Genomic DNA, 97,174 nt, shown 5'->3' with positions numbered 1-97,174 from the left:
TCACCGAGCTGGGCACGCCCCAAACGGTGGCCGTGGCATAACTACGTCTGGGGTTTGGGGAGACTCAGTCTCAAACCGATTTATGCAACAAAGCCTTTCTGATCCAATCCACGCAGAACAGCGATACCGAGGCAATCCAGATCAAGCTGGATGAACTCATCCGCGCCATTGAACCCGCGCGCAATCGGATGCTGTCGCTCGAAGAATTGGACGAATCAGAACTGGACGAGCTGCGCAAAGAATTCGACGAGCTAGCAAAGAAGGCTAGGCAGGCGTAGAGTAATTGGCCCCGAATTCGAGACGTTTTTACTAGAGCTGGGATTGCGTTCCGATAGCACCGATAGGTGTAAAGGAGGAGGGCGGGATAACCGCAGAAGGCTTCAAAGTAATGCTGGCATTGCCAGATGAAGAAAAACCCCTGAATGCGAACACTCAGGGGTTTGATTCTTGGCGGAAACGGAGGGATTCGAACCCTAGAGAGTGAGTTTTAGAGCGTACCTTAGCGGCTTTTTCAGAGGGATGCTATCCGCCCAGGTACGCTGGAATTGGCTCATTTGGGGGCAGATTTAGGGATGGCGCACGCTGGGCCAGCAGCATTGCAGTACGTCAGTGCCACCCGCCAGCGGCTCCAGCGCCAGGCTATCGCCGCTCCGGCGCGGCGCCAGAACGAGGCGCCTGCCGCCCTAGCTCTACAGGCTCCTACTCTTCAATATTCTGAGTGGAAAAACTCCTACTCAATACATCCCATCGGCTTAGAAACTTCTACCTCTGAAGAATCATATTCAACACGCGAAATAATCTGCATTTGGCACGTTGCTCTATGACCACTTGCTTTGAGTTCATAGATCCCTCCTGCTTCTGGCGTAAATTTCGCATTGTGAACGCAAGCAAAACCATCATTTGCCATTAGCATTACAAGATTAATCTCTCGATCAGCATTTACCCATAACCCATCAGGATTTATGTCTTCAACCATCGGATTGCCGCGTGAGATGGCAATAGCTCTTTTTGCGCCTTGATACTTCTCGCCACATTTTACATTTCCATCCACCACATCCACAACCGTAACTACAGATATTATATTTGATGTTTTTATATTTGTGTTCAGTCTTGCACGAGGCTCATCTGATTTGGGCTCGACATATCGCTCTTTGATAGCACATCCAGATGAAAAAAACACTATCGCAATAAATGAAAGGACTCTTATTATATACATAATTTAACAAATACTCTGTGAAATATACTACACGATCCAATACCGCTCGTGCGGAAACTTACGTTAGTGAGCAGACAGTTTACTTTCCGGCCATTATTTAGCCCATAATTTTATTGCAGGCTTTTCAGAACTGAGCGCTGCTTCATAGGCTACAGCCCGACTTAGATGCCGAAACCGTTGCAAATTTGCCGCAAATTGTGGAGCCTTGTTCAGCGCTTAACTGATCAACTCTATCTTGCCAAAGGGTGCAAATGCCCAACCCAGCCAGAACTGTGGCTCCAAAGATTCCCCACTGCACAGCCCCTTTTGCTGGGTTGGACCCACTCTGGCCGGGCGATTCCTGCAGCGCACCTGCTGCGGAGATTGGCGAGCAAGTGGCCGGCGGACGAAAGGGGCTTCGGCAGGTTCAGCCGACGCTGGCCTGCAGCCGCCGCCCGATGTTGATTTTTCGCAGCTGCGTTGTAGGCGGGGAAATCAGCAACAAGGGGTGTCGAGTCAGGCTCGACAGTGCTAGTTTGCGATTCTGTGCAAGCTGATGAAGTTGGCCAACGCCGCGAAAACCTCGGACTGTCAACCCAGAACAGGGCTTTGTCAATCTAGAACGCGGTTTTGTCAACCTTCACCCCCAGAACTGCCCATGCAGCAGCTTGAGCTGGGAGGCCAGCATCTCCGGGTCGTGCTGCATGTGCTGGACAGACGTTGTTCCGATGCTCAAACGACCAGGCCAGCTATAGAAGGTGCGGGACGCTGGCAACATCTGAGCGATAGCCGTGAACGATTCTTCGCCATGAGATGCAGCCCGACCCTAAAATGCGCGGGCTCATCTTAACCGTGGTGATACATCTCCACTCATAGATTTAAATGAAGTGCACGCGAATTACCAATCCAAAGCTAGTTCGTTCTAAAAATATGATAAAACCTATCAAAACAGGCTATCAATAGCCTCGTTAAATTAAAAATAGCAAACGTATTTCAAATTACCCAAAAAACAACATTTCCGAGACAATAGAGGAAAAAATAACACCTCTTCATTTGATACTTGACGACGCTTAGCCTGTATGGCATTGTCGACTTCAGGGCGTTGTGTAGAGATGTAAATTAATCTCTAACTATCGAAAATTAGAATTCGATATCTAATTTTGATAAAAAACCCTAATTAACACCCTAGGCTCAAATTACTAAGGATTATTTCATATGCCTTTGCTTAAAGCGCTGCCTTCAAAAAATTCATTTTTTTATATTCCTTCGAACTTAGAGAATTCTTCAAGCAATAACAAGTCATTCAAGCACCTGCTTATCTCAGCGGCTTTGGTGCTGTCTACGGTGCCCATGGCGCAGGCTGCCTGTGATGGCCGACTTTTCCTGTCGCAGGATGCACCCACTGCGCTGAACAGCGTGTCTACGAATACAAACCCGATGCTATTTACGGGCATTGGGGCGACTGCAGCGGTTTCCTATAACGCATTGGGCTTTTCTCCCACCGCTAGCGTTCTGTATGCCATGCGGACAGATAGTAATGGAAACCATCTACTAAGCGTCGATCAAGGCACGGGGGCTGTTAGCGACATGGGTGCCGTTACAGGACTGCCCGCGACGCCGGTTTATAACTCGGGTACGGTGGGCAGCAATGGCGTCTACTATGTCAAACCTTTTGGCAACACTTCGGTGATTTATGCCATTGACACGGGTGCCATGACTGCCACAGCCATCAATTTGAGCGTGGCATTTACAGCATCGGACATCGCCTGGGTAGGCGGTGCTTCGGGAGGCTTGTATTCTGTTTCTGACACAGGCCAGTTATACGGGATCAATGTTGCTGACGGAACTGTCGCTACATTGGGTGCGCCAGACGCCACAGGTGGTGTGCTTGGAGCACAGTTCGGCGGCACCAATGGTATGTTTGGCTCGGCAAATAATGGCAGCGGTTTTTACCAGATCAATCTGGTCACAGGTGTCAAAACCCTCATTGCTGGCTCACCCGGATCGGGCACCAATGATGGCGCTAATTGCCCTGATGCTCCCATCCAGTTCCCTGCAGATTTGAGCATCACCAAAACCAACAGCCAAACCAACTATGTGCCGGGAACCAATGTCGTCTACACCATTACGGTACGCAACAACGGTCCTTTCACTGCTATCGGTGCCAAGGTGACGGATGTATTGCCCAGTGGCATTAGCACCGCCACCTGGTCCTGCAGTGCTTCGGCCGGTGGAAGCTGCACGGCAAATGGCGCAGGCGGCATTGATGACACTATCAATCTTGCTGTGAATGCGACTGTGACCTATACGCTGACCATGGCCATTCCAGCCAGTTTCACGGGGAATTTGGTGAATACTGCAACCGTGGAGGCCGATGGATCCAGTGCAAGCGCAGTCAATACAAATCCAGATCCTGACCCGTCAAATGACACTGCAACGGATACCGATCCCCCCGCCACTGTTCCGCCAGTTGCGACCGCCACGCCCGTTCCAACGTTGGGAGCGTTTGGCTTACTGGCTCTCTCAGGAGTGGTTGCCGGTTCAATAGGCCTCATGCGCCGACGGAAATCGAGCTGATCTGTGAGCCCTCTTCGGAGGGCTTTTTTACGTCTTGTTAACCGAGAGCACCACTGGATGCCAGCAGCAGCAGGAGCTACAGCGATGGCCGGAATGATCGGCACAGCAGTAGCAATGGCCAAGATGTTTATCTAAGCCAAGGCCCGAAAGGGCCTTTGTTCTCCCAGAGCAGAGAGCCGCTCATGATCGAATACACCCCACCTTCAACCGCGGACTTGGCCAAGCTGAAAGACCAGCTCGGGCTAACTGGCGAACAGATGGCCGACTTGGCCAGCGTTGCCGGTGGCCAGCAGTGGCGCAAGTACACGGGCGGCGCAGAGCCGCGCAACCTGGGAATTCACATCTGTTTTCTCATGGCCGCACGCTTGGCACTGTCGCCGGAGGAGTTGGCCAAGGTCACAGCCAAGATGCGCGAGATGGGCGCGGACGTTGAAGCAATCAACCCCGTGCAAACTGCAAACTGACCGCACAAACGAAAAAGAGCCTCCCTGGTGCCATTTACGGCACCTGGGAGGCTCGTTCTATTTCGGCAGCATTGACAGCAGTTGCAGAGGGGCTAATTCACACCCACGCCCAATGCCCTTTCCTCCTCAAGAAAACAACAACAAGAAAAATTCCAAGCCGTTGCAGCTAGCGGAGGCGAGTTTCATCATAGTTACATCATATGATATTCACGGCTTTTGATAGCAAAAGTCAATCATCCAAATAACATAGTAGTAATGGAGTGTTAATGCGTGTCATCAAATTTTTAAAGAGCGCTTTTGTAGGCTTGAGTCTGGCTGTTGGCATTTCACAATTCGCGGCTGCGCAGGTAGGTGCAGGCACCTATACGGGCACCTATTCAGGCGCTGATCGCGGCAGCATCTCCATCACCATTGATCAGTACGGGGCAGTAAGTTGCACTCTCTCTAGTGCAGCAGGCAACGGCACGTACACCGGCAAAGGCGGCGTTGTTTCCCAGTCACCATTTATTTTCACTTGCGACCAGCACAATTTCCCCAATTATTTATCAGTAACTGGAAATGGCACAGCTGGAGAGACCCTCTCGGGTCAATATCTTGTAAGAGCGACAACTTCAACCAGCTCTCTGCAGGGGAATTTCTCGGTATCTTTTTCTGGGTCTGGCAATGGCGGCTCCAACACATTGAGTCCGCAAGCTATATCAGGGCTGTGGTATGACCCTGCGTTCAGTGGCACAGGCTTTAACTTTCTTGCGGCAAACAACGGCTTTTTTGCAACCTACTATGGACGCGATGCTGGTGGTAGCCCACTTTGGCTCATTTCAATAGAAGTTCCTGTCGGTAGCCTCAAGACCAATACCGAGTACACCACAGTCTTAGGAACCACCATAAATGGCACATTCTCTTCGCCGTCGTACCAAGTGGCTGAATGGGGGCAGTTGACTGTGAAATTCGACAGTTGCACAAGTGCCAAGGCCACCCTGTCGGGCAAGGATGGAACGCAAAATCTGAACTTGCAGCGCCTGGGCGGCATTGCTGGTGTAACGGGCTGCTAATTCAAAAGCGACACCAAAAAGCAAAAAAGCCTCCCCTGTGCCGTAGTGGCGCCGGGGAGGCTTTTTATTGAGTCGTTTAGCTGCTAACTGCTTCTGCTCTTTTTTTCATGGCAAGGTTCATCGCCTCAAAGCCAGCTTTAGTTCCTTTGTCTAGGGAGTCACGAAACAATGAGACGAGAACTCCTGAAAATTGCTCCCCTTGAGTAAACCTTGTCCCTCCGCCAGCGATCGGCTCAAGTTTGAAGTAGTGCTCGCCATCAAAGAGGCCTTTGATCAATAATTTTCCCAGCCAGCGAAACTCACCAGTGGGGGTGTTTCGTAAAACGGTAGGCCGAAATGTCATAGCGCGCCCACCTTCCGGTTGAATTTTGACCTCCAGGACCTGCCCCTCTGAGGACGCTCCCTCAAGCGAACAAATAAAGGGGTTCCACTCTGGGTAACGCGCAAAGTCCATCAGGATCTCCCAGACTCGCTCTGGCGATGCAGATATTGAGATGGAAGTAACCAAGTTGTGTTTCATACGACCAGCCTAGACCAAAGGCTCAATATAGCAAACACACAAGACGGAACGCGTGCAAATTGGCAAATCAGGGCGCCATCGACCATTAGCTCCCCCTGCAGGCCTGATCGCCCTCATCACCATTCAACCCGCGCTCGATGTTCACTTGGTCGCACAGCGCCGCTACTTCGGCGTCTCGCTGTTTAAGAGCGCCTCCGAGTTCCGCGACCACTCCGACGCCCTCTGCAAGCTGGCGGTCGAGGGCTGAGGCTTTATCTGCAAGAGCGCGGCGGGCAGTGGCGTCGGCTTCGGCTTGCGCGCGATAAGTGGCGGCTCGGCTGTCGGCGCTGAGCTGCAGCCTGTGAGCGCGCTCAAGCTCAGAGCGCACATCAACAGCAATGCCAGTTTTGAGTGCTGCCAGGCGGTCGGCGTTGTAGATCGTGTCTTGTGCATGTTTGCTCTCCAGTTGGGCAGTGTTGGATTCATTGGCCCGGGCGGCTTCTGCGCGGGTGGCCACGCCCTGGGCCTGCTCGGTCTTGCAGTCGGCTACTTTGGATGTGCCACGCCAGCCGTTGACTGCCCAGCCACCACCAAACGACAAAGCGGCCACCAGGGCCGCTATTGCTAGTTGAATCTGCAGGGTCATGGCTCACCTCATGAGGAAATGCAGGAAGATCCAGAACGCTCCCCACAGCGGCGCACCAGCAAGACAGGCGATAAATGCGAAGAATAGGAGCATTACAAGCCCTCCAGGCACAAGGCGCGCTCAGCTTGGCGGCGGTTCTGCAGGCCTTGCACATACTTTCCGCCAGCGTTTGACCAGTTGGGCGCACCAGAAGGCGTGCGGGCGATCAGATTGCAGCCTTGCACGATCTGGCCAGCGTTGATGCTCCGGACGGCCTGGGAGCCGCAAGCGCCCTCCTTGCCCACGTTGATAGCGAACATGGTCAACCCGATCAAGCGCTTGGCCGTCAGGTAGTCCCAGTTGGCGCACCCCAGCATGGCAAAGCCATACTCCAGCAGTGTTGCCTTGTTCACTGCCCGGCACTGGTCGTCAGTGAGCTTATCGCCCACATTGGCTTTCCAGTCGGTACGGCCAGCGCAGTAGGTAGGGATGCCGTGCGCCAGGTTGTCCGCGTACACCTGTTTGATGTTGCCTTCCCAACGCTCCAATGTGGTGTACGCCAGGGGGCTGGTCAGCGCGGCCAGCAGAGCTGCGGGAATCACCCCCTTGCGCGCAAGAGAAGCCGGAATGCTCGGCTCTTTTGGAATCAATGCATCTGTCATAGCTCATCCCATCCCGTACCAAACTTGTGTTGCATGCGCGCTTCCATCTCGCGCGCCTCTCGCCGGTCTTTGCGCCAGGACCAATACTGGCTACAGGCCCAGCCCAGAACACCGATCAGCAAACCGCCGATCACACCCCACTCGGACACTGTGAGCCCGCTCACAAATGCCCCTGTTGCCCCGCCATAGGCTGCGGCCTTGCCCGCGACAATCGCGCCGTTTTCTGCACCATTGCTCATGCGCGCCCCTCTCAGAAATGAAAAAACCCGCTGGGCGAACCATGCGGGTGTGTGTTGTGTGTGACAGGTCAAAGCGCCTGGGCGAAGTCGAAAAGATCAGGCATTTCCGCCTCTGTCAGCCCCAGTGCCTGGGAGAGCATCCCTACTGTCTGGCTGTCCGACTCGATGGCCGCAGCGCCATCCCAGTCAACCCGGGCCATGTAGCGCTGGGTTTCGTCTGGAATGGCGTTGATCACCGCATCGATCTGATCCGCCTTAATCCCTTTTCGCAAGAACAAGGCCAAAAGCACCTGCCGCTTGGTGACTGTGATCCGAGCGGCATCCTTCGCGGCTTGCTCCGCTGCTGCTTGCTCAGCCACGCGCTGCTCAAGCTCGGATTCGGTCAGCGCAACTTTGCGCCATTGCTGCTGCCATTCACCATTAATCAGTTTGGGCTTGGCTTCAATCAGCTTGTGCGTTTCCGCGTTGCAGGCGGGCTGAGGTTGGTCCACTACCTTGGCGTATTGCTCAAGAGGAGCAAATGGCTCAGGAAAGACCGTCATCGGGTGCCGCTGCATGATTTCTGCCTGCGTGAGGCCCCATTCCTGGGTCGTTGTGTCGATGTACATATCAATCCCTAATTAGTTGCATTGCCCAGCCGTGTCCCCGTAGCGAGCCATGTCACCAGGCTGTTTCCGTCCACATAGGCTCCCGCTGCAGCGCCATTACCAGCTACGCCGTCCGATTGCGATTCAAAAGTGCCGGTGGTGGAGCCATAGCTGCCATCGGCGCCTCGCATGCCGATAGCCCCGCCGTCTCCGCCGCGCCCGCCCGTGGCGGTGCCTTGGGTAGTGCCACCGATGGCGGGCCCGCCCACGGTCTGCGAAGTCCCAGTATTGCCAGACGTTTGGCTCACAAGTATCGGCGTGCCCGAAGTGTTGAAGCCCGCGCCATCTCCACCGGCACCGCCGTTGCCGGTAGCGGAGTAGCTTGTCCCTCGGAAGATCGATTTCCAGGCACCTCCACCGCCTTTACCTCCCCCTCCAAAAATGGTTCCGTAGTTGTAGATACGAATGCGGGTGCGTGTGTAGAGACCAGTTCCGCTATTGAATACACCCCCAATCCGACCCTTGTTGATGATCGTCAGGCAATCATGGGGAATGCCAGTGATGTTGAGCGAAGCAACATCCACCCCGGCATTGATCGTGCAGATGATTTGGCTGTAGCCATTCCACCCGCGTGCACGAGCCAGAGCCGCAATATCTGGGCTGCGGACGGTTGCAGCAATCGTGACAGCAACAAGTCCGCCACCTAAAAGCAAGCGCCGCGCGGTCATCCTGGGAACTTCCCTGCAATGGAGCAGTACCAGGTACTGTCATATTTCGCCGTAAATATGAGCATCAGCATTTCTCCATTGGCAACAGTGGGAAGGCTGGCACCGATAGGCAGTGCGATATTCGCTCCGAGGCTTATCGTGTAGCTCCCCTGCATGTGGGCGCACAAAGTCACTTGATCACCCGCAGTGCGTGCAGCAGGCAGGTTGATCGTTGTTGACGCCGTGATACCCATTTGATGTACGGTAGCTTCTGCCGGGTTCAGCGTGTAGGTGCTGGTCGATATGGAGCCGCCTTTCGTCGATTCAATCAGCGTTCTATCAGTTAAAACCCGATGCCATGGCCCCCACGCGGCCGAGTCGCGCTGACGCTCATAAATCCAACCCTGGATTGGAGTAGCTAATGTCTGCGACGCGCGCTGCGTTACTTGGCCTAATTCCTGGCTGCCAAACGTAAAAACATTCCACCAATTGGTTGTTACATGCCCGGGCGGCCAATCGGCACCAACGCCAGAAGAGTCGTAGTAGGCGGCCCACTGCCCCAGGGGCGCATTGGCCATCAGCTGCGATTTGTTGCGTGCGGCGCCGATGCTGGTCTCCACCAGGCCCGTAATCACACCCGTCTTGCCATTCACAGACGCGACTGGCCCGGCCTGAATGGCATCCTTGGCGGCGAGAATGTCGGCAACAGTCTGGTTGACCGCAACAACAGAATCAGAGGCATTCTGCGCATAGTCATGCGCTTGGCCTGCACTGTGATCTGCAGCCTGGGCAAGCTCATAGGTTGCTTGTGCGTTCTGGCGGTTGTCGGCCGCTTGGTTGTTGTTGTCGCTCACCCAGTTGTCGTACCAGAGGGCAAGATTCTTGGCCTTTTCATCAAAGACCGCAGGAGGGTCGCCGTCCAGTGGTGCAGGAGGCATATTGCGCACAGGGCGCGGATTAACAATAGCAGTCATGATGCGCTTTGCACTCTCAAATCAACCACCGAATGATCGAAATACACTACCTTGATATTGGCCGTGGCCACACCAAAGGTATTCAGTGATTCAATATCGGATGAGCCAATAAAAAAGGTCGGCTTGGCCGACCTGTCCTGAATGAATTTCGTGAATCCATCGATCTCCCGTCGCATGATGGGAATAGACATCGTGGTTTCTCGAATGACCTGCCTGGGAATGAGCTTCAAATTGCCATATTCATCTCGTTTCTTGACCGAGTAATCCTCGAATTCGATTGCAGCCCCAAGCTCTACACACATCCCCCATTCTTGGACTGAGCCCGCAATGAGGTGCGTGATTTTCATGCCAGCCGATCCTGCAATGTCCACCGTGATAGTGGCCTGCGGATAATCCGGCAAATCAGTGAAGTAGCCCAAAATGCCGGTTGCTTCACGCGGCCCGTAATGCCAGAGATACCAGCTTGACCGGGTGATAGAGCGGCCGACATTCATTGACTTCTTGTAGACCTCTCCCGCCGTGGGATCAGTCACCGTCACCGTCACTCTTTGAACATCTTCCAGCCCAATGGCTGCCACCGCGCCGCAGGTCTGGCCAAACCGAAAGGTGTAGCTCAGATTCGATGCGCCAATGGTTGGCTTGGAGGTCATCGCATCAAAAAGTGACCATGTATTTGTGGGGTATACCGGCACCCAGACAGTGCCACTGTCTGGAGGCGGAACCGTGCCGTTTGTTGCAGCGCCATTCTTGTAAACAATATGGGCATATCTAACAAGAGAGCCAGCCGGGTAGTTGAATCCAGAAACCCATGCGGGTGCTGAATCCTCTACTGGTGGCTGGCTCAATAGATTTGCATCGTTGATTACAAATGGCTTAACAGTTTTTAAGCCTGTCAATTTGCCTCCGCTTCTGCCTGTTGGGCCAGGCGTTTAGTGGAACGGTCGATATTGCCAAGTGAGGTCAGCTCGCTCTCTCCAAGCGATCTCTGATCCTTGCGCAGCATTTCAACCTCCGAGCGCAGCGCCCGCACCTCCGTTACCAGCACAGGGTTATCGCTCGACGATTGCAGGGCGCCCGAAAAGGCCGCGCTGCCAGTCGTTTGAATCACCCGGCCGGCAGCGGCAGATGCTGCTTCCGCGATCTGCTGGTTGCCAATATCGACCCCGTACTTGCCTGCCAGGTAGTCGCGGGTATCGGTCAGCGATGCCAGCCATTCGGCTTGCTTGAGGTACACATCGGCTTGCGACGATGCGTTTGCCTTGGCAAGAGATTCGAGGTTGCGGATGATCGAGGGCAGCTCATCGGCTGCATCCTGATCGCCTGCCCTCGCCTGCGCAGTCTTGATCGCAAACATGGCCTCGTAGTACGCGGTGCCTTGGTCTTGACTGCCGCCCAGCAGCTCGCCGCGCAGCCGGTTCATCTCACCCAGCAGCGAATCAATGGTCTTTCTCCACTGATCCGCCAGCTTCTTGGCCGCGTCTGCCGCAGAATCCGCCGCTTTCGCAGAGGAGTCGTAGGCGCTGGTAACGTTCTGGATCGCAGGGCGATAGGTCGTCATGACAGGAATCGACTTGCCAATGTCGTTGCCCAGGTCGCTCACGATGCCAAGCACCTTCTCCATGGCTTCCTTGAAAGCCGGATCATTGAGCAAGGCATTGAGCGCATCGGCTGCCGCCGTGGCATTGGCCACCATCGAATCGATGGCAGCGCCCGACACGGCCGCAGACACAGAGGAGCCCGTCATTGCGGCAGTCACCACCGGGGTGATCACACCATCAATGATCGAGTTCATGACAATCGTCAGCGCTTGACCGTAGATAGCTTGCTCGAAGCCCGAGGCAATCGTGTCGGCCAGCCACTGGCCAGCCTGAGCGCCCCGGCCCTCGTTCACTTCCTTGATGAAGCCATCCACCAGGCCATCGATAGACAACCCCAGGGTAGAGACGGTTTCCGCGCGGATGCGCGCGATCTCCTCCAGCTTTTCAACCATGGCCTGCGCCGCAGCATCAGCGCCCTGCGTGAAGGCGTCCACGCCAGCGGCAAAGTCGTCGGCAAACTGCAGCAGCCACGCAATCAGCGCCTCATCCTTGGCAGCAATGGCCTGATCCATCAGCGCGCGATACTTCGCCTTGGCGTCGGCATCACTCGTCCGCAGATCAAGGCCCATTTCCTCCATGCTCTTATCGACCTGGGAGGTCATGCGGGCCATCTTCTCCGCATCGGAGTAGTACAGGTTGAAGTAGGTGCTGGCAGCCGTAGAAAGCGCCTCCAGGCCGCCCACGGCATCAACCAGGCTACTTGCCCAGTCTGCGCCAGCAAGCGACGTTTCTACCAGGGTCGCCCCCAGCAGATCGAAGACACCATTCACACCCACCAGGCTCGAAGACAAGCGGCCCAGGGCTTGCACAGCGGTTTCACCCTCGCGGACGTATTCGCTCATCACCCAAACCTGCTCTGTGACCGTTTCCGTCACCTCCTTGCCCACCCGGACGAATCGATCCGTGTCCCCGCCATCGTTGACCTGTACGGTTTCCCAGATCATCGTCGTGACTTCACGGGTCTTTTCCTCCCAGGTGCCCAGCACCAAGCGGGCCATTTCCTCATTGGCCTGTGCAAGCGCCTCCTGAATCTTGGCTGCCGCCTCCTCCTGGGTCAGCCCAGTAAGCTCCAGGCCCTTCCCCCCCGTGTCCGGATGGATCTCATCCAGGCCCAGTGCAACCTTCATCTCGCGGATGGCATCACCATCCAGGCCCAGAGAATCGGCTTGTTTTGCCGTGTTCTCGCGCATAGCGGTGAAAGCGTCTTGCAGGATCTTGATCGGGCCTTGAGAGCCGTCAATCGCCGCCCCATAGTTGCGCTCCAAAACGTCCAGCTTGTTGTACAGCTCCTGCAGCTCTTGGTCGCGCCGGGCATTGCCGCGCTCACCATAGGCTGTATAGGGATTGTTGGTCTTCAAGGCCTCGATCTGGGCCTTGGTTTCCTTGATCTCCTTTTCAGCAATGACGTAGCGGTAATCCGGGCCGTCGAACAAGCCGCCGCTCTCGCGCATCAGCTGGTAGCCGTACAGGTCGCCGCCAAGGTCGCCGGTAATGCCCGTGCCGACCATCTTTTCGTCTTTGAACATGCCACCCAGGTAGGCTGCGATCATTGGGATAGCGATAGCCACCCCTGCCCAACCCATGCCCCCTTGCGCCCACATGCCCCCAGCAGCGCCCGGCGCAGGTGCGCCCAAGCCGCCTGTAACCGGCATAGTCACAGCGCCAGAAGTTTGAACCCCGGCTGTACCCCATGGAACACCACCACCAAAGAGGCCCGTGAAGTATTCTGAGACGTTGCTGACAAACCCCTTGCCGCTAAACAGGTTGTAGAGGCTGGAGCCATTGCTAAACATGCTGGTGATCTGTCCGAAGATGCCACCAGTGCCCTTGCCAAGAATGGCCTCGGCCGCGCTTGCAGCAGCAGAAGATCCGCCCCCAAAGAGCGATGCACCAATGTTGATGATCCATTTGCGAATGGTCATCTGGTACAGAACGTCCAGCACCGCTGACTTGAGCGTTTGGCCCAGGCGCTTAAACGATCCTGCGCCGTCCTCAAAGACATTTGTCCAGGTGGCGTGCGCGGTGTCGTCAATGCTCTGGAAGAAGCTTGTCCATTCCCCTTTCTGGGTCTGCACCAGCTCGGCTGCATTCTCTGCAACCTCCTTTTCTTCCAGCAGCTCGTTGCGCTCCCTGAGCTGCTTGATCTGCTCTTGCAGCGCCTCGATCATCATCGTGTCGTACAACTCGAATGATTTCTTGGCCTGTAAATCGGCAAGCTCCTTTTCCTTTGCAACTACGATTTGCTCCCGGCGCAAGCGCAGGATGATTTCCTGCTCCTTCTTGCTCTTGCCAATCAGCGCAATCTCGTCACGCAGTTGCTTGTTCTCCGACTCCAGGGAGGTGGCCGCGTTAAAGGTTGCATCCACGGCTTTGGCTCGTTCATCGCGCCATGCCTTGCGGGCAGCAGTTTCCTCCTCGATGGCCTTCTTCATGAAAGGCTGTTGAGCAAGAAGATTGGCTTGGGCTTCAATCAGCTGCTCAACACTGATCTCGCCTTCTTTGCGAAGCAAGTTGAGTTCGTTCCATTTCTTCTGGAAGTCCTTATCAAGCCCAGCGTCTTGCGAGGTCAGGCCGTCATAGAGCTTTTTGGCCTCTGCAACTTGCTTTGCGTGTGCTGTCGCAGCCTTGGCGCCAGCATCTGCCGCGCTCTTTGCTGCTGCCTCTCGCGCCTTCTGTTCGCCCAGCAGATCGCGGTTTGACTTGGTGACCTGGGCAGCAGCTTCCACGGCCGCATTACCCTCCTCGCTCCAAGCGCGGGAGATGGCGGCGCCACTGGCTGCCCAGCCAGCAGACACATCCGCCTTGAAGTCGGTCATGATGTTGCGCGCGCCTTCGAGGTCGCCGCGCAGCACGGCCATGACGGCCGCAGCCGCCGCGCCCACAGTCTTGCCCACGGTATTGAATACCTCGGCCACACCCCAGCCCACGGAATACAGGCCCTTCAAGGCCGTGGCCAGCACATCAGCGATGCTCGAAAGCCGGTCGCCTGCCGTCATCGACTCCAGAAAGGAGCCGGTCAAGCTGTTCAATGTGGGCAGCAGCTTGGCAGAGGCGCGCATACCCACGCCCTCAATGCCCAGTTGCAGCAGCTCCAGGGTGTCATTGAATTGGCCGGCCTTCGCCGCCGTCTCGTTCTCGATGACAATTCCCAGCTTTTCGGACAGCTCGGTCAGCTCTTGAATGCCTTCCGACCCGCTGCTGAGCAGGGGCACCATTTCAGCGCCCGACTTACCGAAGATCTCCATGGCCAGGGAGGTCTTGCTTGCGCCATCCTCCAGGCCCTTGAACTTGTCAGCGATCTCGAACAATACGGATGTGGTACTGCGCAGGCTGCCATCTGTGTTCTTCGCATTGACGCCCAGGGCGCGCAAGCCCACATTGCCGTCGCTCATCTCCTTGGAGAGCTTGGCCAAACTGGAAGCCATGGCATCGTTACCCAGCCCCGCCTGTGCATAGGCCAGCCGTAGCTGTGACAACTCCTTGGCGGACACGCCGACACGCCCCGACATTTCATCAAAGGCATCAGCGGTATCGATTGCTTTCTTGATGAACCCGGTAAAGGCGGTGACAGACAGGGCTACGCCAATGGCGCCCAGGGCCTTGCCTGCCAGGTCTGCAGCTTGGATCATCTGGTCGGTGGCGCCCTTGACCATCCCAACGCCTTGATCCAATTGCTTCTTGAGTTCGGCCATGTTGGCCAACATCTGAATTTCGAGTGAGCCTGCAATCATGGCGAGTCCAAAAATAGAAAAGGCCCGCCGAAGCGAGCCCAGGAATGAGAAAACCACCCGAAGGTGGTTTGTGTGAATTACTTTATTGATCTGACAAGTTCATGGCAAAGGCTGGGGGCTAACGTCTTGTACAACCCCTCCCCATCTGGCTCGGCCAAAGCGGCTAACTCACCAGACACCACAAATGGACGATAGCCGACATATGCCCCAAAGGCATTTTTTGCATTTACTTCACCGCAAACGGAAACCCTGCCTTTGCCGGTTTTCGACTTGTAGACGCCAAGATTGCGAAAATTTGCACTCTCTGGGTCTTTGAAGTCCTTTGATACTTCAGCCTTTGCTTTGGCTACCAGGGCGTTGTAGTTCTCACCCTTGGCCAAAGCCGTCATAGAAACACCTGCGAGCACCAAGCCGATGAAAACAGTTCGCATATCCCCTCCACGAATCAAAGGGGTATGCTACCAAATGCTAACGCCCTCTCAGAACATCCTTGATGTGGGAGGCAAGCTTTGTCTGATCAACTGCGACAACCTCCGGCGTCCAGGGTGCGGGCCGCTGCGGGCTCTCTGCAGCACTTACCTCTGAGGCAAACTCTGTTGACATCTTCCGGATCAATGTCACCTCCCAAGGCTTGAGCTGCACCCCGTGCAATTTTGACCAGGAATATATCTCGGTGAAGCTGAGCCGGACAGGGCCGGCCATTCCAGGCTCAATGAAGTCCAAAGACAGCATGTAGTCGATGAAATAGCCAGCCTCCGGCGACAAAGGCGGGTAGAACACTTCGGAGCCCTTCTCCTCGGCTTGCTTGGCGCGGCTGGGAAGTTTCACCTCCTTCTTAGCCTTGCCAACCTTGTCTACGCGCTTTTGCGATGCATTCCACCAGGCAAGCTGGCGGACATACAGAATCAGCTCTTCACCGAGTTCTGCGTAAAATTTGACCAGTCCTTGACAAATTCAGCCACCTGATCGGCCACAAAGCCAATGCTGGTGTCGCCATAAACGGCCAGGGCCAGTTCGCGGCCTGAAGTGATGCCTTCATAGTCCAGGTTCTCAAAGCTGTGGGTGATCTCGGCCAGGTAATGCACCTGCTCCTTTTGCTTTTCTTCCGCAGTCTGCTCGAACTTGCCCCCGCGCTTTTGCAGGCGCTGGATGGCGCGATTGTTGACCTTGGTCTGAGCCGCTTGGTACTCCTTGGAGCCGGGGCCGTACACGTTCACGCCCACGGGCAGCTTTTCCGCACCCTTCTTGTCAGGCTCGGTGTACATCAGATTTTCTTGCGCATCCTTCAGATGCAGGAACGAGGTAGGCGAAACGGCTTTGGATTTGATATTGAGAGTCATGTGAATTTCCTATAGCGGAGAGAAAATGCGCCCGTGCGCAACCGCCCGCCCCGCTATAAGGAGCGAAGCGGCTGCGTCGGCGCTGGGGAGGCCTTACGGCCAATTGGGGTGATGGGAGGGGATCAGGGAGCCAGAACTTCCACGATGCCCACGCCGTCCGAGCTGGTTGTCAGTTCCAGCTGAACCGACGCGGAGCGGATCGAGTCCACAGTTCCGATTGCCTTCTCAAACGACATGACCTGAGCTTGGAAGTAGTCAATGTCGCCGCCTTGGTACTCGACCTTGAACGAGTAGTCGGCGTCGTCATCCACGGCTGCACTCAGGACAATCTGCCCCGGATCCTTGCTGTTGATGGCAAGCTGCAGCGTCTTCTGGCCCTCGTTGAAAGAGCCCTTTTTCTTCTGCGTGCCACGGTTATCGATGGGCTGGTGCGTCACACCCGCGTAAACGCGGCCATGGTTGCCACCATCGGTGATTTCGCCAATCTTCTTGAAATCGACGATTGCCGCATAGCCCGCAGCGTCGAACGTCGCGGGGGTATTGGCGGAAATGCTGATTTTTGTACCAGCAACGGTTTCTACTCCAGACATAGGAGTTTCCTCTCTTCAAAAGAAAAGGCCCGCATTGCGGGCCCTTGGGTTAAGCCGTTGCCGGCCATTCATCGATCACGTTTTGACGTGACCATAAAGTCGATGGTTCGCCCGAAAATCCCCGCGTCCTCGTTATCGAGGTCGGGGCCGATACCGGCGTGGCGGACGTTGTGAACCGTCATGCCATTGACCAGGCCGCGCTTGTTCTCGCAGGCCTTACGCACAGCGCCTATCAGCAGCTCCTTGGTCGGGTAGTCCTTGGCAGACACAGTGACCTGCACCCGCCCGGTTTCTATGACCGTGGATTCGTCGCCGCTCAAAGTGGCGCGGTCGTTGTCGCTCACGTTGCTGAGCGCCAGCGCGGGCAGAGAGGAGGCCTGGGGGATTGAGCCCAGGTAGTACCGATTGACCGGCACCAGGGCCGTCATGGCGGCGTCTGCCTTGAGCAAAGCCATCACAACCTTGATTGCATTGGGTGCGCTCATTCGTCCCCCTCTTCCTCTCGGATGGACACATCAGAGGTATCCAGGCCGTGCTTGCTGGCCAAGCGCTTTTTCATGTACTCGGCTGCCGCCACGATGGCTTCGCCCGACTTGGCATCGAGCGCCGGCCGCATGAAGGGCTGAGGCTTCGCGCCAGGGTGGGCCGTGGAAGCGCCCGCAAAGTTCTCGCCGATCTTGAGCGATCCGCTTTTGGCCTTGTCGTTCAAAGTGGCCACACTGACCGCCTTCACGCCGCCTCGGGTCAAGCGCTTGGGCGCATCTTCTGGGTTGACGCTGATCCAGTGCGCCCCCGTGCCGTACTCCACCCAGCGGGCATAGAACACGTTGGTAATGAGCCTTGCTGTCACAGTGCCCTGCTTGTTGCGCGTGGACACCTTGAGGCTCTTCTTCAGGTCGCCTGAATCCACGGGCACACGCCGCAAAGCCTCCTCCTCCAGCACCTTGGCACCAGCGCGCAGTGCGCCGCGCATGACGTTGCGCTCGATCTTCTCGGGAAGCTGCTGCATCAGAAGCGCCAGCTCCTTGAGGCCAGTGACCTTAACCCCCGCTGCTGCCATCGTCCGCCCTCCCGTAGTTCTTGACCAGCAGTTCGATCCCGTCACGCCGGCCCAGCTCGGCAGGCCCGGCCACGATCTCGCACACCCGGTCAGGCTCGCCATCTACGCCCACGATCACCAGGCGCATATCCGGCCGGATGCCCGCCAGGTAGCGCATCCGAACACGCGCGGGCCGCTCTCGGATCTCAACCCCTTGCTGCACCACTTCGCTCTTGGAGGGGAGCGTGTGTTGCACCTGGGCCCAGCCCGTGGCCACTTCGCGCCAATCCTTGATTTCGGTGTTGTAGTCGGGGTCGTGTCCGATGACCTCAAAGGCCAGGAGTCGGAATTCCTTGTCCAGATCGCCAGCAAGTAGCCGCATGGTTACACCCCCAGGCCTACCCGGTCAGGCCACAAAATCCGCTCTGCGCGGGTCATTGCCGCCGCCGTGGGCTGATCGCCCCGGTTGTCGTAACGGTCGCTGGCGATCTCCAGCACAGCAGCCCGGAATTGGGCATTGGCCAACATGGGCAGGTTGCCCGCTTCGCCGCTGGCCAGGGCCGCATCAAGCGCTGCCTGATCTGCGAACACCTTGCGGTTGAGAAACTTTTCAGCCAGGCCCTCGGCAGCCTCTACCAGCACTGTCAGCAAAGCATCGTCCGATGCGCTGGCCCTGCAGTAGCGCCGCGCAAGTTCCAGGCTGGTGATCATGGTTTCGCCGCTTTCTTGGCTTCCGCCTTGGTTTCTTGCTTGGCCGGAGGTTTACCTGTGGCCTCCTTCACCTTGTCCGCGCCGTGGACGCGCACCAGCTCGCGGAAATGGCTCTCGGTGGTCTCGAACTCCGTCGCCACCCTTCCGCCGATGTACAGCGGAATAGTCGATTCAACTTGGATCATGTGTATCTCCTGAGAGAACAGGGCCAGGCCAGAAGACCCGGCCCCATTTCATTACGGTGCTGCTACGGGCAGGCTACCGAAGATGAAGGCTTCAGGGCGATACACAGCCAGGGCCGCGCGCTCTTCGCAACGGATCGAGATCAGGTTTTTCTCGAAGTCGTCCGCGTTCTCGGTGGAGACAACCACATTGGCGTCTTCACGGTCGAACAGTTGCGCGCCATCGCGGAATGCGCCGGTCAGGAACTTGCCCAAGAACGCCGCAATTTCGGTTTCCACCACGGGCAGGCCCCACATGGAAGGTGCTGCCGTGCCCTGGGGATTGCCGATGATGTAGCGGCCCAGATCGTCCTTGAGCAGCTCGATCTTGGCCCAGTCCATGAAGTGCAGCACATGGCCCGATGCGGGAACGCGCGCCAGTTGCGCCTGCAGCATGGCCCAGCGCATCGTATCGATGGCCGTGGCGCCAGCAGGGATGCCAGCCGCATCGTAGGCGGTTGCCTGCGGGATGATGCCGTGCAGATGCGCGCCCGTGCCGTCGCCAAACAGGATTTCCTGCTCTTCCACGTACTTGAGGCCATATCGCATTTCCTTGTCGATCAGGCTTTGCAGCTGGGCAAAGTCGTCCAGGATCTGCTTGGAGGCCTTGAACATGTGCGCGATGGTCGTAACCGGCGTGAGCTTGTTGGCAAACTCGATCTCGCTGTATGGCTTGGCCGTGCCTTCCGCAACCACCTTGGCGGCATTGGTGAAGCCCGTTTGCTGCACCCAGAAGATGGCCGAAGACTCAGTGCGGCCGGGCGAGATCAGGTCGCGGATGAACAGGCGCTGCTTGAGGCTCTCTTGCACGCCAGGCAAGCGCATCGGCTCGACCGTTCCAGCGGGAACACCAGTGGACAGCAAAGCGGCCTGTACAGGAATGGACACTCGGCCCTTCTGGTTGGCTTGCACGATGTCCTTGGCAAAGGCTGCCAGCTTGTCGCTCTTGGCCACGGTGGCGCCCAGGCTCAGCGCAGCAGCAGCGTCACCCAGATGGTTCTTGCCGGCGACAAGCTGCTCCACCTCTCCCAGTTGCGCCTTGAGCGCATCCGAGGTTTGGCGCAGCGTGTTCACTTCGGTGGCCATCTTGTCCACCGATTCCTTGGTTTCGGCGCTCATGTCGCCGGCCTTCTTGGCCTCGGCAAAGGCCTTCTCTGCCTTCTGGCTGAATTCTCCGGAGGCCTTCTCCAGGGTTGCATTCACCTGCGTGAGCAGGTCCTTTACAGACATATCAGACATTTTTTGTCCCTTTACAAATAGAAAAGCCGCCCTTGAGGCGGCCGTTGGTTTGCATGTGATGGCTTAGGCTCGCGCCGCCGCCCCGAAGTTCGCGGTAAGCGACAGGAGGTGCGCGGCATCTGCCGCCGAAAAGGCAGCGCTCGGCGTGCCATCTTGGACAGCGCCAGGCGTGCCCTTGATCTCTTGAATGAGGCTGCGGCGCTCGGTGCGCGACATGCCTGCTTTTGCCAGGGTCGAATCCAGGCGATGGATGGCAGAGGCCTTGGCCCCCTTCCCTTCCTCGATCTGGTCCGCTGGCGTGAAGTTGTCCGCAAAGCCCTGATCCACGGCCGATGTGCCATTGATCCAGGTTTCTGCATCCATCATGGTTTGCACCTGCTTGAGGTCCAGGCCCGTGCGCGCAACGTACATCTGGGCCATGACCTCATCGAACTCATCGTTCTGCGCGGCAATGTTGCGCAGGTCATTGGCATTGCCAACGGCCAGGCACCAGCAGTTGTGAATCATGAAGAAGGCGGATTTGGCAATCTGCACCTCATCCCCGGCCATGGCCGCGACGGAGGCAGCAGAAGCCGCCATGCCCAGCACGCGGACAGTTACCCGCCCTTCGTACTCGCGCAGCATGTTGTAAATGGCGATGCCATGAAACAGGCTGCCGCCTGGGCTGTTGATGTACACCGTCACATCGGCGCCGCCCAGGCTGCGCAGGATGCCTGCGCACTTGGCATCGGTGAAGCCCGAGCCGTCCCAGTCCTCCCCGATCACATCGAAGATGCTGATGGAGGCCTCACCATTCGCGTTCTTGGCCTGTATGCCGCGGTTCCACCGCGCCATGACCGACTCTGGCACCTCGAAGCGCGCTTTGGCGTTCAGGTTATCCGCCCGCAGTGCAGGCAAGTTCTTTTTGTTCATCATCAACCTTTCGAGTCATCCTCGAAACCGAGGAGATTGCGCATTGCCGCGCGGACCTGCTGAAGCTCTGTCGCTGTGCCAATGGAGTCCAGCGTTGTCATTGCCGACTGCACAGTGAGCACCGCAGCATTGCCGCCCATTGGTTCCCGGTCTTCCAGCTCCCGCACCTCGTCACGGGTAAGAATCCCGTTGTTGACCATGGCGGCATAGAAGGCCGCGCGCCCCGCCGTATCGGCCCGCAGCAGGCCTTCAACCGCAAACTTGGGGTAGTAGCGCTGCCGCTCGGCAGGGCTCAGCAGGTCCTTGACGATGGATTGCTCAATGCGGCGCAGCCAGGGGCCCAGCGTGAAGGTGAGGAACCCGATCATTTGCTGCTCGATGCCCGTCCCCCAACTGGTGGATTTCTCCGTGTGTCCTACCATCCAGGGAGGGACGCGGAACCAACGGCAGATTTCTTCCACACTGAAGCCACGCGACTCCAGCAGTTGGGCGTCGGCCGGATTTATACCTACTGCACCAACATCGATGCCGCCCTCCAGCACCGGCACCTCTCCGCGCTCGACCGAGCCAACGTACTCCTTCTTGAATTCCTGTCGCTGCTCTGGCGTGAGCCACTTTTCCACCTTGTAGTAAAGCGTCTGCAGCAGGCCAGTCTTAAAAGTTTTACCCGCTGCTTCATCAGCCGCCAGCGCATTGCCGAAAACCTGGGCGCCGTACTCGATCACCGAAACCCCGTTTTTCCCATCCAGGGAGAATCCCGGGATGTGCCAGATCCGGTCATTGGGGATGATCCGCTGCGTGCCGTTCTCTTCCGTGTAGCGGTATTCCTTGCTGCCATCACTGCGGCGCGTCAAGGTCAGCCTATTGGGCGCCAGGAACTTGAGCCCCACAATGCGCGGGCCAATCATTAGCTTTTCAGCGTTGGCGCCGTCACGCAAGAGCATGGCCGCAACCACCGCCTCCCAGAACACGGATGCGGTGCTGTCGGCGTTCGGCTGCGCATGGATGATGCGGTGCAACCAGTGGTCAGGCGCGGCCCTCTTGCCCGTGGCGGTGCGCTCGTTCATCCCGAGCGGGAGCGTTGCAATGGTCTCGGAGATCAGCCGCGTACAGGCCCACACCGTGGACAGGCGCAGTAGCTTCTGGTCGGTCAGCACCGCACCACTGACATGAATCACTGTGCCGGCGCCTCCGCCGCCACTGGGCAGAAGCCAACCGAGCACAGTGGCTCGAACTCGCCCGAGCGCTGTTCTCATTGGATTTTTCATCGTCCTGCCTTAATTCCACCCTTGAGAAAACCATCCATGTCACCCTCTGTCACAGCGGTCAGGCTCGCGCCCGTTGCCATCAGGAGAGCTGCCATGTCATCGATCTTCTCGGTTGATTTGCGCTTGTCGGGCGCGTTGTTCAAGTTCTGATCCTGCCTCGCCACCAGGTTCGAGGCATTCCAGTTCAAAACCGGGTCATTGCCGTGAGCCAGCCGACCAGCCAGGTAGTGCAGCTCTAGATCCTGCATTGCAGGGTGGTAGCTCTGCGGGCCTTGCCGGAATAGCTCCATTGGGACGCCGGCTTGCTTTAGCCGCTGCGTGAGCTGCGGGGCGTTCCAGTTGTCATAGGCCAGCAGCCGCAGATTGAAGGTCTCATTCACCTCCAGAACCTTGGCCTCAATAGGCGCATAGTCGATTACCTCTTCCCCGCACTCGATCAAAAGCCCAGCCTCAACCCAGGCCTGATAGGGCACCAGGCCACGCGCCACGCGCCTGCGCGTTGCAGCAGGCGGCACCCAGCGCCAGCCATAGGTATAAAGCCAATCCTCCAGACGCCACACCAGGCGAAATGAGGTCAAGTCGTTGGTGCTCGACAGGTCAAGACCGCCCCAGCAAGGCACCGAGCGCAGCAGCTCCAGATCAACCAGGCCCTTGCACTCGCGCCATTTGGTGAGGTTCACCCAGCCGCCCGCCACCGATGAAGGCCGGTTCAAGCGCTTGATCTTGAATTCGCCGTGCGTGCCGGGCTTCTCCCGCGCCTCGATGGCAGCCTTGCGAATCTCATCCTTGAGAATCGGGTTCACATCCATGAGCGGGTTGGCCTTGGGCCATGCCGACTCATCAAAATCATCATCTGCAACCGTCCCGAGGTCTTCGTCCTTCTCGTCCACCGCGTAGTAGATCGCCAGGAAGTGATCTGCAAGCACGATGCCGCGCAGCACCTTCTTGGCAAATTCGCGCTCTTCTGCCCATGGGCCAGGGCTGCTATAGCCCTCGGTCGTGAGGAACAGGAAAAGGACGTTTGCCCGGGCGCCAGCAGCCGACACCAGGACGTTGAGCAAGTCATGGTCCTTGTGCGCGTGTATCTCATCGAGGATCACGCAAGAAGGGTTCAGGCCATCCTGCGTGCTTGCCTTGGCATTGATCGGCTTGTATGTGCCGCCGTTGTTGATGCTGGCAATCGCATTGGCGAATGGCACCAGGCCGAACGCCTCGCGCAGGTCGGAGGTCTTCTCCACCATCCGCTTGGCCACGTTGAACACAATCCGCGCCTGCTGGCCAGTGGTAGCGCCGGTGATGATCTGGGGTCCGTTCTCGCCTTCGCAGTTCTGGCAGTACAGCCCGACGATTGCCGCCAGCGTAGATTTCGCATTCTTGCGTGCGACCGCAAACAAGGCCTTTGAGAATCTGCGCGTACCGTCCGGTTTGCGGAACCCGAAGAGCTGCACCAGGAAGAAAACATGCGATTCGTGCAAGACGATGGTCGGCGTCTCCCAAACCCCCTCTACGTGAGGCAGCTTTTCTGCGAAGTCGCATACATCGTTGGCATGCCAAACATCGAAGTAGAACGGGGCTCCCTTCGTCTTGGCGCGCTCCAGGTCATCAAGAAAGCGCTTGGCAGCCAGACGAATCCAGATGCCGAAGCGCTTGCGGTTCTTGGGGTCCAGGGCCTTCTTTGCGTAGGCCTTGGCAATCGCCACATAGTCTTTATCGTGCGTTTGCTCGCTTTCCGTTTTTTGCGAAGGCATTTGTTGTCGGCCCTTCCCCCATTGGCTTTACCTTGCCCTGGGCTACCGGCGTCAGGCCGAAGTCGTTTATCAGGTTGCGGAGCTGGCCAACCATCGAGGCATTGGGCGCCTCGCCGGCTGCGTAGAGCTGCACGGTCTTGCCATGCAGCGCACACAGATGGCCGAGCGCCTGTAGGCCCGCCTCCGTCAGCAGTTTGTTTGCCACCAGGATCGGCGCCAGCCGGTCCCACTCCTTAAACGCATGTGCGTTGGGCAGCCAGTCGGGAGCCTCCGGAACATCGGAGATGATCGGCAGGTCCAGGACGTTTTCAGGTGCGCGGTCTTTGCGCTCCGTGCCTGCGATCGCTTTGAGACGGGCAGGCTTCTTTGCGGGTCCAGGCATGAAGCACCTCCCCTCCAAAATTGAAATTTCTATCTTGACTGTGCAAAAAAAGTGGTCCCGTGTCGGTACTAGCTGGAAGCGGCCTAGACTTTTTCCACGCCCCTCCCGTCGTGATCGATGAGAATCAATCTCGTTTGACCCGCCTCGGCTCTGCCTGATTGCGAATCGCTCTCAGTCGTCAAGCCCCGGGCAGTTCGCGCCTCACATGCCGATCGAATGCTCGTAGCAGGTCGTCCACCTCACCCAGCACCTTGAGACCCTTATCAAAGTCTTGCCGCGTTGCCTCGGTCGGTATGCCTGCAGCCTGGGACCTATCCCGGTGGAAGGTCGCGCACGCTATCCGCTCCTCTGCGTGTCGTGTCACCCACTCGGGCAAGCCATGATCTACACAGCGGCGCAGTCTTGCGCTCACGTTACGCTTCAGCTCAGCGAATGCCATGCTCACTCCTCTATCGGGTAGCCGTCCACTCCGACGCGCACAGCGGGCCTGTATCCCTTCTGCAGGGTCGTCAGCTTTTTGTGGCAGTCTCGGTTCACTGACCGCAGGTTGCTTGGATCATCCGGGTTGCCTTGCGCCTTGCCCGACTTGAACCAGGCCTTTGGCTTGATGTGATCCACCTCATGGGCTGGCAGTGGCTGGCCCCCTGCTCTCCTGCAGTCAGGGCACTGGCAGAGGTGGCCGTCACGCTCCAGGATCTGCAGGCGCAACCTATCCCACTCCGCGCCGTATCCCCGCGCGTGTCTGCTTGTCTTGCTCCAGACCATTGGTAATCCTTGTTGCTGCCTGGGTCAGTGCTCGACTCAGGCCAGCCCATGCCTCACATGCTTTGTGCGCAGCTTGTTTGAAGCGAGAGACAAGTGCGTTGCAGGCATTGCGTGTGTTGGTGATCGGGCGTCCGGCTATCTGGTAGCCCATCTGCCGGTAGATGCGGCGCTTCTTGGTGCGCATGTTCATGGCAGCCTCCCGTAGCAGTGGAACAAGCAAGGCTTGATGCCTCCGCCATAGATCGGGTGGATTGCATCGAAGTGGATGGTCTCTCGTTCGACCGAGCCCTTGTGATTCAGTCGCAGCGGCTGCTTGGCCACCACTACCGATCTGGTCTCTGTGTTCACCATGAGAACCTGCTTGAGCTGCTTCTTGGTGTCAACATCAAATACCGTTGCGCGGTCAACATTGCGTGGGGTGAATTTCATCGGACCTCCTGCACGTCAACCTTGAGCGCCTTGCTCACCAGCCAGTCGATAGCTCCCTGATTCGGAGGCTGACCAGCCAGCCAGCAGACGATGCCTACCAGGTACACAGATGGGAGCATCCACCAGGCGAATTGCGTTGATAGCCGCACGTTGACAGTGTTCATGACGCGCTCCAAAAGAAAAAGCCAGCACTTGGCTGGCCTTATGGGAAATGCATAGTTGCGATATCTACTATTCGAGCAGTCGTTTTCACCTATGAAAACATGACACTTGATAGATGATAGTTACATGTGCATGAAGGGTGAATATGAAAAGACGCTTGCAAATGGGATTGAGCACACTTGGCCTTGCTATCGGGCTGTCGGCAGTCTGTGTAATTCTTGCGCTTGCTGTCTACTTCAGAGGGAGCCACTAGTCTGGTAATGCTGTACAGAATTAGGCAGCGCGCAGAAGCTCTTCACCAAAGTCCGATCCGATCTTAATTGCAATATCGAACTCACCAACCCTCACCGCGTCGCCTGAGTACAGCACCTGACGCTTGACCCGAATTCCATTGACAAATGTGCCGTTCGTACTGCCGTGGTCCTCAATCACCAAGACACCCAGGTGGTAAACGAATGCGCCATGATCACGGCTGATGCTGAGATCATCCAAGCAGATTCCGCATTCCTTTGCCCTGCCAATGAGGGTAGTCCCCTTCTCCAAAACTATGGTGCAGGGTGTTGATTCTGAGGGCGATTTAACAACAATTTCTGGCTGCATTCTCACCTCCAAGTTTTGGAAGGCAAACTCTCTATTGCTAAGAGGTAGTTGAGCGGATGCGGATTATCCAGTCTTTGAGCTACATCAAAATTCAACAATTGACAAAAGTAAAGTTACCGTGGTTAGCTCAGCAAGCACCCCATGAGCTTGGGGCGGAGATATGCCACTCCATCAAACCACTCTGGAGTGGGCAGCGCTTGCTGCAGCTGGACATGAAAAAGCCGCCCATAGGCGGCGTTGATCTGTAACCGAGAACGCAGGCTAGTTGATTTCAGACCTTCTTCTTTGATGTCCGGTTGCGAGAAATTCCACCGACAGCAACCATCGACAAGAAACCAGTAAGAACAAACAAACCAACTGAACTTAAGCCAGGCACTGGGGTGGGCGCTGCGGCAGCAGGAGGCACTGGGGGCTTTTCAACCAATGCAACCATGCTCTGGTACGTAGGGTCAGTACTACCAAACAGATCGATCGTGTATGTCTTCGAACGATATGCCCCACCCAGTGTTGGCAATGTTGATGTCATTGCCTGATACATCGCCTGATATGCAGCAATGAATTCTGGATCAGTGCTCTTGTATCCATCTTCAAACGGACGTGACAAGCCGCTAGTGGCACTGATGCTGCTGATGGCGCCGTTATAGTCGTTTCCAAGCTCCCAAATAGCGTACTGGAATGCCCATTTTTGAGCATCTGATCCGCCCTTGAAATAGGTCGCGTAATACTGATCAAATAGCCAATTAACGGCTGCAACTCCCGCCTCTCCAGATCCACCCTTCAAAGCGCTGCCGCCAGCTTCGGATTGGTAACTCACACTTCCCACCGGGTACGTCTTGGTCACATCTATGCAGATCATGAACACCGGTAGATCGCTGTATGGCGTGCCATCCGCATATTTCAGATCGGTTGAAATTGCAGATTCAGCAAAGTCACCCGACCAAGCAGACGTTCCCGTCAGCGGCGCAGCGGTAGACGAGTTTGCAAACCCCACACCCAATGTCACTAGAAATGAAAGAATGGTTTGGCGCAGCATATAAACCTCGATGTTGGATTGAGCTACTCTGACTCCAGATGAGCATTTCGCACAGCTTGAGCCCGAGTAAGCCAAAATGACGGAAGCGAATTAATTGTAACAAAATAATTCTCTTGGCATTCTCGCATACTTCAAAGTCATCTTTGGTTAATAGCCGACATCAAAGCGTAATCATCTTCTCAACTACAAGGCAGAAAAACCCCGCACTAGGCGAGGCTCGGTGTTGGTGGGCCCGGAAGGAGTCGAACCCTCATCGTCCGGTTCGTAGCCGGAAGTCCTGTCCATTGAACGACAGGCCCAAACTGGCGGAAGCACAAGGAATTGAACCCTCACCCGCTCTGCACGGATGGCGACGGTTTTCAAGACCGTTTCCCGACCTTCGGGGCATGCTTCCTAAAGTGATGAGGCAGAAACAAAAAAGCGCCCCCTTCCGGAGCGCTCTACCTGAGCGTTGCGCATAACTGCGCCTCCACATAGGGTAGGCGACTCGTTGCTGTTGCTCAGTCAATGGGCCGACTGTACCAGATCAGAAGCCAGTCGTCAACATAGAGAAGCTCCTTCTTGGAATATAGTTTTCCAGCGTCATAGCGCCAGCTTCAACAATCGCCTCGGCCTGTGTGTCAAAGAACGGAGTGCGCAAAACTGCGCTGTCCTTCCGGATCTCACACGCTGTCCGGCCATTGACTCCGAAATACTTCACGCGCCAGCCCTCCTTTTCAAGCGCCTTCTCGACCTGGGAGCCATTCACTGGGCTTACTGCAGTCTTCACATGCTCAAGGCTCCAGGCCTCGGCCAGTACGTCATCCGGTAGGCGGGTGCAGTGCGAGTGATAGCCGATCAAGATTTCCTCTCCGCAGTCGAGACAGCGGCTACCCCACCCCATGGTGATGCTCTTCCACACCTTGCGGTTCTCATGCAGGCAATGGCCCAGGTAGCGGACATTCACCAGGCGCTCAGCCTCGGTCAGTGGGCGGTCAGCCGTGTATTCGCTATCCATCGGTCATGCTCCTCGGTTGATCAGCATCTGGCGGGCATCGCGCAGTAGGTCAGCCAACCCTTGAAAGCTGGTGCCCAGCTTCTTGCATGCCCTTGTGGGGGAAGCATCTTTGCTCCTGGGGTCCAGCACGTAGCACCAGTTCAAGGCTGCGCGGTGCTTCTCTGGAAGCCTGGAAACTTCCTTGGCAACCTTGGCGGCATCCATGGTGTCTAGCGGCTCAGCGGCTATGTCTCCCGGCTGGCGGAGGTGAGGTTGTGGCGGCATGCCTCGAAACATTGGGGAAACATCGCGGCGTGTTGGACCGTGGCACCAGCGCCCCCAGTTGGCCAAGCGTGCATCTATTGCGCGGTGCTCAGGCACCACAGAGGTGAAGTCAACATAGCCGCGACCGCTGCGGCGCGCTGGCGCGGAAAGTGCTGCTGTCTCTGCAAAGTTCATTGGTCCCCCGTTAGATAAAGTCTGGTGCTCTGAAAAGCTCCCGGCCATGTTGGCGGTCGCTCATGGTTTCTCTGGCCAGCTCTGCGGCCTTGCGGCACTCCTCATCGCTGCCCATGTGGATCGGCAGATAGTCCGACCCGTAATTGCTGGCGTAGGCCCTGCGGTTTGCCTTGAGCATTTGGGCCACTGGCTCGATGTGCAAGGCGCATTGGCTGCAGCTCCACAGAAGGACATGGGTTGCCTCAATCTGGTTAGTAGTCATCTGGATACCTCTTGTGTGGGCGAGTTGGAGTGCTCTCTGGCTTGGCCAGGGATTCGGTCGATTCAGTCCAGCGCTGGTATTTGCCCTCGAAATGGAGCGCCATGTCGCTCTGCCCCAAGTCCCGGCCCTTGATGGCACCAAGCCCCTTGATGGATGGCTCATCAATGTCGCCCTTCTTGTGGTCCCACAGCGCCAGCACAATGTCCGCGTCCTCCTCGATGGCCCCGCACTCCTTCAGATCGGCCAGCATCGGCTTGGGGCTGGAGCGCTTCTCTACCTCTCGATTGAGCTGGGACAGGAGCGCGATCGTGATACCTAATTGGCATGCAAGGCGCTTGAGGTTGCGGGTGATTTCCTCCAACTGGACTCTGCGATCCTTGCGCTCATCGGTTGCTGCCATGAGTTGCAGGTAGTCGATTACAAGCAGCTTGATCTTGTGTTTGCGGACCAGTTTTCTAGCCTTGGCTGAAATATCGGCAAGGTTGGCGCCTGGGCAAAATTCAAAGTACAGAGGCAGATCCCGCATGCGCTCCATTGCGTCAGGCACTCGGCCATAGTCATCGGGGCTGAGCTTGCCGGTCTTGAGCAGGCGCAGCGGCACCCGGCTCAGGTTCGCCACCGTGCGGCGCATCAGCTCCTGCTCATTCATTTCCATGCCCAGAAATGCGGCTGGATAGCCTCGCTCAGCCTGGTTGAGCGCTAGCTGTTGGGCAAAGGATGATTTACCCACTGATGGGCGAGCAGCGATAACGATCAACTGCCCGTCATAGGTGCCACCGGCCAGGGCGTAGTCCAGCCTCGGAATGCCTGTTTCACGCCCCAGCACGGCCTTGCCGTCTGCCAAGTCCTCCAGCTCATCAAGAAAAGGGACTACCAGCTCACCTACCGACTTGGCCTCGGAGGTCATGCGCTCATCTGCTATGGCCTCAAACAGGACCATTGCACGGCTGGTAATGTCCTCGGCAGACAGCCCCTTGTCTTGCAATAGCTCATTCACCTCTGCGGAAGCCGCTGCCACGCGGCGCAGCCTGTGCAGGTTGGCGACAATCCGGGCATGGTGTTCCACCAGCCGCCCGGTAGACGCGCTGGCCAAGCTGGTGAGGTACATCGGGAGCTGGTCGTTGTACGCCTCATCGACCTTCCCCTGCAGGCTGTGCAGCACCACAACAGGATCGACTTCGCGCCCAGACAGGACAAGCTCCTCGACTGCCTTCCAGATGCAGCCATTCAGGGGGTGTGCAAAGCTGGCAGCCGACAAGAGTCCAGCGGCCTTGTCAAAGGCTTCAGCGCCAGCCAGCAGCAAGGCTCCCAAAACGCTCTGCTCCGCCACCTGGGTAGGGTCCGTCCGGGGAGCAATGGGCTCAGCACCGAAATATTGGTCAAGTTCCTGCATATCCACCCTTGCGTTCATTGCGCCCCCTTGCGATGGCTTTCCCAGTTGCAGATGTGCATTTCTGCGCCATCACGCAGGCGGTCAAAGGCCCGCACGCCTAGCACCTCCTTCACATCGTCAGCACGCAGGTTTGACAGCACCACGGTAGGACGGCCCAGCTTGTAGCGGCGGTCGATAACGTCCAGCAGTTGGATGCGCTCAGCATCGGAGCGGAAGCCCACCCCTACCTCGTCAAGCACCAGCAAGCCGATCTCACCCAAGCGGTCGATCACTTGGCTCTCTGTTTCCACCTCGGGGTCGTATTTCCGGTCCCAGCTGGCGCGCAGCATGCGCACAATCTCCCGGGCGCTGTAGATCGCTGCAGGGATGCCGCGTGCGCGAATGAAGTGGCCGACCATGGCGCTGCCCAGGTGGGTTTTGCCGGTTCCAGGGGGGCCGATGAGCCAGATGTTTTTCCCGCCGTCCAGCTCGGCCGACTCAGCGAAGGCGCGGCACGCTGCCAGAACATTTGCCTGGGCCTGCTTGGCTGCCGTGTAGTTCTCGAAGCTGGAGAGCAACATGCGCCCCTCCATGCCGCTCTCCTCGATCATTCGCGCCAGCAGCTTCTCACCCTCTGCGGCTTGAGCCTGCTGGCGCTCCATAGCCTCCAGCTCCTTGATTTCGGCGTCCACGCAGCCCCAGCAGCGCGCCCACTTGCCTGTTTCCCGGTTCCGGCGGGAGTTGTAGCCCCCATGGATGGGGCAGTGTTCGTTTCGGATTTCAGTCATTACCAGTTCCCCGCTCCTTCGTAGTAGCTCGGATCAAAGTTCTGTTGTTTTGCGCCAGCCACTGCCCCGCCTCCTCCAGAACGCTTGCCAACCGCTCGCATGCAGGCTGCTTTCAGGTACTGGGCAGGGTCTGCAGGCCGCGCCACCACAGCGGCTCTCACGGCTTCAACCACCACCCCTTCTCCGTAGTCCTTCACCAACTTGCCGACAAAGCTGCCGCACTGCGCCGTTGGCATCCCGGCCTGCATCAGCAATGACTTCCCCGCTTTCCACAACTCATCCTTTGGCAGCTCGGCTGGAAGGCTGGCGGCACTGCCGCCCGTAGCGATAGCTACGGAGTTATCTATCTCTTCTCTTCTCTTCTCTTTCTCTAGCTCCGCAACTTGGCGAATTTCTTCCGGCTCATGTCCGTTGCTTGTCTGCGACTTGTCCGCATCCGATGCGGACGGCTTGCGCGAATTTGCTTTTCTTTGGGCTTCTGAAGCCCGACGTTTTGCGGACGCTCCGTTGTGCTCGGTGAAGTTTTCCAAGCAAACACCCTCTGGTCTTTCCGCAAGCCATCCGATATCGCACAGGGCTTTTCCCAGACCAGCAACACCCGTTTTGCGGTCAATCTGCCGCAGAGTTAGGCCCGGCATCAAGCCGTCCTCAGTGTGTTGATCAGCAGTTGCCCAGAGCCAGTACAGGCCACCGATTACTGCCGCCTCGCTGGTTTCGGTGGCGTCCACCAAGGCAGCAATGCGGGGGTCATCCCACAGGTTCCCGCGCATCTTGATCCAATCACCTGCCATAGTCAGCCCTCCTCTTTTATCGCTCTCTGCTTTGCAGAACGGATTGCGCGGATCAGTGCATCCACGTTTGTGATGGCCACAAAGACATGGCTTGTGGGTCTATCAAGGTCTGAGGTGTCCTGAGAGATGACTATCTGGCCACCCTTGCTGAAAGTGACTTGGATCTCGTCTTGTTGCTGTACTGCTGTTGTCATGTGTCCACCACAAAAAGGAAGGAGCACCACTGATAGAAGGCCAACGACCGGCAGGTGGTGGATCTGCTTTGCGGGAGCTACCCTGGTCGTCGGCGAAAACTTAGGCCGTCGCAGCCTCGTCGCGCATCGAGCGCACCGGCAGATCCAGATGGCGGCGCTCACTGGCAGGTTTGCCAGCAGCATTCACAGCACGGGCGGCTTGGCGCAGCAGACGCAATGCCTCTTCGGCTTCTGCAATCTCGCGCTCGATCACAGCCAGCTCGTTGTCGCTGATCACGCCGTCTTGCATGGAATCGATCACCACGGAGGTGACATGCGAGGTTTCGAGCACCAGCTTGGAAACCTTGGCGATTGGGCTTTGCTCGACTGGTCCAGACTCGCCCGCCAGCTCGAAGCGCCCGCCGCACTCCTGGGCCACGAAATTCGCCAGGTCGTAGCAGTGAGGCGTTTTCAGCTCGCAGCACATGGCGGCAATGGCGATGCCATCAGCCAAGCCCAGCTTGTGGGTAGCGGCTCCCGAGAGTTCCTTGCGGAATGTGTCATCTACCTTGTCGGGGCAATGGCGGGCACGGATCGCGGCGCGGCCCCCTGGGTAGTTGTTCACTCCACGGCTCACACAATCAACTGCACTCATGTCCGGATCTCCTTTTTTTGGACATGGACTCGATAGGCGCTATGCCCGAGGATTGAGCCCATGAAAACGCAAACCACCTCCACCACCCGCCTCCCGCAATTGCTGGGAGCCCTCGTACACGAATCGCAGCGCACAGTGCTGAGCACCAACGTCGATGCGTCCGGAACGAAAACGCGTCTGCTGCAGACAAGCAGCCTGCAGATCAATTGGTGCAATGGGGAGGCGCTCATTCGGTTTCGCTGTAGTTCGGTGGAATTAGCGAAAGCAAGCCATCAGGCGTGAGCTGGCTGCTGGCGCACGCCGTGCCAGGGAAAGCCAGGCGCAAGGTCTTCGCAAAGAATCTTGTTGCCAAGCGCTGCAGTCGCCAGCTCAATCAAAGGAGCCCAGGAATCAGGCATGGGGCGTTCCCCTTTTTTGATCTGGTTGATGAACTGGGCAGGCTTGTCGATTGCCCGCGCCAATGCGGCCTCGCTGCCAAAAACAGCAATGGCTTTTAGAAAATGAGGGTTAGGTGCTTTCGCCATGATGTGCTGATGATACAGCATTGCTGTATTAAATAAAGCATTGGCTGATCGGCACCTTGAGAACGAGAATACAGTGATGCTTGATTCACCACCATCCGACAAATCCACCGCTGAATTGGTGCGGACACGGCTTGCTATTGCATTTGCAGCATGGAATCCCACTGACGGGAAGAAGACCAAAAGGCACTTGGCGCTGCTCTGTGAGGAGATATCTGAGCAACCATGCTCGCCACAGACTGTGCAAGGCTGGTTTGCAACTGGGCGCATGGATAAAAAGTGGATACCTGTCCTAGCATCCATTTTTGGCGTCGATCTGCTGACGGGGCGCTCTACAGAATCACCAATTGAAACAACCAATGTGGCTTTGGCTCCAGCTCTGGCCCCTTCGCGCCTGATCCCTGTTGTTGGGCATGTCAAAGCTGGACCAGATGGCTTCCTAGAGGAGATGCAATACCCAGTTGGCCATGGCGAGGGTTTTGTTGAATACTGGGTCAAAGACCAGTCAGCCTATGCCGTGCGAGTAAAAGGCGACTCCATGCACCCACGTTACCGAGCTGGCGAGTTCATTGTTGTCACGCCAGGAATTGAGGCGCTACCAGGTCGAGACGTTGTTGTGAAGCTCGCTGATGGACACAAGCTCCTCAAGCAATTGAACTGGATACGTGATGATGAGATTCAGTTGCTGAGCATCAACAATGGATACGCACCAATGACCATCTCCAAGGATGAGATTGAGAGCATCCACCGTGTTGCGGGAAGCGTTCCACCAGACGCCTTTATTCCTGCATAAGCATCCTCCTGCCTCCAAACAGCCGCCACCCTAGGCGGCTTTTCTTTGCTCTTCATCATCAAGTAATGTTGTATTTTTTAGTCAGGAATCGTGCATCGCTTGATTTAATACAGCAATGCTGTACATTACATCCCGTCGCAGCAACAAACGCGAAACGACCGAAGGGGTAGCGATCCGGCCCCCATAAGCCCTACAGGATGCAGCGGGCGGTCCAGCTCCAGAGGAGTGCAGTGGGAGTTGCACCAGGCGATGAGTGCCAGTGATCGCGCCAGCACCCTCTCAGGTCTTTAAAAAGTCAGCCTAGCCGATGTTGCTTGCCTCTCCTATGTGAGGCATTCGCCCGGCTCAATGCATCTGCGGGCATGGCCGCAGCTCTGTGCGGTGCCCAGCCGTAACCCTGCAAGGTTGAATTTGGTGAGGTGAATGCGACCAAGATCAACAACGGCAACGCTGGTTGGAATCCCAGCGCGCCTGCCCGGAGCGCATCCGGGCGGGAAACCCAAGCCTTGTGACAGAGGGCTTAGGTTTCAACGACTGTTAACAGGAATGTCGGATGTAAGCATCAACTTCAAGCAATGTCTTGTTGTGGCGGGCAAGAATTTTTGAAATACTAGGAAAAAGCATCAATAAAACATGATCGATAGATAAAAATTATGATCGAAGATCCTAGATTCAAAGAGCTATCTCCGCGCACCTACCTTGCCCTACAGAGGAATGGGATTGATTCGGTTGAAAAAATCAAAGTTAGATACCCTGTTGGCCTATTAAGGCTCAGGGGCTTTGGTTGGCGTGCTCTTCGAGATGTGGAATCTGTTTTTTTGCCAGGCGAGAGATACGACCCGATCCGATACAAAACAGTAGGAAGACGGATCAAATCAAATGACAGCGAGTTTTTGCAATTCCTCTATTCGCAGAACACAAATGTACGTAAATAGCTTTTAGTTTCGCCGGTCCGAGCGTGTCCTTCTCCGCGCTTGGCTTGCCCTCACGGGACCGGCACCATACCCCAGGGCTAGCTCAGCAGGCCAATTAGCAGGGCCGGAGAGAATGTGCTAATCTCCTAAGCATGACCATTATTTACACGCACGCCCATGGACGCAGCGCTCTCAAGCGCAGTGCGGGCTACTCTGTGCGCCCTCTTGCCTCCAAGCGCAAGCAGGTGGTGGTCATCGATTCGCCCACAAAGGGCAATGCTGTGCGCACATTTCAGAAGATTTCCAATCCAGCTAACGCCCGCCTTTTTAGTGCCAGGGCGGCGCTGGAAGATTTCGCCGACTTGGAAATCTGACTCCTTCTCTCATGAAGACGCAATGTACCGCTGCGATCTGCAAGCAGTTAGGTAGGCTTGGAGAGTCTCCAGAGGCATTCGCTGCTGAGTTTGAGAAGTGGCGCAACGATGGCGAATACAGTTCCTATTTCTTTGGCAAAGACGGCTTATACATTGCCCCGACACTTTCCGATGGCTCCATGGGACTGCGCCATGTTCACTTGGTGCCACTGGCCAATGCCCAGCCATTGCGCAGATGGAATGCTCAATGGCTGCGACGGGGACGCAAGACCAGTGATCGAGTGCTAGTTTATGCCCAGGATCCTACTCACGGCTACCTGCTGATCTACATCTTGAACGAACCCGAGGCACATGAAGTAGCCAAAATGCTCACGCCAGATTCCGCTCTGCTAATGGGCAAGCTCATCAAGATTGCCGAAAAATTCATCTATACCGGCCAAATTATTGGCTGATCACACAAGCCGCTTGCTCAGCGGTTTCTTCAATCCACCAGCCCGCAACACCAGCGGGCTTTTGTTTTTCTAGGAGCCCACCATGGCTGAACAACTCTCTCTCGCCTATCGCCTCTTCAAGATGCGCCGCTGGGCTGGTGCCAAGTGGTCCACTGCTGCCCGCTGGGCCTGCAGCCTCGTATGGCGCAACGCGCGCAACGAATGGGCTGAGCGCCGCGCCCGCCTGGATCGCCGCGAAGAAGTCGAGCGCGCCGCGCGCCAACGCCTGTAACCCTAACTCGGAATCCAACTATGTCGAAAAAGCCCATGTTCATCCCCAATCCGGACGGCAGCGAGGGATACCTTATCAACTTGGCCGGTGTGCTCCTGATGGCTGGAGATGTAATCTTTGGCGATCCAGCTGAAACCACTCCCACAGGCCGCGCAAACGCTATGCGGATGGTTGAACGGATCTTGCAAGAAGCTGAGAAACGTGGATTCAAGCATACCGGCACAGTATGGAATCTGCTGCGCCGCAATGAACCGAATCCACGCCTGAGAAATCTTGCACAGGAGGCTATGGACTTGATACCGAAGGAGGTGCAAGGCCAAATCATGCGGGAGGAATTCAGCCAGGCCAAATCAGGCGGAGGCGACATGCCGCCACTGGTTGCAAAGAAGCACCCGGGAAGCCATGAGCCAGAGAGCAATCCCAATTTCACGCGACCCGGCCCCGATGGCATTGACCCGCGTTTTTGGGAAGCTGGCCGCGCGCTTAAAGAGATCAGGAAACGTGAAGGCAATGCCGCCATACACAAGCCTGAGCATGCCCATCTGTACGCACAGATGCACAAGTTTGCGCCGGAGTCGTTCAAAAAGGAAATGGCTGCCATGGCTAAAGAGATGGACCTGATGCCGAAAGCCACTCATGTAGGGGCCGATGGTCAAGCGGTCTATACGTCACAGCAGATCGCGGACAAGCATGGCGTGAGCGTTGAAGTGGTCGAACGCCTCATTGCCCAGGCTGACATTGGCCCTGATGACCTGTACAGCGGCCCGGTGTTCCCGATCCAGTGAAAGGTAGCCATAAATGCAAGAGCGTCAACTGATGGCAATCGCTGTAGCAGCTCGCCGCTGGCGTGATGCCCAGCGCCTACGACTGGAGGCACGCCGCGCGAAGCGCAAAGCCCATGAAGCCGTGTATGTGGTGTTCTATAGCCCGCAACTCATGGCCGCAAGGGATGCTGCAGACAAGGCCGTTACCGACACCCGACGGGGCGAACGCAAGGCCTTGAAGGCGCTGGCCAAGCTGTGTGACCAGGCTTGGCCATACGAGGATGCGCTAACCGTGGATGAGGTACTGGCGCTGCCGCCTTGAAGCGAGCAATATCTGATCACATCACTAATGCGCGCCGACCCCGACCAACTCGGACCAGGTCTGTTGCAGATTAGACAGTTCTGCCACCAGGCGCGCGTACTCCATGTTGATCTCAGACAGCCATTTGCCTTCAGCACTAAGTTCAGACTCAAGCGCTCTGCATTTCACTGGATCATCTTCTTCAGCTTTCATGACAGCATCAGAAATGGCCTTGACGATTTCTAGCTGGCGTGTGCGGCGGTGTTCGCAATCGCGGAGCTGGCTCTGCAGCCCCATGATTAACACTGCTAAGTGAGCCTCCTTGGCGCTTCTCTCCACGCGCCTGCCAATTGCTTCAACGCGCTCTGCGGCGCTCTCGTCTGCCTCATGCTTAAAAGAGAACGAGTCAGAAAGCCGACCAATAATTTCTGCGTTCAAGCTCTTCGAGGTTTTTTCTGCCGCCTCGCTCAAAGAGGTATGCAGCTCTTTGGGTATGCGTAGAGTAATTCTGGTGTAGCGGTCTTCTTCGTCCATGGCCTCAATTTTCCACCAAAACAGTGTCACTGGCTATTGACACCATAACAGTGTCACATCCATAATTCAAACGCGACACCATAACAGTGTCACATGAAAGATTCGCTATGAGCAGCAACCAAGATCAAGTCACCTTCACCCTGAGAGTGCCAGTTGCGCTGCAGGAAGCCGCCAAGGCCCATGCAAAGCAAGAGCACATCAGCCTGAATAGCCTGATCGTCCGTCTACTTGAGCGCGAAGTTGCGCAGAAAGGAAACCCTTGAAAGTTACAACAGACAGCACCGTGACGCCTCAGATCACGGTGGATACCGAGCGCGATGATGCCTTCAGGCTCGGCGAGGACACAGCACGCGAAACATGGCGTCATCACTGTGAGGGCGACACCGTGGACGAGGCAGCGTTGTACTTGGCCACAAACGTCATGGAGCAATTCGTGACGGAAGACCTAGAGAACGGCACAGCATACGCCTATGGCCTGATCCGTGGACTGCTGCGCAAGTCCCGCAAGCCTGAGGGCGCCCCTGTCAACATGGAAGGAGCGTCGCAATGAGCAGCATCGTGAAAAGCGGCGGCATCCCCGCCAAGATGAGCACCAAGGAAATTGCCAAGGTCACTGGCAAAGAGCACAAGCAGGTTCTGCGTGAAACCCGTGTGATGCTTGTTACGTTGTTCTGCGGTGATTACATAGACAGCGTGATCCCTGCCGGAAAAGTGAGCCAGCGTGGGCAGTACATCCGAGACAACGGAGATGCCCTATTCAGGGGATGCTTTGAAGATGGTGCAGATCTGCACCATGAACAAAATCAAGGCTTTACCCTGCATTGGGACAAGCGCGGATACCTGATTCAGGTGGATCTCGATCGCAACCTCACGCTGACCTTGGTAACTGGTTACGACATCGTTCTGCGTAATCGTGTTGTCAACCGCATGGACGAGCTGGAGAAGAAGCTGGCCGCACACGCCAAGCTCCCCTACTCTGCTGGGCACACTGACAAATTGTCCAAGGAAGAAGCGGATGAACTTCGTAACGTGCTTACCGAAGCAGCGGAAGCACTACCCATCAAGCAGCGTGCGGGCTTCTTGAAACAGGGTTGGGCCAAGCTGAAGGCTCATTTCAAGGTCTACTACCGCGATATTCCGCGTAGCGAACTCACCGAGGCACTCGCAATCGCCAGCCGTCATATCGCTGAATACGAAACACCGCCAGCACTCCCAGCGCCAACGGTTACTGACAAGGCACTGACCCAGGCAATGGAAAGTGTGCAGGTTATGGCTGCATCCATGGCGGATCTCTCTGCTGCAGTCCTGAAGCTGTCCGGACAGCGCCAGCAGGCCACCCAGCCGATTGCAGTTCCTGTAGGGGCTCCAGCTTGACCCCAAAGACGAAACCCCTGAGCAGGTGAGAGCGCTCAAGGGTTTCTAGATCAAAAACCATAGCAAGGAATTCAGATCATGGAAGCGATTATCGCGCACCCCGCGAAGGGTGCCAAGCGCAGCCCTGCCCGCAAGACTGCTGCGAAGCCTCAATTGCAAGACGAAGCAGCACAACTGCAAGCCAGCGCACTGCAGATCCTGGGTTTTATGTGCTCAGAGCTGGCTGAGACCGGATTGGACGATATACCCGGTGCAGCTTTGGCAGCGTATGAGGCAAACAGCGTTGTGTTTGTGCTGCGCAATCCAGACGAAATCGACGAGCCCATTGGTGTCCTGGTAGCTCTTGAGCAGTTGCACCAGCACCTCGACCGAACCGCGCTCTGCTTGGAAGCGGCTACGGGCCTTGACTTGCCCGTAGCGGTCCATGCCTTTGGCCTGGTTGATCACATCGATCAATTCTCCAAGCGCCTGCATGCCGCCTTATCAGGACTGCCCGCCATACTCGAAGATCTTCGGGCCTTGACTACCTTCGCTGGCGCAAAACCCTTCCGCGACCGTCCTACGCCACCAATCCGCCGCGTGGAAAGAAGTGATGACGAGCTGAAAGATACCCCAGTTCATGAAGCCGGTCGCACAGGGAAGGTGCTGGCATTGCAATGCACCTGGGATGTTGGCGTCGTAGCCGAGGAAATCGTCAAGCTTGGTGACTGGCTGGAGGACTACAACCCTGCGACATTGGAAGGTCTGCTGCGCTGCTATGGCCTGCGCATCCAGGCACTCAATGGCAAGTTGATGGCATACCTTGACGGAGATGGCACCACCGCTGGTGATGTACACCGCGAACTGTTCAAAGGCTCACGCCCATTCAGAGGAGAAGAAGAATGATCGCAGTAGCAGAGAAGCCAAAGGCCACGGCAAAAAGAGCCACTCGCAAGACAGATCCGGCGGTTCAGAGCCAGAAGCCACAGCCACCTATCCAGCGAGCAGCGCAGGCCCCAACCATTGAAGAAGAAAGGGCACTCTTCCGTGAAATCGCGCTTGATCTTGATACAGCGGCTCTGACTGATGAGGACCACGCACATAGTGGTGACTCAGACCGGCTACTGAACATTGCCGCAATGATCGCGTCCAATGCAGCCAAGGGCATTTTGTGGAACAACAACCATGAAAACGCTGGCTACGATATTGCCGCCTGCATCAATGCCGCGCGCCTTGTCCCAGGAGATACCGAGTCCCTTGAGCGTACAGCCGCTATCAATCAAGCAGGGGTCAAGCTGGGCGTGATCACCGAGACAAGGCCTGACATGCTTTTGTTCACGCACATTCCGCGTCCGAGCCCTGTACAAGCGCCGCTTCACACGACAGAGCCCGCCGCAAGCGCCCAACAGTTCACACAAGATCAACTGAATGAGCTGCATTGGCGTTCCTATGTGAATATGGATTGCGCCAGGAGCGTGATCTTCCACTATGCAGAGCACGCCAATTCAGAAGAGGTGTTTGCTTTGCGAGACCTCTTGGACATGTACTGCGAAGCGACTGATGAGGCGATGAAGGCCAAGGAAACTGGAAACCTCAGTTCCGGACCGCTGCCCGACCTCTCAGCAGACCTGAGCAAGATCCTCCATCTCTTCTATATCGTGAACGACGATAACCGCGATGACGGCGTGTTGCATGGGGTGGAATACCTGCTGCAAGCCGCTAAGCGCATCGCAGACGGCGACTTGGGGGTACTGGAATGACCAGGCATTACGCACCACCACCCCCTAAGCCGCCGCAGCGCACCGGCTCCGCGTTCTACATTCTCAAGGAGATTGCAGAGCGCCGGGCTAGGCAGACATCATTAACCCCGCACTCTCAAACAAACGAAATAGAAAATTCAAAGGCGAAGCCATGATCGACAAGCTATTTTTTGGAGCCCTGCTACTCATTGCAGCAATGGTTTTACTCATGGAGTTTTCCGTTGATCGCAAAAGACGGCATGAATGGGAGACCTTTAAGACAGCGAATGAATGCAAGGTGATATCGAAGACCGACAGCGTACGCTTATCCGGCTCTAGCACTGGCACCAGTGACCAGCCCGTCAATGCACAAACCACGACGCCAAGTAAAACCGGCTGGATCTGCAAAGACGGCATCACCTATTACAAGTGAGATCGCAATGAATAACGAAATTGGCGGCCACTTGAAAGCCGTTAATCAGGCTCCAGCCCGCATGAGTGCTCAATCTGGAGCGGCCAGCAGGACAACCAAAAAGCTGAAGGCCGACCAGAAAACTGCAGGTCTGACCAAGTTGGCCAAGGTTGAAACAGTCGCCCTTTGGCATGCCGTCAACTGGATGGAAGTCGTATTGCGCGAATGGAAGCGCGACGGGTTCAAGGATGACCAGGACCAAGCGCAGCATGAGGTGCAGCGCCAGCACCTCACCACCGCCAAGCGGGCGCTGCGCAATGTCAATGCGATAAGAAAGGAGCAATGATGGCCGCACGATTTGTACGCATAGTCAAATTCTGCGCAGAGACTGGATACTCTGATCGCGCAGTAGAGACAAAGATTCATCGGGGCGTCTGGGTTGAAGGCCGGGAATATGTTCGCGCTCCAGACAACAATATTTTGATTGACATGGAAGGTTATTACCAATGGGCCGCAAAGCAACGACAGGAGGTGTTAGACCGCGAGGCGACCGCATAGAGGTTCGCTTTACATGGAATGGCAAGCAGGTTTCTCCTACGCTTGATCTACGCCCTACTGCAGCGAATCTAAAACATGCAGCACGGCTGCGAGCAACCATAGTCGAGGAAATAAAGCATGGCACTTTCAGCTTTGCAGCACATTTCCCCGACTACAAGCACCTGCAGCAGCACCAGCCAGAAAGCGAGGCTGGTGTCCGCACCTTCGCAGAATGGGCCAAAGTCTGGGAAACCTTGGCCGCTCGGAGTCTGGAGCATTCAACCCACGCCATTTACATAAGGCACCTAAATGCCTATTGGGTTCCAAAATTCGGCAAGCTGCGACCGGAGAAGATCAGCCATGAAATGGTGCTTACCCATTTGGCAACGCTCAGCAAGGATCGTATTGATTTAGAGACGGGTCGAAAAATGAAAGGTCTATCACGCAAAACGCAGAATAATATTCTGATCCCCATGCGCGGTGTTTTCGACCTGATTTGCAAACCACCCAGCCGCATAGCCAATCCTATCGAGGGGATTGATAATCAGAAAATCCAGAAGGCAAACCCAGATCCTTTTGCGCCTGATGAGGTTGAGCTGATTCTCAGGGAAATGCAAAAGCGCTTTGGCGATGTGATGGCGGATTATTTCGAGTTCTCGTTTTTCGCTGGCTTGCGGGCAAGTGAGCACATTGCGCTGAGATGGGAGGATGTGGATTTGCGAAAGTCTACGGTACTTGTGCGCCGCTCCAAGGTTATGACCATGGAGAAGGACCGTACCAAGACCAATGTGGAGCGCACTGTCGAGTTGAATCAACGCGCGGCAAGCGTGATCCAGCGCCAGCGCGCCAGAACTGCAGCCATGAATGCCGAGGTGTTCTATAACCCCAACACCGGAGCGCCCTACCATGATGAACAGTCGCAGCGCAGGGCATGGCGCCTGACACTACGCGCAATAGGCGTGAGGTACAGGGCACCAAAGGAATGCCGGGACACCAGCGTGACCCTTGCCCTGATGGCCGGGGCCAATCCGATGTGGGTGGCAATGCAGCATGGCCACTCGGTCCAAGTGATGATGCGCGACTATGCGAAGTGGATTCCATCGGCGGATCGAGGCGCCAATCTCGCCGCAGTCAATGCCGCGATCAGCACCCAGGCCGCACCACGCAAAGAAGCGATTTAGGGATAGATTAGGGATGGACTAAGCCCCCTACATCGAGACGAAGAAAAAGCCCCAAGTGAATCAATCACTTGGGGCTTATCTTTTTGGCGGAAACGGAGGGATTCGAACCCTCGATGAGGCTCTACACCCCATACTCCCTTAGCAGGGGAGCACCTTCGGCCACTCGGTCACGTTTCCAATACAGCCATTGTAACCTGAAAATCAGGCCGTTTTGGAAACTTCGGCAGAATCCAAGCCAAAAGCGGTATGCAGCGCGCGCACCGCCAACTCAAGGTACTTTTCGTCGATCACGACCGAGGTCTTGATTTCAGAGGTGGAGATCATCTGGATGTTGATGCCCTCTTCGCTCAGGGCGCGGAACATGGTTGATGCGACACCTACGTGGCTGCGCATGCCGATGCCGACGATGCTCACCTTGCAGATGTTGGAGTTGCCGATGACTTCATCGGCACCCAGCTTAGGCAGAACCACTTCACGCAGCAGGTCCATGGTACGGTTGTAATCGCCCTGGTTCACGGTGAAGCTGAAGTCGGTCTTGCCATCTTTGCCGATGTTCTGCAGGATCACGTCCACATCGATGTTGGCCTCCGCGACGGGCCCCAGGATCTGGTAGGCGATACCGGGGGTATCGGGCACACCGCGCACAGAGATTTTGGCTTCGCTGCGGTTGAAAGCGATGCCGGATACGACGGCCTTTTCCATCTTTTCGTCTTCCTCAAAAGTGATCAGAGTGCCCGACTTGGCCTCTTCGTCCAATGCAATATCCCAGGGCGTGAAGCTCGACAGCACACGCATGGGCACCTTGTATTTGCCAGCAAATTCCACCGAGCGAATCTGCAGCACCTTGGAGCCCAGGCTCGCCATTTCGAGCATTTCTTCAAAGCTGACGGTCTTGAGGCGCTGCGCGGCAGGCACCACACGTGGATCAGTGGTGTAGACGCCATCCACGTCGGTGTAGATCAGGCATTCAGCCGCTTTCAGGGCGGCAGCAACGGCCACGGCAGATGTATCGGAACCGCCGCGTCCCAATGTGGTGATGTGGCCTGCAGGATCAATACCCTGAAAGCCCGTGACGATCACTACACGGCCAGCATCCAGGTCGGCCCGCACACGCTTGTCGTCAATCGATTCAATGCGTGCCTTGGTGTAGCTGTCGTCCGTGCGCACGGGCACCTGCCAGCCGGTGTAGCTGACAGAAGGCACGCCTTCGGCCTGCAGCGCAATGGCCAGCAAGGCGGACGATGCCTGCTCACCAGTCGCGGCCAGCATATCGAGCTCGCGATAATAGGATTTATCCGCTCGGCTGGGAGCCAGTTCGCTGGCCAGGCCCAGCAGGCGGTTGGTTTCACCACTCATGGCGCTTGGCACTACCACCATCTGGTGACCAGCCCGAGCCCACTTGGCGACGCGTTTGGCGACATTGCGGATACGCTCCGTGGAGCCCATCGATGTGCCGCCGTACTTATGAACGATCAGTGCCATTGAATATCACGATGACGAAACACGAAACTCGGCGTTGATGCAAAGTGTTTTGGCACGCCGTCGGATTCGTACATTAGTCAGACCAAAACCGACGGATTGTACCAATCGATCACCCCACCGCGGCGTTGTATGGTACCGAGCCCCACTTTTAGATGGATTTGGTGGCCGCGTGTGGTGCAATGCTGCAACTGCTGTACCAGTTGCGCAAGCTGCGCTGAACTGGGAGTTTGACAATGCTCAATGCGCAGCCAGTAGCGAAGCACATTGCCCATGCGCGCCACAGACAAGGCCTGCAGCGCCTTGATGGCTGGCGGTCTGCCTGTTGCCTGCAAATCCATGTGCGCCAACTCATCCAGTAACTCAGCCGCCTGCGCGGCATTGGCGGCGCTTCGTGCCAGCGTGCTGGCAAACTGTGGAAAAGCCTGTGCCAACGCGGGCGCGACCAGGGCACGAATGCGATTGCGCGTCAGGCCCAAGTCGGCATTGGTCGGGTCTTCCACCCATTCAATACCAAGCGCCCGCAGATCGGCACGGATTTGTGCGCCGCCGATTTGCCCTCGCCCTGCCAGATAGGGCCGCTCCCAACGCACACCATCCTGCTCCCAGGCGGGCCGCATACCCGCGAGCCCCGCAACGCCAGCGCCGCGCGACAGCGCGAGCAACACGGTCTCTACTTGATCATCCGCATGCTGCGCCAAAACTATTGTTTGGATGGCATTTTGCGCATTAGCAGCGTGCGCCAGCTGCTCCAAAGCCTTGTAGCGTGCGATCCGGGCAGCGTCTTCCGGGCTTTGCCCTGGTGCATTGTGTGCCGCCACCCTGGCGATGTGCAGTGGAATGCCCCAAGCCGCGCACTGCTGCTGGCAGTGCATCGCAAAATCAGTAGCTGCAGCCTGCAAACCATGGTTGATGTGAAAGGCCGCCACCTGGCCCGCAAAGCGCTGCGAACAGGCCCACAGCAGCGCGGTTGAATCTGCTCCGCCGCTGTAGGCCACCGCCAGCGGCAAAGCGGGCCGCCAGCCTTCGAGCACCGACAGAATGCGAGGATCAGCCACAGCAGGCCCCCAACAGCAAAAAGCCTCCGCACCGGGAGGCTTTTTCTGTGCCGTGCAAGCGCATGGACTGCATCAGTTCTCGGCCTTGGTGTCCGAGAAGCGACCATAGCTTTGCAGGCGCTCGTAACGGCGATCCAGCAGGTCCTTGGTTTTCAGATCGGCCAATTGGCGATAGGCGTCGCTCAGACCGCGCTTGAGTAAGGCTGCCATTTGCTTGTGGTCGCGGTGCGCGCCACCCACGGGCTCATGGATGATCTTGTCCACCAGGCCCAAAGCCTTGAGGCGATGGGCGGTGATACCCATGGCATCGGCGGCTTCCTGCGCCTTTTCGCTGGTCTTCCACAAGATGGAAGCGCAGCCTTCGGGGCTGATGGTTGAATACACAGAATACTGCAGCATCAGTACCTGGTCGGCCACGGAGATACCCAGTGCGCCGCCCGAGCCGCCTTCCCCGATGATGGTGGAGATGATGGGTACTTCCAGTTGCGCCATTTCAAAGATGTTGCGGCCAATGGCTTCTGATTGGCCGCGTTCTTCGGCATCAATGCCGGGATAAGCGCCAGGCGTGTCGACAAAGGTGAACACCGGCAGCTTGAACTTTTCTGCGGTCTTCATCAGGCGCAGCGCCTTGCGATAGCCTTCGGGCTTGCTCATGCCGAAGTTGCGCAAGGTACGCTCCTTGGTATCGCGGCCTTTCTGGTGGCCGACCACCATGCAGGGGTTGCCGTTGAAGCGCGCGAGCCCGCCCACGATGGATTGGTCGTCCGCAAAGTGACGGTCGCCATGCATTTCGATGAAGTCGGTAAAGATTTCACCAACGTAATCCAGCGTATAGGGGCGCTCGGGGTGGCGGGCAATCTTGGTGATTTGCCAAGGCGTGAGCTCGCTATAGATGTCCTTGGTCAGCTGCTGGCTCTTCTTGCTGAGCTGGTCGATTTCTTCCGAGATATCGACTGCGCTCTCGCTCTGCACGTAGCGCAGTTCATCAATTTTGGTTTCCAGCTCCGCAATCGGCTGCTCGAAATCCAGGAATGTTCTTTTCGCCAAAATGATTCTCCTCGAGGGCAACTGCCAGGCAGCCAGCCTCTAAACGACCGACAGTGTAACCGCACGCGGCCACCGCCAGTCAATCCATATGCAAGGCCATCGGCATGGCATTCTGAGAGCGCCAGATCAGCCAGGCACCCACACTGCTCCACGGTTGCCAAGCCTGCGCCACCTCGCGCACATCGCTGCGGCTGACCGGGTCCCCTGAAAAATAGTGCGCACTGATCCCCGCCTGCAGGGCTGCATCATCCAGCGGCAGCACATTGGGTCGCCCCAGGTGAAAGATCAGAAACATCTCTGCATTCCAGCGCCCAATCCCCCGCAAAGCCAGCAAGGTGTCAGCCACGGCATCGTCATCGTCGCCCACCCAGCTCAGGGCATCCTTGGGGGAAGCCGCAAACCATTGGGCCAGATCTTTCAGGTAGCCGATCTTGCGCTGTGGCAAGCGAATGGCCTTGAGTGCATCATCGCTGGTGGCGAGCAGCCCCTGGGCCGTACAGGCTCCCGGCAGCGCCAAATAGCGCCTCCACAGCTGCTGCGCCGCTGGTTCAGACAACTGCTGCCATACCACGCTGCGTACCAGCAGGGCAAACCCATCCGCATCACGACGCAGCAATTGACCCGCATGTTCGGGTATCAGCCGCCGAAGCACCCGGTCCTTGCGCACCAGATGCTTGCAGGCAGCCGCCCAGTCTTCTGCCGATAGCGGCTTGTTTGCTACATTAATCATAGCAATTAACGCTTGCCAGCAGTATGCAAAGCAGCGTTTTTTCTCAAAATGCAGCAGTCCATCAAGAAACCGCCTGTACGACAGTCCAGGTCGTACCCTGGGCGGAATCCTTCAGCTCCACCCCTTGGGCCAGCAGGTCCGCCCGGATGCGATCCGACTCGGCATAGTTCTTGGCAGCCTTGGCAGCGGCGCGCAGTGCAATCTGCTCTTCGATGTAGGTGGCGTCCACCGTCGCACCTGCCTGCAGATAAGCCGCAGGGTCCGCCTGCAGCAGGCCCAGGATACCGCCCAATCTCTTGAGCAAGCCAGCCACCTCAGGAGATTTGCCGCGATTGACCTCGGCGGCCAACTCAAACAGCACGGCAACGGCTTCTGGCGTACCAAAATCCTCATTCATGGCTGCCTGGAAGCGCGCTGCATAGGCGTTGGCCCAATCGATCTGGATCTCTGCAGCAGGCACCAGGCTCAGCGCGGTGTACAGGCGCTTCAAGGCACTTCGAGCGTCGTCCAGGTGCACATTGCTGTAGTTCAGCGGGCTACGGTAGTGGCTGCGCACAATGAAGAAGCGCACCGTCTCGGCGTCGTATTCCTTGAGCACATCGCGAATGGTGAAGAAGTTGCCCAGCGACTTGGACATCTTCTCGTTATCCACGTTGATGAAGCCGTTGTGCATCCACAAGTTGGCCAGTGGCTTGCCATGCGCGCCTTCGCTCTGCGCAATCTCGTTCTCGTGGTGGGGGAACTGCAGATCCGCCCCGCCTCCGTGAATGTCAAAGGTCTCGCCCAACAATGCGCAACTCATGGCCGAGCATTCGATATGCCAGCCAGGGCGCCCCATGCCATAGCTGCTGGGCCACTTGGCCTCGTCGGGCTCGGCAGGCTTGGCGCTTTTCCATAGCACAAAGTCGAGCGGATCATCCTTGCCATCCTGCACGGCGACGCGCTCGCCCGCTTGCAGCTCATCCAGCGACTTGCCCGACAGCTTGCCGTAGCCAGGAAATTTGCGCACGGAGTAATTCACATCGCCGTTGCCTGCGCGGTAGGCCAGGCCTTTGCCTTCCAGCTGGCTGATGATGGAGAGCATCTGCGGCACGTACTCGGTCGCACGCGGCTCGTGCGTAGGACGCTCGATGCCCAGGGCGTCCGCATCCTGGTGCAGCGCCTCGATCATGCGATCGGTCAGGCTGCGGATGGTTTCGCCATTTTCGATCGCACGTTTGATGATCTTGTCCTCGATATCGGTGACATTGCGCACGTAGGTCACCTCGTATCCACTGGCACGCAACCAACGCTGCACCACATCAAACGCCACCATCGAACGCGCATGCCCCAGATGGCACAGGTCATACACGGTCATACCGCATACATACATGCGGACATGGCCCGGCTCCATCGGGGTAAAAGACTCCAGCGCACGCGATAGCGTGTTATAGATACGCAGACTCATGAAAAACTAGCGTGATAATGGTTGGAAAGATTGCAAGCGGCAATCCGTGGCGCCTTGCATAAGGCTCCTGGCCCGGCATTTTATGGTAGCCGATACCCATGTCTGTGCGGCAGCAAACCGTTGCCAGCGGCGGGCCAGGGGCGCGGCGCCCCTCAGCTACAATGCGCTGCAGTATAAGCCTGCAGGCTCCAGATTGCGCGCGCTCCGCGCTTGAAACCTATGAAGTTAGTCAGTTGCATTCCGTCCTTTGTGCTGCCCCGTGCTGCGGTCCTTGCGTTGGCCCTGTGTGGTGGATTCGCCCATGCCGACCAGTATTCGGCGGTAGAAAAGCTGATCCAGTCGGGCCAGTCTGCTCTGGCGCTGGAACAATTGGATGCCAAGATCAAGGATGCGCCACGTGACCCCCAATGGCGCTTTTTGCAGGGCCTCGCCCATATGAACGAGGGCCATGCGGCCCAGGCAACCGCCACCTTTGAAAAACTGGTGCAGGAATACCCCGAACTGCCCGAACCCTATAACAATCTCGCCGTGCTCTACGCGCAGGGCAACGAACTGGAAAAGGCCAGCCGCGCGCTGCAAGACGCCATCCGAGCCAACCCCAGCTACGCCACGGCCTACGAGAATCTGGGCGATATCTACATCCGCCTCGCAGAGAAGGCCTTGAGCCAGGCCGGTACGCTGGCGCCGGCAGAGCAGACGCGCCTGCAACCCAAGATCAGCGCACTGCGCCTCTTGGTGACGCGTGCGCAGCCAGCCAATGCAGCCGGAGCAATGGCGCCAGCGGCTACGCCAGCAACAAAAAAGTAGCTGCCCCCGCTTGAATCCTGCGTACATTGCCCTTATGTCGATGCAACGCAGGCCTGTTCAACCATGTTTGCATGGTGCTGCGTTGTCGGCGCCTGTAGCGTTCTTCACTGACCCTTGAAAGGATACAGATGCCCAACAAACGACAAACCCTCTCCATCATGGCCCGCGCAGGCGGCATGGTGTTGGCAAGCACGCTGTTCTTTGCCGGCCATGCGCAGGCTGCAGACAACCCCAAGGTGAAGATCGCCACCTCCATGGGCGACATCGTGGTCGAGCTGAATGCAGAAAAGGCCCCCAAGACCGTGGCCAATTTCGTGCAGTACGTCAATGACAAGTTCTATGACGGCACCGTTTTCCACCGGGTCATCAATGGTTTCATGATCCAGGGCGGCGGCTTCACGCCCGAGATGCAGCAAAAGCCTACGCGCGCTCCAATTCCGCTTGAGGCCTCAAACGGCCTGAAGAACGACACTTACACCATCGCCATGGCGCGCACCGGCAATCCAGATTCGGCTACCTCGCAGTTCTTCATCAACGTGAAGAACAATGACATGCTCAATGCACCGAGCCCTGATGGCCATGGCTATGCCGTATTTGGCAAGGTGATCAGCGGCACCGACGTGGTGGACAAGATCAAGGCCGTCGAAACCGGCAACGCGGGCCCGCACCAGAACGTCCCAAAAACTCCGGTCGTCATCAAATCGGCCACTATCGTCAAGTAACGTACAGGCTCGCACGGGCTGCGCCATGCAGCCTGTCCCCTCCTCCCTTTCTCTACAGGAAAACATACCATGAGCAACCCCCAAGTCGAACTGCACATCAAGGACTACGGCGTGATCACGCTGGAGCTGGACGCAGACAAGGCGCCCAAGTCCGCCGAGAACTTTCTGGCCTACGTCAAGAGCGGCCACTATGACGGCACGATCTTTCACCGTGTGATCAATGGCTTCATGATCCAGGGTGGCGGCTTTGCCTCTGGCATGGACCAGAAGCCCACACAGGCTCCTATCGAAAACGAAGCCAAGAACGGCCTGAAGAACGACCAGTACACGATTGCCATGGCCCGTACCAGCGATCCGCACTCGGCAACGGCCCAATTCTTCATCAACGTGGCCAAGAACGATTTCCTGAACCACACTTCGCCTACGCCCAGCGGCTGGGGCTATGCCGTGTTCGGCAAGGTGGTCAAGGGCAACGACCTGGTCGACAAGATGAAGGGCGTCAAAACAGGATCCAAGGGCATGCACCAGGATGTGCCCAAGGACGAAATCGTGATCGAAAAGGCCGTAGCCCTGTAATTCAGGACTCCGATCACATCACCAGGCTCGCATGGATAGTCCGACCCCATTGCCCTCCGCCAGCGCCGCAACAGTGCGAGCAGCGCTGGCGCAAACGGCTATCGGGCACCTGGTGGCGCCATCTTCATGGCGCAGTGTGGAGTTCATCTCCGACCTGCATCTGCAGCCCCAACTGCCCGCTACCCATGCCAGTTGGCAGCAATACCTGCAAGCCAGCACGGCAGATGCGATCTTTATGCTGGGCGATCTCTTTGAAGCCTGGGTAGGCGATGACGCACTCGATGAACCGGGTAGTTTTGAGGCCCAATGTGCTTCAATCCTTCACCAGGCAAGTGCCAAGCGCTCTCTTTTTTTCATTCACGGGAACCGCGATTTTCTGGTGGGCTCGCATTTTGCGCAGCGCTGCGGCGTGCAACTGCTGACAGATCCCACTTGCCTGAACTTTGCGGGCCAACGCTGGCTGCTGAGCCATGGCGACGCTCTGTGCGTGGATGATGCTGATTACCAGCGCTTTCGTACGCTGGCCCGCAGCCCTGCCTGGCAACAGCAACTGCTGGCCCAGCCTCTGGCGCAGCGGCGCCAATTGGCTGGCAGCATGCGCAGCGAGAGCGAAGCGCGAAAAATGCGTGAAATCATCACCGCCGATGTCGACCATGCCGCAGCGCTGGAATGGTTGCAGCGGGCGAGCGCCTCGACGCTGATCCATGGCCATACGCACCGACCTGCCGTTCACGCGCTGGACGACTCGCACAAGCGGATCGTACTGACCGATTGGGACACGGATCTGGAGCCTGCGCAGGCACGTGCCGAGGTGCTGCGTATCGATGCATCCGGCCTGCAACGCCTGCCTCTGGCAGATTATCTGGCACATCCGCCAGGGCTCCAACGCTAAGCCATGGCCTGGTGGCGACGCACCTGGTTGAAGTTGCGTGCACGGGTGCGGCCCGTGCCCGAGATTCCCTCATCGCTCTGGCTGCATGTGTTGCAGCGCCATCCCTTTTTGCAGGCCCTGTCGCTGGAAGAAAAATCCAAGCTGCGTGCGCTCAGTGCCCTGTTTCTGCACAACAAACAGTTCTCGGGAGCCAACGGTCTGGTGGTGGACGATCGCATGGCCTTGACCATCGCAGCGCAGGCCTGCGTGCCCCTGCTGTACCGTGGCGATGCCAGTCGGGCCATTGCACTCTACGATGACTTCGTCGGCATCGTGGTGCACCCCGGCACCATGGTGGCAACGCGCGACGTGCATGAAGGCGCGGGGCTGGTATCGCAGCGCCGCATGATGCTGGAGGGCGAGGCCATGGAACGCGGCCCAGTGACCCTGAGTTGGGCAGCCATCGATCAGAACCCCACTGCACAGGCCGAGCGCGGCACCAGCGTGGTGATCCACGAGTTCTGCCACAAGATCGACATGCGCAATGGTGGCGCAGACGGCTACCCTGCCCTGCCAGCCGGTTTTTTAGGCATCCAGGCCGCAGCAGAAGCGCGCAAGGCGTGGGAGCATACCTGGACCCAGGCCTTCGAACAATTTCGCCACGCCATCACCAAGGCGGAGCGTTTTGGTGAAACAGCGCCCTGGCTCGACGCTTATGGCGCCACAGCCCCTGCCGAGTTTTTTGCCGTGGCCTGCGAGGCTTTTTTTGTCAACCGCGGGCGCTTTGCGCACGAGTGGCCACAACTCGACCGCATGCTCGCGGGACTGTTTCATTGGCCGACACCGCCACTTCACCCATAAAAGCCTACACCCAAGGGCTACCCCTTGGCCAGCGAATGCAGCCACTGCATGCTGTCTCTCAGTTCCTCCGGATGCAGATTGTGCTGGCAAGGGTATTCGCGGTAGACCAAATCCACCGGGGTGGCCTGCAGACGTGCGCGAATGGCATGGGCCTGCTGCAAGGGAATGACGTTGTCAGCACTGCCATGGCTTACCCATGCCTGATGCCCGGCCAGCGCGGCTGCTGGCGCCTCTTCACCGGCAATCTCCGGCAGCAGGCGGCTGTGCCATACCAGAACCGCTTTGAGCAACGCGGGCTGCGTCAGCAGCACAGACAGCGACATGATGCCTCCTTGGCTGAAGCCTCCTACAACCACCCGCTCCGCGGGCACATCCAACTGAACGCAGGCTTCACGGCAGGTCTGCTCCACCAGCGCACGGCTGGCGCGCTCCTGCGCAACATCAATGATGCGGCTGCCATCAGGATTGACACCGAACTGGAACCAGGCGTACATCTGCGCAGCCATGGCATATGGCGCGCGCAAGCTCAGCACATGGAAGGATCGCGGCACCAAGTCTGCCAGCCCGAACAGATCCTGCTCGTTGCTGCCCACGCCGTGCATCAGCACCAGCAGCCAGGGTTGGGGTTCGGAAGGATCGGCAGCGCGGTACAAATGGGTGAGAGGCAAATTCAGCATGGCAGGAGTCCAGCAAACACAAAGTGTCCAAACAGTCGGTGCAGGTGCAAAAAGAAAAAGGCGGCTGCATCGTATCAGCAGCCACCGCGCATTCCTTGTAGGGGCAAGGGCCTACTTTTTCTGGTGCAGCGCCACCCAGGCCAGGAACTTGTCCATGTAGCTGCTCAGGAAATCCCTGCTCGCTGCGGCAACCTGCCCCTGTGCATCTACCAAACCCTCCGTCCAGCGGATGAAGCCCTCTGGCTGAGCCATGGCTGGCATATCCAGAAAGACCAGAATATTGCGCAAATGCTGCTGCGCCATCGCTGTACCAGGGCCGCCGGGCGAAGTACCGATGACACCGGCGGGAATGCCCGACCAGGCACTGGCTCCATAGGGTCGGCTGGCGCCATCGAGGGCATTTTTCAGGTACGCGGGCACGGAGCGGTTGTGCTCCGGCGTTACCAGCAAAATGCCATTTTTGCTGCGCACCTTGTCTTTGAAAGCCGTAAATGCAGCCGGATAGCTATCGGCATCACTGTCCCGGTTGTAAAACGGCAAAGCACTCAGATCGAGAAACTCGAAATCGGCCTTGTCTTTTGCGAGATTCACGAGGCCGTGCGCCAGTTGTAGATTGATCGATGCCTTGCTATTGCTGCCAACGATCACGCCGATTTTCAGTTTTTCCACGGTCATTCTCACTTTCCAGACATGCAGGGGATGAAGTCTTGTGGTTATACCCCTTGTTTGTGACCCGCCGTGTAGGCAAAAGCGAAAAGCATTGCCGCACGCATCTCAGTTGCTGACAGCCCTGCCCTGTAATCCGGTACAGGCCTGGCCCGCAGTCATCTGCCACACCCGCGTACTACCCAGGAGCAGCGCCGGAGCCTCGCCTTGCAAAGCTCGCCATTGGCGCTGCGCGGCTTCCGCCGTGCCAATGATCCACAAGTGCTGCCGCGGATGGGCACATGCATAAGCCTGCAGTGACTGTGCATCCAGCAGCACAGTGCTGCCTCGCTGCGGATCAAATTCGGCCGCATCCGTCAATTCCTTCTTCCAGTTGTCGGCCCCATGGCCGTCACCGGCCTGCCAGTTATCCACCACCAGAGGGGGCTGCATGGCGGGCAGGTAAAAGGGAACCTCGTAGTACAGATGCTCCAGCATCACCAACCGGTCTGCCGCCTGCACCGGCAAGGCGCGCAGAGTGCGCCACCGGGCCTTGGCAGGGACGGCCACGGTGCCCAACACCAGGCCCAGCGTCACACACAGCGCAGCTGCCACGCCTGCAACTGGTCGCCCATGCCGCTGCCAGCCAGCTGCCAGCACGACGCGTACCACGCCGTAGGCCAAGGGAGGCAATGCAGGCAGCACGTAGCCAACAATCTTGCTGTGGGGCACAGAGAAAAAAACCACCACCACCGCAAACCAGGCCAGCATCAACCGGTCCAGGCTACGGATCGCGGCGGATGGAGCCCCGGCAGTCAGGGCACCGTGCGCCGCTGTAGCAAGACTGACGATGTGGCCACCTGCCGCTCCTGGTTCACGCTTGTAGCAGCGCCAGCCGGCAGCCAGCGCCCAGCCAGTCCAGGGCAAGGCAGCCAATGCAATCACCGCGCCATAGAACCACCAGGGTTGCGGGTTGTTGAACGTGGTACCGGTGTAGCGCTGGAAGTGCTGCGTGACAAAGAAATAGTGAAAAAACCCGCCATGGCGCTGCTGCGCCATCCACACCCAGGGCCCCGCAATCAACAGCACCGGCACCCATGCAGTCCCATGCAGGGGCAACCACCACTGGCGCCAGCGCCTCTCCCACACGAGCCAAATCGCCCAAACCAGCCCAGGCAGCACCAGGGCGATGAGGCCTTTGGCCAAGAATCCCATTGCAGCCCATACGCCTGCGCCTGCCAACCAAACCATCCAGGGCCGCCGCCCCTCCCCTTTACCCGCCTGCAGCGTGGCGATGGCTGCGCAGCAGATGCAGGCGGTCAAGCATCCTGCCAGCAGCATATCCATATTGGCGTATTGCGCCGCCAGATAGACATAAGGCATGGTGACCAACACCACAGCCGCTGCAACAGCAACGGCCTGGCTCGCACAGCGCTTGAGCAAGGTAAACAAGGCCATGGCAGCCACCCAGGCCCCCAGCAAGGAAGGCAGGCGCGCCACCCATTCATGCACGCCAGCAACCTCAAAGCCCAGCGCCGCAAGCCAATAGTAAAGCGGAGGCTTGTGAAAGAAAGGCAGGCCATTGAGCGAAGGCGTTATCCAATCGCCGCTGCGCAGCATCTCCAAAGCGGCTACTGCGTAACGCCCTTCATCTGGATCGCTGAGTGGCCGCACCCAGGCCAGCGCCAGCAGCCAGACGCCAACCCACAAACCAACCCTGACCTCGGTGGCCCATGCAAAACGGGCAGGCGCCGCCCGCGCAGTGACGAGGCTGTGCATGCCCTACTCCGCCGCCGCAGGCACAGAGTGCTGCCCAAATGGTGCATGGTTCTGCCGCTCTTTGGCACCTTGCTCCAGCGTCGCAGGACTTGCATGGCGCCACGTCCATCCATAAATGCCCGCCACCATGAGCCCCAGGGCCGCACCAGCAGCGATGTCCAGCGGGAAATGCACTCCGCAGTACACCCGCCCCCAACTCACGGCCACACCGGCTGCCAGGATTGCCGCACCTGCAAGACGCAGCTGCCGCAGCCCCAGCAGGCAAAATCCGATGGTAAAGAGCGCACTGGCGTGGGCGCTGGGCAGGGATCCTCGAGCGGCATGGTCGATATAGGCAGGGCTGAGTCCCATGACAAATGGGCGAGGATGGCCTATCCACAGCGCCAGACGGTGCGCCAGCAATACGGCGGCAGCACAGCAGATGAGGCTGCCCATCACATAGAGGCGATTTGCCGGATGCTTCCACCAAATCCATACCAGCACAGCCGCTGCCAGCACCACGCCATAGGTGCCCAGCCACCGGGCAATCACCAGCGCCCAGGCTGTTGGCGTAACCCCACCGGCCATCCATGCAAACCATTGCAGATTTATCTCTTCCATTGCAACCCTCTGAGGCAGAAGGCCGCCCTGGATGGGCATTCACCCGGTAGCAGCGCTTTCCGCAGGAAGGCACTGTGGCGTCACGAACTTACCGATGTCTTAATGCAAGAAGCTTCTGGTGAAACACGTTTTTAGAGAGCCGTACTGCTGTCCTGCACCACGGCACCAGCCGCAATGGTGATGGCGCGGTTGCATTGCGCTGCAATGCTGCGGTCGTGGGTCACCATCATCAAGGTGGTACCAAACTCCCGGTTCAGATCCATGATCAGCCGCATCACCGCCTCGCCTGTGGCGAAATCCAGGCTTCCTGTCGGCTCGTCGGCCAGCAGCACTGCGGGCTCCACCACAAAGGCCCGCGCCAGCGCCACGCGCTGCTGCTCGCCACCCGAAAGCAGCTTGGGATAGTGCGACAACCGCTGACCCAGACCCACACGCTCCAGCATCTGGGCCGCCAGCTTGCGTGCATCGCGCCTGCCCGCCAACTCCAGCGGCAGCATCACATTCTCAATGGCCGTCAGATTGCCCATGAGCTGGAAGTTCTGAAATACAAAACCCATGCTGCGCGCGCGCAGTGCCGCCCGCGCGTCTTCATCCAGCGCGAACAGGTCTTCGCCGCCCACCCGTACCGTGCCCGTGGTCGGTGTATCGAGGCCCGCCAGCAAGGACAGCAAGGTGCTCTTGCCCGAGCCCGATGCACCTACGATGGCGACGGTTTCGCCCCGTGCGATACTAAAGTCCACATCATGCAGGATCGTCAAGGTGCCGGTGGAATCGGTGACCGATTTACCCAATCCGCGGGCCTCAAGCACCGCAGGGGCCCCCTGTGTCTGCGAAAGCAATGCGTCATTCATGAAAAACAGCTTCTCTCCATCCAATTGCGGCGCGCGCCTTGGCAGGCGGCATTTTGTCCGCACCATCGTAACGGCACCCTTGATGTCCTGGGCTGCTATGGGTTTTACAGTGGCAAGCGCCCAGCCATCTGCGCCAGCGACGATTCTGGTCGTCGGAGACTCCATCAGTGCGGAGTACGGCATCGCCCGCGGAAGCGGTTGGGTGGCGCTGCTGCAGAGCCGGCTCGCGCAGCAGAAGAGCCCTGCCTACCAGGTCGTGAATGCCAGCATCAGCGGAGATACGAGCTCCGGCGGCCGCGCTCGCCTGGCAGGTCTTCTCAAGCAGCACCAGCCAAAGATTGTGGTGATTGAGCTGGGTGCCAACGACGCCCTGCGCGGCCTGCCGCTTGCCAGCACACAGGCCAATCTGGCCGCCATGGTGGACAGCGCGCAGCAATCGGGCGCCAAGGTGCTGCTGCTGGGTATGCAGGTGCCACCCAACTATGGCGCCCGCTACACCGCCGATTTCGCCAAGGTCTTTACCACACTGGCTGCCGACAAGAAGACCGGGCTGGTACCCTTCTTGCTGCAAGGCGTGGCCGATGTACCCGACGCAGGCAAGAACTTTCAGGCCGACCGCATCCACCCGCTCGCCAGCGCCCACCCCACACTGCTGGCCAATGTGTGGCCGCAGTTGCAGAAGCTGATGTAGCGCGCGGAGCTGGTTTTTTTACCTCAAGAAACCTGAACAGCGGCGCTGCACCGCTTCACGCTGCATTCAGCCAAACGCCTTCTGCAGCGCCTGCGCCAAGTCTGCCTGCAGATCAGCCACATCTTCCAGGCCAATCGAGAAACGCACGACCGTGCCCGGCTTCAGGCTCTCTTCCGGCAGCGAACGCATGCTGCCGATCCTGTAGGGCACCACCAGGCTGATGGGGCCGCCCCAGCTATACGCCAGCTTGAACCAGCGCAGGCTTTCGCAGAACAGATCAATCTGCGATTGCGTGTAGCGCGGATCGATCACCACACTGAAGAGCCCTGCTGCGGCGCCTTCAAGCCCATGTGGCCCGGTTTTGCCTCCGCATTGCGCTTTCCAGTGCGCATGGCCCGGCGAGCCCGCCAAGGCAGGATGCAGCACCTGCACCACCGCCGCCTGCTGCGCCATGAAGCCTGCCAACTGGCGCGCTGCCGCGTCGTGCGCGTAGTAGCGCAATGACATGCTGGGCAGGCTGCGCAGAATGGTTTCCACATCATTGACGCCCACGCCAAAACCCATGTGCATGTGTGTGGCCTGCAGCCGGCGGTGGATGGCCGGATCACGCGAGGTGATGGCGCCCATCAGCACATCGCCGCCACCGCTGGGGTATTTGGTGAGTGCATGCGCCGAGATATCGACACCCAGGCGGTGAGAGCCGTCGCCGTCCAGATCGAACACATTGAAGGCAAGGCCCGCACCCCAGGTGTTGTCAATGGCGGTGGGAATAGCTTTTTCCTTGCACAGCTGCACCAGCGCTCGGAGATCGGGAAACTCCATGCTCACCGAACCCGCAGCCTCCAGCCAGACCAGACGGGTGTTGGGCTGGATCTGGCTGGCACAGTGCTCTACGCTCAACGGCTGGTAATAGCCCACGCTCACGCCATAACGCGCCAACTCGCTCTCGGCAAAGCCCTTGCTCGGGCCATAGACGTTGTCGGGCAGCAGCACATGGTCGCCCGCGCGGAGCATGGCAAGGCCCACCACAGAAATCGCGGCGAGGCCGCTTGTCACCAGCAGGCAGTGCTTGCCGCCTTCCAGCGCGGCAATGCGCTCTTCCAGAATGTAGGCGGTAGGCGTGCCATGCAAGCCGTAGGTGAAAGCGCTCTTGTCCTTCCAGTCCCAGCTGCGCATGGCCTGCACATTGGGGAAAAAGATGCTCGATGCCTTGAATACGCCCGGCTGAGGCGCGGAAAACGGGGCGGTCGGCTCGTAAGGGTGGTGGATCAGGTCAGTCAGCGCCGATGGCGCGGGTGTACGTGGCTCGGTCATGGCAAAACGTGTGGAAGCAAAAACAACGAGGGCTGCGCTTGCAAGGGCCTGCAACAGGCATCTTCATGCGAAGAATGCAATGCCCCAGCCCAATCTGCGCAAACCGCAACAACTTTGGTCAGCAGCCATTGTGCAGCAGGGCAAGCCCGATGGCACGCCCGGGCGGGCAAGCACAGTCACATTGTCATCACTGCTGCGGTGTGGAGCGGAAAAAAGCGGCGTGCTCCAGCAACGCCTGCGGATTTTGCAATGGCAGCCAATCCCCACCTGGACACAGGCGCGGGGCCGTATCCAATGCCGCCAGTGTTGGCCACGGCCACCATTGGGCGCTTTCTCCCACGCTCACCAGACTGGCATCCGGCAGATCCAAGGAGGCATTCATGCTGCCCGCCTCTGCGTCCACCCATGCCTGCGCATCGCGCGCCCAGGCGCGCAGCCCGGCGCGGTGCCCCTTGTCGGGGAACTGTGCCTGCCACTGTGCGATATCTGCACCAGGCAACCCATCCAATGCACTGCTCTGTAGTGCTTGCACTACATCCAAGGCAGGTTTGCGCTGCACCTGCTCCAACCATTGGCGATAGGCCGGTGTGGCGTGGCGCGGCAGTGCGGGGTTGATAAGCCACAGCCCCATGCGCGCGAGCGGCACACCGGCCTGCGCGAGCAATCGGTACAGGGCCAGACCCAGACGCGATGCATCGCCGTGCGCGGCAATCACCAGCTTTGCAGGGGCTGGCAGTGCATCGGGCAGCAGCTGTAAATGCTCTACCAACGCCTGCAGCACCGCCAGGTGCAAGGCGTCACTCACCGCCGCGTCCTTCTTGGGCCTGTCACTGCGGCCCAGGCCGATCCAGTCCGGCACGACCACGCGGTCTCCCTCGGCCGCCAATGCCTGGGCCAGCGGACGAAAAAGTCCCTGGGGGGCCGGACTGGCAGGCAGCATCAACCAGCGCATGGCAGCAGGTGCACCAGAGCCATTCGCATGGCTGTCTTTGACATGCAGGCGCAAACCCGCCAGCACAGGCCAATTACTATAAAAACAGGAGCTACCAGCGCAATCACAACCAGCACTGAATATCTTTTCATCCACACGAAGCGCATCATCGCGCAAAGGATGCGCGGCCCGGGCAGCCACTTGCTGGGCCTGCCTGCGCCCCGCGAAAAATCCGGTCAGCAAGGCAGCTGCGTCTTCGGCCAGAACCCCGGCTGTGGTTTGCGTGTGGTGGTTGAGCTGGGCATTGGCAAACAGATTGACCACCGAACCCGCCGCGCCGGTGCGGGGCTCGGCAGCGCCCCACACCACACGGGCCAGGCGCGCGTTCAGGATGGCCCCTGCGCACATGGCGCAAGGCTCCAGCGTCACATAGAGCGTGCAGCCTTCCAGCCGGTAGTTGCCCAGATGCTGCGCCGCATCGCGCAGCGCCTGGATTTCTGCATGGGCGCTGGGGTCGTGCAGCCCTACAGGCTGATTGCACCCACGGCCGATGATGACGCCGTCCCGCACCACAACAGCGCCCACCGGCACTTCGCCAGCTTGCGCAGCCGCCTGCGCCTGCTGCAGCGCCGCCCGCATCCAGTGCGTATCGTCTTCAAAATGGGGAATGGATGGATCCGCTGTCATGGATTGGAGGCCGGTGGACAGGCTTGCACCATGTCCATCACTCGAAATGGCCATGGCATCGATTGCCGTAGAACAAGCTTTAAGACACAAGGACATGACAGAAAGGGTTCAACGCCCACTGCATGCGCTCACAAAAAATAGCAATCATCAATTCCAGGGAACACGCAGAAGGCCATTTTCATTCGGCCTCTTTCACACGGTCTGCACCCTGCTGCAAAGCCTGGTTCAGTTCTGTCTGCACCTGCTGTTGAATCTGCTGGCTCTGCTCACGCACATTCTTGCTGGTATCAACCTGCGGCACCTTGACGCCTTCCACAGCAGGCGGAGAGCCTGCGGTGCCCGCACTGCGCGTGGCCTGCAGATTCTGTTTCATCAGGATGGCAACAATGGCCATGACCACCAAGATACCTACCAAACCAAAAACAGCGCGCATACATCCCTCTACAACCAGTTGTGATGGCGCGATTATCGCGCGGCAGGGCCTAAGAGCCTGTTCAAAGTCTCTACGCAGCCGCGTTGAGGCGCAATCGGGATGCGTTCGAAGCGATGTAGCGATGCTTGGGCTCATGCCCAAGCGAAATGCAGCGCGCAGAAATCGCCCGATTGCGCCCCAACCCGCAGGGACAGTAGCTTGGCGGGCGATCTACGTCGTTGCAGATCCTCGCAATAGCAATGCTATTGCTGCGCTACTTCGCCTCGTATCTCATCCCGCCAAGGTACTGTCGCGGCGCGAGGAGACTTTGAACAGGTTCTAACATCCTCAGCCCGGCGTCTGCACCTGCCATCAGCGAACCGCCCGCTCCCCGATGCCACACAACCTGCACCAAACGACAAACCGGTTAAAATTGACAAAAATCAACCACTTGCTTCACCCAGATAGCGCAGACACCCTGTTGCCCATGGCGGAAGGATCGCTGCGGCATTGGGCTGCGGGCCACTCCGCAGGCGCGAAGCAAGTATCATCGCGCCCCTATGTCCCTCTTGCCCCACCAGCTCGAACTGCTCTCTCCGGCCCGTGATGCCGATATCGGCATTGAAGCCGTCAACCATGGCGCCGATGCCGTCTACATCGGTGGCCCAGCCTTTGGCGCGCGTGCAACCGCAGGCAACGATATCCGTGAGCTGGAGCGACTGATCACCCACGCCCATCGCTTTGGCAGCCGCATCTTCATCACGCTCAACACCATTTTGCGCGACGACGAGCTGGAAGCCGCCCGCCAGATGGCCTGGCAGGTCTACAAGGCCGGGGCCGACGCGCTGATCATTCAGGACATGGGCCTGCTGGAGCTGGACCTGCCACCCATCCAGCTGCATGCGTCCACGCAGTCAGACATTCGCACCCCTGAAAAAGCCCGCTTTCTGCAGGACGCAGGCCTGTCGCAGATCGTGGTGGCGCGCGAGCTGGATCTGCGCCAGATTGCCGCCGTGCGAGCAGCCACCGATCCGGCGCGCACCACCATTGAATTCTTTGTGCACGGCGCGCTGTGCGTGGCCTATTCGGGCCAGTGCTTCATCAGCCACGCCCACACGGGCCGCAGCGCCAACCGTGGCGACTGCAACCAGGCCTGCCGCCTGCCCTATGAGGTGCTGGATGGCAGCGGCCGCATCATCGCCCACGAGAAACACGTGCTGTCGATGAAGGACAACAACCAGAGCGACAACCTGCGCGCATTGATTGACGCAGGCGTGCGCAGCTTCAAGATCGAGGGCCGCTACAAGGATATGGGCTATGTGAAGAACATCACCGCCCATTACCGCAAGCTGCTCGACGAAATCATCGAAGAGCGCGAGTTCTCCGACGCGCCGCTGGCACGCTCGTCCTCGGGACGCACCACCTTCAGCTTCGAGCCCGACCCGGACCAGAACTTCAACCGCGAGTTTACCGATTACTTCGTCAACGGCCGCAAGGATGACATCGGCGCCTTCGACACGCCCAAGACGCCGGGCCGTGCCATCGGCTGGGTCACGCAGGTGGGCCAGACAGGCGACAAGTGGTTCGAGCTGGAAGTGCGCGACAAGACCGCCGTGCTGCACAACGGCGACGGCCTGTGCTACTACGACCTGCAAAAGGAACTGGTGGGCGTGCACATCAACCGCGCCGAATGCGTCAGCGCCAAAAAGGGTATCTGGCGCGTGTTCCCCAAAAACGAGATTGCCGAGTTCAAGGACCTGCGCAAGGGCCTGGAGATCAACCGCAACCGCGACATGGACTGGGTCCGCACGCTGGACAAGAAATCCAGCGACCGTCGCATCGGCCTGTGGGCAGAGCTGCGCGAGACCGCCGACGGCTTTTCCCTGCAACTGACCGACGAGGACGGTTTTACCGGTAGCGCCGCCATTGCCCAAGCCCACCAGACGGCCACCGATGCCGCCAAGTCCGAGGCATCGTTGCGCGAGCAACTGGGCCGCTTTGGCGCCACCGTTTTCGCCGTACACGACATCAGCCTGCAGCTTTCGCAGCCCTGGTTCGTGCCAGCATCGGCGCTCAACCAACTGCGGCGCGATGCCGTGACCGCACTGGAGCAAGCGCGTGCCAAGGGCTTTGTGCGCCTGCCGCGCGCCAAACCCGTGGAGCCGCCCGCACCCTTCCCCGAAGACACCCTCACCTACCTCGCCAATGTGTTCAACCACAAGGCCCACGACTTCTACGTCAAGCATGGGGTGAAAGTGATCGACGCTGCCTACGAGAGCAAGGAAGAGGAAGGCGAGGTCTCGCTGATGATCACCAAACACTGCGTGCGCTTCTCGATGAGCCTGTGCCCCAAGCAGGCCAAGGGCGTGATCGGCGTCAAGGGCACCATCAAGGCCGAACCGCTGCAACTCATCAACGGCAAGGAAAAGCTCACGCTGCGCTTTGACTGCAAGCCCTGCGAGATGCATGTGGTGGGCAAGATGAAGAAATCGGTGATGAACCAGCACTTCAAGGAAATGCAAGAGTTTCCGATGCAGTTCTACCGCACGCGGCCTGCGGCAACACAGCCCTGAAAAGCGGGCTCACCATAAGAAAGAGCTGCCTTCAAACAGCTCTTTTTCTATCAAGGCGGAGGCCGTCAGGTCAATCCGCGGCTCCAGTCTTCAATAGACCATTCCCTGATAAAACCGGGTTTCCGGACCGCTCCGGATAGGCGCTCAATCAGCACCGGCCGACTCCCTCGACTCCAGCGCACGGTTGATGCCCAGGGCTGCCAAGGTACAAACCGCACCGGAGAGCAGATACAGGCTCACCGCTATCAAGCCAAACCTCGAAGACAGCCCCAGCGCCACCACGGGCGCAAACGCTGCACCCACCAGCCACGCCATGTCAGTGGACAGAGCAGCGCCGGTGTAGCGGTATTGGGGTGAGAAGTTGGCAGTCACGGTACCGGAGGACTGGCCATAGGACAGACCCAGCAGCACGAAGCCGACAATGATGAAGATGTCGTGGCCGACTACGCCGCTCGACAGCAACAGGGGCGTTGCCAGACTGAACAGACCGATCAGCACGGCCATGGCGCCCAGGGTATTGCGACGGCCAAAACGGTCGGCCAGCTTGCCCGATGCCACTATGGCGAACGCAGCGCATACAGCACCCACCATCTGCACCAGCAGCACTTCGGTGATCGGCTGGTCGGAATACAGCGAAATCCACGACAGGGGGAACACCGTCACCAGATGAAACAGCGCAAAGCTGGCCAGGGCGGCAAAAGCGCCAATGGCGACGTGACCACCCTCTTCGTCGATCAGACGTGTCACGCTCACGGGCTCCAGCTCACGCTCCTGCATGGCCTGGGTGTACGTGCGGCCCAGCACCAGTTGCAGCCGGGCAAACAGAGCCACCACATTCAGTGCAAAGGCCACAAAGAAGGGGTAGCGCCAGCCCCAGCTCAGAAACTCGCTCTCACTCAGGGTTCCATACAGATAGGCAAAGAGGCCCGCCGCGATCACAAAGCCCAATGGCGCCCCCAACTGCCCGATCATGGCGTACCAGCCGCGCTTGCCCGTGGGCGCAGTCATGGCCAGCAGCGAGGGCAGACCATCCCACGAGCCCCCCAGAGCCAGGCCTTGCGCAAAGCGAAACAGGGCCAGCAGCACGATGGCCGTTCGCCCTATCGAATCATACCCGGGTAAAAATGCAATACCAACCGTCGCAACGCCCAGCAGAAACAGGGCAATGGTCATCTTGGCGGCACGCCCCCAGCGGCGCTGGATGGCCATCGAGATTGCAGTGCCCACGGGACGGGCGATAAAAGCTATGGAAAATATAGCAAACGACAGCAGCGTGCCGTTGAGTTTGGAAAAGTGAGGAAAGAAGACGGCCGGAAAGACCAGTACCGACGCTATGCCAAATACGAAAAAGTCGAAATACTCCGACGAACGGCCGATAATAACGCCGACCGCAATTTCGCCAGGTGTGACGTCATCATGCACAGCGGACCGTGTATGTTGATCAGCGCTCTGATTGCTGCCGACAGGAGATGCTGCGTAACCGAGACTACTCATACAAAAGCTCCTTCCTCAAGCTGTAACAGGCCTGTTACGACCGTACCCATCCAGGAGCCTAGCAGGGTACTTTTCGAGAGGACGTAGGACAAAATGTCCAATCGACAGGCCTGCCTCTAGCATTTACATTTGGCGGGATTTTGCAATCCATGTTTCTACCTAAGCGCGCTTGCCGTGCCTTTTCGCATGCCTGATCTCAAAAAACTTCGCGGGCCCTCGCGGCTCGTCGCGGCGTTACTAGCCGCCGCCAGCCTTGCGGGCTGCAATACCGTTGTGCTCAACCCCGCCGGGGATGTTGCTGCGCAGTCCGGCAACCTGGTGATCATCGCCACCTTGCTGATGCTGATCATCATCGTTCCGGTCATGGTGCTGATCCTGCTGTTTGCCTTCAAGTACCGCGAATCGAACGAGCCAGCTGATTACGATCCCGAGTGGCACCACTCCACCGCCCTCGAACTGGTGATCTGGTCGGTGCCGCTGCTGATCATCATCGCGCTGGGTGCGCTCACCTGGATCTACACCCACAAGCTTGACCCCTATCGTCCGCTGGACCGCGTAGCGGCCGGTCGCCCTGTTCCAGCCGATGTCAAGCCGCTGGAAGTGGAAGTGGTGGCCATGGACTGGAAGTGGCTGTTCATCTACCCCGAGCAAGGCATCGCCACCATCAACGAACTGGCTGCACCCGTGGACCGTCCGATCCGCTTCAAGCTGACCGCCACCACCACGATGAATGCGTTCTACGTGCCTGATCTGGCCGGCATGATCTATGCCATGCCTTCGATGCAGACCCAGCTCAATGCCGTGATCAACAAGCCAGGCGTGTACAAGGGCATGAGCTCGCACTACAGCGGCGCAGGCTTTGCTGGCATGACCTTCAAGTTCCTTGGCCTCGCCGACGGCGATTTCAACGCCTGGGTGCAGAAGGCCAAGACCGAAGGCGCCACCCTCGATCGCGCTGAGTACGTGAAGCTGGAAAAGCCGAGCGAACGCGATCCCGTCCGCCTGTTCGGCAATGTGGACAGCACCCTCTACCATGCCATCGTCAACCGCTGCGTAGAAGCGGGCAAGATGTGCATGGACGACATGATGGCCAAGGACGCCATGGCCAATATCAATGCACGCACCAAGGCTGGCAAGAGCGTTTCGCTGCTGCCGCAGGATGACGTGTGCACGGCCGCCAATGCCACGCAAGTGGTGGCGGCCCTGCGTGTGGACGAAACTGCCTCCACCGTGGCGCAATAACCCATCGCGAATTTTCAAAGAGACTCAATATGTCCGTAGCTACTAACGTAAGCCATGACCCGCTTCTGGGGCGGTTGACATGGAATGACATACCGATGGTGCATGAGCCCATCGTGTTGTGGACCTTTATCGCCGTGGTCCTGGGCGGCCTCGTCGTCGTCGCCGGTATCACCAAGTTCAAGCTCTGGGGCCCGCTGTGGAAGAACTGGATCTGCTCCATCGACCACAAGAACATCGGCATCATGTACATGATCCTGGGCCTGGTCATGTTCCTGCGCGGCTTTGCTGACGCCATCATGATGCGTGGCCAGCAGGCCCTGGCCGCCGGTGACGCCATGGGCTACCTGCCTCCGCACCACTACGACCAGATCTTCACCGCCCACGGCGTGATCATGATCTTCTTCGTGGCCATGCCTTTCGTGACGGGCCTGATGAACTATCTGGTGCCGCTGCAGATTGGTGCGCGCGACGTGGCCTTCCCGTTCCTGAACAACTTCAGCTTCTGGATGACCACCTCAGGCGCCGTGCTGGTGATGGCTTCGCTGTTCGTCGGTGAGTTCTCCACCCTCGGCTGGCTGGCGCTGTCGGGCCTGGGCGAATACCACCCTGGCGTGGGCCTGGATTACTACATCTGGGCACTGCAGATTGCCGGTGTGGGTACCACGCTCTCAGGTATCAACCTGATCGTGACCATCATCAAGATGCGCGCCCCTGGCATGAACCTGATGAAGATGCCTATCTTCACCTGGACCTCGCTGTGCACCAACGCGCTGATCGTGGCATCGTTCCCCATCCTGACCGCTGTGCTGGTGCTGATGACCCTGGACCGCTACGTTGGCACGAACTTCTTCACCAACGAGCTGGGCGGCAACCCCATGCTGTACGTGAACCTGATCTGGATCTGGGGCCACCCTGAGGTCTACATCCTGATCCTGCCCGCCTTCGGCGTGTTCTCCGAAATCGTCGCCACCTTCTCGCGCAAGCGCCTGTTTGGCTACACCTCGATGGTGTATGCCACCGTGTGTATCACCATCCTGTCCTGGCTGGTGTGGCTGCACCACTTCTTCACCATGGGCTCGGGCGCAAGCGTGAACTCGTTCTTCGGCATCACCACGATGATCATCTCGATCCCGACCGGTGCGAAGATCTTCAACTGGCTGTTCACCATGTACCGTGGCCGCATCCGCTTCACCGTTCCCATGCTGTGGACCGTGGGCTTCATGCTGACCTTCACCATCGGCGGCATGACCGGCGTGCTGCTGGCCGTTCCTCCTGCAGACTTCGTGCTGCACAACTCGCTGTTCCTGATCGCCCACTTCCACAACGTGATCATTGGCGGCGTAGTGTTTGCCGTGTTCGCCGGCATCAACTACTGGTACCCCAAGGCTTTCGGCTATCGCCTCGACGAGTTCTGGGGCAAGGCATCGTTCTGGTTCTGGTTCGTCGGCTTCTGGGTTGCTTTCACGCCGCTGTATGTACTGGGCCTGATGGGTGTGACGCGCCGCGTCAACCACTATGAAGACACGTCGCTGCAGATCTGGTTCATCATCGCTGCCTGCGGTGCCGTGCTGATCGCGCTGGGCATTGCCTGCTTCTTCATCCAGCTGTTCGTAAGCTACCTCAAGCGCGACCAGCTGCGTGATGTGACCGGCGACTGCTGGAACGGCCGTACCCTGGAATGGGCCACGTCCTCGCCTCCTCCCCAGTACAACTTCGCCTTCACGCCAGCCGTGCACGACAGCGATGCCTGGTGGGATATGAAGAAGCACGGCTTCAAGCGCAAGCTCAATGGTTTTGTGGAAATCCACATGCCCAAGAACACAGGCGCCGGCTTCGTGATCTCGATGATCGCCCTGGTCTTTGGTTTTGCCATGATCTGGCACATGTGGTGGCTGGCTGGCCTGAGCTTTGCCGGTATCGTGCTGGCCTCGATCATCCACACCTTCAACTACAAGCGTGACTACTACATCCCTGCAGCGCAGGTAGAAGCCACCGAAGAAGCCCGTACCCAACTGTTGGCCCGCCATGTCTAATCACAATACCCTCGCCGGCGCGACCGGTACCCGCGACTACTTCCTCAAGGAAGAGCCGCACGTCGAAAACGGCACTGCTCTGGGCTTCTGGCTCTATCTGATGAGCGACTGCCTGATCTTTGCAGCCCTGTTCGCCACCTATGGCGCCCTGGGCCGCAACTATGCAGGCGGCCCTGGCGGCGCCGAGCTGTTTGACCTCACCCTGGTGGCGATCAACACGGCCCTGCTGCTGCTGTCGTCCATCACCTTCGGCTTTGCCATGCTGGCCAAGCAAAAGGGCTCGGTCAAGGGCACGATCACCTGGCTGATCATCACTGCCCTCTTTGGCGCGGGCTTCCTGGGCGTGGAACTGTATGAGTTCCATCACCTGATCCATGTGGGCGCTGGCCCGCAAAGCAGCGCTGCCATGTCGGCCTTCTTTGCACTGGTGGGCACCCACGGCCTGCACGTGACCTTCGGCCTGGTGTGGCTGGTGGTGCTGCTGCTGCAGATCGGCAAGCATGGCCTGACCCATGAAAACAACCGCCGCCTGATGTGCCTGTCCATGTTCTGGCACTTCCTGGACGTGGTCTGGATCGGCGTCTTCTCCTTCGTATATTTGATGGGAGTGCTGTAAATGAGCGCACAACACAACCCCGCCGCACACGGCCATGACCACAGCCATGACGGCCATCATGATGATGGCCCGCACAGCACCTTCTCGGGCTACATGATCGGCTTCTTCCTCTCGATCATCCTCACCGCCATCCCCTTTGCCGTGGTGATGGGCGATGTGTTCGAGAACCGCACCACCACCGTGGTGGTGATTGCCTTCTTCGCCGTGGTGCAGATCATCGTGCACATGATCTATTTCCTGCACATGAATGGCAAGATCGAAGGCGGCTGGACCCTGATGTCCACCATCTTCACGATCGTGTTCGTGGCGGTGACCCTGGCCGGTACCTTGTGGGTCATGTACCACATGAACGCCAACATGATGCCTGGCCACAAGCACACGGCCCCCGCAGCAGCTACGCAACCTGCACAGGGCCATTCCAACCACTGAGCTGTTTTGACCAACGAAACGCAACGGAATGCGGATGTAAAGCCCCCGCATTCCGCCCTCTTCCAGGCGATGCTTGCATGTGTAGGCATCGCCTTGTTTTTAGGCTTTTGCGCATTGGGCACCTGGCAGGTACACCGCCTGCAATGGAAGCTCGATCTGATCGACCGGGTGGAGCGCCGCGTGCACAGCGCGCCGCTACCCCCTCCGCCTGCCGCAAGCTGGCCCGCGCTGGATGCGAAGGCGCTGGAATACCAGCCCACCACCTTGCACGGCCAGTGGTTGCCCGCCCAGACGGTGCTGACGCAGGCCACCACCGCACTGGGCGCAGGTTTTTGGGTGATGACGCCGCTGCAGCAGCGGGATGGCACGCAGGTGCTCGTCAACCGCGGTTTTGTGCCAGACAGCCTGCGCAGCGCCTGGAACGACGCGGCGCAGGTAGCTGCCGCAACACCGGCTGGCGATGTTTCCATTACCGGCCTCTTGCGCGCCACCGAACCCAAGGGAGGCTTTCTGCGCAGCAACGATCCGGCAGGCAACCGCTGGTATTCACGCGATGTACAGGCGATCGCACAGGCGCGCGGCCTCGCGCAGCCTGCTCCGTTCTTTGTCGATGCCGGCCTGCCGGACGACGGCCCCACCGTGGTGGGCGAGACCAGGCGCAGCAGCAGCGCCGAACTGCAAGGCCAGCAATGGCCACAGGCCGGGCTCACCCAGATCCGCTTTACCAACAACCACCTTGTCTATGCGCTGACCTGGTACGGACTGGCGCTGATGGTGGTGGGAGCGGCGTGGCTGGTGGTTCGCCACCAGCGGCGCACTGGCGGGTAGCCCCGCAGACGTTGGGAAAAAGCCATAGCAGACTGTGCTTGAATTTTCTGCGTTTTAGGTAAAAAACTCAGTAAAAACCAATCCAAGAGAGCGCTGGCCGCTCTCTTTTTTTATTAGCGCAGCGCAGAACGCAAAGCCGTTTCCTGGCTTGTCCACCTGGCTGGGGCTGGGATACCGTGGCTCAGGCACAATTGACCTGTGTCATTTTCTGCAGTTTCCCCGTTTCACGTCACCCACACCACCGACCGCCAGAACATGCAGTTGCTCATACAGCTGCGCTGGCTGGCCGTGGTCGGCCAGGTGGTCACCATCTCGCTGGTGCACTGGGGGCTGGATATCCATTTGCCACTTGGCGAGATGCTGGCCGTGCTGGTGGGCCTGGTCATCATCAACCTGGCCTGCATCTGGTGGTTGCGCTGGCGCCAGCACGATATTTCATCGTCGGACCTGTTCGTGGCACTGCTGGCCGATGTGTCTGCCCTCAGCATGCAGCTGTACCTGAGCGGAGGAGCCAACAACCCCTTCATCACACTGTTCCTGCTGCAGGTTACCCTGGCGGCGGTGCTGCTCAAGCCATTCTATGCCTGGGCGATTGTCGTGGTCACGGCCTGCTGTGCGGTAGCGCTGGCCTTTTTCTCTCTGCCGCTGCAGATCATGACGAACCGGGGCGGCGCGATGCACACGCTCTACCTGATCGGCCTGCTGATCAGCTTCGGGCTCAACGCCACCTTGCTGGTGTCGTTCATCAATCGCATCATGGCCAATCTGCAGTTGCGCGATGCGCGCCTGGCTGACCTGCGCCAGCGGGCCGCCGAAGAGGAGCACATCGTGCGCATGGGCCTGCTGGCCAGCGGCGCAGCGCATGAGCTGGGCACGCCGCTCTCCACCCTGGCCGTCATCCTGGGCGATTGGCAACATATGCCAACCATTGCCAGGGATGGCGAGCTGATGGACGATCTGCACGAGATGGAACACCAGGTGCAGCGCTGCAAATCCATTGTGACCGGCGTGCTGATGTCTGCCGGCGAGACGCGGGGCGATGCGCCGCAGACGACCAGCCTGGTGCGCTTTCTGGACCGGGTGGTGGAACAGTGGCGCAGCCACCGCCAGCCCGCCAATTTCGAGTTCCGCAAACAGCTGGCGCGCGATGTACCCATCATCTCGGATACCGCGCTGCAGCAAATGATTTTCAATGTGCTGGACAATGCCCTGGAAGCCTCGCCCGGCTTTGTGCAGCTGTGGGCCGCCTGCCCTGCAGATGGATCGGACGATGACAACGGCCACGCCCAGCTGGAGCTGGTGGTGACCGACAGCGGCCCGGGTTTCCGCAGCGACATTCTTGCCCAGCTGGGCAAGCCTTACCAATCCACCAAGGGCCGACCCGGCAGCGGCCTAGGCCTCTTCCTGGTGACGAATGTCGCCCGCTCATTGGGCGGCCATATCGAAGCCCGCAACCGGGAGCAGCACCTGGGCGGCGGCGCACTGGTACGCATCCGCCTGCCGCTGGCTGCCATTGCCCTGCATGACGAACAACACCATGACGCAAACGCAAGAACGCCTGTTACTGCTGGTTGAAGACGATGCGGCTTTTGCCCGCACCCTGCGCCGCTCGTTTGAACGCCGCGGCTACCGCGTGCTGCACGCCAGCAGCGCCGATGAAGTACAGGCCCTGCTGCAGACCGAGCAGCCTCAGTATGCGGTGATGGATCTGAAACTGGCCGGCAATTCGTCGGGGCTCTCATGCGTGCAACTGCTGCATGCGCAAAACCCCGAGGCATTGATTGTGGTGCTGACCGGCTATGCCAGCATTGCCACGGCGGTGGAGGCCATCAAGCTGGGTGCCTGCCACTACCTGGCCAAACCGTCGAACACCGACGATATCGAAGCCGCATTCGGTCGCCTGGAGGGCACGACCGAGGTCGATCTGCCCCAGGCAACCACATCCATCAAAACGCTGGAGTGGGAAAAGATCCACGAAACCCTGGCCGAGACCGGCTTCAATATCTCGGAAACCGCACGACGCCTGGGCATGCACCGGCGCACGCTGGCACGCAAGCTGGAAAAGCAGCATGTGCGGTAGCTCCGTAGTGCTGTAGTTCGCTATCAACAACGATAGCTGATGGCGCTTTTGTGTTCTGTGGCTGAAAACAAAACACCATGAAACTGGGCCTCAGCAGCCGCGAACGACTCAGTAGTTCATAGCATCACGCAGCATCCGTACAAGCTTGCACCAGGGCCTGCAACACGGGTGAGCGCTTCTTGCCACGGCGTTGCAACAGGGAAAACGGCCGCTGCATGGCGGGCAGCTCAGTCGGCAATATGGCCAGCTCTCCCCGGTCCACCCAGGGCTGCGCAATCACCCGCGAGAGGCAGCTGATGCCAGCACCGCGCGCCACGGCCGTGCAGATTGCCTCGGAACTCCCCAGCACCGCCACCACCGGCCATTCATGCAGGTGCGACAGCACGGCAAACTCCACCGCCTCGCGCGTACCCGACCCCTCCTCGCGCAGCAGCCAGCGGCAGGCCCGCAACTCCTGCACGGTCAGGGGCGCCTGCCGGGCGTGCTGCACCAGTGCATCGCCCGCAGCGGCAATCAGCACCAGCTCGTCGTCGCGCCAGGGTTGCACCTCCAGCTCGGTCCAATGGCTGGCACCCTCGATGAAGCCCAGATCCACCCGCGCATCCGTCACCGACTGGGCCACCTCACGCGTATTGCCGATCACCACGTCAAACCGCACCTGCTCATACCGCTGCATGAAACCCGCCAGAATGGGCGGTAGCACATGGTTGGCAATAGTGGTGCTGGCCGCCAGCCGCAGCTGCACAGGCGCAGCAGGGGCCGTGGCCCGCGTCGCCTGCTCCAGCAACTGGGCCTGCTCCAGCAGCGCCTGGGCCTCGGGCCACAGACTGCGGCCCAGGTCATTCAGGATGAGACGCTTGCCCGTCCGCGCAAACAGCTGAGCTCCCATACCGGCTTCGAGCTGCTGCAAGGCCGCACTGACTGCCGATTGCGACAGCCCCACGGCATCCGCCGCAGCTACCGTGCTGCCACTTTGGGCAATGGCGCAAAACACTTCCCATTGGCGCAGTCTGAGATGAAGCATGGAATCCTTGCAGAGACAGCGGGAACAAACACAGACAGGTAGCACCACAATGGATCGATGTGATTGCTCATTCCTAAACAATCAACCCATTTTATAGGTAGATAATACAAAAACAATTAGTTATACGAATATAAGAAAAATTTCTATAGTGGCGACATTCCCGCTTTGGTGGTGCCAGCTCCCGGTCATTTGGAAGAGACGGCATCGCCCTCTCCTCCGCTTCATGTCACACGCCACTTCATCCCTTTCTCCATCCGGCAGCCATTCGTGGCTGACGGCTGGCAAACAACTGGTTCCCGGCCTGCTGCTGTGCGGAGCCATCACCTGGGTTGCCAACGACTTGGCAGCCCTGCCCTGGTTCAGCAGCAAGGGCCTCTCAGCGCTCACCATCGCCATCGTGATCGGCATGCTGATCGGCAATACCATCTATGGCTGGATGCAGGCGTCCGCAGATGCGGGTGTTGGCCTGTCCAAACAGAAACTGCTGCGCCTGGGCATCATCCTCTACGGGCTGCGGCTGACATTTCAGGACATTGACGCGCTGGGCATGCATGGCGTACTGGTCGACGCCGTTGTGCTGGCCAGCACCTTTGTCCTCGCCCAATGGCTGGGCAAGCGCTGGCTGGGGCTTGATTCACGCACAGCGATTCTCGTGGGTGCAGGCAGCTCGATCTGCGGCGCTGCTGCCGTTCTGGCCACGGCCCCCGTGGCCAAAGCGCGTGCCGACGATGTGGCGGTTGCCGTTGCCACCGTGGTGGTGTTCGGCACCATAGGCACCTTTCTCTACCCTGCCTTCTACCAATGGAACCTGGCGGCACAATGGCTGCCATTGCCCGAGTCCACCTATGGCCTGTGGGTAGGCTCCACGGTACATGAGGTTGCCCAGGTCGTGGCTGCAGGCGAAGCCGTCAGCACCAGCGCCGCCGACATGGCCGTAGTGGCCAAGATGGTGCGGGTGATGATGCTGGCGCCGTTTCTCATCATCCTTTCGGCCTGGCTGGCCCGGCACGAGTCCGTAGAGCCAGCAACACCCGCAGAATCCGCTATTGGCAACACTGCAAATGACGGAAAAAAACCATTGCTGGCGCGCATCACCATCCCCTGGTTTGCTCTTGGATTTGTAGCAGTTACGGGTATCCACTCGCTGGAAATCATCCCACAGGCTGCGCTCTCCGTAGGTACCCAGCTGGACAACATTCTGCTCACCATGGCCATGGCAGCCCTCGGGCTTACCACCCATGTGCGCGCCGTCAAGGCAGCTGGCGTCAAGCCGCTGCTGCTGGCCCTCATTCTGTTTGCATGGCTGGTTGGCGCAGGCCTGACACTCAATAGCTGGCTGTAGCGCGCCACTCTGCGCCGCCAGGACCCTGCCCTCGTCGGCCCGCATGGGCGCAATGACTTCATAAGCAAATGCGAACAATGTATTTGTCGGTCTGGGCAAAGCTGTTACAAATATCGTTTTCGCCAAAGCAATCCTGGAGCCACTTCCCATGCGCATCGAAACCCTTGCTGTCCACGCCGGTTATTCGCCCGAGCCCACCACCAAGGCTGTGGCCGTGCCCATCTACCAGACGGTGGCCTACGCGTTTGACAGCGCCCAGCATGGCGCCGACCTGTTTGACCTCAAGGTTCCAGGCAATATCTACACCCGCATCATGAACCCGACCACCGACGTGCTGGAAAAGCGCGTGGCGGCCCTAGAAGGCGGCATTGCCGCGCTGGCCGTGGCATCGGGCATGGCAGCCATCACCGCAGCCATCCAGACCCTGGCCGAAGCAGGCGACAACATCGTCAGCGCCAGCACGCTCTATGGTGGCACCTACAACCTGTTCGCACACACATTTCCGCAGCAAGGCATTGAAGTGCGCTTTGCCGACCCGCGCGACCCTTCCAGCTTTGACAAATTGATCGACGACAAGACCAAGGCCGTCTTCATCGAGTCCATCGGCAACCCGCTGGGCAATGTGACCGACATTCGCGCGCTGGCTGATGTGGCCCACAAGCACGGCGTGCCGCTGATTGTGGACAACACCGTGCCCTCCCCCTATCTACTGCGTCCGTTTGAATTTGGCGCCGACATCGTCGTGCACTCGCTCACCAAGTACCTGGGCGGCCATGGCACCAGCGTAGGCGGCGCCATTGTGGACAGTGGCAAGTTTCCCTGGGCAGAGCACAAGGCCCGCTTCAAGCGCCTGAACGAGCCAGATGTGAGCTACCACGGCGTGGTCTACACCGAGGCGCTGGGCCCGGCGGCCTTCATCGGCCGCGCCCGCGTGGTGCCGCTGCGCAATATGGGCGCGGCCATCTCGCCCCAGAACGCGTTCCAGATTCTGCAGGGCATCGAAACCCTGGCGCTGCGCATGGATCGCATCTGCGAGAACACCCAGAAAATTGCCGAGGCCCTGCAAAGCCACCCCAAGGTGGAATGGGTGCGCTACGCGGGCCTGAAAGACCACCCAGACCACGCCATCGTGCAAAAGCAATCGGGCGGCCGCGCCTCGGGCATTCTGTCATTCAGCCTCAAAGGCGATGGTGGACGAGCCGCCGGGGCGCGCTTTCTGGATGCACTGCAGCTGTTCACCCGCTTGGTGAACATTGGCGATGCCAAATCGCTGGCCACGCACCCGGCATCTACCACCCACCGGCAGCTTGATGCCGCCGAACTGGCAAAGGCAGGCGTGACCGAAGGCATGGTGCGCCTGTCAGTCGGCATTGAGCATATCGACGACCTGCTGGCCGATCTGCAGCAGGCGCTGGCCGAAGTCTAAGAGCCAAAGAAACCTGCAGCACCCAACTGCAGAACGCATGAAGCTTATTTTTATAGAAAAAAAGCATGCCAATATTGGCATGCCTTTTTGCATGAAACGAGGATGGTGGTCAGAAGCGATAGCCTACGCCAACACCCACGAGCCAAGGATCGACCTTGAGCGAGCCGACCTTTTTGCCAGCCGAGCTGACATCGGTCTTGATATAGACCTTTTTCACGTCAAAGTTGATCGACCAGTTCTTGTCGAGCATGTAATCAAAGCCAACCTGCATGGCAGGGCCAAAGCTGTTTTTCTTGATCGAAGGATCCAGCGCGGCCTCTACAGCGGGATTGAAATTCACATTCGAAAAGCGCGTGTAGTTGATACCTGCGCCCACATAGGGTTTGAACGCGCCCATGCCGGTGAAGTGGTACTGCGCCAGCAAGGTGGGCGGCAGATGCTTGAGCGAGCCGATCTTTGCACCGTTGGAGCGCAGATCGTGCTTTTGAGGATAGGTCAGCACCAATTCGGCTGCGAAATTGGGAGTGAAGAAGTAAGACACATCCAGCTCGGGAATGGTCTTGTCATTGATCGACAGGCCAAGCCCGGTGGAGTCCTTGTTGGCGCTGTCCAGATTGACGGCGCGTACACGCACCATCCAAGGTCCCTCAGCCTGCTGTGCCATGGCCGTACCGGCCGTCAGAGCACAAACAGCCACTGCTGCCATCATTGCTTTCTTCATCATCATTGCCTTCACTGCGGCTTTCGCCGCATGGATTGAGAATTGACTGGAATCCCCCCAATTCGGCAGCACCCCGGAGTAAAAGTCCGCTGCCGAATTGGAGCGTGTCCATGGCAATCATGATCACCAATTCTGGCAATGGCTGCTTTGACACAGATCATGTCTCATGCCCCGCACCATCAAAAACGGCCAGGAGTTCCCGGCCGTTTCGTGATGCCCCAGGGGCTCAGAACCTGTTTGCAATCTCCACACGTTCTTATAGATACATCAATGACCGCGCAGCTTGTGCCATGCTTCCATGCACAGCACCACAATTGCGCCAATGATGGCTCCCACCACCACATGTACCAAGGTCGGGCCGAGCGCTGCAGCGACGCCGCCCAGAGGTTCAATGCTGTCCTTGATCCAGTGCTCGATCGGACCGATACCGTGCACCAGCAAACTACCACCCACCATGAACATGGCTGCGGTGCCGACAATGGACAGCCCGCGCATCAGCCACGGCGTGAAGGCGATCATGCCGCGACCAAATGCCTGCGCTGCAGCACTCTTTTTGGCCATCAGCCAGCTGCCTACATCATCCATGCGCACAATGCCTGCAACCAGGCCATAGACAAATACGGTGATGCCAATCGCCACCGCAATCAGCACCGCAGCCTGCTCCCAGATGGGCTTGGTCGACACCGTGCCCAAGGCGATCGCCATGATCTCGGCAGACAGAATGAAATCCGTGCGCACCGCGCCTTTCACTTTCTGCTTCTCGTACTCCAGCGGATCCATTTGCTTTTCGTGTGCAGCGCGCACGGACGATGGCGCAACGCCAGCCTTCTGCGCCTCGGCAGAATCGGCCAACACGGTCTTTACGTCGTGCTTTTTCTCCTTGTGGAACAGATCCATGATTTTCTCGACACCCTCAAAGCAGAGAAAGGCGCCCCCCACCATCAAGAGCGGCGTGATCAACCACGGCGCAAAAGCGCTGATCAGCAACGCTGCGGGCACCAAAATGGCCTTGTTCCATAGCGAGCCCTTGGCAACAGCCCATACGACGGGTAGTTCCCGGTTGGCCTTGACCCCGGTGACCTGCTCGGCATTGAGGGCCAGATCATCTCCCAATACACCAGCCGTTTTCTGCACTGCCACCTTGGTCTGCGTGGCCACATCATCAAGAATGGCCGTGCTTTTACCCGCTGCAGTTTTCGTCATCAATGCGACGTCATCGAGCAGCGTCGCGATGTCGTCCAGCAGCATCAATAGTCCAGCACCTGCCATTCAAGACTCCGTGTATGAAAAGGTGGCAAATCATAGCCAGTTCGGCCACTGTTGCGTCCTCAAATCCCGCCGCATCGTACGTTTTGTTGAACACTATTCACAAAACTTTATACAAGCTTGGTCAACGACCATCGCCCACCAGCCGTTGAACACCTATCTCCACCAATAAGGTGAAAGGACGTGAAAATGAATACCGTATTTGCTGTATGGCCTGAAGACGAACGTGACCGTAAGCGCGCACCTGCCCGTTTCTGATATCACCTTGTGCGTCACCCGCAGATGAAGCCCCGCCTTCCAGCGATGTAGCACCCTATTCACAAAGCAACCGCATTTTCTCAACAGCAAGTCCCGCAGCCCAGGCTGGCGGGACTTTGTTTTTGGCCTCGTACCGCCAAAACGGCAGTGGTCACGAGCCCGCGCTCCTCACCACCGCCTGTCTCCCGGTGCCGCCTCAATCAGGCAGGATCACCAATGGGGTTGATGCCACCACGTTGACCGCATCTGCAGCAGCAGGGGTTTCCTTGATTGGCGGCACATTGCTTGCTGCAATCGGATTGGCTGCACCAGGTGTACCCCCACGCGGCGTGGTACGCACTACCTGGCTGGCAGGTAAAGCTGCCCCCTTGGTCACGTTGGCCCACACGGCATCCATGGCCTGGTTGAAGTAGGTATGCAACGGAACAAACCGGGTATCAAAACCAGCAAAGGGCAGGAAGGCATCAAAGTGCTGGGCGTTGGTCACTTCAACGTAGCGCAGCTTGCTCTGCCCTCCTTCGACGCCACTGTTCAAGGCCGTGTAGGCGCGCGCATTCACATTCACCGGAATCAACGCATCGCTGCGCCCTGCCACGATGATGGTGGGCTTGCCACGCAAATTGCCTGTCACCTTCACTTCCTGCATGCCCGCGCGCACCGCATCGCTTTGGGCCTGGGTTGGCACACTTCCCGCAGACAAGGACTTGCCTGTCACAGGATCCTGCCCTGATACCAAGGCGTACTGACACAGCGCGTTGTCCAACCCCAGGTCGGCCTTGCCGGTCGACGGCGACACCGCCATCAGCCATGAACGGGCACCGCCTGCCGAATCGTTGTACACCACGGTAGCAGGCGAGCCATTGGCAGTGCCATTGGCCACGGCCGCGCTCTGTGCCAGGGCCGCAGGCGTGGCAGCAATCACCTCACCCATTGCGTTGGCTGCTGCAAAGCTGGTGTTGCACAAGTTCGCATCTGCAGCAAAGCGCCCATACGCCATGGTGTACATGGCAGAAAGAATCGGGCCATTGCCCAGGCCATAGTGGGCGTTGTGCATCTGGTCATGCTCCTTGGTCCAGCCCTTGGCGTGCAATTTGCTCAAGGCGTCGGCCGCGCGTTCTGCCGTGGTACTGCCTGTCACCAGGCCTTTGGCAGCCAGACCTTCGCAGCGCGCTTCTGCTCGCGCCTTCATTGCCGCAAGCCCAATGTAGTTGAAGATCGATGTTTCCGTCAGCGCAGCCGCATCGGCCAGTGCCGCACAGGGCTGGTAGATATTGCCCCAGGTGGTGTACTCGGCCAGCGCCGTTCCTCCTGGGTTGTGCCAGGTGGTGTTGTTGCTTGCCGATCCCTGCCGCACGGTGGTGGCGAATCCCGACGGAATCTGCGTCACCGGCTCGCTGGCCACCACCCCGTCCACAAAACCATCGCTGTCCAGCTCAGCCGCCCTCAGCACTGCTGCGCCTCCATTGGATGCAGAGCCTGCAATCACCACCGTATTGTTTCGGTCAAACGGCACCGGTTCATCTTTGGTGCCGTACCTGGCATTGAGCACATACATTGCATAGTGACCGGCCACCAGCGTGTCACTGCCCCAATCCTTCTCGGGGTTCTGCTGCGAATGCGCATGCTTGATGGCGATGCGGTTGGGAAAGGCTGCGTTGTATGCCGCGCGCGCAGCATCGGTCAGGTTGGCGGCAAAAAGAGACAGGGCTCCAGCGTCCTTGCGCGCAGCGCGCGAGCCGTCCACCTTGTTCACGGTATCGTCGGCAAGATTGTGCAGTCCCACGCCCTTGCCTGCGTCCGTCAAAGCCACGGCGCAGCCCTTCTTCAGGCCCCATTCACCCGCCGTGCCGATGGCACCATACACACCGCGCGAGCCAGACGATGGGCCCAACACCAGACAGGGTTTGGACTTGTTGAAACTGTCAGGAACCATCACTGCAATCACCGTCTGTTTGCGACCGGTTCCGCTGTCCAACACCGCCAGGTATTCGTTGCCCGGCACCAGACCTTCTCCTGCAGTCACCACGCCATCCGATGTGATGTTGGGACCGTACAAGGAGCCATAGCCACCGCCAGCGGTGTAGTCCAAAATCCCTCGGTAGTTGGAGAACAGGGCATTGCGGCGCAGCTCTGCCACCGTCGGGCTGGCCGGGTCAGCATAAGTGGGCGCCGCAGCTGCTCCCAGGCCGGTCTTGCCGATACCGCCTGTCAACAAGTCCTGTGTGGCAGCAGTGCTTCCTGAGCCCACGCTGGTCGCTGGATAGCTGGTCTGGCTGATTTCGGTAATACCCTGAGGCAGTTCATTCCTGGCGGATGTACCTCCGCCGCCGCCACAGGCCACCAGAACGGCACCAGCCAATGCAGTCGTTGTCCAGCGCGCACCGCGGCATACGGCGCCTACGCCCTTTGATCGGTTCATGTCGTCTCCTCTTGCTCGTTGTAGGCTGTCCATGTACCGCGCATGCTGCGATACACACCAGCCTCGCAACACTAACGACAGCACCACAAACCGACAAGAGGCTCAGGCTAGGTGAAATACCAATAACGTGGAACTACTTACTGGCCTTCAAGCCTTGTCACAAAGCGTTGATTGCACCTGTCAATTGAGGTCGTGCACGATAGCGCGATTGCGTCCGGTATTCTTGGCCTGGTAGAGGATTTCATCACAGCGTTCAAGCAGCCATTCGGGCCGCTTTGCACTGTCGTACCCTGCCACCACGCCGCCGCAACTGATCGTGAGCATGGGACTGACTTCCGACTGCTCATGCGGTATGCCCAGTGCCTGTACGGCTTCGCACAGGCGATCCAGCACCGTCTGCAGCGCAATGCTGGAGGGCAGCATCAGCACGAACTCTTCTCCACCATAGCGGGCAATCATGTCGTATGGTCGCTGCGCCGCCTTGCCCAGTGTCTGCGCCACCCGGCGCAATACATCGTCGCCAGCGCCATGGCCGTAAAAGTCATTGAAGCGCTTGAAGTAGTCCACATCGATCATCGCCAGCCCCAGAGGGGTGCCGGTGCGCACGGTATTTCCGCAGGCCCGCATGAATGCCTGGTTGAAGGCACGCCGGTTGCTGATGCCAGTCAGCGCGTCCTGCATCGACAGGCGCTCCAGCTCCTCGCGCTGGCGGGCGAGCTCCAGATGGTTGCGCACGCGTGCCTTGACCAGCAGCGGACGCACCGGCTTGGCGATGTAGTCCACAGCGCCCAGCAGCAAGCCGCGCTCCTCGTGCGCCTCTTCGATCTGGCCGGTGACGAAGATCACGCCGATATTGACGGTTTTCTCGTTAGATTTGAGGCGTCGCAACACCTCATAGCCGTCCATGTCCGGCATCGACGCATCCAGCAGGATCAGGCTGATCCGCTCCTCTGCAACACGCTGCAGTGCAGAGACGCCATCCTTGGCCAGCACCACCCGGCATTCGTCCTTGAGCAGTTCCGCAAGCGCCGTGCGATTGATGCGCTCGTCATCCACGATCAGCACCGTGGGCAGGTTCATCGCACTCATCCCCGCTCCTCCAACGCTGTGTCCTTGGCGGCGCCCAAGATCTGGCGCAACTGGCCCATGGCCATCAATGCATCATTCAATTCAATATCCTCGTACAGCACCCGCACCTCTTCAAGCTTTGCGGACGCAGGGTGGCCTTGCAGCTCCTGGGCCAGATCGGCCAACAGCGCGGTGGCAGCGTAGTCACCTTTCTGCATCAAGGGCTCTGCCTTGTCGATCAGGGCCAGGGCCTTCTGGGCATCAACACCGGCCGCTGGCTGGTGAAGTTCCGCAGGCAGCTGCTTGGCAGCCGCATCGGCCTGTCGCTTCAGGCGGTCGCTGATGACTTCCAGCACTGCCGTCAAATCAGAGCGGAAGGTAAAAGCCAACCGCTCCATGGCGGCAGCATCTCCGCGGCTTGCTTGCCGCTCCAGTGCGTCTGCCGAATGGGTCAGTGCCTTGGCCTGCACATAACCTGAGGCACCCTTTACCAAGTGAGCCAGCGCTTCCACATTTTTGCGGTCCTGTGCCGCCACCGCAGCATCCAGACGCTGCGGCACCTCGGCAAAGTCACGCACAAAGCCATGCAACAGGCGCTGCATGCGCTCGGGGTTGTCGCCCATGCGGTGCAGCGCAGCGTCGAAATCCACGGGCCCCTGCTGAGACAGGGCATGGCGGGCTGCCGTTGCCTCACCCGCCGGGTCTTCAGCCGGTGCAGGTTTGCCACCGTACGCTGCATCGCCAGAGAAAATGTCGATCAAGGTCTGGTACAGCAGATGCTCCTCAATCGGTTTGGAGAGGTGCGAGGTCATGCCCGCGCGAATCGTTGCCTCACGGTCTTCAGGACGAGCCTGCGCCGTGAGCGCGATGATGGGCAGGGTTTGCCATGCAGGATTGCGGCGAATCTCGCGCGTGGCAGTCACGCCATCCATCTCCGGCATGTGCATATCCATCAGCACCGCGTCATAGCTCTTCATTTCGAGGCGACGAATGGCTTGCAGGCCGTTGACGGCGGTATCCACCTGAACCCCGGCCAGCACCAGAAAGTCTGTAGCAACTTCAAGATTGAGGGCGTTGTCATCCACCACCAGCACCTGCTTGCCATTGAGCATGCGGCGCATCGATGGTGTGAGCACACTGCGAACCTGGCCTGAGGTCTTGAACTGTTGCGCGTGCATGCGTGGGCCTGCCAGCACATCCTGCACCGTATCGAACATCACGGATTCGGTCACCGGCTTGACCAAAATTCCCTGCAGCCCCGCCGAGGTCACCTGGTTCAGTATCTCGTCGCGTCCGTAAGCGGTGACCATCAGCACGGCAGGCACGCGCTCCTGCCGGCTTTCCTGGCGTATGCGGCGCGTCGCTTCAATGCCATCCATCTCCGGCATCTGCCAGTCCATCAACACGAGGTCATAGGACTTGCCTTCCTGCGCCACTGCTTCAATGCGCGCCAGCGCCTGGGGCCCGGAATCCACACAATCGGCCTGCATGCCAAAGCTGCTGATCATGCCCCCCAGGCTTTCCCGCGAGGTGGCATTGTCATCCACGACCAGGACGCGATAGCCGTTGAGCGACTTGGCCCGCAGCGCCATGTCGCTCGACGGCTGTCCAAGCACCACTGTGAACGAAAACAGGCTGCCGCGCCCAGGCTCGCTTTCTGCGCGGATGCCTCCATTCATCTTCTCCACCAACTGCTTGCAGATGGTCAGGCCCAGGCCCGTTCCGCCATAGCGGCGCGAGGTGCCTCCATCTGCCTGGTGGAAAGGCACGAACAGGCGGCCCAGTTGCTCCTGGCTCAGGCCTATGCCGGTATCGCGCACATTGAACTGCACCAGATTGCCGCCATCTTCACGCACCTGCAGCAGATGCGCAGACACGACCACTTCACCCAAATCCGTGAATTTGACTGCGTTGCCTACCAGATTGATCAGTACCTGCGACAGGCGCAGCGGATCGCCTCGGAAGGCGCGCGGCACATCCGGTGCAATCGCATAGACAACCTCCAGTCCTTTCTCATCGGCACGCAGCGAGGTTGCATTGGATACGGCTTCGAGCACCTGCTCCAAGGCGAAGTCCGTGTCGTCCAGCTCAAACCCACCAGCCTCGATCTTCGAAAAATCCAGAATATCGTTGATGATGGACAGCAGGGCACGTGTGGAGATATCGATTTTTTCGAGATAGTTCTTCTGGCGTGGCGACAGATCGGTTTGCAGCGCCAGACGTGTCATGCCGAGCACCGAATTCATCGGTGTGCGGATTTCATGGCTCATATTTGCCAGGAAGTCGGCTTTGGCCCGCTCGGCCTGCTCTGCCGCTTCCTTGGCCTGGCGCAGCGCCGACTCCACTTCATGCTGGCGCGTGATGTCCAGGATGATGCCGTCCCAGATCCAGCCACCCTTGACTTTGCGCGGTGCCGAACGGATTCGCAGCCAGATCAGCGAGCCGTCGGGCCGGCGCAAGCGGAAATCGCACTCGAATAGACTGTGGGCCGCACTCGCATCGCGTGAAGCATTCAAAAACGGCGCCCGGTCATCCTCGTGCATAGCGTCGAGCAACAGCCGCGGATTTTCCTGAAGCTGTTGCGCCGAGATGCCGACCAGCGATTCAATACCGCCGCTAATGTAGTTCAGACGCAAGTCGCCGCCCTCCACCGGGCCCTCGAACCCTACCTCGGGATTGACATAGCTGAGTTGGTAGAGTGCACCGCTGGGCAGGCGGTCTGCCAGCGAAGCGAGCTGCGCGCGCGCCTCTTCCCGCTCGCTCACATCTTGCACCGTACCCGTCACGCTCACCACCTCGCCGCTGTCGTCACGGATACCCTGGGCGCGCACTTCGGCGGCAAAGGTACTGCCGTCCGTGCGGTAGTGCTCGAACTCCATGGTGAACGCGCTGCCATTGGCCACGCAGTCTTCCAGCCCTGCCTTGACCTTCCGATAGCTCTCCTCCGACATCACCGAGGTGAGGCGACTGAGCGATACTTCTTCGTCGGGAGCAAATCCCACGATTTCCCGCAGCATGTCGGACACGGCAAAGACCTGCCGCTGGATATCCAAGGTCCACGAGCCCATGCGCGCCAAGCGCTCTGCCTGCTGCAGGCTCACGAAACTGCTCTGGAGTTGCCGCTCCGCCTGATGGCTTTCGGTCACATCGACCATGACGCACACCAACCGATCGGGAACCTGCCCCTGCCCCGCCACAAAACGCGCGGCAGCCGACACCCAGCGCATGCCAACATCTGGTCGAACAATACGCAATTGCACCCGCTGCGAGCCTGCACCAGAGCGCACCTCCCTCACATGAGCGTCCCATGCGGCCCGATCCTGCAGATGAATATGCCGGTGCACCGCCGCCTGCGTCAATCCGTCGCCAGCCTGCAGGCCAAGAATATCCAGCCCCTGGGCATTGCAGACCACGGCGTCCGTGTCCAGATTGACATCCAGCACACCCAGTGCGCCCACATCAATCGCCAACGCCATGCGCTCGCGCTGCAATTGCAACTCCAGCTCCGCCTGCTTTCGCTCGGTGATGTCATGGGCCACGCCCATCACCGCATGAATACGGCCGTGTTCATCGCGCAGTGGGCTGCGGGTCGTGAGCATGGTGCGCAAACCATGCGCAGAAGGCACCTTCTCTTCCAAGGTCAGACTGTCCTGCATCTGCAGCACCTGCTGCGTTGCGCGGGTATACACCGCCGCCAGCTCTGGTGGAAACAAGTCGAAATCGGTGCTGCCCATCACATCGGCTGCACTGCGCCCCAGAAAACGTTCACCCGCCGGGTTGAAGAGCAGGTAACGCCCGCCGGAATCCTTCACAAAGATGATGTCCGCCGCGCTGTTCAGCACCCCTTGCAATTTGCCTGACAGATCCTGCAGCTCGGTAGTCCGCAATGCCACACGCCGCTCCAGCTCGGCATTGGCTTCGCGCACGGCCTGCTCCGCCCGCTCACGCTCGGTGATATCGCGCGCCAACCCCATGAACAGCTTGCGCCCACCAATCTCCACGCAGGTGATCACCACCTCTACGGGGAACATGCTGCCGTCCTTGCGGCGGTGGTGGCTCTTTACCACCCGGGAGCTGCCAGGCAATGCGTCCCGAAACAATTGGTGCCGCTGGTCTGCCGTCACCCCGAAGGCCACATCGCCCACCTCCATGGTCAGCAGCTCTGCCTGCGAGTAACCCAGGCTGCGGCAGGCGCGCTCGTTCACATCGATGAATCGCCCCTGGTCGTCGTGTAGAAAATAATCATCGCCCGCGTTCTCTACCAGGAGGCGAAAGCGCTCCTCACTGGCCTGCAGGCGCTCACGCGTCACATGGTTGGTCACCAGGTCCGCACGATTGCCGTGCAGCAGCACCAGGTGGTCCTCGATGTCATCACGAATCTGAACCAACAGCCTGCGCTCAGCGTCAGTAAACACCCGGGGGGCACCATGGAGTGCATCCAGAACGCCAAACAGGCTGCCACTGGGCCAGTAAAGTGGAATGCCGACATAGCTCTGCGCCACGCGCTCACCGTCTTGATGCTTCAAAGTGACAGTTGCATCGCTCCATGCTTCCTTGCATACCAGCTTCTGGGCAACTACCAATTCTTCCGCAAAGGGGGGCGCGTCAGCAGGCACCGGGCCCTGCTCCATGCGGTCGGCGGCCGGTCCGGCTGCCGACATCAAATGCCATTTGCCCTGTTGCAGACGCAATACGCGCGCTACGGATAGCTCCAACAGATCGGCATAGTTCCGCAACAAGCCCTGCCAACGGTCCAGCAGGCCGGAAGGGATCTCTGGAAAATCTTCGTGCATGCATCAACTCCCGGACAACAGTGCAAAGGCCGTACCCCAGTCACAGCAGCGCACGGCCTCAGTACATTTTTTCAATTGAATATGTGAATTTATAGCGCAATTTGATACATATATACACACTATCAACGACGCTATTCATGAAGAATTTTAAAAAATGTAATTTTTGGTATCAACACCACAATAAAACCTTTGATCAGCCATCGCACCAACCTTGGTGACACGCCACTACCGGTCAAATGGATACCTCAATCCATCACCGCACACACTGAATCGCATACCCCAAATGCATGATGAGCTTTTGCAGCTGGAACGCATACACATGCAGGACGCTTGCATCAAGCGGATGGAGTGCACAGATGCGCCCAAGGCGGCGAGCAGTGCCCATTGGCAACCAGCACGGAGCATCTGACGAATGCAGCATCGAGATTACTGATGTGCCGATCAGCAGCCTCTATGAAAAGGAAACAAAGCGTGTAGCGCAGTGCAATGGCAAGAAGCCCAAAGCGGTTGCAGCCGCCGCCGCGACAGGCGATCCGATGCTGGCGCCCTGAAGACACTGCGAAAGAAAGAAGTACAAGACCCACACCTGCCGAAGTCCTCCGTTTTCGGGAGACATCGGAGTGGTCAAAAAACTGCCATCAGGCCGTACTTAGAACCTGTTCAAAGTCACCTCGCGCCGCGACAGTACCTTGGCGCGATGAGATGCAAGGGGTGCGCCTGGCGGCGCAGTACCGCAGCAATAGCACTGCTATTGCGAGGATCTGCAACGACGTAGATCGCCCCTAGCCCGGCTAGGGGCGCCCGCCAAGGTGCTGTCCCTGCAGGTTGCGTAGAGACTTGGAACAGGTTCTTAGCCCTGGCAGCCACAACACCCGGTTCTGCAGCCCTGCAGAACCAGGCGCTCAGCTCAACGCGCGGAGGATTTCAGCCCAGCCATTTGCGCGCATTTCGCCAGACGCGCATCCAAGGGCTGAATTCAGACTTGCCGCCTGCCTTGCCGTAATCCACCCAGCTCATCTGCACATTGCGGAAGACGCGCTCGGGGTGAGGCATCATGGCCGTGAAGCGGCCGTCGGCGGTGGTGACGGCAGTCAGGCCGCCAGCAGAGCCATTCGGATTGAAAGGATACTGCTCGGTAGCTTGGCCATGGTTGTCTACAAAGCGCATGGCTTTGATCACCTGGGCATCATTGCCACGGAACTTGAAGTTGGCATAACCCTCGCCATGGGCCACGGCAATCGGCAGACGGCTGCCAGCCATGCCTTGCAAGAAGATGGAAGGCGAATCCAGCACTTCAACCATGGAAAGACGTGCCTCAAAGCGGTTGCTCTGGTTCTGGGTGAAACGCGGCCAGTCCTGAGCGCCGGGAATGATGTCTGCCAATTCAGCGAACATCTGGCAGCCGTTGCAAACACCCAGGCCGAAGGTATCGGTGCGGCCGAAGAACTGCTGGAACTGTTCGGACAGGCGATCGTTGAAGGTGATGGAGCGTGCCCAGCCAATACCGGCACCCAGGGTGTCGCCATAGCTGAAGCCGCCGCAGGCCACCACGCCCGCAAAGTCCTTGAGCTGTGCGCGGCCGGTCTGCAGGTCCGTCATGTGCACGTCCACTGCATCAAATCCTGCCTCGGCAAATGCATAGGCCATTTCCACATGCGAGTTCACGCCCTGCTCGCGCAGCACCGCCACGCGAGGCTTGGCCGCCACGTTGAGGAAAGGTGCGGCCACGTTGTCCTGCGGATCGAACGAAAGCTGAACGTGCATGCCTGGGTCGGCAGGTTCACCGGCTGCAGCATGTTCGCTGTCGGCGCAGGCGGGATTGTCGCGCTGCTGGGCAATCTTCCAGCTCACTGCGTCCCAGACCTGGTGCAGATCGGAGAGCGTCGCGCCAAACACCTTTTTCGCGTCGCGCCAGACCTGCAGTTCGCCCTTGCCCATGTCCACGGAAGACGACTCGGGCCGGGTCTTGCCGATGATGTGGCTGCAGGTAGCCAGGCCATGTTCGCGCAGAATCTGCAGAACCTCGTCGCGGTCGCTGGTGCGAATCTGCAGCACGGCGCCCAGTTCCTCGTTGAAGAGCGCGCGCAGCGTCAGGTCTTCGCGGCGGCCCGACACCTGGGCGCCCCAGTTCTTGCCTTCGCCGCTGTCCATGCGGCTGTCGGAGATACCATCTCCTTCAGTAACCAGCATATCCACGTTCAGCGCCACACCTATATGGCCGGCAAATGCCATTTCGGCCACCGTGGCCAGCAGGCCACCATCACCCTTGTCGTGGTAGGCCAGGATCTGGCCTTTGGCGCGCAGCGTGTTCACGGCATCAACCAGTGCAATCAGGTCCTTGGCATCGTCGAGATCAGGGGTCTCATTGCCGCTCTGGCCCAACACCTGGCCCAGAATGGAGCCGCCCATGCGCATCTTGCCCCGGCCCAGGTCCACCAGCACGAGCGTGCTGTCTTCTTCGTGGGCATCCAACTGGGGCGTGAAGGTACTGCGCACATCGTCAATGGATGCAAAGCCGGTGATGATCAGGCTCACAGGCGAGGTGACCTTCTTCACCCGGCCACCCTCGCTCCACTGCGTGCGCATGGATAGCGAGTCCTTGCCCACGGGAATGGAGATGTTCAACTGCGGGCACAGCTCCATACCCACGGCCTTGACCGTTGCATACAGCGCGGCGTCTTCGCCTGCTTCGCCGCAGGCAGCCATCCAGTTGGCCGACATCTTGACCTTGGAGAGCGCAATGGGCGCAGCCAGCATGTTGGTGATGGCTTCTGCCACGGCCATGCGGCCCGAGGCGGGGGCGTTAATGGCAGCCAGCGGCGTACGCTCGCCCATGGCCATGGCTTCACCGGCAAAGCCCTTGTAGTCCGCCAGGGTCACGGCCACATCGGCCACGGGCACCTGCCAGGGGCCAACCATCTGGTCGCGGTGGGTGAGGCCACCCACTGTACGGTCACCAATGGTGATCAGGAAGCGTTTGGAAGCCACGGTGGGGTGGGCCAGCACATCGATCACCGCCTTCTCCAGCGGCACGCCGGTCAGGTCGATGGCAGGCAACTCACGCGTGACGGTGGTCACATCCTTGTGCATCTTGGGAGGCTTGCCCAGCAGTACGTCCATGGGCATGTCCACGGGGAACTTCTGGTCGCCCGAAGCAACAGCCGTGTCCTCCAGCACCAGTTGGCGCTCGCCGGTGGCAGTGCCGATCACGGCAAACGGGCAACGCTCGCGTTCACAGAACGCCGTGAACTGCGCCAACGATTCGGGTGCGATGGCCAGCACGTAGCGTTCCTGGCTCTCGTTGGACCAGATTTCCTTGGGAGCGAGGCCAGATTCCTCCAGCTTGACGGCGCGCAGGTCAAAGCGCGCGCCACGGCCCGCATCGTTGGTCAGTTCAGGGAAGGCATTGGACAAGCCGCCAGCCCCCACGTCGTGGATGGCGAGGACCGGGTTGCCCGCACCTTGCTGCCAGCAATGGTTGATGACTTCCTGCGCGCGGCGCTCGATCTCGGGGTTGCCACGCTGCACCGAATCAAAATCCAGCTCGGCGGCATTCGTGCCGCTCGCCATGGAGCTGGCCGCGCCACCACCCATGCCGATGCGCATGCCGGGGCCGCCCAGTTGGATCAGCAGCGTGCCGGCGGGAAATTCGATCTTCTTGGTCAGCTCGGAATCGATGATGCCCAGACCGCCCGCAATCATGATGGGCTTGTGGTAGCCGCGGGTGATGTCACCCACCTGCTGCTCGTACTCGCGGAAATAACCCGTCAGGTTGGGACGACCGAACTCGTTGTTGAATGCAGCGCCACCCAGCGGGCCTTCGATCATGATCTGCAACGGACTGGCAATGTGCTCGGGCTTGCCCACTTCGCTGCCCCAGAGCTTGGAGACGGTAAAACCGGTCAAGCCCGCCTTGGGCTTGGAGCCACGGCCGGTGGCGCCTTCGTCGCGGATCTCGCCGCCCGCACCGGTCGATGCGCCCGGGAAGGGAGAGATGGCCGTCGGGTGGTTGTGCGTTTCCACCTTCATCAGCACATGGTTGGTAGCGCTCTTTTTTTGATAGCTTGGTGCGCTCTCAGAACCAGCACCAGCATCGAATTTCGCTACAAATCGCTCGACAGCATGGCCTTCCATGATGGAGGCATTGTCGGCGTAGGCCACGATGGTGTGCTGGGGCGAGACCTGCTCGGTGTTGCGGATCATGCCAAAGAGCGACTTCTCCTGAGCCACACCATCGATGGTGAAGTTGGCGTTGAAGATCTTGTGGCGGCAGTGCTCGGAGTTCGCCTGGGCGAACATCATCAGCTCCACATCGGTAGGGTTGCGCCCCAGGCCATTGAAGGCCTTGACCAGGTATTCGATTTCGTCATCGGCCAAGGCCAAGCCCCATTGCTTGTTGGCAGCTTCCAGTGCGGCGCTGCCTCCGGCCAGCACATCCACAAATTCCATGGGCTGCGCCTGCAGCGCAGAAAACAGCTGCTCGGCCTCGGCGCGAGTGGCAAAAACCGACTCCGTCATGCGATCGTGCAGCAGCGCGGCGATCTGGGCAGATTGCTCTGCGCTCAGCTCCGGCGTTCCGCCCAGCAAACCGGACTTCAGGCTGACCCGGTATTCGGTGATGCGCTCCACGCGGAACACATCCAGACCGCAGTTGCGTGCGATATCGGTCGCCTTCGACGCCCAGGGCGAGATCGTGCCCAGGCGCGGCGTAACAACAAAGGCAGCGCCTTCGTCATTGCCTGCATAGGGATCGCCATAGGTCAGCAGGGCCGCCACGCGCTGCGCATCGGCACCAGCCAAAGGCTGGTTGGTGGCCACCAGATGTACAAAACGGGCAGCAATGCCCGTTATTTTTGGATGGATCGCCGTCAATGCGGTCAGCAGTTGTTGGGCGCGGAAGGAGCTCAGGGCGTTACCGCCGGCTAGCTGGGTCAGGTGCAGTGTCACGTGGCAGCCTATGTGGGACTAGGAGGATGGAGGAAAGCACACATGCGCCTTGCTCGCACTGCAGGCTGGCTGCGGCAACAGAGGCAAGGGCGGGGTTAACCCGGGATTTTACTGTGCGTTGAGAGGGTACGTAGCCGCATGGTCAACAGGCCAATAGGTGCAGTGGGATAATCATGGGCTATGACCATCAAAATCAATACCGAAGAAGACATTGCGCAGATGCGCATCGCGGGCCGCCTGGCCTCGGAGGTTTTGGACTACATCACCCCACACATCCAACCTGGCATCACCACCAAGCAGATCGACCTGCTGTGCGCCGAAGCCATGGAAAAGCAAGGCACCAAATCCGCCTGCCTGGGCTACCAGCCCCCGGGCATGACGCCGTACCCGGCCTACGTCTGCACCTCGGTCAACCATGTGGTATGCCACGGCATTCCCAATGACAAGCCTCTCAAGAAGGGCGATATTGTCAACGTGGACGTGACCATCATCACGCCAGAAGGCTACTTTGGCGACAACAGCCGCATGTTCATCATCGGTGAAGGCACCATTGCTGGCAAACGCCTGTGCCAGCTCACCTTCGAGGCCATGTGGCACGGTATCGTGCAGGTCAAGAACGGAGCGCATCTGGGCGATATCGGCCACGCCATCCAGAAATTTGCGGAAGGCCACGGCCTGTCGGTCGTGCGCGAATACTGCGGCCACGGCATCGGCAAAGTCTTCCACGACGAACCCCAGGTGCTGCACTATGGCCGCCCAGGTACAGGCGTGGAGCTGAAGACCGGCATGATCTTCACGATCGAGCCCATGCTCAACCTCGGCAAGAAGGACATCAAGGATCTGGGCAACGACGGCTGGACCGTGATCACCAAGGACCACAGTCTGTCTGCCCAGTGGGAAGTGGAAGTGCTGGTGACCGACACCGGCTACGAAGTGCTGACCCTGTCAGACGGCTCCCCTGCCCTGCCCGACTTCGTCAAGACCACCAAGTGCTGAGCCGTTAGCTCTGCGCTCACCCAGGCGGCACTGCGCACAGCATGCCGCCTTTTTCTTTGCATGGATTCTGGCTGCCCGAGATGAAGGCTGGCACAGCACATGCTTATGGGAATCATTGGTTTTCCGCTATGGCACACTGCCATGGACCGCTTTGACTTGCACCCATGAACGATCCCCGCATTCCGCAGCTGCGTGAGCAGTACCAGGCCCGGCGCGCCACCTTGTTCGAGGCCATCATGGCTGGGGGCAGCAGTACGCGCGGCATTCAGACGCAGTTGCGCAAGCTGTCCACCCTGGCTGATGGACTGCTGCGCGACCTGTGGCATCTGGCCGAACTGCCTGACCAGCTCAGTCTGGTCGCCGTAGGTGGCTTTGGCCGGGGCAAACTGTTTCCCCACTCCGACATCGATGTACTGGTGCTGCTGCCCGACGGCACCGATCTGGAGCACGACGCGCCCTTGCGCACCAGAATCGAGCATTTCATCGGCTCGTGCTGGGACGCCGGGCTGGAAATCGGCTCCAGCGTGCGCACCATCGTGCAATGCATCACAGAAGCCAGGGCCGATGTCACCGTACAGACAGCCATGCTGGAGTCGCGCCGCATCACCGGTTCTGCGCCGTTGTACCGGCAATTCCAGGGAGCGCTGGACCAGGCCATCAGCCCAGACGCCTTTGTGGTGGCCAAGGTGCTGGAGATGCAGCAGCGCCACAACAAGTACGAAAATACCGCCTACTCCCTGGAGCCCAACTGCAAGGAATCACCCGGCGGCCTGCGCGATCTGCAGACCATCATCTGGCTGGGCCGCGCCACGGGTCTGGGCGACAGCTGGAAGGCGCTGGCAGCCAAGGGCCTGGCTACCGTCTACGAAGTGCGCAACCTGAAGCGCAATGAAGACCTGATCTGCCTCATCCGCGCACGACTGCACATTGTGGCCCGGCGGCGCGAAGACCGTCTGGTGTTCGACCTGCAAACACCGGTGGCCGAATCCTTCGGCTTCAAGACGGAAACACCGGTCGGACACCGCTTCCCCAAGCGCGCCAGTGAGGAGCTGATGAAGCGCTACTACTGGGCCGCCAAGGCCGTGGCGCAACTCACGCAGATTCTGCTGCTCAACATCGACGAGCGCCTGCACCCAGCCAGCCACTCGCTGCGCCGCATCGACGACGAGTTTTACGAAAAGGCCGGACTCATTGAAGTGGCCGATGACGAGGTGTACCTGCGCAACCCGCACGCCATTCTGCGCACTTTCCTGCTGTACGAAACAGAGCCGGGCCTCACCGACCTGTCGGCCCGCACTTTCCGAGCGCTCTACCATGCGCGCCGGGTAATGACTGCCAGCTTTCGCAGGGATCCTGTCAACCGCGCCACCTTCATGCAGATCCTGCAGCAGCCGCAAGGCATCACCCATGCGATGCGTCTGATGAACCAGACCTCCGTGCTCGGCCGCTACCTGTGGCCCTTCCGCCGCATCGTGGGACAAATGCAGCACGACCTGTTCCACGTTTACACGGTCGATCAGCACATTCTGATGGTGCTGCGCAACGTACGGCGCTTCTTCATGGCCGAACATGCCCATGAATATCCATATTGCTCACAACTGGCCGCAGGCTGGGACAAGCCGTGGATTCTGTACCTTGCAGCGCTCTTTCATGACATCGGCAAGGGACGCGGCGGCGATCACTCGGAAATTGGCGCCGCCGAAGTCAAGCGCTTCTGCCGCGACCACCGGGTTGCGAAAGAAGACGCCCTGCTGGTGGAATTTCTGGTGCGCGAGCACCTCACCATGAGCCAGGTGGCGCAGAAGCAAGATACGTCCGATCCCGAAGTGATTGCAGCCTTTGCCCAGCGTGTGCACAACGAGCGCTACCTCACGGCTCTCTACCTGCTGACAGTGGCGGATATCCGCGGCACCAGCCCCAAGGTGTGGAACGGCTGGAAAGGCAAACTGCTGGAAGACCTGTACCGCGCCACGTTGCGCATGCTGGGCGGGCGGGCGCCCGATCTGGCGGCACAGGCGGAAATCCGCAAGCGCGAAGCACTGGTGATGCTCGCGCTCTCGGCCCAGCCGCACGAATCGCACAAAACCCTGTGGGACACCCTAGGGGTGGACTACTTCATGCGGCAGGAGGCTGCCGACATTGCCTGGCACACCCGCCACCTCTCGCGTCAGGTGGGGAGCAGCACACCCATCGTGCGCGCCCGCCAGTCGCTCGCGGGTGAGGGCCTGCAGGTCATGGTGTATACGCCCGACCAGCCCGACCTGTTTGCCCGCATCTGTGGTTACTTCGACCGTGCCGGTTTCTCGATCCTCGATGCCCGGGTGCACACGGCCCTCAACCGCTACGCACTCGACACCTTCCAGGTAATTGCCACCAATGCTCCGCAAAGCTACCGAGAGCTGATCAATCTGGTGGAGAGCGAGCTGAGCCGCACGCTGGCGGAAGCCAAGCCCCTGCCCGAGCCGGTACAGCGCCGCGTTTCGCGCCGCGTCAAAAGCTTTCCGGTTGCGCCGCGCGTACTGCTGCGGCCTGACGACAAAGGCCAGCGCTGGCTGCTGTCCATTTCTGCCGCCGATCGCGCAGGCCTTTTGTATACCGTGGCCCGCGTCCTGGCCCGCCACCAGCTGAGCGTGGAACTGGCCAAGATCAGCACCCTGGGAGAGCGGGTGGAAGATAGCTTTCTGCTGCAGGGCCCCGAGTTGCAGAACAATGTGAGCCAGATTGCCATCGAGACAGAGCTGCTGTGGGCCCTGGCGGCACACCCATGAGCAGTTTCTCTGTATAAAATCAGCCTCAGCGCTTACCCACAAAGCGCTGATAGCTATTGTTTTTGATCAATCGTCTTCAGCAGCGCTGATATCAGGAAACAGCACCTCGGTAAAGCCAAACTGCGTGAAGTCGCGCATCCGCATGGGATAGAGCTTGCCCCACAGGTGATCGCACTCATGCTGCACCACGCGCGCATGAAAGCCCTCGGCCACCCGGTCAATCGCATCGCCATACTGGTCAAAACCGGTGTAGCGGATTTTCTGCCAGCGCGGCACCAGCCCCCGCATGCCGGGCACGGACAGGCAACCCTCCCAGTCACTGGCCTCTTCATCCGACAGAGGCGTGATGACGGGATTGATCAGCACCGTTGGCGGCACCAGGGGCCGATCGGGGTAGCGCGGATTGCGCTCATTGGAGCCAAAAAACACCACCTGCTGGTCCACGCCGATCTGTGGCGCCGCCAGGCCTGCCCCTTGCGCAGCACGCATGGTATCGAGCAGATCCTGCACCAGCTGGTGTAGCGCATCGGTGTCGAATGCGGTGACGGGCTGCGCCGTGCGCAGCAACCGTGCGTCGCCCATTTTCAAGATCGGATGAATTGCCATTGCGGCATGGTAGCGCAATGCATACCGATTCGTTGGCACGCGCGCTCTCGCAGGCTCGCTTGCCCGGTATCCGCCTATTGTCTTGCCGGCAGATGCACAATGGCGGCATGCCCGAGCCCCGCGTGCCCTCCCCGCCACTGCATGGCAATGCGCCTCCTGCGTACTGCCCCATCCGCAGCCCACTGCTGCGTTGGCTCCTGCTGCTTGGTGCGGTGGTCAGTCTGTGCATGGGCGTCGTGGGCATCTTTGTTCCAGGGCTGCCCACCACAGTATTCATTCTGATTGCCGGGGCCTGTGCGGCTCGCAGTTCAGAACGCCTGCATGGCTGGCTCTGGCGGCACAGGCTATTTGGCGGCATGCTGCGCAACTGGGCTGCAGGCGGCTTTGTGAGCCGCCGGGCCAAGTGGAACGCCACCGCCACCATGGCGGTCTGCGCGCTCATCATGCTGCTGGTGCCTGCGCCCGTCTGGGCCAAGGCCTTGTCCATCGGCTGCATGGCCTGCGTGCTTGTCTGGCTGTGGTGCCGGCCGGAACCTGCTGGCGATGCAGCCCCTGCCGGAAATCCCAAAAAATAATTGCTTCACTTTTTGAAGCCTGAAATTCGTTCTATAATTGCGGTCTTGTTCCTCAATAGCTCAGTCGGTAGAGCGCCGGACTGTTAATCCGTAGGTCCCTGGTTCGAGCCCAGGTTGAGGAGCCAAAGAATTTTTTCGGCTTTGCAATCGAACAAAGCCTTGTTTACCGATATTCCTCAATAGCTCAGTTGGTAGAGCGCCGGACTGTTAATCCGTAGGTCCCTGGTTCGAGCCCAGGTTGAGGAGCCATCACACACACCGCCCTGCAATCGCTCAGGGCACACTGTCAAACCGACACATTCCTCAATAGCTCAGTTGGTAGAGCGCCGGACTGTTAATCCGTAGGTCCCTGGTTCGAGCCCAGGTTGAGGAGCCAAAACCGGGCGTCTTGCAATTGCACAAGGTTGCCGCCAAAAATTTGTACCGATATTCCTCAATAGCTCAGTCGGTAGAGCGCCGGACTGTTAATCCGTAGGTCCCTGGTTCGAGCCCAGGTTGAGGAGCCAGATCAAAA

99 protein-coding genes, 7 tRNA genes and 1 pseudogene are annotated in these 97,174 nt (G+C 58.8%); 42 read left to right on the top strand and 65 right to left on the bottom strand.

The genetic code is table 11. From position 1 onward, the window contains the following. Positions 1-95: 95 nt before the first annotated feature. Positions 96-278: pseudogene (locus tag HNP33_RS10415) on the top strand (low affinity iron permease family protein); the annotation flags it as partial. Positions 279-730: 452 nt separating this feature from the next. On the opposite strand, the gene HNP33_RS10410 reads toward HNP33_RS10415, so the two are convergent. Next, positions 731-1,180, bottom strand: coding sequence for a hypothetical protein (locus HNP33_RS10410; protein WP_184708073.1), 450 nt, complete (start codon positions 1,178-1,180; stop codon positions 731-733). Between the two features lie 1,230 nt (positions 1,181-2,410). Here HNP33_RS10410 and HNP33_RS10405 point away from each other — a divergent pair. The 3 genes from HNP33_RS10405 to HNP33_RS10395 all read left to right on the top strand — a co-directional run bounded on the left by HNP33_RS10405 (position 2,411) and on the right by HNP33_RS10395 (position 5,288). After that, the gene (locus HNP33_RS10405; protein WP_184708071.1) at positions 2,411-3,772 is read left to right on the top strand and encodes a DUF6923 family protein; all 1,362 of its coding nucleotides are present in this window, start codon (positions 2,411-2,413) and stop codon (positions 3,770-3,772) included. Between the two features lie 182 nt (positions 3,773-3,954). Continuing rightward, the gene (locus HNP33_RS10400) at positions 3,955-4,236 is read left to right on the top strand and encodes an XRE family transcriptional regulator (RefSeq protein WP_184708069.1); all 282 of its coding nucleotides are present in this window, start codon (positions 3,955-3,957) and stop codon (positions 4,234-4,236) included. Positions 4,237-4,502: 266 nt separating this feature from the next. Continuing rightward, positions 4,503-5,288: a hypothetical protein gene (locus HNP33_RS10395; RefSeq protein WP_184708067.1), complete on the top strand. Its 786-nt coding sequence runs from the start codon at positions 4,503-4,505 to the stop codon at positions 5,286-5,288. A gap of 76 nt (positions 5,289-5,364) precedes the next feature. Here HNP33_RS10395 and HNP33_RS10390 read toward each other — a convergent pair whose 3' ends face one another. The 39 genes from HNP33_RS10390 to HNP33_RS10205 all read right to left on the bottom strand — a co-directional run bounded on the left by HNP33_RS10390 (position 5,365) and on the right by HNP33_RS10205 (position 32,825). Further along, positions 5,365-5,808 carry an SRPBCC domain-containing protein gene (locus HNP33_RS10390; RefSeq protein ID WP_184708065.1) on the bottom strand — a complete coding sequence of 148 codons (444 nt, stop codon included), beginning with the start codon at positions 5,806-5,808 and terminating at the stop codon, positions 5,365-5,367. A gap of 85 nt (positions 5,809-5,893) precedes the next feature. Further along, complete coding sequence (locus tag HNP33_RS10385; protein WP_184708063.1) at positions 5,894-6,433, bottom strand: hypothetical protein; 540 nt, start codon at positions 6,431-6,433, stop codon at positions 5,894-5,896. Between the two features lie 92 nt (positions 6,434-6,525). Next, positions 6,526-7,074, bottom strand: a complete 549-nt coding sequence (locus HNP33_RS10380; protein WP_184708061.1) for a glycoside hydrolase family protein — start codon at positions 7,072-7,074, stop codon at positions 6,526-6,528. Further along, positions 7,071-7,313, bottom strand: a complete 243-nt coding sequence (locus HNP33_RS10375) for a holin (RefSeq protein ID WP_184708059.1) — start codon at positions 7,311-7,313, stop codon at positions 7,071-7,073. Before HNP33_RS10375 ends, HNP33_RS10380 begins: the two co-directional genes overlap by 4 nt. A gap of 68 nt (positions 7,314-7,381) precedes the next feature. Beyond that, on the bottom strand, positions 7,382-7,921 hold the full coding sequence (locus HNP33_RS10370; RefSeq protein WP_184708057.1) for a hypothetical protein: 540 nt from the start codon (positions 7,919-7,921) through the stop codon (positions 7,382-7,384). Positions 7,922-7,929: 8 nt separating this feature from the next. Continuing rightward, entirely contained in the window at positions 7,930-8,628 is a 699-nt protein-coding gene (locus HNP33_RS10365) for a hypothetical protein (protein ID WP_184708055.1), read from the bottom strand. After that, entirely contained in the window at positions 8,625-9,581 is a 957-nt protein-coding gene (locus tag HNP33_RS10360) for a hypothetical protein (RefSeq protein WP_184708054.1), read from the bottom strand. The genes HNP33_RS10365 and HNP33_RS10360 overlap by 4 nt, the downstream gene beginning before the upstream one ends. Beyond that, positions 9,578-10,477, bottom strand: coding sequence for a hypothetical protein (locus HNP33_RS10355; RefSeq protein ID WP_184708052.1), 900 nt, complete (start codon positions 10,475-10,477; stop codon positions 9,578-9,580). The genes HNP33_RS10360 and HNP33_RS10355 overlap by 4 nt, the downstream gene beginning before the upstream one ends. Then, on the bottom strand, positions 10,474-14,910 hold the full coding sequence (locus HNP33_RS10350; RefSeq protein ID WP_184708050.1) for a hypothetical protein: 4,437 nt from the start codon (positions 14,908-14,910) through the stop codon (positions 10,474-10,476). The genes HNP33_RS10355 and HNP33_RS10350 overlap by 4 nt, the downstream gene beginning before the upstream one ends. Positions 14,911-14,987: 77 nt before the next feature. Continuing rightward, positions 14,988-15,341, bottom strand: coding sequence for a hypothetical protein (locus HNP33_RS10345; protein ID WP_184708048.1), 354 nt, complete (start codon positions 15,339-15,341; stop codon positions 14,988-14,990). A gap of 37 nt (positions 15,342-15,378) precedes the next feature. Continuing rightward, complete coding sequence (locus tag HNP33_RS10340) at positions 15,379-15,738, bottom strand: phage tail assembly chaperone (protein WP_184708046.1); 360 nt, start codon at positions 15,736-15,738, stop codon at positions 15,379-15,381. Positions 15,739-15,815: 77 nt separating this feature from the next. Beyond that, positions 15,816-16,250, bottom strand: a complete 435-nt coding sequence (locus tag HNP33_RS10335; protein ID WP_184708044.1) for a hypothetical protein — start codon at positions 16,248-16,250, stop codon at positions 15,816-15,818. A 122-nt stretch (positions 16,251-16,372) separates the two neighbouring features. Beyond that, the gene (locus tag HNP33_RS10330; RefSeq protein WP_184708042.1) at positions 16,373-16,840 is read right to left on the bottom strand and encodes a phage tail tube protein; all 468 of its coding nucleotides are present in this window, start codon (positions 16,838-16,840) and stop codon (positions 16,373-16,375) included. A 68-nt stretch (positions 16,841-16,908) separates the two neighbouring features. Then, on the bottom strand, positions 16,909-17,325 hold the full coding sequence (gene gp17, locus HNP33_RS10325; protein ID WP_184708040.1) for a tail completion protein gp17: 417 nt from the start codon (positions 17,323-17,325) through the stop codon (positions 16,909-16,911). Beyond that, positions 17,322-17,900, bottom strand: coding sequence for an HK97-gp10 family putative phage morphogenesis protein (locus HNP33_RS10320; protein WP_184708038.1), 579 nt, complete (start codon positions 17,898-17,900; stop codon positions 17,322-17,324). Before HNP33_RS10320 ends, gp17 begins: the two co-directional genes overlap by 4 nt. Further along, positions 17,881-18,261 carry a head-tail adaptor protein gene (locus HNP33_RS10315; RefSeq protein WP_184708036.1) on the bottom strand — a complete coding sequence of 127 codons (381 nt, stop codon included), beginning with the start codon at positions 18,259-18,261 and terminating at the stop codon, positions 17,881-17,883. The genes HNP33_RS10320 and HNP33_RS10315 overlap by 20 nt, the downstream gene beginning before the upstream one ends. Before the next feature lie 2 nt (positions 18,262-18,263). Then, positions 18,264-18,590 carry a head-tail connector protein gene (locus tag HNP33_RS10310; RefSeq protein ID WP_184708034.1) on the bottom strand — a complete coding sequence of 109 codons (327 nt, stop codon included), beginning with the start codon at positions 18,588-18,590 and terminating at the stop codon, positions 18,264-18,266. Continuing rightward, positions 18,587-18,775: a hypothetical protein gene (locus HNP33_RS10305; RefSeq protein ID WP_184708032.1), complete on the bottom strand. Its 189-nt coding sequence runs from the start codon at positions 18,773-18,775 to the stop codon at positions 18,587-18,589. The genes HNP33_RS10310 and HNP33_RS10305 overlap by 4 nt, the downstream gene beginning before the upstream one ends. 51 nt (positions 18,776-18,826) lie before the next feature. After that, positions 18,827-20,050 carry a phage major capsid protein gene (locus HNP33_RS10300; protein ID WP_184708030.1) on the bottom strand — a complete coding sequence of 408 codons (1,224 nt, stop codon included), beginning with the start codon at positions 20,048-20,050 and terminating at the stop codon, positions 18,827-18,829. A 63-nt stretch (positions 20,051-20,113) separates the two neighbouring features. Beyond that, entirely contained in the window at positions 20,114-20,962 is an 849-nt protein-coding gene (locus HNP33_RS10295; RefSeq protein WP_184708028.1) for a head maturation protease, ClpP-related, read from the bottom strand. Positions 20,963-20,964: 2 nt separating this feature from the next. Then, on the bottom strand, positions 20,965-22,230 hold the full coding sequence (locus tag HNP33_RS10290) for a phage portal protein (protein WP_184708026.1): 1,266 nt from the start codon (positions 22,228-22,230) through the stop codon (positions 20,965-20,967). After that, a complete protein-coding gene (locus HNP33_RS10285) occupies positions 22,227-23,978 on the bottom strand; it encodes a terminase large subunit (RefSeq protein WP_184708024.1) in 1,752 nt (583 codons plus the stop codon). Before HNP33_RS10285 ends, HNP33_RS10290 begins: the two co-directional genes overlap by 4 nt. After that, on the bottom strand, positions 23,938-24,360 hold the full coding sequence (locus HNP33_RS10280) for a hypothetical protein (protein ID WP_184708022.1): 423 nt from the start codon (positions 24,358-24,360) through the stop codon (positions 23,938-23,940). Before HNP33_RS10280 ends, HNP33_RS10285 begins: the two co-directional genes overlap by 41 nt. A gap of 441 nt (positions 24,361-24,801) precedes the next feature. Then, positions 24,802-25,125 (bottom strand): HNH endonuclease, encoded by a 324-nt coding sequence (locus HNP33_RS10275; RefSeq protein WP_184708020.1) that lies wholly within the window; start codon positions 25,123-25,125, stop codon positions 24,802-24,804. Continuing rightward, positions 25,070-25,315: a hypothetical protein gene (locus HNP33_RS10270; RefSeq protein ID WP_184708097.1), complete on the bottom strand. Its 246-nt coding sequence runs from the start codon at positions 25,313-25,315 to the stop codon at positions 25,070-25,072. The genes HNP33_RS10275 and HNP33_RS10270 overlap by 56 nt, the downstream gene beginning before the upstream one ends. Beyond that, on the bottom strand, positions 25,312-25,554 hold the full coding sequence (locus HNP33_RS10265; protein WP_184708018.1) for a hypothetical protein: 243 nt from the start codon (positions 25,552-25,554) through the stop codon (positions 25,312-25,314). Before HNP33_RS10265 ends, HNP33_RS10270 begins: the two co-directional genes overlap by 4 nt. Continuing rightward, positions 25,551-25,718, bottom strand: a complete 168-nt coding sequence (locus HNP33_RS10260) for a hypothetical protein (protein ID WP_184708016.1) — start codon at positions 25,716-25,718, stop codon at positions 25,551-25,553. Before HNP33_RS10260 ends, HNP33_RS10265 begins: the two co-directional genes overlap by 4 nt. Positions 25,719-25,989: 271 nt before the next feature. After that, on the bottom strand, positions 25,990-26,316 hold the full coding sequence (locus HNP33_RS10255) for an FHA domain-containing protein (RefSeq protein WP_184708014.1): 327 nt from the start codon (positions 26,314-26,316) through the stop codon (positions 25,990-25,992). A gap of 271 nt (positions 26,317-26,587) precedes the next feature. Further along, on the bottom strand, positions 26,588-27,349 hold the full coding sequence (locus HNP33_RS10250) for a hypothetical protein (protein WP_184708012.1): 762 nt from the start codon (positions 27,347-27,349) through the stop codon (positions 26,588-26,590). Between the two features lie 224 nt (positions 27,350-27,573). Then, a tRNA-Arg gene (locus HNP33_RS10245) sits at positions 27,574-27,648 on the bottom strand. A 4-nt stretch (positions 27,649-27,652) separates the two neighbouring features. Then, positions 27,653-27,743, bottom strand: a tRNA-Ser gene (locus HNP33_RS10240). Between the two features lie 132 nt (positions 27,744-27,875). Next, a complete protein-coding gene (locus tag HNP33_RS10235) occupies positions 27,876-28,346 on the bottom strand; it encodes a hypothetical protein (protein ID WP_184708009.1) in 471 nt (156 codons plus the stop codon). 3 nt (positions 28,347-28,349) lie between these two features. Continuing rightward, a complete protein-coding gene (locus HNP33_RS10230; RefSeq protein WP_184708006.1) occupies positions 28,350-28,550 on the bottom strand; it encodes a hypothetical protein in 201 nt (66 codons plus the stop codon). Positions 28,551-28,794: 244 nt separating this feature from the next. Then, on the bottom strand, positions 28,795-29,046 hold the full coding sequence (locus HNP33_RS10225) for a hypothetical protein (RefSeq protein ID WP_184708003.1): 252 nt from the start codon (positions 29,044-29,046) through the stop codon (positions 28,795-28,797). Next, positions 29,036-30,439 (bottom strand): replicative DNA helicase, encoded by a 1,404-nt coding sequence (locus tag HNP33_RS10220; protein ID WP_233464470.1) that lies wholly within the window; start codon positions 30,437-30,439, stop codon positions 29,036-29,038. Before HNP33_RS10220 ends, HNP33_RS10225 begins: the two co-directional genes overlap by 11 nt. Before the next feature lie 14 nt (positions 30,440-30,453). Then, on the bottom strand, positions 30,454-31,206 hold the full coding sequence (locus HNP33_RS10215; protein ID WP_184707997.1) for an ATP-binding protein: 753 nt from the start codon (positions 31,204-31,206) through the stop codon (positions 30,454-30,456). Beyond that, complete coding sequence (locus HNP33_RS20865) at positions 31,206-31,997, bottom strand: hypothetical protein (RefSeq protein WP_221452044.1); 792 nt, start codon at positions 31,995-31,997, stop codon at positions 31,206-31,208. Before HNP33_RS20865 ends, HNP33_RS10215 begins: the two co-directional genes overlap by 1 nt. A 2-nt stretch (positions 31,998-31,999) precedes the next feature. After that, entirely contained in the window at positions 32,000-32,191 is a 192-nt protein-coding gene (locus tag HNP33_RS20860; RefSeq protein ID WP_184707994.1) for a hypothetical protein, read from the bottom strand. A gap of 100 nt (positions 32,192-32,291) precedes the next feature. Then, complete coding sequence (locus HNP33_RS10205; RefSeq protein ID WP_233464469.1) at positions 32,292-32,825, bottom strand: phage regulatory CII family protein; 534 nt, start codon at positions 32,823-32,825, stop codon at positions 32,292-32,294. A gap of 60 nt (positions 32,826-32,885) precedes the next feature. Between HNP33_RS10205 and HNP33_RS10200 the strand changes: the two genes are divergently transcribed. Further along, positions 32,886-33,107 (top strand): hypothetical protein, encoded by a 222-nt coding sequence (locus HNP33_RS10200; RefSeq protein ID WP_184707992.1) that lies wholly within the window; start codon positions 32,886-32,888, stop codon positions 33,105-33,107. Here the strand turns inward: HNP33_RS10200 and HNP33_RS10195 are convergent. Beyond that, positions 33,098-33,616 carry a transcriptional regulator gene (locus tag HNP33_RS10195; RefSeq protein ID WP_184749454.1) on the bottom strand — a complete coding sequence of 173 codons (519 nt, stop codon included), beginning with the start codon at positions 33,614-33,616 and terminating at the stop codon, positions 33,098-33,100. The genes HNP33_RS10200 and HNP33_RS10195 overlap by 10 nt on opposite strands. Here HNP33_RS10195 and HNP33_RS10190 point away from each other — a divergent pair. The 6 genes from HNP33_RS10190 (at position 33,615) to HNP33_RS10165 (ending at position 37,236) form a co-directional block, all read left to right on the top strand. Then, positions 33,615-34,139, top strand: a complete 525-nt coding sequence (locus HNP33_RS10190) for a S24 family peptidase (protein ID WP_184707986.1) — start codon at positions 33,615-33,617, stop codon at positions 34,137-34,139. The two genes, HNP33_RS10195 and HNP33_RS10190, sit on opposite strands and share 2 nt — an antisense overlap. Positions 34,140-35,205: 1,066 nt before the next feature. Beyond that, the gene (locus tag HNP33_RS10185; protein ID WP_184707983.1) at positions 35,206-35,427 is read left to right on the top strand and encodes a hypothetical protein; all 222 of its coding nucleotides are present in this window, start codon (positions 35,206-35,208) and stop codon (positions 35,425-35,427) included. Between the two features lie 11 nt (positions 35,428-35,438). Beyond that, entirely contained in the window at positions 35,439-35,879 is a 441-nt protein-coding gene (locus tag HNP33_RS10180) for a type II toxin-antitoxin system YafO family toxin (RefSeq protein WP_184707980.1), read from the top strand. An 82-nt stretch (positions 35,880-35,961) separates the two neighbouring features. Continuing rightward, positions 35,962-36,150, top strand: coding sequence for a hypothetical protein (locus tag HNP33_RS10175; protein ID WP_184707977.1), 189 nt, complete (start codon positions 35,962-35,964; stop codon positions 36,148-36,150). A 20-nt stretch (positions 36,151-36,170) separates the two neighbouring features. Then, entirely contained in the window at positions 36,171-36,935 is a 765-nt protein-coding gene (locus tag HNP33_RS10170) for a hypothetical protein (protein WP_184707974.1), read from the top strand. 31 nt (positions 36,936-36,966) lie between these two features. After that, positions 36,967-37,236: a hypothetical protein gene (locus tag HNP33_RS10165; RefSeq protein WP_184707970.1), complete on the top strand. Its 270-nt coding sequence runs from the start codon at positions 36,967-36,969 to the stop codon at positions 37,234-37,236. Positions 37,237-37,260: 24 nt separating this feature from the next. On the opposite strand, the gene HNP33_RS10160 is transcribed toward HNP33_RS10165, so the two are convergent. After that, a complete protein-coding gene (locus tag HNP33_RS10160) occupies positions 37,261-37,749 on the bottom strand; it encodes an Arc family DNA-binding protein (RefSeq protein WP_184707968.1) in 489 nt (162 codons plus the stop codon). Positions 37,750-37,856: 107 nt separating this feature from the next. On the opposite strand from HNP33_RS10160, the gene HNP33_RS10155 reads away from it, so the two are divergent. From HNP33_RS10155 to HNP33_RS10120, 8 genes are all read left to right on the top strand, one after another. Beyond that, a complete protein-coding gene (locus HNP33_RS10155; RefSeq protein WP_184707965.1) occupies positions 37,857-38,012 on the top strand; it encodes a YlcI/YnfO family protein in 156 nt (51 codons plus the stop codon). Further along, entirely contained in the window at positions 38,009-38,299 is a 291-nt protein-coding gene (locus HNP33_RS10150) for a hypothetical protein (protein ID WP_184707962.1), read from the top strand. The genes HNP33_RS10155 and HNP33_RS10150 overlap by 4 nt, the downstream gene beginning before the upstream one ends. Then, the gene (locus HNP33_RS10145) at positions 38,296-39,123 is read left to right on the top strand and encodes a hypothetical protein (RefSeq protein WP_184707959.1); all 828 of its coding nucleotides are present in this window, start codon (positions 38,296-38,298) and stop codon (positions 39,121-39,123) included. Before HNP33_RS10150 ends, HNP33_RS10145 begins: the two co-directional genes overlap by 4 nt. Before the next feature lie 78 nt (positions 39,124-39,201). Continuing rightward, a complete protein-coding gene (locus HNP33_RS10140; protein ID WP_184707956.1) occupies positions 39,202-40,008 on the top strand; it encodes a hypothetical protein in 807 nt (268 codons plus the stop codon). Beyond that, entirely contained in the window at positions 40,005-40,862 is an 858-nt protein-coding gene (locus HNP33_RS10135) for a hypothetical protein (RefSeq protein WP_184707953.1), read from the top strand. Before HNP33_RS10140 ends, HNP33_RS10135 begins: the two co-directional genes overlap by 4 nt. Before the next feature lie 151 nt (positions 40,863-41,013). Further along, complete coding sequence (locus tag HNP33_RS10130) at positions 41,014-41,274, top strand: hypothetical protein (protein ID WP_184707950.1); 261 nt, start codon at positions 41,014-41,016, stop codon at positions 41,272-41,274. Positions 41,275-41,281: 7 nt separating this feature from the next. Then, entirely contained in the window at positions 41,282-41,599 is a 318-nt protein-coding gene (locus tag HNP33_RS10125) for a hypothetical protein (protein ID WP_184707947.1), read from the top strand. A gap of 160 nt (positions 41,600-41,759) precedes the next feature. Further along, on the top strand, positions 41,760-42,971 hold the full coding sequence (locus HNP33_RS10120; RefSeq protein WP_184707944.1) for a site-specific integrase: 1,212 nt from the start codon (positions 41,760-41,762) through the stop codon (positions 42,969-42,971). Positions 42,972-43,055: 84 nt separating this feature from the next. Here the strand turns inward: HNP33_RS10120 and HNP33_RS10115 are convergent. The 6 genes from HNP33_RS10115 to cysS form a co-directional block, all read right to left on the bottom strand. After that, a tRNA-Ser gene (locus HNP33_RS10115) sits at positions 43,056-43,148 on the bottom strand. 24 nt (positions 43,149-43,172) lie between these two features. Next, the gene (locus HNP33_RS10110) at positions 43,173-44,453 is read right to left on the bottom strand and encodes an aspartate kinase (RefSeq protein ID WP_184707941.1); all 1,281 of its coding nucleotides are present in this window, start codon (positions 44,451-44,453) and stop codon (positions 43,173-43,175) included. Between the two features lie 77 nt (positions 44,454-44,530). After that, positions 44,531-45,508: a tRNA lysidine(34) synthetase TilS gene (tilS, locus tag HNP33_RS10105; protein WP_184707938.1), complete on the bottom strand. Its 978-nt coding sequence runs from the start codon at positions 45,506-45,508 to the stop codon at positions 44,531-44,533. Between the two features lie 72 nt (positions 45,509-45,580). Beyond that, positions 45,581-46,555, bottom strand: a complete 975-nt coding sequence (locus HNP33_RS10100) for an acetyl-CoA carboxylase carboxyltransferase subunit alpha (protein ID WP_184707935.1) — start codon at positions 46,553-46,555, stop codon at positions 45,581-45,583. 79 nt (positions 46,556-46,634) lie between these two features. After that, complete coding sequence (locus HNP33_RS10095) at positions 46,635-47,285, bottom strand: DNA-3-methyladenine glycosylase family protein (protein ID WP_184707933.1); 651 nt, start codon at positions 47,283-47,285, stop codon at positions 46,635-46,637. A 61-nt stretch (positions 47,286-47,346) separates the two neighbouring features. Next, entirely contained in the window at positions 47,347-48,732 is a 1,386-nt protein-coding gene (gene cysS / locus HNP33_RS10090) for a cysteine--tRNA ligase (protein WP_184707930.1), read from the bottom strand. Between the two features lie 219 nt (positions 48,733-48,951). Between cysS and HNP33_RS10085 the strand changes: the two genes are divergently transcribed. From HNP33_RS10085 to HNP33_RS10065, 5 genes are all read left to right on the top strand, one after another. Beyond that, positions 48,952-49,539 carry a tetratricopeptide repeat protein gene (locus HNP33_RS10085; RefSeq protein ID WP_184707927.1) on the top strand — a complete coding sequence of 196 codons (588 nt, stop codon included), beginning with the start codon at positions 48,952-48,954 and terminating at the stop codon, positions 49,537-49,539. 176 nt (positions 49,540-49,715) lie between these two features. Then, entirely contained in the window at positions 49,716-50,261 is a 546-nt protein-coding gene (locus tag HNP33_RS10080) for a peptidylprolyl isomerase (RefSeq protein ID WP_233464475.1), read from the top strand. Between the two features lie 69 nt (positions 50,262-50,330). Further along, positions 50,331-50,837, top strand: coding sequence for a peptidylprolyl isomerase (locus tag HNP33_RS10075; protein WP_184707922.1), 507 nt, complete (start codon positions 50,331-50,333; stop codon positions 50,835-50,837). Between the two features lie 31 nt (positions 50,838-50,868). After that, positions 50,869-51,729, top strand: coding sequence for a UDP-2,3-diacylglucosamine diphosphatase (locus HNP33_RS10070; RefSeq protein ID WP_184707920.1), 861 nt, complete (start codon positions 50,869-50,871; stop codon positions 51,727-51,729). 3 nt (positions 51,730-51,732) lie between these two features. Then, on the top strand, positions 51,733-52,569 hold the full coding sequence (locus tag HNP33_RS10065) for a zinc-dependent peptidase (protein ID WP_184707917.1): 837 nt from the start codon (positions 51,733-51,735) through the stop codon (positions 52,567-52,569). Positions 52,570-52,586: 17 nt separating this feature from the next. On the opposite strand, the gene HNP33_RS10060 is transcribed toward HNP33_RS10065, so the two are convergent. The 5 genes from HNP33_RS10060 to HNP33_RS10040 form a co-directional block, all read right to left on the bottom strand. Beyond that, complete coding sequence (locus tag HNP33_RS10060) at positions 52,587-53,246, bottom strand: alpha/beta hydrolase (protein WP_184707915.1); 660 nt, start codon at positions 53,244-53,246, stop codon at positions 52,587-52,589. A 111-nt stretch (positions 53,247-53,357) separates the two neighbouring features. After that, positions 53,358-53,921: an NADPH-dependent FMN reductase gene (locus HNP33_RS10055; RefSeq protein ID WP_221452043.1), complete on the bottom strand. Its 564-nt coding sequence runs from the start codon at positions 53,919-53,921 to the stop codon at positions 53,358-53,360. Positions 53,922-54,020: 99 nt separating this feature from the next. Then, positions 54,021-55,670, bottom strand: a complete 1,650-nt coding sequence (locus HNP33_RS10050; RefSeq protein ID WP_184707911.1) for an ArnT family glycosyltransferase — start codon at positions 55,668-55,670, stop codon at positions 54,021-54,023. Positions 55,671-55,673: 3 nt separating this feature from the next. Then, entirely contained in the window at positions 55,674-56,270 is a 597-nt protein-coding gene (locus HNP33_RS10045; protein ID WP_184707909.1) for a phosphatase PAP2 family protein, read from the bottom strand. Between the two features lie 131 nt (positions 56,271-56,401). Further along, positions 56,402-57,121, bottom strand: coding sequence for an ABC transporter ATP-binding protein (locus HNP33_RS10040; protein WP_233464468.1), 720 nt, complete (start codon positions 57,119-57,121; stop codon positions 56,402-56,404). An 82-nt stretch (positions 57,122-57,203) separates the two neighbouring features. Between HNP33_RS10040 and HNP33_RS10035 the strand changes: the two genes are divergently transcribed. After that, the gene (locus HNP33_RS10035) at positions 57,204-57,812 is read left to right on the top strand and encodes an arylesterase (RefSeq protein ID WP_233464467.1); all 609 of its coding nucleotides are present in this window, start codon (positions 57,204-57,206) and stop codon (positions 57,810-57,812) included. 66 nt (positions 57,813-57,878) lie between these two features. Here the strand turns inward: HNP33_RS10035 and HNP33_RS10030 are convergent, their stop codons facing one another. The 3 genes from HNP33_RS10030 to HNP33_RS10020 form a co-directional block, all read right to left on the bottom strand. Then, positions 57,879-59,126 carry a PLP-dependent transferase gene (locus tag HNP33_RS10030; protein ID WP_184707903.1) on the bottom strand — a complete coding sequence of 416 codons (1,248 nt, stop codon included), beginning with the start codon at positions 59,124-59,126 and terminating at the stop codon, positions 57,879-57,881. Between the two features lie 187 nt (positions 59,127-59,313). Continuing rightward, positions 59,314-60,798, bottom strand: coding sequence for a tRNA adenosine(34) deaminase TadA (gene tadA, locus HNP33_RS10025; protein ID WP_184707900.1), 1,485 nt, complete (start codon positions 60,796-60,798; stop codon positions 59,314-59,316). Positions 60,799-60,922: 124 nt separating this feature from the next. Next, positions 60,923-61,177: a hypothetical protein gene (locus HNP33_RS10020; RefSeq protein ID WP_184707897.1), complete on the bottom strand. Its 255-nt coding sequence runs from the start codon at positions 61,175-61,177 to the stop codon at positions 60,923-60,925. Between the two features lie 539 nt (positions 61,178-61,716). Between HNP33_RS10020 and HNP33_RS10015 the strand changes: the two genes are divergently transcribed. Further along, positions 61,717-63,729 (top strand): peptidase U32 family protein, encoded by a 2,013-nt coding sequence (locus tag HNP33_RS10015; RefSeq protein ID WP_184707893.1) that lies wholly within the window; start codon positions 61,717-61,719, stop codon positions 63,727-63,729. A gap of 144 nt (positions 63,730-63,873) precedes the next feature. Here the strand turns inward: HNP33_RS10015 and HNP33_RS10010 are convergent, their stop codons facing one another. After that, the gene (locus HNP33_RS10010) at positions 63,874-65,223 is read right to left on the bottom strand and encodes an MFS transporter (protein WP_184707890.1); all 1,350 of its coding nucleotides are present in this window, start codon (positions 65,221-65,223) and stop codon (positions 63,874-63,876) included. A gap of 186 nt (positions 65,224-65,409) precedes the next feature. Here HNP33_RS10010 and cyoA point away from each other — a divergent pair, with 186 nt between their 5' ends. The 7 genes from cyoA to HNP33_RS09975 all read left to right on the top strand — a co-directional run bounded on the left by cyoA (position 65,410) and on the right by HNP33_RS09975 (position 72,451). Beyond that, positions 65,410-66,465 carry a ubiquinol oxidase subunit II gene (gene cyoA, locus HNP33_RS10005; protein ID WP_184707887.1) on the top strand — a complete coding sequence of 352 codons (1,056 nt, stop codon included), beginning with the start codon at positions 65,410-65,412 and terminating at the stop codon, positions 66,463-66,465. Positions 66,466-66,494: 29 nt separating this feature from the next. Next, complete coding sequence (cyoB, locus tag HNP33_RS10000; RefSeq protein WP_184707884.1) at positions 66,495-68,498, top strand: cytochrome o ubiquinol oxidase subunit I; 2,004 nt, start codon at positions 66,495-66,497, stop codon at positions 68,496-68,498. Continuing rightward, positions 68,491-69,114, top strand: a complete 624-nt coding sequence (gene cyoC / locus HNP33_RS09995; protein ID WP_184707881.1) for a cytochrome o ubiquinol oxidase subunit III — start codon at positions 68,491-68,493, stop codon at positions 69,112-69,114. Before cyoB ends, cyoC begins: the two co-directional genes overlap by 8 nt. After that, positions 69,115-69,543, top strand: coding sequence for a cytochrome o ubiquinol oxidase subunit IV (gene cyoD, locus HNP33_RS09990; RefSeq protein ID WP_184707878.1), 429 nt, complete (start codon positions 69,115-69,117; stop codon positions 69,541-69,543). 69 nt (positions 69,544-69,612) lie between these two features. Then, positions 69,613-70,371: an SURF1 family protein gene (locus tag HNP33_RS09985; protein ID WP_184708092.1), complete on the top strand. Its 759-nt coding sequence runs from the start codon at positions 69,613-69,615 to the stop codon at positions 70,369-70,371. A 198-nt stretch (positions 70,372-70,569) separates the two neighbouring features. Further along, a complete protein-coding gene (locus HNP33_RS09980; protein WP_325064923.1) occupies positions 70,570-71,946 on the top strand; it encodes an ATP-binding protein in 1,377 nt (458 codons plus the stop codon). Next, positions 71,909-72,451 (top strand): response regulator transcription factor, encoded by a 543-nt coding sequence (locus tag HNP33_RS09975; protein ID WP_184707875.1) that lies wholly within the window; start codon positions 71,909-71,911, stop codon positions 72,449-72,451. Before HNP33_RS09980 ends, HNP33_RS09975 begins: the two co-directional genes overlap by 38 nt. Before the next feature lie 124 nt (positions 72,452-72,575). On the opposite strand, the gene HNP33_RS09970 is transcribed toward HNP33_RS09975, so the two are convergent. Next, the gene (locus HNP33_RS09970) at positions 72,576-73,475 is read right to left on the bottom strand and encodes a LysR family transcriptional regulator (protein WP_184707872.1); all 900 of its coding nucleotides are present in this window, start codon (positions 73,473-73,475) and stop codon (positions 72,576-72,578) included. Positions 73,476-73,698: 223 nt separating this feature from the next. Here HNP33_RS09970 and HNP33_RS09965 point away from each other — a divergent pair, with 223 nt between their 5' ends. Both HNP33_RS09965 and HNP33_RS09960 read left to right on the top strand, forming a co-directional pair. Further along, the gene (locus tag HNP33_RS09965; RefSeq protein WP_184707869.1) at positions 73,699-74,817 is read left to right on the top strand and encodes a YeiH family protein; all 1,119 of its coding nucleotides are present in this window, start codon (positions 73,699-73,701) and stop codon (positions 74,815-74,817) included. Positions 74,818-74,965: 148 nt separating this feature from the next. Further along, the gene (locus HNP33_RS09960; protein ID WP_184707865.1) at positions 74,966-76,243 is read left to right on the top strand and encodes an O-acetylhomoserine aminocarboxypropyltransferase/cysteine synthase family protein; all 1,278 of its coding nucleotides are present in this window, start codon (positions 74,966-74,968) and stop codon (positions 76,241-76,243) included. Between the two features lie 109 nt (positions 76,244-76,352). Here the strand turns inward: HNP33_RS09960 and HNP33_RS09955 are convergent, their stop codons facing one another. The 6 genes from HNP33_RS09955 to purL all read right to left on the bottom strand — a co-directional run bounded on the left by HNP33_RS09955 (position 76,353) and on the right by purL (position 91,715). Then, on the bottom strand, positions 76,353-76,964 hold the full coding sequence (locus HNP33_RS09955) for an OmpW/AlkL family protein (RefSeq protein WP_184707862.1): 612 nt from the start codon (positions 76,962-76,964) through the stop codon (positions 76,353-76,355). 267 nt (positions 76,965-77,231) lie between these two features. Next, on the bottom strand, positions 77,232-78,233 hold the full coding sequence (locus tag HNP33_RS09950; protein WP_184707859.1) for a DUF808 domain-containing protein: 1,002 nt from the start codon (positions 78,231-78,233) through the stop codon (positions 77,232-77,234). Positions 78,234-78,684: 451 nt separating this feature from the next. Next, on the bottom strand, positions 78,685-80,907 hold the full coding sequence (locus tag HNP33_RS09945) for a 3-hydroxybutyrate oligomer hydrolase family protein (RefSeq protein WP_184707856.1): 2,223 nt from the start codon (positions 80,905-80,907) through the stop codon (positions 78,685-78,687). Between the two features lie 180 nt (positions 80,908-81,087). Beyond that, positions 81,088-81,996 carry a diguanylate cyclase domain-containing protein gene (locus tag HNP33_RS09940; protein ID WP_184707853.1) on the bottom strand — a complete coding sequence of 303 codons (909 nt, stop codon included), beginning with the start codon at positions 81,994-81,996 and terminating at the stop codon, positions 81,088-81,090. Further along, positions 81,993-86,768 carry a PAS domain-containing hybrid sensor histidine kinase/response regulator gene (locus tag HNP33_RS09935; RefSeq protein WP_184707850.1) on the bottom strand — a complete coding sequence of 1,592 codons (4,776 nt, stop codon included), beginning with the start codon at positions 86,766-86,768 and terminating at the stop codon, positions 81,993-81,995. Before HNP33_RS09935 ends, HNP33_RS09940 begins: the two co-directional genes overlap by 4 nt. 924 nt (positions 86,769-87,692) lie before the next feature. Further along, positions 87,693-91,715: a phosphoribosylformylglycinamidine synthase gene (gene purL, locus HNP33_RS09930; RefSeq protein WP_184707847.1), complete on the bottom strand. Its 4,023-nt coding sequence runs from the start codon at positions 91,713-91,715 to the stop codon at positions 87,693-87,695. Positions 91,716-91,895: 180 nt separating this feature from the next. Between purL and map the strand changes: the two genes are divergently transcribed. After that, entirely contained in the window at positions 91,896-92,711 is an 816-nt protein-coding gene (map, locus tag HNP33_RS09925; RefSeq protein ID WP_184707845.1) for a type I methionyl aminopeptidase, read from the top strand. 164 nt (positions 92,712-92,875) lie between these two features. Further along, positions 92,876-95,479 (top strand): [protein-PII] uridylyltransferase, encoded by a 2,604-nt coding sequence (locus HNP33_RS09920; RefSeq protein WP_184707843.1) that lies wholly within the window; start codon positions 92,876-92,878, stop codon positions 95,477-95,479. A gap of 66 nt (positions 95,480-95,545) precedes the next feature. On the opposite strand, the gene def is transcribed toward HNP33_RS09920, so the two are convergent. After that, the gene (gene def / locus HNP33_RS09915) at positions 95,546-96,085 is read right to left on the bottom strand and encodes a peptide deformylase (protein WP_184707841.1); all 540 of its coding nucleotides are present in this window, start codon (positions 96,083-96,085) and stop codon (positions 95,546-95,548) included. Positions 96,086-96,192: 107 nt separating this feature from the next. Here def and HNP33_RS09910 point away from each other — a divergent pair, with 107 nt between their 5' ends. The 5 genes from HNP33_RS09910 (at position 96,193) to HNP33_RS09890 (ending at position 97,166) form a co-directional block, all read left to right on the top strand. After that, positions 96,193-96,660: a YbaN family protein gene (locus HNP33_RS09910; RefSeq protein ID WP_184707839.1), complete on the top strand. Its 468-nt coding sequence runs from the start codon at positions 96,193-96,195 to the stop codon at positions 96,658-96,660. Positions 96,661-96,709: 49 nt separating this feature from the next. Next, positions 96,710-96,785, top strand: a tRNA-Asn gene (locus HNP33_RS09905). Positions 96,786-96,833: 48 nt separating this feature from the next. Then, positions 96,834-96,909 (top strand) — tRNA-Asn (locus HNP33_RS09900). Positions 96,910-96,960: 51 nt separating this feature from the next. Beyond that, positions 96,961-97,036, top strand: a tRNA-Asn gene (locus tag HNP33_RS09895). Positions 97,037-97,090: 54 nt separating this feature from the next. Further along, a tRNA-Asn gene (locus tag HNP33_RS09890) sits at positions 97,091-97,166 on the top strand. Positions 97,167-97,174 lie beyond the last annotated feature (8 nt).

Origin of the sequence: Comamonas odontotermitis (assembly GCF_014207855.1) — a bacterium.
GTDB classification, from domain to species: domain Bacteria; phylum Pseudomonadota; class Gammaproteobacteria; order Burkholderiales; family Burkholderiaceae_C; genus Comamonas; species Comamonas odontotermitis_A.
Note: the sequence above shows the minus strand (reverse complement) of the source record. Positions and strands in the feature narration are given on the sequence as shown.

Coding starts and splice junctions, on each gene's coding strand:
- HNP33_RS09935 (WP_184707850.1), bottom strand. CDS start 86,768: ATGCACGAAGATTTTCCAGAGATCCCTTCCGGCCTGCTGGACCGTTGG.
- HNP33_RS10015 (WP_184707893.1), top strand. CDS start 61,717: ATGTCCCTCTTGCCCCACCAGCTCGAACTGCTCTCTCCGGCCCGTGAT.
- HNP33_RS10275 (WP_184708020.1), bottom strand. CDS start 25,125: ATGGTCTGGAGCAAGACAAGCAGACACGCGCGGGGATACGGCGCGGAG.
- HNP33_RS10075 (WP_184707922.1), top strand. CDS start 50,331: ATGAGCAACCCCCAAGTCGAACTGCACATCAAGGACTACGGCGTGATC.
- HNP33_RS10035 (WP_233464467.1), top strand. CDS start 57,204: ATGTCCTGGGCTGCTATGGGTTTTACAGTGGCAAGCGCCCAGCCATCT.
- HNP33_RS10130 (WP_184707950.1), top strand. CDS start 41,014: ATGATCGACAAGCTATTTTTTGGAGCCCTGCTACTCATTGCAGCAATG.
- HNP33_RS10225 (WP_184708003.1), bottom strand. CDS start 29,046: ATGACTACTAACCAGATTGAGGCAACCCATGTCCTTCTGTGGAGCTGC.
- def (WP_184707841.1), bottom strand. CDS start 96,085: ATGGCAATTCATCCGATCTTGAAAATGGGCGACGCACGGTTGCTGCGC.
- HNP33_RS10220 (WP_233464470.1), bottom strand. CDS start 30,439: ATGCAGGAACTTGACCAATATTTCGGTGCTGAGCCCATTGCTCCCCGG.
- HNP33_RS10190 (WP_184707986.1), top strand. CDS start 33,615: ATGGATAAAAAGTGGATACCTGTCCTAGCATCCATTTTTGGCGTCGAT.
- HNP33_RS10170 (WP_184707974.1), top strand. CDS start 36,171: ATGTCGAAAAAGCCCATGTTCATCCCCAATCCGGACGGCAGCGAGGGA.
- HNP33_RS10040 (WP_233464468.1), bottom strand. CDS start 57,121: ATGAATGACGCATTGCTTTCGCAGACACAGGGGGCCCCTGCGGTGCTT.
- cyoC (WP_184707881.1), top strand. CDS start 68,491: ATGTCTAATCACAATACCCTCGCCGGCGCGACCGGTACCCGCGACTAC.
- HNP33_RS10315 (WP_184708036.1), bottom strand. CDS start 18,261: ATGCGGCTACTTGCTGGCGATCTGGACAAGGAATTCCGACTCCTGGCC.
- HNP33_RS10145 (WP_184707959.1), top strand. CDS start 38,296: ATGAGCAGCATCGTGAAAAGCGGCGGCATCCCCGCCAAGATGAGCACC.
- HNP33_RS10110 (WP_184707941.1), bottom strand. CDS start 44,453: ATGGCACTGATCGTTCATAAGTACGGCGGCACATCGATGGGCTCCACG.
- HNP33_RS09975 (WP_184707875.1), top strand. CDS start 71,909: ATGACGCAAACGCAAGAACGCCTGTTACTGCTGGTTGAAGACGATGCG.
- HNP33_RS10050 (WP_184707911.1), bottom strand. CDS start 55,670: ATGCACAGCCTCGTCACTGCGCGGGCGGCGCCTGCCCGTTTTGCATGG.
- HNP33_RS10330 (WP_184708042.1), bottom strand. CDS start 16,840: ATGTCTGGAGTAGAAACCGTTGCTGGTACAAAAATCAGCATTTCCGCC.
- cyoD (WP_184707878.1), top strand. CDS start 69,115: ATGAGCGCACAACACAACCCCGCCGCACACGGCCATGACCACAGCCAT.
- HNP33_RS09920 (WP_184707843.1), top strand. CDS start 92,876: ATGAACGATCCCCGCATTCCGCAGCTGCGTGAGCAGTACCAGGCCCGG.
- HNP33_RS10010 (WP_184707890.1), bottom strand. CDS start 65,223: ATGAGTAGTCTCGGTTACGCAGCATCTCCTGTCGGCAGCAATCAGAGC.
- HNP33_RS09955 (WP_184707862.1), bottom strand. CDS start 76,964: ATGAAGAAAGCAATGATGGCAGCAGTGGCTGTTTGTGCTCTGACGGCC.
- HNP33_RS09960 (WP_184707865.1), top strand. CDS start 74,966: ATGCGCATCGAAACCCTTGCTGTCCACGCCGGTTATTCGCCCGAGCCC.
- HNP33_RS10065 (WP_184707917.1), top strand. CDS start 51,733: ATGGCCTGGTGGCGACGCACCTGGTTGAAGTTGCGTGCACGGGTGCGG.
- HNP33_RS10370 (WP_184708057.1), bottom strand. CDS start 7,921: ATGTACATCGACACAACGACCCAGGAATGGGGCCTCACGCAGGCAGAA.
- HNP33_RS10195 (WP_184749454.1), bottom strand. CDS start 33,616: ATGCGCCCAGTTGCAAACCAGCCTTGCACAGTCTGTGGCGAGCATGGT.
- cysS (WP_184707930.1), bottom strand. CDS start 48,732: ATGAGTCTGCGTATCTATAACACGCTATCGCGTGCGCTGGAGTCTTTT.
- HNP33_RS10160 (WP_184707968.1), bottom strand. CDS start 37,749: ATGGACGAAGAAGACCGCTACACCAGAATTACTCTACGCATACCCAAA.
- HNP33_RS10335 (WP_184708044.1), bottom strand. CDS start 16,250: ATGACTCTCAATATCAAATCCAAAGCCGTTTCGCCTACCTCGTTCCTG.
- HNP33_RS10365 (WP_184708055.1), bottom strand. CDS start 8,628: ATGACCGCGCGGCGCTTGCTTTTAGGTGGCGGACTTGTTGCTGTCACG.
- HNP33_RS10385 (WP_184708063.1), bottom strand. CDS start 6,433: ATGACCCTGCAGATTCAACTAGCAATAGCGGCCCTGGTGGCCGCTTTG.
- HNP33_RS10285 (WP_184708024.1), bottom strand. CDS start 23,978: ATGCCTTCGCAAAAAACGGAAAGCGAGCAAACGCACGATAAAGACTAT.
- HNP33_RS10200 (WP_184707992.1), top strand. CDS start 32,886: ATGAAAACGCAAACCACCTCCACCACCCGCCTCCCGCAATTGCTGGGA.
- HNP33_RS09950 (WP_184707859.1), bottom strand. CDS start 78,233: ATGGCAGGTGCTGGACTATTGATGCTGCTGGACGACATCGCGACGCTG.
- HNP33_RS10360 (WP_184708054.1), bottom strand. CDS start 9,581: ATGACTGCTATTGTTAATCCGCGCCCTGTGCGCAATATGCCTCCTGCA.
- HNP33_RS10205 (WP_233464469.1), bottom strand. CDS start 32,825: ATGAGTGCAGTTGATTGTGTGAGCCGTGGAGTGAACAACTACCCAGGG.
- HNP33_RS09940 (WP_184707853.1), bottom strand. CDS start 81,996: ATGAGTGCGATGAACCTGCCCACGGTGCTGATCGTGGATGACGAGCGC.
- HNP33_RS10305 (WP_184708032.1), bottom strand. CDS start 18,775: ATGATCCAAGTTGAATCGACTATTCCGCTGTACATCGGCGGAAGGGTG.
- gp17 (WP_184708040.1), bottom strand. CDS start 17,325: ATGAGCGCACCCAATGCAATCAAGGTTGTGATGGCTTTGCTCAAGGCA.
- HNP33_RS10345 (WP_184708048.1), bottom strand. CDS start 15,341: ATGCGAACTGTTTTCATCGGCTTGGTGCTCGCAGGTGTTTCTATGACG.
- HNP33_RS10270 (WP_184708097.1), bottom strand. CDS start 25,315: ATGAACATGCGCACCAAGAAGCGCCGCATCTACCGGCAGATGGGCTAC.
- HNP33_RS10185 (WP_184707983.1), top strand. CDS start 35,206: ATGACCATTATTTACACGCACGCCCATGGACGCAGCGCTCTCAAGCGC.
- HNP33_RS10310 (WP_184708034.1), bottom strand. CDS start 18,590: ATGATCACCAGCCTGGAACTTGCGCGGCGCTACTGCAGGGCCAGCGCA.
- HNP33_RS10250 (WP_184708012.1), bottom strand. CDS start 27,349: ATGCTGCGCCAAACCATTCTTTCATTTCTAGTGACATTGGGTGTGGGG.
- HNP33_RS20865 (WP_221452044.1), bottom strand. CDS start 31,997: ATGGCAGGTGATTGGATCAAGATGCGCGGGAACCTGTGGGATGACCCC.
- HNP33_RS10120 (WP_184707944.1), top strand. CDS start 41,760: ATGGGCCGCAAAGCAACGACAGGAGGTGTTAGACCGCGAGGCGACCGC.
- cyoB (WP_184707884.1), top strand. CDS start 66,495: ATGTCCGTAGCTACTAACGTAAGCCATGACCCGCTTCTGGGGCGGTTG.
- map (WP_184707845.1), top strand. CDS start 91,896: ATGACCATCAAAATCAATACCGAAGAAGACATTGCGCAGATGCGCATC.
- HNP33_RS10175 (WP_184707977.1), top strand. CDS start 35,962: ATGGCTGAACAACTCTCTCTCGCCTATCGCCTCTTCAAGATGCGCCGC.
- HNP33_RS10055 (WP_221452043.1), bottom strand. CDS start 53,921: ATGACCGTGGAAAAACTGAAAATCGGCGTGATCGTTGGCAGCAATAGC.
- HNP33_RS10230 (WP_184708006.1), bottom strand. CDS start 28,550: ATGGATGCCGCCAAGGTTGCCAAGGAAGTTTCCAGGCTTCCAGAGAAG.
- HNP33_RS09945 (WP_184707856.1), bottom strand. CDS start 80,907: ATGAACCGATCAAAGGGCGTAGGCGCCGTATGCCGCGGTGCGCGCTGG.
- tadA (WP_184707900.1), bottom strand. CDS start 60,798: ATGGCCATTTCGAGTGATGGACATGGTGCAAGCCTGTCCACCGGCCTC.
- HNP33_RS10030 (WP_184707903.1), bottom strand. CDS start 59,126: ATGACCGAGCCACGTACACCCGCGCCATCGGCGCTGACTGACCTGATC.
- HNP33_RS10125 (WP_184707947.1), top strand. CDS start 41,282: ATGAATAACGAAATTGGCGGCCACTTGAAAGCCGTTAATCAGGCTCCA.
- HNP33_RS10155 (WP_184707965.1), top strand. CDS start 37,857: ATGAGCAGCAACCAAGATCAAGTCACCTTCACCCTGAGAGTGCCAGTT.
- HNP33_RS10400 (WP_184708069.1), top strand. CDS start 3,955: ATGATCGAATACACCCCACCTTCAACCGCGGACTTGGCCAAGCTGAAA.
- HNP33_RS10295 (WP_184708028.1), bottom strand. CDS start 20,962: ATGAACAAAAAGAACTTGCCTGCACTGCGGGCGGATAACCTGAACGCC.
- HNP33_RS10095 (WP_184707933.1), bottom strand. CDS start 47,285: ATGATTAATGTAGCAAACAAGCCGCTATCGGCAGAAGACTGGGCGGCT.
- HNP33_RS10020 (WP_184707897.1), bottom strand. CDS start 61,177: ATGCGCGCTGTTTTTGGTTTGGTAGGTATCTTGGTGGTCATGGCCATT.
- HNP33_RS10260 (WP_184708016.1), bottom strand. CDS start 25,718: ATGAACACTGTCAACGTGCGGCTATCAACGCAATTCGCCTGGTGGATG.
- HNP33_RS10320 (WP_184708038.1), bottom strand. CDS start 17,900: ATGGCAGCAGCGGGGGTTAAGGTCACTGGCCTCAAGGAGCTGGCGCTT.
- HNP33_RS10080 (WP_233464475.1), top strand. CDS start 49,716: ATGGTGTTGGCAAGCACGCTGTTCTTTGCCGGCCATGCGCAGGCTGCA.
- HNP33_RS10045 (WP_184707909.1), bottom strand. CDS start 56,270: ATGGAAGAGATAAATCTGCAATGGTTTGCATGGATGGCCGGTGGGGTT.
- HNP33_RS10135 (WP_184707953.1), top strand. CDS start 40,005: ATGATCGCAGTAGCAGAGAAGCCAAAGGCCACGGCAAAAAGAGCCACT.
- HNP33_RS10060 (WP_184707915.1), bottom strand. CDS start 53,246: ATGCTGAATTTGCCTCTCACCCATTTGTACCGCGCTGCCGATCCTTCC.
- HNP33_RS10395 (WP_184708067.1), top strand. CDS start 4,503: ATGCGTGTCATCAAATTTTTAAAGAGCGCTTTTGTAGGCTTGAGTCTG.
- HNP33_RS20860 (WP_184707994.1), bottom strand. CDS start 32,191: ATGACAACAGCAGTACAGCAACAAGACGAGATCCAAGTCACTTTCAGC.
- HNP33_RS09985 (WP_184708092.1), top strand. CDS start 69,613: ATGCTTGCATGTGTAGGCATCGCCTTGTTTTTAGGCTTTTGCGCATTG.
- HNP33_RS10255 (WP_184708014.1), bottom strand. CDS start 26,316: ATGCAGCCAGAAATTGTTGTTAAATCGCCCTCAGAATCAACACCCTGC.
- HNP33_RS10375 (WP_184708059.1), bottom strand. CDS start 7,313: ATGAGCAATGGTGCAGAAAACGGCGCGATTGTCGCGGGCAAGGCCGCA.
- HNP33_RS09965 (WP_184707869.1), top strand. CDS start 73,699: ATGTCACACGCCACTTCATCCCTTTCTCCATCCGGCAGCCATTCGTGG.
- HNP33_RS10070 (WP_184707920.1), top strand. CDS start 50,869: ATGGATAGTCCGACCCCATTGCCCTCCGCCAGCGCCGCAACAGTGCGA.
- HNP33_RS10140 (WP_184707956.1), top strand. CDS start 39,202: ATGGAAGCGATTATCGCGCACCCCGCGAAGGGTGCCAAGCGCAGCCCT.
- HNP33_RS10300 (WP_184708030.1), bottom strand. CDS start 20,050: ATGTCTGATATGTCTGTAAAGGACCTGCTCACGCAGGTGAATGCAACC.
- HNP33_RS10235 (WP_184708009.1), bottom strand. CDS start 28,346: ATGGATAGCGAATACACGGCTGACCGCCCACTGACCGAGGCTGAGCGC.
- HNP33_RS10350 (WP_184708050.1), bottom strand. CDS start 14,910: ATGATTGCAGGCTCACTCGAAATTCAGATGTTGGCCAACATGGCCGAA.
- cyoA (WP_184707887.1), top strand. CDS start 65,410: ATGCCTGATCTCAAAAAACTTCGCGGGCCCTCGCGGCTCGTCGCGGCG.
- HNP33_RS10380 (WP_184708061.1), bottom strand. CDS start 7,074: ATGACAGATGCATTGATTCCAAAAGAGCCGAGCATTCCGGCTTCTCTT.
- HNP33_RS10180 (WP_184707980.1), top strand. CDS start 35,439: ATGAAGACGCAATGTACCGCTGCGATCTGCAAGCAGTTAGGTAGGCTT.
- HNP33_RS10085 (WP_184707927.1), top strand. CDS start 48,952: ATGAAGTTAGTCAGTTGCATTCCGTCCTTTGTGCTGCCCCGTGCTGCG.
- HNP33_RS10390 (WP_184708065.1), bottom strand. CDS start 5,808: ATGAAACACAACTTGGTTACTTCCATCTCAATATCTGCATCGCCAGAG.
- HNP33_RS10290 (WP_184708026.1), bottom strand. CDS start 22,230: ATGAAAAATCCAATGAGAACAGCGCTCGGGCGAGTTCGAGCCACTGTG.
- HNP33_RS10405 (WP_184708071.1), top strand. CDS start 2,411: ATGCCTTTGCTTAAAGCGCTGCCTTCAAAAAATTCATTTTTTTATATT.
- HNP33_RS10265 (WP_184708018.1), bottom strand. CDS start 25,554: ATGAAATTCACCCCACGCAATGTTGACCGCGCAACGGTATTTGATGTT.
- HNP33_RS10165 (WP_184707970.1), top strand. CDS start 36,967: ATGGCAATCGCTGTAGCAGCTCGCCGCTGGCGTGATGCCCAGCGCCTA.
- HNP33_RS10215 (WP_184707997.1), bottom strand. CDS start 31,206: ATGACTGAAATCCGAAACGAACACTGCCCCATCCATGGGGGCTACAAC.
- HNP33_RS09970 (WP_184707872.1), bottom strand. CDS start 73,475: ATGCTTCATCTCAGACTGCGCCAATGGGAAGTGTTTTGCGCCATTGCC.
- HNP33_RS10280 (WP_184708022.1), bottom strand. CDS start 24,360: ATGCCTGGACCCGCAAAGAAGCCTGCCCGTCTCAAAGCGATCGCAGGC.
- HNP33_RS09910 (WP_184707839.1), top strand. CDS start 96,193: ATGCCCGAGCCCCGCGTGCCCTCCCCGCCACTGCATGGCAATGCGCCT.